Below are 110,517 nucleotides of genomic sequence, written 5' to 3' on the forward strand. Positions count from 1 at the left end.
CTGGAGATGTCGCGCCAGCGCATCCGCACCGGCGTCCTGGAAAGCTCCATGACCCCCTGCCCGCACTGCCACGGCACGGGCATGATCCGCTCGGTGGAATCGGTGGCGCTGCATGTGCTGCGCTCGCTTGAGGACCACCTGCTGAAGGGCGCGACGCACAATCTGATCGTCCGCACGACGACCGAGGCGGCGCTCTACATCCTGAACCAGAAGCGCGGCCACCTCGCCGACCTGGAGGCCCGCTTCGGCCTCGAGGTGACGGTGCAGGCCGGCCACATGGACAGCGGCCAGCACTATGTGCTGGAGCGCGGCGAGCCGATCGAGGCGCGCCCGGACGCGGCCCCGCGCATGATCCAGCCCTCCACCGTAATGCCGATGTCGGTGGAAGAGGACGAAGAGATCGACGAAGTCGAGATCGAGGTCGAAGAGGACGAGGAGGAGACCCCGCGCGGCTCCTCCGCCCGCGACCGCGACGAGGGCGACGACGAGAATGGCGGGCGCAAGCGCCGCCGCCGCCGCCGTCGCCGGCGTCCGGGCTCCGACGACGACCAGCCGCAGCAGGCTCGCCAGGCCGACGCCGATGAAGGCGACGAGGACGGCGAGAGCGAGAGCGACGGCGAAGGCGAGACCAGCGCCGCCGGCCGCCAGGAAGAGGGCGACGAGGACGAGCGCTCGCGCCGCAAGCGCCGCCGTGGCCGCCGGGGCGGTCGCCGCAGCCGCCGCGATGGCGAGGGCGAGAACGGCGAGAACGAAAACGGCGATGCGCCTGCGCAGGCCTCCGAAGGCGGCGAGAGCGATGCCGAGACCGGGGCTGATGCCGGAGCCGATGCCGGGACCGGGGATAGCGTGAGCGAGCCCGCAGGCGCCGAGACGGCTGCCGAGGAGACGGCGGGCGCGGACGAGGCTGTGGCCGAAGCCGCGAGCGAGACGGCTTCCGAGGCTCCCGCCGAGACGGACGAGCCGGCGGCAGAGGCTGACGAAGCTGTGGCCGAGACCGTGGCCGAGGAACCTGCAACGCAGGCCGAGGCACCGGCGGAAGAGCCGGCCGAGCCGGTCGCGGCCGCTGCCGAAGCTGCTGAAGAGACGGGCGAAACCGTGGCCGAAGAGGCTCCGGTGGAGGCTGTCGCAGAAGAGGCTTCCGAGCCTGCCGAGCCCGAGGCGCCAGCCCAGCCGGCAGCTCCGAGCGAGCCTGTCGTGGTGCGCGAGACCGTCTCCAAGGACGGCAGCACCGAGGAGACCGACCCGGACGGCCCGAAGCGGTCCGGCTGGTGGCAGCGCCGCAGCTTCTTCTGATCTTCCATCCATGACATGACGACGGCGCCCGGGGATATCCGGGCGCCGTTTTCGTTTTGCGGAATTTTGGAAAATTTCGAGACGGATTTTGCAAAATCCCGTCTCGAAATCGGCAAAAATCGAGACGCGCCCGCAAAATCGGCCAGGCGGGCGGAACCGGCCGCCTGCGGGGACAAGTCGGAACCGACGCGCGCCGAAAAGCCCCCTCTCTCGCCTCGCCGCCGACGGCACTATCCCCGGGAGGCGCGAAACTTGTCCCCGCGGCCCTGTCAGGGCTTAGGATCTTCCGCAAAGGCCACATCGGCGATGAGGCCCGGACCGGCGGGCTTGCCGGAGGTGCTGGCGATCTCGGCGAGCGAGGCGGAGGCCAGGTCGCCGTCCAGCGTCACGACATAGCCCTTGGCGGCGAGACGCGCGGCCAGCGCCTGCGGCGTCAGTTCGAAGAGCGGCGCGACCTCGGCGATGGTGCCGTTCTCGATCGCCGACAGGGCGGCGCGCATCGGGTTGCCGCCGCTGGCACCGGCGGTCAGCACCGGGACGGCGAAGGCCAGCGAGGCGGCAAGGCCGAGGGCGGCGGGAACGACAAGCTGGCGCCGCTTCAGGTAGCCGGCAAGGCCGGGCCAGTTGCGCCACAGATGCACGGCGACGGGCGCCAGCAGCACCATGGACAGCCATTCGTGCATGCCATGGAAGGCGGCCGAGCCCCAATGGAAGAACAGGGCGATGCCGGACACGGCGGAGACGGCGAAAAGAACGATGGTGAACGTGGTTCCGTGGGTTTTCAGGACGCGAAGCATGATGCTCTCCGAAACTGGTCTGCCTCCTCTGCAGCAAGGCGTGGCAGAGGCGCGCGACCCCGGCAACGGGCAAGCTGTAACGGTCTGTCGCAAGGCCGTGCGCCGCGACAGATCCGGACAGTTTTGACCAGGCGCCGTCCGGGAGGATGAAACGCGAGGGCGGCGCGCGGAGTGAAGCACGGGAGAGTGTCGCGCGCCGTGAAGCGGGCGTGTATCGGGACGGCTTCGCCACTCCCTCCGCTGTCATACCTGCGAAGGCAGGTATCCAGTATCCGCCGGGGGCGGCGATGGTGCGAGGGCGGAACTCCAGCATGGCCGCGCTGAGGCCCGAGCCGGACGGTCGGTGGTTACTGGGTCCCGGTCTTCGGCTGCGCCGAAACCGGGACGACAGCCGAAGGGTGGGATCACGGCGGTCGGATGATCACCGAAGAGCAGAGGCACGGCGCCGCCTCCCTCTCGGAGGTCATCCCGGCCGCAGGCGAAGCCGGATAGCCGGGAACCATTGGCACCCTCAGCGGGTGTGAGGCGGAGGACGGTGGCAGCGCAGCCCCTGCGCTCAGACCTCTCCTCGCGTCTTCCCGGACGAGGCCGCAAGGCCGAAGATCCGGGACCGGAGAGGCACGGCGGGTGTGGGGTTGTTCCAGAGTGCCATCTTGAGGTCCTCGGCTCTCCGGTCCCGGGTCGCGCTGCGCTTGGCCGGGGTGACGAACCGAGAGGACGGTGCACGAGAGCGAGCGCCGTCCGGGAGGACGAAAGGGGAGGGCGGCGCGCGGAGTGAAGCACGGGAGAGTGTCGCGCGCCGTGAAGCGGGCGTGTATCGGGACGGCTTCGCCACCTTCCCGGCTGTCATACCTGCGAAGGCAGGTATCCAGTATCCGCCGGGGGCGGCGGTGGTGCGAGGGCGGAACTCCAGCATGGCCGCGCTGAGGCCCGAGCCGGACGGTCGGTGGTTACTGGGTCCCGGTCTTCGGCTGCGCCGAAACCGGGACGACAGCCGAGGGGTGGGGAACCATTGGCGGCTCATTTCCGCCGTTCCTTACGCGCCTGCCTCTCATCCCGTCATTCCGGACGGTCTGCGGCGCAGCCGCATGGCCAGATCCGGAATCCAGCGGACCAGCCGCGCCAAAGGCGCGCTGCATTCGGCTTTTGACGCTGGGAAGCGCGGGCTGACGCCCGCGGCTGATGTCTGGATGCCGGATCGCGCGATGACGCTACCGCGTCCCGCGGTCCGGCATGACGGGAGCGTGCGGGTGCGAGTGATGCGCGGGGCACGGCCGGTGAGCAGTTAGGCGATCCCCCATACTCGACGGACAGCCCCCCTCACCCCGCCCGGGACAGCCAGTCGGCGAGCCGCTCGACCGCCTCAGTGATGACGGCGTGATCGCCGGCGAAGGAAAAGCGCATGTAGGACCGGCCGTTGACCGGATCGAAGTCCGGGCCGGGCGTTGCCGCGATGCCGGCTTCTTCCAAGAGGCGCGAGGCGAAGGCGAGGCTGTCATTGGCGAAGGGGCGGATGCCGGCATAGAGGTAGAAGGCACCGTCGACGGGGAGCAGCTCGGTAAAGCCGAGCTGCGGCATGCGCTCCAGCAGCAGCGCGCGGTTGCGGGCGTAGCCGGCCTTCACCGCCTCCAGCTCGTCGCGCGCATCGAAGGCGGCCGCTGCCGCCCGCTGCGACAGTTCCGGCGGCGAGATGTAGAGGCTTTGCGCGATGCGCTCGACCGGGCGCACCAGGTCCTCCGGCAGCACCATCCAGCCGATGCGCCAGCCGGTCATGCAGTAGTATTTCGAGAAGCTGTTGATGACGATGGCCTTGTCGGTGAAGGACAGCGCCGTCTCCTGCTCGCCGTCGAAGACGAGGCCGTGATAGATCTCGTCGGAGATGAAGCGGATATCGAGCGCCTCGCAGGCATCGCTCAAGGCCTTGAGCGCCTGCGGCGTCATCATCGTGCCGGTGGGATTGGCCGGAGAGGCGACCAGCACGCCCTTGAGCGGGCCCTCGCGATGGGCGGCCTCGAGCAGCTCCGGCGTCAGGGCCCAGCGGGTGTCGGCGCCGACCTCGATCTCGACCGGCACCAGACCCAGCGCTTTCAGGATGTTGCGATAGGCCGGATAGCCGGGCGCTGTGATCGCCACACGGTCGCCGACATCGAAGGCGGCGAGGAAGGCGAGGTTGAAACCGGCCGACGAGCCGGTGGTGGCGACGATCCGCGACAGCGGCACATCGAGGCCGTGGGTGTCGCGATAATAGCCGGCAATCGCCTGCCGCAGGCTGGCCAGCCCGCGCGCCTCGGTATAGCCGATGCGCCCGCCCTCCAGCGCCGCACGGGCCGCCGCGAGCACGGGCGCGGGCGCCGCCGCGCCGGGCTGGCCGACCTCCATATGCAGGATGTGCCGGCCCTCCGCCTCCAGCGTGTTGGCGCGCGACAGCACGTCCATGGCGAGGAACGGCTCGACTTCGGACCGGCGGGAAGGATGCGACATGGATAACGTCCTGTGTTCGGTCTGGGCAGCAATCTGCGGCACGCGGCCCCGCCTGCCCATCTCGCGCCGCATTTTCCGCGTCTAGACGAAAGGCAGGAGGCTTGGGCTGGGCGGTTGACCGCCCTTCACCGGCTCCCTACCCTTCGCGCGCGTCGCTGTCGAGGCTCGGGATGGACCGCGGGTGCGGATTTTGCCCGCAAGGCCCGGCCCCGCGCGGCAGGCAAAAGGCAGAACAGGCCAGCAGAACAGGCAAGAGGCAGAAGATGGGGTCCTTCCGCTCGCTCGACCGCAACCGTCCGGGATCGCCCGCGATGTACAGCAGCTCGGCGCGCAGGCTGCTGCGCCGCACGGCGGCGCTGGCCATGGCCGGCGTGCTGGCACTGACGCCGATGGGCACGGCCGCGCAGGCGCAAGGCGGCATTCCGCTGGTGCGCGATGCCGAGACGGAAGCCTTGATGCGCGACTATGCCGGGCCGATCTTCGATGCGGCCGGCATCGCCCGCCAGCAGGTCGATATCGTTCTGGTCAACCGCAACGACTTCAACGCCTTCGTCGCCGATGCCCGGCGCATCTTCATCAATGTCGGCGTGATCACCGATGCGGAGACGCCCGGCGAGGTGATCGGCGTGCTGGCGCACGAGACCGGCCACATCACCGGCAACCACCTGGTGCGGCTGCGCCAGGCGCTGGCCAATGCCCAGATCATCGCCGTGATCGGCGCGGTGCTGGGTGCAGGTGCCGTCGTCGCCGGCTCCAGCTCGGGCTCCAGCGGCATCTCGCAAGGCGGCGCCGGCGCGCTGACCGCAGGCGCAGGCCTTGCCCAACGCTCGCTGCTGGCCTATCGGCGCGGCGAGGAATCGATCGCCGACCGCGCCGCCCTCACCTTCCTGCAGAAGACCCGCCAGTCGGCGCGCGGCATGCTGAAGACCTTCGCGCGCTTCGCCGACCAGACGCTGTTTTCGGCGCAATACACCGATCCTTACGCGCAGAGCCACCCGATGCCGCGCGAGCGGCTGACCCAGCTGGAGACGGTGGCGCGCCAGAGCCCCTACTGGGACGCGCCGGAAAACCCGCAGCTGCAGGCCCGCCACGACATGGTGCGCGCCAAGCTGATCGCCTTCACCGCCCATCCGAACACGGTGGCGCGCGACTACCCGCGCTCCGACAGCTCGCTGCCGGCCGAATATGCGCGCGCGGTGGTGACCATGCGCACCCGCAGCCGCAAGGAAGCGGTCGAGGCCATCGACAAGCTGATCCGCCGGCAGCCGGACAACCCCTATTTTTACGAACTCAAAGGCCAGGCGCTGCTGGAATCAGGCAACCCGAAGGCGGCCATCGCGCCGTTCCGCCAGGCCTTGAGCCTGCGCCCGCGGGAGGCGCAGTTCCAGATCTGGCTGGGCTTCGCGCTGGTCGCGGCCAACGACACATCGCTGCTGCCGGAGGCCGAGAAGATCCTCAAGGCCGGCCTGCAGGTGGACGAGAACTCGCCCATCGGCCATTCGCAGCTGGCCATCGCGCTCGGCCGACAGGGCAAGACGGCGGAGGCGGATGTGGCGACCGCAAGGGGCCTGATGGCGCGCGGGGATTTCGAGGCCGCCAAGCGCTACGCCGCCCGTGCACAAAAAAAATTGAAGCGGGGCACGCCCGCATGGCTGCAAGCCGATGATATCGTGTCCTATAAACCCCCGAAGCTCCCCGGACGGTCGTGACCGCGCCGCAAGGATGCAAGGCACTCACGCCGGCAGGGCCCGGCCGCTGGAGATCCGAATGAAGAAACTCGTACTGGCCGCCGCCGCGATGCTGGCGCTCTTCCTGTCGCCGATGGCGCTTGCCCAGGACACGCCGCTGCAGCGCGGCGACGTCGAGACCATCGTACGCGAGTACCTGGTCAAGAACCCGGAAGTGATCCGCGAGGCGCTGGAGGAGCTGGAGCGCCGCGAGCTCGCCGCCGCCAGCAAGGCCCGCTCGGACGCGCTGTCGAGCGTCGCCGACATCCTGTTCGAGTCCACCCGTCAGGTGGAGCTCGGCAACCGCGAGGGCGACGTCACGCTGGTCGAGTTCTTCGACTACAATTGCGGCTACTGCAAGCGGGCCATGGCCGACATGGAGCGGCTGCTGGAAGAGGACGACAAGCTGCGCATCGTCCTGAAGGAATTCCCGGTGCTGGGCCAGGGCTCGGTCGAGGCGGCGCAGGTCGCCGTTGCGGTCAACATCGTCGCGCCGGAGAAGTATCACGACTTCCACCGCGAGTTGATGGGCCTGCGCGGCCAGGCCAACAAGGCGGCGGCGCTGGCCGCGGCCAAGACCGCGGGCATCGACACGGCCAAGGTCGAGGAGACGCTGGGCAAGAGCGAGGTGAACACCGCCATCGAGGAGGTCTACATGCTCGCCAACCGGCTCGGCCTGACCGGCACCCCGTCCTATGTGATCGGCGACGAGGTGGTGATGGGCGCGGTCGGCTACGACCAGCTCAAGGGCAAGATCTCGGCCATGCGCAATTGCGGCCAGGCGACCTGCTGAGGCCGCCGGCGACGGGCGCGCGGGGTGAGCAAAGCGGGAAGATCAGGTCTTTTCCTCATCCGCGCGAGTGCCTATAAGAGGCGGGATGTCGCGACGCGGCGCGAGGGTGCGCCGCGTTGCCCCTTGTCGGGCTTCTGGACCGGACTTTCGACACCAGCAGGTTCGCCGCCGGGACCCTTGAAGAGGATTGCATGTCCGCCTCGATCTACGTCCTCAACGGACCGAACCTCAACCGGCTCGGGACCCGGGAGCCTTCCACCTACGGAACGGCGACGCTGGCCGATATCGAGCGGCTGTGCCGCGATGTCGGCGAGGATCTCGATCTCGACATCGAGTTCCGCCAGTCCAACCACGAGGGCGTGCTGGTCGACTGGATCCAGGAAGCGGGCGACGTCGCCCAGGGCCTGGTGATCAATCCGGCGGCCTATACCCACACCTCGGTGGCGCTTCACGACGCGATCCGGGCAGCGCAGATCCCGACCGTCGAGGTCCATCTGACGAACGTCCACGCCCGCGAGGCGTTCCGCCACCACTCCTACGTTTCGCCGGTCGCGCTCGGCGTGATCTGCGGTTTCGGCCCGACGGGCTACCGGCTGGCGCTGGAAGCGCTGTCGACCGTCATCAGGCCATGACCTGCGGGCGCACAGGCGCGCCTTAACAACCACGAAAAGATCAAGACAAGCCCATGTCGGAAAAGAAAAACCAGCTCGACCAGGACCTGATTCGCCAGCTCGCGGCACTGCTCGACGAGACCAACCTGACCGAGATCGAGCTCGAGCGGGACGATTTCCGCGTCCGCGTCGCCCGTCAGGTCACCGTCGAGGCGCCGGTCTCCATCGGCCGCGCCGCAGCTCCCGCCGTCGCCGCACCGGCGCCGGTCGCCCCCGCCGAGGCCGCCAACCATCCGGGCGCCGTGACCTCGCCGATGGTCGGCACCGCCTACCGCTCGCCGGAGCCGGGCGCGCGCACCTTCGTCGAGATCGGCGACACGGTTGCCGCCGGCGACACGCTGCTGATCGTCGAAGCCATGAAGACCATGAACCAGATCGCGGCGCCGCGCGCCGGACGGGTGACGGCGATCTTCGTCGAAGACGGCCAGCCCGTGGAGTACGGCGAGCCCCTCGTCGTCATCGAGTGACGGGGACCGAGCCCATGTTCTCCAAGATCCTGATCGCCAACCGGGGCGAGATCGCGCTGCGCGTGCTGCGCGCGTGCAAGGAGCTTGGCATCCAGACGGTGGCCGTGCACTCGACCGCCGATGCCGATGCCATGCATGTGCGCCTTGCCGACGAGAGCGTCTGCATCGGCCCGCCGGCCGCGCGCGACAGCTACCTCAACATCCCGCAGCTGCTGGCCGCCTGCGAGATCACCGGCGCCGACGCGGTGCATCCCGGCTACGGCTTCCTGTCGGAAAACTCCCGCTTCGCCGAGATCCTGGAGGCGCACAACATCGCCTTCATCGGGCCGACGGCCGAGCATATCCGCATCATGGGCGACAAGATCGCCGCCAAGCAGACGGCGCGCGACCTCGGCATCCCGGTGGTTCCCGGCTCCGACGGCGCGGTGACGCCGAGCGACGATGCCCATGCGATCGCCCGCGAGATCGGCTATCCGGTGCTGGTCAAGGCCGCTGCCGGCGGCGGCGGACGCGGCATGAAGGTGGCGCTCACCGAAAAGGACCTCGACACCGCGCTGTCGACGGCCCGTTCGGAAGCCAAGGCCGCCTTCGGCGACGATGCGCTCTACATGGAGAAGTATCTCGGCAAGCCGCGCCACATCGAGATCCAGGTGCTGGGCGACGGCCGGGGCAATGCCATCCATCTGGGCGAGCGCGACTGCTCGCTGCAGCGCCGCCACCAGAAGGTCTGGGAGGAGGCTCCCTCCCCGGCGCTGAACGCGGCGCAGCGCAAGGAGATCGGCGAGATCGTCGCCACTGCCATGCGCAAGCTGAAATACCGCGGCGTCGGCACGATCGAGTTCCTCTACGAGGACGGCAAGTTCTACTTCATCGAGATGAACACCCGCCTGCAGGTGGAGCATCCGGTGACGGAGATGATCACCGGCATCGACCTGGTCAACGAGCAGATCCGCATCGCCTCGGGCGCCGAGCTGACGCTGCGCCAGGAGGACGTGCTGTTCGAGGGCCATGCCATCGAATGCCGCATCAATGCCGAGAACCCGCGCACCTTCGCGCCCTCGCCCGGCCAGATCAGCTACTATCACCCGCCGGGGGGCCTGGGCGTGCGCGTCGATTCCGGCGTCTATCAGGGCTACCGGATCCCGCCGCACTACGACAGCCTGATCGGCAAGCTGATCGTGCACGGCCGCAACCGGGTGGAGTGCATGATGCGGCTGCGGCGCTGCCTCGACGAGTTCGTCGTCGACGGCATCCAGTCGACGATCCCGCTGTTCCGCGACCTGGTCGACAACCAGGACATCGCCAACGGCATGTACGACATCCACTGGCTCGAGAAGTATCTCGCCGCCAAGTCGGACGACGACTGACGGGACGGACGGCGCCGCGAGCCGGCGCCGTCTCCCGAAGTTTGCAGGCGCGCGTTTGACGAGCCTGCCAGGAAGGGCAGCCATGGCCGGGAACACCCACGATCCGCTGGTCATCACGCCGCAGGTGCTGCTCAAGGCCTATGCCTGCGGCATCTTTCCCATGGCCGAGTCGGCCGAGGATCCCAACCTCTTCTGGATCGAGCCGGAGCATCGCGGCGTCCTGCCGCTCGAGAGCTTCCACATCCCCCGCCGCCTGCGCCGCACCCTGCGCCAGGACGTGTTCGAGATCCGCGTCGACCACGACTTCCAGGGCGTGATCGACGGCTGCGCCGCCCCGGCGGACGGCCGCCGCAAGACCTGGATCAACCGCGAGATCCGCCGCCTCTACGGCGCGCTCTACGACATGGGCTACTGCCATACGGTGGAAGCCTGGCGCGGCGGCGAGCTGGTCGGCGGGCTCTACGGCGTGTCGCTGGGCGGCGCCTTCTTCGGCGAGAGCATGTTCGCCCGCGAGCGCGATGCCTCCAAGGTGGCGCTGAGCCATCTGGTGGCGCGGCTGATCGCCGGCGGCTACCACCTGCTCGACGCGCAGTTCGTCACCGAGCACCTGGCCCAGTTCGGCGCGGAAGAAGTGCCGAAGGCGATCTACGACAGGCAGCTGAGCGCCGCGCTCAATCACTATGGCGACTTCCTGGCCCTGTCCGACCGGGTCACGGGCGCTGAGGCGCTGGCCGTGATCGACAGCGCGCAGGACAGCTCGGACAGGGACTGAGCTCCCTAAAACTCCAGGCCGAGCAGCCGCGCGACCTCTTCGGCCAGCAGGCGCGCCTCGTCCGCGCCCTTGCCGCGCGGCTCCGTCTCCAGGATCGTCAGCCCCTCGCCCATCGAGGCGGCGAAGGCCGTACGGTTGCCGAGCCGGGCGGAGGCGACGGTGAAGCCGTTCTCGCCGATCAGCCCCATCACCTCGGCCGTCAGCGCGGCGCGCGGCGGCACGCGGTTCAGCACGACGAGCGAGTCGGTGCCCTCACGCCTGGCGATGTCGACCGTCTGGCCGGTGGCCCACAGGTCGACCTGCGTCGGCTGCATCGGCACCAGCACGAGGTCGGCGGCCTCGATGGCCGGGCGCACGTCGGAATCGGTCTTGGGCGGCGTGTCGAGGATGACGAGGCCATGGTCGCGGGCGAGCGAGCGCGCCTCGCGCCGGGCGCCCCAGCCGCTGGAGGTGCGGAAGGTCAGGCCGGTCGTCCCGTCGCCGAGCGAGCCCTCGCGGGCCTCGTACCAGGTGCCGAGCGAGCCTTGCGGATCGATGTCGACCACGGCGACCGGAAAGGCGCCGCGCGCGGCCAGCGCCACCGCAAGATGCGCCGCCAGCGTCGTCTTGCCCGAGCCGCCCTTTTGCTGCGCGACAGAAATGATACGCCCCGTCATGGTCTGCTCCCGCAGGTTCCGTCTTCGCTCGTGCCGTCCATCAGTGTTGCCCGCCATTGTTGCATTGCAAAAAATCAAAGACAATCGCCATCATGGTGGCCGCCGGGCGAGGCATGCGCAAGCGCCGTCCCCTCTTCCGTCCCCTCTTCCGCCCCCTCTGGACCGGGCAAGGCCGAGGGCGTAAACAAGGGCCCGCCGGCCGTCCCGCACCGTTCCATCCGCAGGAGATTTTCCGTGACCGACCATGTGATTGCGCCTCCTGCCGCGGCCGATGTCGCCGTCGAGGGAACGGATGCGCGCTTCCCCATCCGCCGGGTCTTCTGCGTCGGGCGCAACTATGCCGCCCATGCCCGCGAGATGGGCAAGGACCCGGACCGGGAGCCGCCGTTCTTCTTCACCAAGCCGGCGGACGCGGTGTGCGATGCCGGCGGCACCCTCCCCTATCCGCCGCTGACGCAGGACCTGCATCACGAGGTGGAGCTGGTGGTCGCCATCGGCCGCGGCGGGCGCGACATCGCGCCGGAGGATGCGGAAAACCACATCTGGGGCTACGGCATCGGCATCGACCTGACGCGCCGCGACCTGCAGCAGCAGGCCAAGGACCTCGGCCGCCCCTGGGACTGGGGCAAGGCCTTCGACCGGTCCGCCCCCTGTTCGCCGCTGGTGCCGGCAAGCCGCATCGGCCACCCGAAGAGCGGGCGTATTTCCCTGTCGGTGAACGGCGAGATCCGCCAGCAGGGCGACCTGGCCGACCAGATCTGGCCGGTCGCCGATATCGTCGCGATCTGCAGCGCCTCGGTGGAGCTGAGGCCGGGCGACCTGATCTTCACCGGAACGCCGGCCGGCGTTGCCGCGCTGAAGCCGGGCGACCGGCTGGAGGGCGAGATCGAGGGCGTGGCGCGGCTCAGCCTTGCCATCGGCGCGCCGCAGGACCGGGGCTGATCCATGGCCACAGACGGCACACCGATGCCCGCCGGGGCCGACTGGACGCCGCCGCGGGCGAGCGCCCTCGTGGTGCTGCGCTCGCTGGTCTTCCAGGGCTTGGTGATCGCCTCCCTTGTGCTGCTGGCGCCGGCCTGCCTCTTCATGATCCTGCCGCGAGCCGTGACGCGGGTCGTCGCGCGCATCGTGGTGCATGGCTGGCTGGGCCTGCTGCGGCTGACCGTCGGGCTTGCTTACGAGGTGCGCGGGCGCGAGCACCTGCCGGACGGGCCGTGCCTGATCGCCGCCAAGCACCAGTCGGCCTTCGAGACGCTGGCGCTGCAAGTGATCCTGAAGGACCCGGCCTTCGTGCTGAAGCGCGAGCTGACGCTGATCCCGGTCGCCGGCTGGGGCATGTGGCGGCTCGGCCATATCGCCATCGACCGCTCGGCCGGCGCCAGCGCCCTGATGAGCCTGATCCGCCAGGCCAAGCAGCGGGTCGCGGAAGGCCGGCAGGTGGTGATCTTTCCCGAAGGCACGCGCAGCACGCCGCTGTCCGCCCCGACCTATCGCCCCGGCGTTGCCGCGCTCTACCGGGCGCTGCAGGTGCCGTGCGTGCCGGTGGCGCTGAATTCCGGCGTGTTCTGGCCGCGCAACAGCGCGTGGAAGTTTCCCGGCCGCATCATCATCGAGTTCCTGCCGACAATCCCGGCAGGGCTCGCGTCCGGTCCGTTCATGGAGCGGCTGGAGCAGCAGGTGGAGGAGCGCACCGAGGCGCTCGTCGCCGAGGCGGACGACGCGCGGCGCTGAAGACCCCCGCGGCGGACGCCAAGACGCTGGAAGTCAGGGGCGCGGGAAAGTCAGGCGGCGGCCGCGGCGCCCTCCAGGCGCCAGGTGCCCGAGGCGGCAAGATTGCGCGCGATGCGGTAGATCTCCGGCGCGTAGAGCATCACCTGCGTGATGTAGGCCGAGATCGTGACGATCTCCTGCACCGTGTAGATGTAGTAGATCGTGTATTCGGTGACCGGCAGGTCCAGCCCCTTGACCAGGAACAGCGCCACATAGAGCCCGGCGAGACCGGCGGTGACGAAGGCAAGGGTGCGGCGCAGGCGCGTATAGCGCGAGCCGAGACAAAGATAGCTCGGCCGGCCCGTGTCCGGCAGGCGCAGCAGCCGCGTGGTGATGATCCCGCTCATCAGGATCGACAGCGCCTGGAACACGAAGAACAGGTAGCTGCCCAGCATGTGCAGGTCGTGGTTGTGGCGGAAGGTGACCTGCGTGCAGATGACCATGCCCGAGGTGCCCAGCACCTGCATCACCAGGAACACCGCCATCATCCGGCGCAGGCTCGCCGCGACCTTCGGCATGTGGCCGGCACGCGCCGAGATCGCCCCGTAAAAGGCGTAGGAGATCGGCAGGATCGCCAGCGCGATGACGATGGCAACGCCGAGGATCGCCGCCGCGAAGGGATCGCCGATATAGGGATCGGTGATCGCCCGGCTGACCGTCGGCGCGCTCTGCTGGACATAGTCGGGATGGCGCTCGTAGAAGGTCCAGCGGGCCCAGACCATCATGTAGATGGCGGAAGCGGGCACCAGGACCACCGGCAGGCCGGCCGCAAGACCCGTGAGGCGGGCAAGGAGCGGCGCCCTGTCGGAGGCCGGCGTGCCGCCGTCCGTGGCCGTGTGCGAAGACTGTCTCATGCGCGCCTGCCGTCTTGCCCTGTTCCCTGCCCTTGCGTCGCGGCGGCCGCCACGACCCGAGGGCAGGACGTGAATAGTGGAGCCCTTGCCCGTCCGCAAGCCGCACAAGACGTGGAAACGCCGGAACAGCCTCCGTATTAGTTCCGATTCCCGAGCGACTTGATGCTGGAACAGAACCGGCTTAACCCTTATGACACTCATAAAACACGCTGAAATCCGCAGGAACGGGGCTGAGATGGTACTGACGGCAGAGGGGATGGATGCCGCAACGATCGAGCGGCTGCTCGATCTGGTCGCGAAGGAGGGCATGGTCGAGCGCGAGAAGCTGGCCGTCGATGCCACATTCGAGGATCTCGGCATCCAGTCGGCCGACATGGTCGTCATCCTGATGGCGGTCGAGGAAGAATTCGGCGTCTACATTCCCGTCGACGGCGATCTGGCCGACGCCCGAACGCTGGGCGATTTCCTGCAAGTGCTTGCAGCACGAATGAAAGAAGGCGCCGAGTGACCAGCGCAAACCGGCGCGTCGTCATCACTGGAATGGGAGCCATCACGGCGGCCGGCACCGGCGTGCAGGCCCTGTGGGAGGCTGCGCGCGACGGGCGCAGCGGCGTCGGCGAATTGCGCTTTGCGCGCTATCCGCGCCAGCGCGTCTCCCGCTCCGCCCATATCACCGGCTTCGAGCCCTCGGCGCATCTCAGCGAGCAGGAGCTCAAGACCACCGACCGATTCGCCCAGCTGGCGCTGGTGGCCGCCGACGAGGCGCTGCGGCAGGCCGGCCTCGACACGCAAGGCCCGCTGGGCGCGCGCTGCGGGACGATCATCGGATCGGGTATCGGCGGCGCCTGGACCTCCGACGACGGCCACTACAATTTCTACGTCCACGACGCCCGGCCCGACCTTCTGGCCATCGCCAAGGTGATGCCGAACGCCGCCGCCTCGCAGATCAGCATCCGCTACGGCGCGCGCGGCCCCTCGCTCGCCATTTCCAGCGCCTGCGCCTCCGGCACCCAGTCGGTCGGCTACGGATTGCAGATGATCCGCGCCGGGCTCGCCGACACGATGCTGGTCGGCGGCAGCGAGGCGCTGCTGACGCCGGCGAGCTTCCGCGCCTGGGAGGCCTTGCGGGTGATGGCGCCGGAGGCCTGCCGTCCCTTCTCCGAAAAGCGCAACGGCATGGTGCTCGGCGAAGGCGCCGCGGTGCTGGTGATCGAGGAGCTGGACCACGCGTTGAAGCGCGGGGCGACGCCGCTTGCCGAACTCGTCGGCTACGGCACTACCAGCGATGCGGCCGACCTGCTGCGCCCGACCGTCGAGGGCCCGGCCACGGCCATTGCCGGGGCGCTGGCCGATGCGGGGCTGGCGCCGCAGGACATCGGCTATGTCAACGCCCACGGCACCGGGACGGTACTCAACGACATTGCCGAAAGCGAGGCGCTGCGCCAGGTCTTCGGCGCCCATGTGGAGGGGCTCGCGGTCTCCTCGACCAAGCCGATCCACGGCCATGCGCTGGGAGCGGCCGGCGCCATCGAGCTGGTGATCACCGTCGAGGCGCTGCGCAGCGGCATCGCACCGCCGACCATCAACTGGCTGGGGCCCGACCCCAAATGCCTTGCCGATCCGGTGGCGAACACCGCACAGGCCCGGCAGATCGATGCGGCGCTCAGCAACTCCTTCGCCTTCGGCGGCATCAACGCCACCGTCGCGATCCGAAAGGTCTAGGGCGGTGAGCGCGGCGCAGTGGACGACCATCGCCGCCCTCGACCTGTCGACGGCGCGCGCGCAGGTCAGGGCCTTCGCCGCAGCACTCAGTGCCCCTGAAGAGCCCGTGCCGGCAACCTATGCCTTCACCGTCTTCTCCCATCCAAGCGTCATGGAAACGCTGGCGGGGCTGGCAAGCGAACGTTCCGCCGTGCTGGTCCACCAGGCGCAGGACTTCGTCTACAACGGCGAGCTGGAGGCGGACCGGCACTACACCGTCCTCGTCGACTGGAAGCGCCATGAGGAGCGCGCCGACCGGCTGACCCTGCGCGGACGGGTGCAGGACCTGCAAGGCGCGGCGGACGGCACACCCTTGCAGGAATTCCGCGCCGAGATCGTGCTGTTCGAAAACCGCGAGGGCGCGCCATGACCGTGCTCGCCGTCGGCCACCGCTTTGCCGACACGAAGCTCGCGATCCTCGGGCCGGACGACGTTGCCGCCTATGCCGAGGCCTCCGGCGACCACAACCCGATCCACCTGGATGAGGCGGCCGCACGCGCAGCCGGCCTGCCCGGCGCCATCGTCCACGGCATGCTGATCATGGGCCGCCTCGAGGGCGCGGTTCGCGGCTGGCTGCCGCACGCACGCATCGCCGGCCTGCAATGCCGCTTCGTGAAGCCGCTGGCGGTGGGCGACGGCATCTCCATCGGCGGGCGCGTCGCGCGGCGGCGCCCCCTTGCGGAGGGAGAAACGGAGCTGCTGGTCCGCCTCACAATCGCCAACGGCGCCGGCGCGATGATCTGTGTCGGTGAGGCCGTGCTGCATCTGGGGGCGGCCGCTTAAGGCCGCAAAAGGCCGGCCGGGACAGGCGCCCTTACGCGTCTTCGGCGACGGCTGAGAGCGCGGTCTCGGCCCAGCCGGCGATCGCCTCGACCTCGGCGGGAAGCCGGGTCGCCATGTCGCCGCAGAACTCCAGGAAGGCCGGCAGGTTGAGCCCGTTGACGCCGACGATGACCGTCATGTCGGCGGCCAGCGCCTCGGCGATCACATCGCGAAAGCCCCTGCCCTCGGCCTCCTGCTTGCCGAACTTGTTGACCATCAGCACATCGCCCCCGCCGGCCAGCCGGGCGGCGGTCTCGCCGACCGCCTGCTCCAGCCCCTGCGGATCGAGCCGGCAGCCGCGCGACTGCGTTCCCAGCGACTGCGAGATGCGGATCAAGGGGCCGTGCGGCAGCAGCTTGACGTCCATGTCGCAAGGCCGGTCGCCCTCGCAGGCGGAATTGATCTGCACGACGCCGAGCACCCGCAGGCCCCGCCCCTCGAGCCGCTCGGCGACGCGGGCCAGCACGAGGTCCATGTCGCCGCGTCCGGGGGAAGTCGTGTAGGCCAGTTTCATCGCAGATACCGCTCAACATCCACAGGCTGTCGATCCGCGGCGAGGCGGATCCCCTTGCAAGCGACAGGTATCGCAGACCTTGGCCGGCCAAGGCAAGTGCACCGGCGCCGCAGGCCGCGGCGCCCCCCCTCGCCTCATCATTCAACTTTTCGGTTGACTCATGCCACTGCGAGGTATTTATTCAACCGCATGGTTGAACAAGAAGCACACCGGCTCGACGCCATCTTCCACGCCCTCGGCGATGCCACCCGCCGGCAGATGCTCCGCGCCCTCACCGAGGGCGAACGCAGCGTCAGCCAGCTTGCCGAGCCCTTCGACATGTCACTGGCGGCGGCCTCCAAGCACGTCAAGGTGCTGGAAAAGGCCGGCCTGATCCGCCGCGAGGTGCGCTGGCGCACCCATACCTGCCGGCTGGAACCGGGGCCGCTGGCCAGCGCCCACGACTGGCTCGGCTTCTACGAACGCTTCTGGACCGACCGTCTCGATGTGCTCGACGCCCTGTTGCGCGAGGAAAACGCCAACAGGAAGACTGCCCCCAAGGAAGGAGACAAGACATGACCGTGATGGAAAAACCCGATGCCCATGGCACGCTGACCGCCCCCGACACGCTGGAAATCCGCCGCGTGCTGCCCGCCGCGCCCGAGCGGGTCTGGGCCTGGCTCACCGACAGCGAGCTGCGCCGCAAGTGGCTGGCCGCCGGCGAGATGACCCTGGTGCCCGGCGCAGAATGCGAGCTCGTCTGGCGCAACGACGAGCTGACCGACCCGCCCGGAACCCGGCCCGAGAACATCGGCGACGAGAACCGCATGACCTGCCGGGTGATCGCCGCCGATCCGCCGCGCAGCTTCTCCATCACCTGGGGCACGGCCAGCAACGTGACCTTCACCCTGGCCCCGCGCGGCGAGGGCACGCTGCTCACCATCGTCCATGCCCGTCTGCCCGACCGGGCCTCGCTGCTCGGCGTCAGCGCCGGCTGGCATGCCCATCTCGGCGTGCTGGTGGCCCTGGTCGAGGGCAGCAAGCCCGCGCCCTTCTGGGACGCCTTCACAGCGCTCAAGCAGGACTACGACCAGCGCCTGCCCTGATCGCGCAAGCCAGGACAACCACATCCGGCCGGCGGGGGCGCGCGCTCCCGCCGGCCTCCTTGTTCGCACAGGCAAATCCTGACGCTACGACAACCTGCAATCGGCCTTCCCGAGACTTGACACCCCCAGCGTTCTCGCGCCCCATCGCCTTACGGTTGCAGGGGCGGGAATCGGCCCTGCGAGAGCCGGAAGAAAAAATGGGAGGCTGTCATGTTGCGTGCGCTTTCACGTCCCGCCGTCGTTCTGATGGATCGCTATCTGCCCGATCCTTTCATCTTCGTGCTGCTGCTGACCATCGTCGCGGCCGCGGCCGCCATGCTGTTCGAGGGTGCCGGCCCGATGGCCGTCGTCCAGATGTGGGGCGACGGGTTCTGGGGCCTTCTTTCGTTCTCCATGCAGATGCTGCTGATCCTGGTGACCGGCTACATCCTCGCCTCTTCGCCGCCGGTGAAGAAGTTCCTGGCGCTGCTGGCCGGCCTCGCCGGCTCGCCCGGCTCCGCCATCGTGCTGGTCTCGGTGGTCTCGCTCATCGCGTCCTGGGTCAACTGGGGCTTCGGCCTCGTCGTCGGCGCGCTGTTCGCCCGCGAGCTTGCACGCCAGATCCGCGTCGACTACCGCCTGCTGATCGCCGCCGCCTATTCCGGCTTCGTGATCTGGCACGGCGGCCTTGCCGGCTCGATCCCGCTGACCATCGCCACGGCCGGCCACTTCACCGAGGCGCAGATCGGCGTCATCGGCACCGGCGAGACGATCTTCGCCAGCTTCAACCTGATCATCGTCGCCATCCTGTTCGTGGTCATTCCGCTGGTGAACTGGCTGATGGTGCCGCGCGAGGACGAAAGCGTCTATGTCACGCGCGAACAGCTGGGCGACGACGAGCGCGAGACGTTCGTGCCGACCCGCCCGGCCGAGCACTTGGAAAACAGCCGGTTGCTGATGTGGGTGGTCGGCCTTGCCGGCCTCGTCTTCCTGGCGCACTACTTCTTCGTGCGCGGCGCCGGGCTGAACCTCAACATCGTCAACTTCCTGTTCCTGATGCTGGGCATCGTGCTGCACGGCACCGCCCGCAACCTGCTCGATGCGCTGCAGGAAGCGGTGAAGGGCGGCGCCGGCATCGTCATCCAGTTCCCGTTCTATGCGGGCATCATGGCGATCATGACCCAGTCGGGCCTGGCGCAGAGCATGTCGGAGTGGTTCGTCTCGATCTCCTCCGCCGCCACCCTGCCCTTCTGGACCTTCATCAGCGCCGGCATCGTCAACCTGTTCGTGCCCTCGGGCGGCGGCCAGTGGGCGGTGCAGGCGCCGGTGATGCTGCCGGCGGCCGAGGCGCTCGGCGCCGATATCGCCCGCGTTGCCATGGCGGTCGCCTGGGGCGATGCCTGGACCAACCTGCTGCAACCGTTCTGGGCCCTGCCCATGCTCGGCATCGCCGGGTTGAAGGCCAAGGACATCATGGGCTTCTGCCTGATCCACCTGGTCATCACCGGCGTTATCATCGGGACGCTGCTGGTCGTCCTGTAAGGACGGCCCGCCCGCCGCATGCCGGCCGGACCGACGACGGGCCCGGCCGGTTTTTCGCAAGTGAACCAGTGAGGGAGGAAGACATGCTCAGCCATGTGATGGTGGGAACCAACGACATCGAGCGCGCCAAGCGCTTCTACGACGCGGTGCTGGGGCTCTTGGGCGCCGGCGAGCCGGTGCGCAACCAGAACGCCTCGGGCCAGACCCGCCTGTTCTACCGCCACGACGGCAGCACCTTCGCCGTCACCGAGCCGGTCGACGGCCAGGAGGCGGTGCCCGCCAACGGCGGCACCATCGGCTTCAAGTGCAATTCGCCGGAACAGGTGCAGGAGTTCCACGACGTCGCGGTGGCCCATGGCGGCACCTCGGTCGAAGGCGCGCCCGGCCCGCGCAACGGCCCCACGGGCACGCTCCATCTCGGCTATGTGCGCGACCCGGACGGCAACAAGCTCTGCGCCATCCACCGCCCGGCCTGACATGACGACAACCCCCGCCGGCGCCAACGGCGGCGGGGGATGGCAAGGCGGATACGGTAATCTTGCGCCTGCTGTCACGCGCCGCGCCGAGGATAAAACAAAAATAGGCGCCATGAACGATCTTGCAATGATATTCTTTGATGTCGCCTCTTTCTTTCTCAAAGTGATCATCACTCTCTTCGGTGCGATCCTGATGATACTTCTCGATTTCAGGAGATATAAAAAGAGGTATGGGAAAAGAACATTCTTTCAGTACAGCCTTCGCCTGGCTCGTGCTGAAATGGAAGCTGAAGACCCTCCTCTTCAACATGCGGCCAAAACAACTCTTGTTGCCGTTTGGTTTCTTGTTTTTTCAATGTACTTTCTGGGCTAAACTGGCGCGCAGCGAAGCTCATGCAAAGCTTGAGAGGAAGTTTCCGAGCTAGAAAACGATCGATTATGCCGCATCCATGACAAATTTAACCCAGACTCATCGAGATATATTTAATGATATACATTAATATTTTTGTATTTTTATTAAAGATTTTTATAATTTTCCTTGCCGCAATCGTATTAATATTTATCGACTTCAGAAGGTTTAAAGCAAAATACGGAAAGCGGACGTTTTTCCAGTATCACTTTCGCTATGGTCGCTCTGAAACAGAAACCGAAGATCCAACTCCGTTGTTCATGCTCAAAACAGCAGGCATGCTTGTTTGGATGGGCTATTTCACGCTGTTATTTTTTGCATAAGCCGGAGCGCAGCAGAGCGCGCAAAGCCGAAGGCAGTCTCTTCGCCATTCCCCGTCCCGCCGTCGATGACGAAGGCCGCGAGATCGGCCACCTCCGCCGGCTTTCCTAAAGGCCGAGGCCCTCTCGATCCATGGCGCTTGACATTGATTAGGCGCCATATTATCAGCCGCCACATGACAAAGATGCTGGAACAAAAACACCTGGCGCTGCTGGAGGAAGCAGAGCGCCGGGCGGTCGCGCCCACGCACAACATCCGTGCGTGTTTCGAACTGTTGGCGCTGACCGGTGCCATCGACCGCGATTGTGCCGTGCGCCTCGCGCGGCACCGCCTGTCCGAAGGCAAGTTCGTGCTGCTGTTCCTCCTGCACGACAAGCCCGACGGGCTGTCGCCGCATGAACTGGCCGAACATGCGGGCGTGACGCGGGCGACGATCACCGGGCTTCTCGACGGCCTGGAACGCGACGGGTTCATCGTCCGGCGCAGCGGTCTCGACGACCGGCGCAAGATCGCCGTCTCGCTGACACGGCTCGGACGCGAGACCGCCCGCGACCTGTTCACCGAACATGCCGACTGGGTCGCGTCGCTGTTCCAGGGCTTCACCGATGACGACCGCAAGACGCTGAACGCGCTGCTGCAACGCATCTGGCAAAACCTGGAAGCCAACGCGCGCAAGGCTGGCCCGGAGAAGGACGCGCGCACATGAGCGCGGTAAAGGCCACCGGGCGCGGCATCAAGGACATCGATCCGGATCGCCTCGCCCGCCTCAATGCCGGCGAGATCGAAGCCGCAACGCTGACCGAATGTCTGGCGGTCGATTTCGCCGTCTTGATGCGCCATGTCCTGCCGGAGATCGGAGCGGACGCGCTCGGTGAAATGGAGCGCGGCGCCGCGACGGGCATCTCGAAGCGCATGTCGCTCGCGGCGCGCGTGATCGGGGAAGAGCTCGGCTCTGCCGCCCTCAACCGACTTGCACACCATCGGTCGGACACCGCGCGCGGCTGGGCCTGCTTCGTGATCGGCGCGGCCGAGATGCCGCTTGCCGAAAGGCTCGCGGCCATCCTCCCCTATGCGGACGACCCGCATTTCGGCGTGCGGGAGTGGTCCTGGATGGCGGTTCGCCCGCATCTGGCCGCAGACCTTGCCAGCGCCATCGCGCTGCTCGGAGAATGGACCGCGGCCCCTTCCGAGCGTCTCCGCCGTTTCGCATCGGAAGCGATCCGGCCGCGCGGCGTGTGGTGCGCCCATATCGGCGCGCTCCGGGCAGAGCCCGAGCTGGCGCTTCCGGTTCTCGAGCCGCTTCGCGCGGACCCCGCCGCCTATGTGCAGAACTCGGTCGGCAACTGGCTGAACGATGCCGGCAAGGACCGGCCCGACTGGGTCAAGGCCCTGTGCGCCCGCTGGTCCGCCGAAAGCCCGACACAGGAGACGGCGCGCATCTGCAAGCGCGCCCTTCGCTCGATTTCCCCTGCCCCCTGACACAGAAACGGACGCAATCCATCGTGACCCACTATCTCGCCGAACTCTACACGCCGAAGCCCGCCTGGCTGGCGCTGACCGAGACCGAACGCCAGCAGTTCTTCGCCGCCATCGGCTCCGCCATGCCGGCCTTGTCGGCCCTCGGCGTGGAGGCTCTCGCGCTCGGCAAGGTCGACCGGACCAAGGCGCACGCCGCGCCGCAGACATTCTTTGCGGTGTGGCGCTGCCCGGACGACGCGGCGCTCGGTGCGCTCATTGACGGCATCGCGCAATCGGACTGGCACGACTATTTCGAGACGATCAACGCCGGCGGAGAGGCAACCGACTTTCCCGGCCACCTCGCCCAGCTGGTCGAAACCGCCCGGCGCTAGTCACGGGCGTGATTGGTGGCGGAGGCGCGCGCCAGCGGGCGGTTTACTCCGCCACCCAGCCGGGCAATATCGCGGCATGAAAACCGTTTGCCTGTTTCTGGCCAGCGCGGCCTTCGCCTATCTCTACTACGAGCGCTTCTGGCGCTGGCGAGACTGCATCGAGGCGTCGGCCTCGAGCTGCCGCACTGAGGACGGCAGCAACCTCACCAGCGGCGGACAGCTTTGGGGCATCATCGCGGCCGTGTTTTTGCTGCTCGCCCTGCGCTCCCTTGTGAAAGCGCGAAAGCACTAGGTCGTGAACTCATAATTGTGCCGGAAACGGCGTCTGGCCCGGCAATGATATGCCAGGAGGAGCGTGATGGCCGGGGCAGGTCCCCCGGCCGAGCGATCCGACGCCGCAGATCGAAGTCGGGCCGACGCCCTTCGGGTCTGGGCGAACCTGCCGGCAACAGCGTCGCAAGACCTTGAAAACCGGACGGTTTCCTGCGGACTTGCTCCTTGTATCCGATCAGGTTCGCGCAGACCGTTTCTCGCCAGAATTATGAGTTCACGACCTAGACCCCTTTTCGGCCAATTCGAAGTCCATTCTGCAGCAAGCGGCTTTCCGGCCTCCTGCCCGCTAGACGGTGGGCACCGTGCCGCCGTCGATGACGAACTCCGTGCCGGTCACCGCGCCTGCGCGCGGGGAGGCGACGAAGGCCACCAGGTCGGCGACCTCCGCCGGCCTTGCCGGACGGCCGAGCGGGATGCCGCCGAGCGCGTCCATGACGATCTTCTTGCCGCCCTCGTAGTCGGTGCCGGCCTGCTCGGCCAGGCGCTCGGCCATCGCGGCCGCCGCCTCCGTCTCCACCCAGCCCGGCGACACCCGCACCACCCGCACCCCGTGCCGCGCCACCTCCTTGGAAAGGCTCTTGCTGTAGGTGGAGAGGGCCGCCTTGGCGGCGGCATAGGCGGTGGTGGAGTCGGGAAGCGGCAAGCGGTTCTGGATCGAGGTGATGTGCACGACCGCGCCGGACCCTTGCGCGATCATGCCGGGCACGAGCGCACGGTCGAGCCGCACCGCCGACATCAGGTTCCAGTCGAGCTCCCGGGACCACTGCGCATCGTCCAGCGCGGCGAAGCCGCCGCCCGGCGCCGACGACCCGCCGACCACATGCACGACGATGTCGACGCCGCCGAGGTGATCGAGAACGCCGGCGGCGGCCGCGGCGCAGCCCTCCGGCGTGGTCAGGTCCGCGGCGACGAAATGGACGCCCTCCGCTGGATCGGCGGGAATGCTGCGGGCTGTCGTCACCACGCGCGCGCCGGCATCGCGCAGCCGTGCCACCACCGCCGCGCCGATGCCCTTGGTGCCGCCCGTCACGAGCGCGCGCTTGCCCTCAAGGCCGAGATCGAAGCTCATGCGGTGATCTCCAGCTGGGCAATCTGCTCGCCCTCCAGCACGAAGGCGTAGCGCAGATCGACCGGGCTGCCGGGGAAGTTTCCCGCAACATGCGCGCGGACGACGATGGCGCCCGCCGCCTCGTCCACCGCGAAAGGCTCGGTCGTGTAGCTGAACTTGCCGGAGGCTTCCGTCTTCCATCGGCGGATGGCCTCCCGGCCCGTATGGGTCTGGCGCTCGTCCGTGACGACCGCGTCCTCAGTAAAGCAGCGGGCGACGGCATCGCCATCGCCCTGGTCGGCGGCGAAATAGGCCGCGATGGGGGCTGGCAGGGAAACGGGCATGGCAGGATCTCCGATTTGCGTTGTCTCGACCCTGAGATTGCCCTAGCCTGACCAAATGACAAGAACCGACGAAAAAGTAAGGTACTTACCTGAAAGTAAGCCCGTGCACTACACGCGGGAGACGGCCGCCGAAGGCGTTGAAAACGTGCTGAAGCTGCTGGAGGGCCGGTGGAAGCTGATCATCCTGTTCCACCTGTTCGGCGGCAACGTCATGCGGTTTTCCGACCTCGAGCGGGCGATCCCGGCCGTCTCGCAGAAGATGCTGATCCAGCAGCTTCGCCAGATGGAAGGCGACGGCATCGTCCGCCGCATCGTGCACCATCAGGTGCCGCCGAAGGTGGAATACTGCCTGACGGAGTGGGGGCAGGCCCTGTGCCCGGCGCTCGATGCCCTGTTGACATGGGCCGCCCAGCGCGAGGCCATGAGCCCGCCGGGCGGTTCGGCGGAGTGACCAAGGCATCGGCCGCCCGTTAGCCCGCACCGTTAGCCCGCGCCGGGAGCCCGCAAAAGGGACGCGCAAAAAGGGCCTTTCAGCCCGCGAATCCCGCCTGTTCCCGCGCGTTGTGCAAATTGCTGCTGGAAACTGCAGATCGGCCTATTGCCAAACGCTCGCAAATCCTTGAAAAGGTCGCCACGGAGAGGTGGCCGAGTGGTCGAAGGCGCTCCCCTGCTAAGGGAGTATACCGGAGACGGTATCGAGGGTTCGAATCCCTTCCTCTCCGCCATCCTTTCGCTCACGGCAGTTTCGCTGCGCTCCGCGCCTCCGCGGGGGCGCCCTTACAGGCGGTCGCGCGCTTGCGCTCCTGGCTCCGAGCTCGAAACGTCTTACCGAACTCTCCGCCACTTTCTGACTTCGCGCTGCCGCCCTTCGGGCTTCGCTCCAGTCGGGACCTCGCATAAGCTCGCAAGGCCCCGCCACACAACGCCAATTTCCCTCTACAGCGCGATATTGCCGCCGATCACCGTCTCGCCACCAGGCGACGCTGAGAACCGCGCGATTGCGCCTCATGCGGCCCGCAGTCTCGCAGCGAAAGCGCCGGGCGATGTTCCGACATGCCGCGAAAAGGCCATGCTGAAAGAACTCACCGAACCGTAGCCGACACGCCGCGCGAGCTCGGCAATCGCGATATTGCCCCTCACCAGCATGTCCTTGGCGACTGCCATCCGCCAGGCCGCGACATATTCCATGGGCGCTGATCCGACCTCGCCGCGAAAGCGGTCGAAGAAGGTGGAGCGCGACATGCCCGCCGCAGAGGCCAGGCCTTGAACAGACAGGCTTGCGCCGGGGTCTGCATGGATCTGCCGCAACGCCAGGGCCAGTTGGGGATCGGCAAGGCCTCGGAGCAAACCGGGTTCCACAGTCGTGCTTTCGGCGGAGCGCAAAGCCTCGACCAGCAACAGTTCCAAAAGCCGCCCGAGAACCATGTCGCGCGCCGCCCGATCGCTTTGCGTCTCTTCCTGGATCATCTGAACGAGCGCGATCAAGCGTCCCTGCGCGCGCGCATGGATGACCGCCGGCAGGAGCGAAACGAGCAGTTCCCGGTCAGGCGAGGCAAAGCTGCAGTGGCCCACCAGGCACTGCACATCGGTCGGTGCGCCCTGTTCGCCCAGGCGGAACATGCCTGGACCGATCTCCAGCGGCAAATGCGAGGCGCCGCTTGGCGGCGGAGTGATGCTCGACATCGTGAAATCGAAGACTTCCGGCACCAGCACGAAATCCCCCGGTTCAAGGACAAGCGGCGCACGGTCCCGAATGGTCAGCAGGCATGTGCCCATCGACATGGCGCAATAGAACGGGTTGGCCATATTCGTGCGCTCGACGCGCCAGCGGCCGCCGCCACTGACCAGCTTCGCGATCGAGGGTTCCGGTTTGAGCAGCGCCACAACGCTGGCAAGGGGATCGGCGGTCGAAATAGCCATATTTCGGACTTTTGCTGAAGCATTACGGACTTCTGAATATAGAAAGTCCGACGATTTTTGTCCATCTCTCGTCGTAACAACGACAGGAGATACATCAATGCCCAGGATTCTCATCACCGGCGCTTCGTCGGGCTTCGGTCTCGCGACTGCGGAACTGTTCCTCACGGAAGGATGGGACGTCATCGCGACCATGCGCAAGCCGACGGCCCACGCCATGGCGGCGCACGATCGCCTGCACATCTTGCCGCTCGACATCACCGATGCAGCAAGCATCGCGCAAGCCGTCGCGGACGCCGGTGCTGTCGATGCGCTCGTCAACAATGCCGGGGTCGGCATGTTGAACGCGCTGGAGGGCGTGGACATGGCCAAGGCCCGCGAACTTTTCGAGACCAATGTCCTCGGTACGATGGCGATGACCCAGGCTGTCCTGCCGGGCATGCGCGCGCGCCGTGCAGGCGTCATCGTCAACATCAGTTCCAGCGTCACGCTGCGCCCGTTTCCGGCGCTGTCGGTCTATAGCGCCAGCAAGGCCGCCATCAACGCGTTCACGGAAAGCCTTGCCCTCGAGACGGCGCAATTCGGCATCCGGACGCGGCTCGTCTTGCCGGGCTCGTCCCCGACGACCGCCTTCGGCAAGAATGCCGTGGCGCGTATGGGCATGACCGTTCCGGCGCCATACGAGGCTTTCGTGCAGGACTATTTTGCCGCGATGCGCAGCTCGGCCGAGAAAACAGAGGCTGCCGACGTGGCGCAGGCCGTATGGCGGGCGGTGACGGAGCTGGATGCGCCGATGCGCCTGCCAGCTGGTGCCGACGCCAAAACGCTCTTCAGCCACTCAGGCTCCCGCATCAGCGGCTGAGTGGGCTGGCCTCTGGCCGACCGCTTGCAGCGCCGTCAACCAGGACGACACCATGAACAATCTCATCAATTTATCGCGTTCGATTCCCACGCCCCAGGCCGGATTGACCGTGGCCTACACGCCGATCATCCTGCCCATGGCTGGGCGCACACCGCTTGAACTGCGCCTCACGGCTCCCGCAAGTGGCAGTGCCCTGCCAATCGTGCTGCTGTCGCACGGAGCCGGGCCTTCCAAATATGTTCCGTCCAAGGACGGCTACGAACCCCTGGCGCAATTCTGGGCCGAACGCGGTTTCGCTGTGATCCGGCCAACCCATGGCAATTCGCCGGTCGCGGGCCTGCCGAGCGACGCCCCGGGTGCTCCCTATTTCTGGCGCCAGCGGGTGTCCGAAATGACGGCCATTCTCGACCGCCTCAACGAGGTGGAGCAGCAGGCGCCGGCAATAGCGGGTCGCCTCGATCATCGGCGCATCGCGGCCGCCGGGCATTCTTTCGGCGGCCACACGGTCAGTCTGCTTCTGGGCGCGCAGATTGCTGGGGAGAGCTTTGCCGATACGCGCATATCTGCGGGCGTTCTGCTGGCAGCGCCTGGTCGCGGTGGCCGCGACCTCACCGAACAAAGTGCGGCCCGCTTTCCCTTTTTCGACGTGGATTTTGCGCATATGACACCCCCCAGTCTTGTGGTCTGCGGCGCGGATGACAACCCGCACTTCACGCCACGCGGCCCCGAGTGGCATGCCGACGCCTTCCATGACAGCCCGGGGGCCCAGGCTCTTGTCAACGTGCATGGCGTTGGTCACGGACTGGGCGGCATTGCCGGGTTGGATGCAAAGGAAACCGAGATTGAAGCCCCCGATGCCCTGGAAGCGACGCGGCGGCTCAGCCTCGCCTGGCTTCGCACCGCTCTCGCAGTTGATGTGGATGCCTGGCCATCTGCTATCGCGTCACTCGACGGCCCTGCCGGCGCATTGGCGACACTAACTCTGCCGGATAACGCCTGAAGCCGAGCCCGCCGCCCGGCTGGCGCGACAGCCTTGCACGCCTGAAGACCGGAGATGGCGGCATTCGGACCCGACCGGACATTCGCCGTCCATCCGAAATGCCGCCTTGCACCCCCTTCGGGAAAACGCTCGCTGCACTGAAGCTCTTTTTTTCAAAGAGGCGCACAGGCGCGAGACCCATCCAGGACCCTAGGTCGTGAACTCATAATTCTGACGAGAAACGGTATGCCCGAACCCGATCGGATACAAGGAGCAAGGCCGCAGGAAACCCGTCAGGTTTTCAAGGACTTGCGACGCTGTTGCCGGCGGGTTCCGGCATACCCGAAGGGCGCCGTTCGAGCTTCGATCTGCGGCGTCGGATCGCTCGGCCGGGGGGCCTGCCCCGGCCATCGCGCTCCTCCTGGCATATCATTGCCCGAACGAACGCCGTTTCCGGCACAATTATGAGTCCACGACCTAGCTCAGCAGGTCGCGGGCAATGATGGTTCGCTGGATCTCCGAGGAGCCCTCGTAGATCCGGAAGATCCGCAAGTCGCGCAGGTAGCGTTCCAGCGGAAAGTCGCGGGTGTAGCCGTATCCGCCGTGGATCTGCAGCGCCCGGTCGGCGATGCGCCAGGCCGCCTCGCTGGCGTAGAGCTTGGCAAAGGCGGAGTCCCGCGAATAGCGCTCTCCCGTTCCGCGCTTGCGGGCGGCCTGCAATCCCAGGGCCCGCGCTGCGGCGAGTTCCGTGGCACTGTCGGCCAGCATCCATTGCAGCCCCTGGAAACTGCCGATCGGCTGTCCGCCGACCTCGCGTTCCCTGGCATAGGACACAGCCGCATCCAGCGCGGCGCGCGCAATGCCGGTGGCCTGCGCGGCCACTTCGATACGACCATTGTCCAGCACCTTCATCGCGGTGCGGAACCCGGTGCCCTCGTCGCCCAGCCGGTTTTCCGCAGGCACGTGGCAGTCGAACGAGATCGGGAACACATGGCCGCCGCGCAGGCCCATGGTTTCCTCGTGCTTGCCGATCTCCACCCCCTCGATCCTGGCCGGTTCCACCACGAAGGCGCTGACCCCGCGGGCGCCGGCAGCACTGTCCGTCTTGGCGTAGACCACAATGAAATCCGCCTCCCCCGCATTGGAGATGAAGCACTTGGAGCCCTTCAGCCGGTAGCCGTCGCCGTCGCGGGTGGCGGTGCTGCGCATGTCCGCCGGGTTGGAGCCGGCCATCGGCTCCGTCAGGGCAAAGGCCCCCAGAGCCTCACCCGCCGCCGCGGCAGGCAGAATGCGCTGCTTCAGCGCCTCATCTGCGCCCAGAAGCAGCGAATCCGTGGCCAGGAAATGCGCGGTCAGCATCGAGGCGGTCGAGCCGCAGGCCGCCGCGATGGCCTCCACCGCACAGTAGAGCGCCGGCCCGGACAGGCCGATGCCGCCATAGGCTTCGGGCAGGTTCATCCCCATGATGCCCATCTCGGCCAGCGCCGGACGATGCAGGGTCGCAAATCGGGACTTTGCATCGATTTCGGCGGCGGCAGGCACCAGAACCTTGCCAGAGAACCGTTCGATCTGGCCGATGACGGCCTGTTCTTCGCTGTTCAGATCAACGCTCATCGGGGCTCTCCCTGCTCGGGCCGCAGTTGTTGCAGAATGTCATGGGTGTGGGCGCCCAGGGCGGGCGCCGGCAGGCGTTCGCCCCGCGGCGCACCGCTGAAATGCACCGGCTGCTCCGGTACGGTGACCGTGCCGAGGACGGGATGATCCACTGTCGATGCCAGCCCGCGCGCGCGCGCTTGCGGCGAGTTCCAGGCCTCGGATACCGAGCACAGGGCTGCGGCCGGAATGCCCGCCTCGGACAGAACCGCCACAGCCTCCTTCGCGCTGCGGTCGGCGGCCCAGCTTTCGATGTGCTGCGCCAGCGCCGGCTCGTTCTGCCGCCGCAAGGCATCGCCGGCAAACCGCGGATCATCGGCCAGGTCCGGCGCGCCGATGGCGGCCGCGAAACGCTCGAACAACCGGTCGTTCAGGACCGCGACGGTGAAACCGCCGTCCCTCGCCGGATAGGTGCCGAAGGGGGCCGACAGCGCATGCTTGCTGCCCGTCCGCCTTGGCGTCTCGCCCGCCATCAGCGCCCGACAGGCCGCCACCGGCATCATCGACACCAACGCGTCGTAGAGCGCCAGATCGACATGCCGCCCCCTGCCGCTGCGGCTGCGGTCGAACAGCGCCACCATCGCCCCGAAGGCCGCGAACATGCCGCCGGCGACATCGGCAAAGGCTTCGCCGACCATCATGGGCGGACCGTCTTCGGCGCCGGTCATATCCATCAGCCCGCTCATCGCCTGGATGATGATGTCATAGGCCGGCTGCATCCGGTTCGGGCCCGTCTGGCCGAACCCGGACACGGAAACGTAGACCAGCCGGGGACAGGCCTCGCACAGCGCCTGCGCCCCCAGCCCGAACCGCTCCATCACACCGGGGCGGAAGTTCTCGACCAGCACGTCGCACTCCGCCGCCAACGCCCGGGCCGCCGCCGCGCCTTCTTCGGATTTCAGATCCAGAACGATCGATTTCTTGCCGCGGTTCACCGATTGGAACAGCAGGCTCTCGCCGTCCTTGAACGGACCGATATGGCGGTAATCGTCACCCGCGGGAGGCTCGACCTTGATCACCTCCGCACCCAGATCGGCCATCAGCGCCGTGCAGTAGGGCCCGGCCAGGACACGGGAGAAATCCAGCACCCGGACACCCTCGAGCGGCCTGCGCCCCGTCGTTCTGTCAGTTTCGAACATGCATCCCCCATCATTTGTTTGCTGGAGGATAGCGTCCGGTTGGGTATACTCGGAAATAAGAGCGCGATATAAAGGATATTCCCGTTTGAATATACCGTTGAACTTTCGCCAGGTCGAAATCCTGCTGGCGGTCGCGGACACCGGCAGCACCGCGGCGGCAAGCCGCGCGCTGAACACCTCGCAGCCCGCGGTTTCGCTGGCCATTTCCCGCTGCGAGGAGGTGTTCGGGCAGAAGCTTTTCATCCGCATCCCCGGACGCGGGATGGAGCTGACCCCGTTCGGGCAGCACAAGCTCGCCCAGCTGCGCGAATTGGAGAAGCAGGCGCGCTGGGTCCTGAGCGGCGGCGAGGGAACGCCGGAATTCCTGCATCTCGGGGTGTTTTCCACCCTGGGCCCGCGCTACGCGCCGCAGTTGGTGCGCGGCTTTCTGGAAGCCCGCCCCGACGCGGAAGTCCGCATCCTCGAAGGCGACCTGCAAACGCTGTTCGACTGGCTCAGCGAGGGCCGGATCGACCTGGCGCTGCTCTACGATTTCGGTATTCCGTCCGATTTCGTCATCAGGCCCCTGGCCGCGGCCGAGCCCTATGCCCTGCTGCCGCAGGGGCACAGGTTCGCCGGGCGGAGCAGCCTGCGCGGCGAAGAGCTGGCGCAGGAGCCGGTCATCCTGGTGAACCTGCCGCACAGCCGCGGCTATTTCCTGTCGCTGTTGCAAAATGCCAGCGTCCCGGTGCGGGTCGCCCACGAAACCGGCTCGATCGAGATGCTGCGGTCAATGGTGGCCAACGGGTTCGGTATCGGCCTGTTGGCGACCGACCTGCCGGACGGCCCCTGCTACGATGGCAGCCCGCTCGTCCGGGTGCCCCTTGCCGGCCACCCGCCGCAGCATCAGATCGCCCTCGCCCATCGCGGCGCGGCGCTTGAACGGCCGATCATCCAGGCTTTTACGGCCTTTGCCGAAGCCTGTTTCAGCCCGCCCACCTGAGCGCGGGACGGCCCAGAGGGCACAAATCCGCGACATCACGACTTGCGCCTTCCGCGGTTTTCACACTGCCGGAACACCAGACACCCATTCTCGGCGCAGGACGGCGTATTGCATGGTGTTTTCGTAGATCGGATTGCCGTTCTCGTCCCTGGTGAACGAGATGAACTCGAGGAACACGCCCTCCCGGCGCATGCCCAGCTTTTCGCACAGGCGCTGCGAGGGCGTGTTGTGGTCCTCGACATAGGCATAAAGCCGGCGAAATCCCTTTGCCCGGAACAAGTGGTCGAACAGGGCCCTTGCGGCTTCGAACGCATATCCGCGACCGCCGAACTGCGGATTGAGGTTCCAGCCGACCGAGGTCGTACCGTCGTCCTCCTCCTCTCCTGCCCCGCCGCCGAACAGATCGCCGATGACCTGGCCGGTCTGTTTCAGGCAGATCGCCACGCAGCCGTCGTCGAGGGCGCGCTTTTCGACCTCGGCCTGCGCCGCCGCCAGGTCTGCGAGCTTCAGCGACAGGAAGCAGGTGGCGGTCGGCGCGCGCAAATAGGCAAGGAGGTCTTCTGCATCCCCCGCGCGGAAGCGCCTCAGGATCAGCCGCTCGGTCTCGATGATCTGCATGTCCGCTTCCCTTCGCAAATCCGGTCGATGATGGCGTGGGACAGGCTGCCCCCCGCCCTTGCTCGCATCGACGGATGCCCATGATGGCGATCGACGAGGCCGTCAATCCGGTGCCGAGCGTGAGCCCCGGGACGGCAGGCACGCCAGGATAGCGCGCCCCCGCGCCGTCAGAGATCGCAATCGATCATGGCCTGGTAGATCGCCTGCCGGTCCGCGGCATGCCTGATGGTCTCGACGGCCTCTGGCGACCGAAGCCGACGGGCGATTTTCGACAGAAGCTTCAGATAGCCGTTCTGCTCGCCGGACGGGGTCAGGATCAGGCAGACGACATCGACCAGCTCTTCGTCGACCGCCTCGAAATCAATCGGCTTTGCCAGGCGGACGAGGAGCACGAACGGCGCGTGCAGGCCCTCCACCGGAGCATGGGGGATCGCAATGCCCGCGCCGATGCCGGTCGATCCCAGGTGCTCCCGGCTCTGCAGCGCTTCCAGGATATCCCCCTCCCGGAGGCCCAACGCGTCTGCAGCCGTTTGCGCCACGAATTCGAGGAGCCTGGGTTTCGAGGGAAGCGATACATCGATGACAACATCGTCCGGCTTCATGACCTCGGAAATTTCCATGACTTCACCCGCCCCCATTCGCGTGGCCGCCGCCTTCGGCCGCATTGTCTCTTCGGCCGCTCTCATTCGGCTTCGCGCAGCCGGTAGCCGACGCCCGTCTCGGTCGTGATGTATTGCGGCTCGTCCGGGCTCCGCTCGATCTTCTGGCGAAGCTGGCGCACATAGACGCGCAGATACTGGACATCGGTCGAACCGCCCCAGACCTGTTCGAGCAGGTGCCGGTGCGTGATGACCTTGCCGGCGTGCTGCACGAGAATCCGCAGGATGTCGTACTCCTTCGGGGACAGTTTCACCTCCTTGTCGGCGACCTTCACGATCCGCTTCACGAGATCGACGGACAGGTCGCCGGTCTGGAAGATCGGCCGTTCTCCCTGTTGCTGGAGCCTGTGGCGCAGGGCCACGCGAATGCGGGCAACCAGTTCCCTGGTGCCGAACGGCTTGGTCACATAGTCGTCGGCGCCCAGTTCGAGCGCCTTGACGATGCCCGCCTCATCCGTCCGGCTGGACAGGATGATGATCGGCAGCTCGAGCAGGTCGTTGCGCCACCTGGCCAGCAGGTCGTGTCCCTGGATATCGGGCAGGCCCAGGTCGAGGAGAATGAGGTCGGGATGCTCGGTCTCGACCTTCTCCATGGCTTCCATGGCGTTGGTCGCCTCCAGGATCGCGTAACCCTCGACCGTCAGGCCGATACGCAGCAGTTTCCGGATCGGCGGCTCGTCGTCGACGACGAGAATTTTCACGGCCGAGTTGGTCATCACATGTCTTCCAGTTTTGGCATGTCGGTCGGAATCGGCATGCGGATGGTGAAGATGGCGCCGCTGCGGTCCGTCCTGTTGCCGGCCGTGATCGTTCCGCCCATCGCTTCGACGAAACCCTTGCAGATCGACAGGCCCAGCCCGGTCCCGGCGAGGACGAGATCGCGCTTGCGGGCGCGATGGAAGCTGTCGAAGACGCGCTCGAGATCGTCCGCCGGAATGCCGGGGCCCTCGTCGAGGACCTGGATCGCCAGCCACCGCCCGTCCTCCCACGCCCGAACGCGGATCGTGGTTTCGCCAGGCGCGTATTTGGCTGCATTGTCGAAGAGGTTGAACAAAACCTGTTCGAACAGGACGGGGTCCAGCCTCAGCATCGGCAGATCGGCGGGAATATCGGTGAGCGTCCTGTGGCGCGACATGATCTTGTGCGCCCGGCGCAGCGCCGAGCCGACGATATCGCCGAGATATTGCAGCGAGGCGTTGGGCTCCATCGCCCCCGTTTCGAGCCGCGACATGTCGAGGAGATTGGCGATGAAGCGGTTCAGCCGCTCCGCCTCGTCGACGATGGTGGAGAGCATTTCGGTGCGATCGGGGGCGGGCATCGCATTCGAATAGTCCCGCAGCGTGCCGGCGGCCCCCAGGATCGCGGCGAGCGGCGTCTTCAGGTCGTGCGAGATCGAGGCAAGCAGCGCCGAGCGCAACTTGTCGGCCTCCGCCGCGAGCTTGGCCTTGTCGACATCGGCCACGAGCTGGATCCGTTCGATGGCAACGGCCGCCTGGTCTCCCAGCGCATCGAGGAGCCTCTCCTGCTCCGGCGTCAGCAGCGGCCCCTCCCGGTCGCTGTCGAGCCCGATGACGCCAACCGGCGTCTTGCCGGTGATCAGGGGCAGATAGAGGCGCTTGGCACCGGGCAGCGTATCGGCCCCGCGCCCGGCCGGACGATTGTGCTCCCAGGCCCAGCGCGCAGCCGCGATATCGGCATCGACAAGCGTGTCGTCCGGGGGATAGCCCGCCCGCACCGCCACCGTGCCGTTTTCGGGAAGCAGGATGACGACGCGCATCTTGAGCATCGAGGCAATCTGATGCGCCGAAGCCCAGAGCACATCGTCCAGCGTGCCCGCCCCCGCAAGCTTCCTGGCGAAGCGGTAGAGCTCCTCGGTGGCGCGGGCCCGTTCGCGGGCGACGGCGGCCTGCCGATGCACGCGGGCAGCAAGGTTGCTGGTGATCAGAGCCGCGCCGATGAAGAAGAAGAACGCGATCGTGCTTTCGGGATCGCGAATGGTGAAGGTGTAAAGCGGATCGAGGAAGAAGAAGTTGAACGCGAGCGCGCCCGTCAGCGACGCAAACAGCGCCGGCCAGAAGCCCGCCGTCGCGGCCGAGGCGAGCACCGCCATGAGGAAAGCGAGCGCGATGTTGCGCACATCGAGCGTACGCGAGAGCAACATGCCGAACGCGAGGGCCACGCCGACATACCCGGCGCTCCACAGATAGGGTCGCAGCCGAAAGCGGCGAGGCTGCGCGCGCACCACGCTCCTTTGCGCCGCCCCCGTGCGCTCCTTGCCGGAAATGACGTGAACGCTGATGTCGCCGGAATGCCGGATGAGATCATGGGAGACCGAGCCTTCCAGAAACTCCCGCCACCGCGACTTGCGCGACCTGCCCACGACGATGTGGCTGTAGTTGTTGTCGCCGGCATAGCGCAGCAGCTCCCGGGCGACGTGATGGCCCGGCAGCGTGATGGCGTCGCCGCCCAGCTGCTCGGCCAGTCGCAAGGCCGCGGCAATCCGATCCCTGGCTTCTTCCGAAAGGTTGGTCGACCGCGGCTCCTCGATATAGACGGCCGCCCAGGGGCTGCGCAGGCGGTCGGCCTGCCGTTTGGCATAGCGCACCAGGGACGGCCCTCGCAGGTCGTCATCGATGCAGACCAGCACGCGGTCGCCCGCGCCCCACGGCCCCTCGATGGCATGCGCCTGCATATGGCGCAGGAGCTGCTCGTCGACCCGTTGCGCGGTGCGGCGCAGCGCCAGCTCGCGAAGCGCCGTCAGGTTGCCGGGGGAGAAATAGTTCTCGATCGCCCGCTTGGCGGTCTTGGGAAGATAGACCTTGCCGTCGTGCAGGCGCTTGATGAGGTCGTTGGGGGTGATGTCGATGATCTCGACATCGTCGGCCTTGTCGATCACCGAATCCGGCACGGTTTCGCGCACCCGGATCCGGGTGATCTGCGCCACCACGTCGTTCAGGCTCTCGACGTGCTGGATGTTGAGCGTCGTGTAGACGTCGATGCCCCGGTCGAGAAGCTCCAGAACATCGAGATAGCGCTTGGGGTGCCGGCTTCCGGGGGCATTGGTATGCGCCAGCTCATCGACCAGGACGAGCTGCGGCTTGCGTTCCAGCACCGCGTCGAGGTCCATCTCCTGCAGAACCTGGCCCTTGTACTCGATCTTCGCCCTCGGGATGATCTCCAGGCCGCGGACCAGCGCTTCCGTCTCCTTGCGCCCGTGCGTTTCGACGACCCCGACGACGACGTCATCGCCGTCGGACCTGCGGGCGCGGCCCGAAACCAGCATCTCGTAGGTCTTGCCGACGCCCGGCGCAGCCCCAAGGAATATCTTGAGACGGCCGCGCGTTTCCTGCTCGGCCTTTTCCAGCAGGGCATCGGGAGACGGACGCTTGATATCGTCGGCCTGATCTTGCGGGCTCATCTTCAACTCCCATCGGGGCGGGCGGCAGTCGCTGGACTGCCGCCCTCACCTTTACAACCTGTCGAGCGCGAGGTTGAGTTCCAGAACGTTGACGATCCGGTCCCGTGTCAGGAAACCACCGGGCGAGAAGGCGGCACGGCGGATCAGACCTTCGATCCGAGCCTGGTCCAGGCCTCGCGCCTCGGCCACCCGAGCCACCTGATACAAGGCGCCCGCCTCGGAGATATGAGGATCGAGCCCCGCGCCGGACGCTGCAGCAAGATCGGCGGGCAGCGGATTGTCCGGCGTGGCGCCATGGCGCTCCGCCATTTCGCGGCCGCGCTCGGCAAGATCGCCGCTCGTCGGCGACCAGTTGCTGCCGCCGGCGCCGGCACCGTCATAATCGACGGCGGACGGCCGGGGCCAGAAGTATTCCGGCCGCGTGAAGGCTTGCGCCACCTGACGGCTTCCCACGATGGTGCCGTCCGGGCCGATGATCAGCGAGCCGTTGGCCGTGTCGGGGGCGATTGCCTGGGCCACGGCCCAGACGGCGGTTGCATAGCCGGCGACGCAGATCAGCATGGTCGCCGCCGCGATGCGGATGCTTGCAAGAAGTGAGTGCATGGGTCCGGTCTCCGGATCAGTTCATGAACATGAGGTGCTCGGCGATCGGCCCGAGCGTCGCCGCCGGGAAGAAGGTGAGCGCGCCGACGACGACGATGGTGGCCGCGAGCATGGTGGCGAAAACGCCGCCCTCGACGCTGAGCGTGCCGCTCGATTCGGCGCTGCGGCGCTTGGCCGACAGGGAGCCGACGATGGCAAGCGGCAGGATGATCGGGATGAAGCGGGCAAACAGCATCACCAGACCGGTCGCCAGATTCCACGGCACGGTGTTGTCGCCGAGGCCCTCGAAGCCGGACCCGTTGTTCGCGGCGGACGAGGTGAACTCGTAGAGGATCTCGCTGAAGCCATGCGGCCCGACATTGTTGAGCGTGTCGGCTCCCCAGGGCGTCGCTGCGAAGATCGCCGTGCCGCCGAGGATGAACAAGCCGTGGGCGAGCAGCGCGAACAGCGCGAACTTCACCTCCCGCGCCTCGATGCGCCATCCCAGATATTCAGGCGTGCGGCCGATCATCATGCCGGCGATGAAGACGCCGACGACGATGTAGAGGAACATGTTGATCATGCCGACGCCGACACCGCCGAAGGTTGCGTTGAGCCACATGCCGATCATCGGCATCAGGCCGCTCATCGGGTTGAGGCTGTCATGCATGGCGCCGACGGAGCCGTTCGAGGTGGACGAGGTCAGCACCGACCAGAGCGGGCCGCCGGTCGGGCCGAAGCGCATCTCCTTGCCTTCCAGATTGCCGACAGTCTGCTCGATGGGCAGGTCGGCGAAGGCCTGGGTGGGAGCGGTCTCGAAATAGACGGCGCCCGAGATCTTGACCGCGATGAAGGCCAGCATCACCGCGAAGACGACGCCGGCGTGGCGCATGCGGCCGACGATCCGGCCGAACATCCAGACGCAGGCCATCGGAATGATGATGATGGCGAACATCTCGAGGATGTTGGTCCAGAAGCTCGGGTTCTCCAGCGGATGTGTCGAGTTGGGCCCGAAGAAGCCGCCGCCGTTGGTGCCGAGCTGCTTGATCGTGACGAATGCCGCCACCGGGCCGCGCGCGATGGTTTGCTGCACGCCTTCCAGCGTGGTTGCGACAGCCGCACCGTCGAACGTCATCGGCGCGCCGCCCAGAACCAGAAGGATCGCGACGACGAAGGCGACCGGCAGCAGCACGAGGAACGAGGCCCGCTGCACGTCGACGAAGAAGTTGCCCAAGGGACGCCCCGCCAGGCCGCGGGCCAGCGCGGTAAGTGCCGCGATGCCGGTGGCCGCCGATACGAACTGGAGCCACATCAGGCCGGCAAGCTGCGACAGGTAGCTCAGCGACACCTCGCCCGAATAGTGCTGGAGGTTCGTGTTCGAGGTGAACGAGGCGGCCGTATTGAAGATCAGGCTGCCTTCCAGGGCTTCCTTGCCGTCGGGGTTGAGCGGCAGGTGCTGCTGCAGCGCCAGCACGCCGTAGGTGACCGCGAACATGACCGCATTGAAGGCCAGCATGGCGACCATGTAGCGCTTCCAGGTCTGGTCCTGCGCAGCCAGGGGGCCGCCCACGGCCCGCATGGCGCGGGTTTTCCAGCCGGCAAGGCCGGACGATGGATCGGCGGGGTCCATCGCCCATTTCATGTAACGGCCGAGCGGCCAGGAGATGAGCGCCGTACCTCCGACGACGAGGACGACGAAGAGCAGGGTTTGTATCAGCATCGAATTGTCTCCGAGATCGCTGGAAGGTCAGGCCCGGTCGACGGCATTGGCCATGACGAGCAGAAGCCCGAAGACGGCAAGGCCGAGAAACAGACAGAAAACGGTCATGGAAAGGGTCCTTTGATCAGGCGAGACCGATGGCGGTGATGACGAGGTCGATCGCCTTGATGCCGATGAAGGGCACGATCAGGCCGCCGAGCCCGTAGATGAACAGATTGCGCTTCAAGAGCCCGTCCGCACCGATGGCCTTGTAGGCGACGCCCCTGAGCGACAGCGGGATAAGCGCGATGATGATCAGCGCGTTGAAGATGATCGCCGACAGGATCGCGCTTTGCGGCGTCGCCAGGCCCATGATGTTGAGCGCGCCCAGTTGCGGATAGAGCGCGACGAACATTGCCGGGACGATGGCGAAATACTTCGCAACGTCGTTGGCGATGGAGAACGTGGTCAGCGCACCGCGGGTCATCAGCAGCTGCTTGCCGATCTCGACGATCTCGATGAGCTTGGTCGGATCGGAGTCGAGATCCACCATGTTGCCGGCCTCGCGCGCGGCGACCGTGCCGGTGTTCATCGCGACACCGACATCGGCCTGGGCCAGTGCGGGAGCGTCGTTCGTGCCGTCGCCGCACATGGCGACCAGCTTGCCCTTCGCCTGTTCTTCGCGGATCAGGGTGAGCTTGTTTTCCGGCGTGGCCTCGGCGAGGAAGTCGTCGACGCCCGCCTCGGCGGCGATGGCGGCGGCCGTCATCGGGTTGTCGCCGGTGATCATCACCGTGCGGATGCCCATGCGGCGCAGCTCCGCAAACCGCTCGCGGATGCCGCCCTTGACGATATCCTTGAGGTGGATGACGCCCAGAAGCCGCCCGTCCTTGACGACCGCAAGCGGCGTGCCGCCGATCCTGGCGATGTCGTTGGCGATTGCCTCCAGTTCCCGTTTGGCCTGTTCGCCGGTGCGGGGCGTGCCCGTGGCGGCCGAGGACAGCTCGATGTGCTTGAGCACCGCGTCGACGGCGCCCTTGCGGATCGACGATCCGTCGAAGTCGACGCCGCTCATGCGGCTTTGCGCCGTAAACGGCACGAAGATCGCGTGCAGGCTCTGCATGTCGCGGCCGCGGATGCCGTATTTCTCCTTGGCGAGGACCACGATGGAACGGCCTTCCGGCGTCTCGTCGGCGAGCGAGGCGAGCTGCGCCGCATCGGCCAGATCCTGCTCGCTGACGCCCTCGACGGGCCGGAACTCGGTCGCCTGCCGGTTGCCCAGCGTGATCGTGCCGGTCTTGTCGAGCAGCAGCGTGTCGATGTCGCCGGCGGCCTCGACGGCGCGCCCGGACATGGCCAGAACATTGAACCGCACCAACCGGTCCATGCCGGCGATGCCGATGGCCGAAACCAGCGCGCCGATCGTGGTCGGGATCAAGGTGACGAACAGCGCCACCAGCACGATCACCGGAATAGAACCGCCGGCATAGGCGGCGAAGGCGGGGATGGTTGCGGTCGCAAGGACGAAAATCAGGGTCAGTCCGGCGAGCAGGACGTTCAGCGCGATCTCGTTCGGCGTCTTCTGGCGCTCGGCCCCTTCGACCAGCGAGATCATGCGGTCGATGAAGGTCGATCCGGCGGCGGCCGTGATCCTGACCTTGATCCAGTCCGAAAGCACCTGCGTTCCGCCGGTCACCGCCGAGCGGTCTCCGCCCGATTCCCGGATCACCGGAGCGGATTCGCCGGTGATCGCCGCCTCGTTCACCGAGGCGATGCCTTCGACGACCTCGCCGTCCGAGGGGATGATGTCGCCGGCTTCCACCAGCACCACATCGCCGACCTTCAGGCTCGTGCCGGGCACGGGCTTCGTCTCGGTGCCTTGCGGATCGGCCAGGAGCTTGGCCTGGGTCTCGGTGCGCGAGCGGCGCAAGGAGTCCGCCTGCGCCTTGCCGCGCCCTTCGGCAACCGCCTCGGCGAAGTTCGCGAACAGGATCGTGAACCACAACCAGAGGATGATCTGGAACGAGAAACCGAGATCGCCTGCGCCGGTGACGACATCCTTCAGGAACAGGACGGTCGTCAGCACCGAGACGACGGCGACGACGAACATCACCGGATTTCTGGCGAGCGTACGTGGATCGAGTTTCTTGAATGCGCCCCAAAGTGCGGGGACAAGGATGCGAGCGTCGAAGATGCTCGCCGGTTTCGACTGGCTCATGAGTGGCTCCAGCTTGATGTTTCTGGTGACAGTCCCAGCCCGCATTGGCCCGGCCCGCATCGGCCCGGCCCGAAGAGGCGGGAGAGGAGCAAGGCAAGCAGCGCGCACGCCGGCATCGCCGGCGCTGTCGCGAAGGCGATGCCCGGCGCAAGGGGGCTTTCTGTCTTCAGGAGGTCGGGCCGTGGCCCGGGAGATATGCGGATCGGGCCGGGCGACTTGGCGATGATCCGCGCCGCCTGTCACAGCGGGTTGGATATTCGGCAGTTCAGAAGCGCTCCGGCCGCAAAAGCGCGTAGACAAGATAGGCTGTGACGACCAGAGCCACCCCGCCTCCCAGTATATATTCAAGTATCATTGCGCACCCCGTCTTGTCGGAAGCTGCCGACCGGCAAGACTTCCTGACGCCTATAGTTTTTCTCCGCGCTTTTCCTCGGCAGGAACCGGCAGCGAAGGTGACAGGAATATGGCGCAGGACTGCATAAAGGTTCGAGAGAGGCGAAGGCCCGAAAGAATAAAAATCTCATATGGATTTCGGGTCGGAACCGGTCGCGGAAGCGCCCGCACACCGCCGGGCGCCTCCTTCGCGTCTTGCGACCTTGTCGAGATGAAAAACATATTTCCGTCGCCGGTGCAGGCGCACTGAACTGTACGGGCCAGCGAGCGGGCAGCCTCGCCCTTGAGCCGGTGCGCGCCGGACTTTCGGCGGCGCGGCATATTGCAAGCGGCCCCGGCCCGACCATTCCCGGACCATTGATTGAACCGAACGGGTTTCATGACGAGCACACTGGAGGCTGTCCCCTTCGAGGCGGTTGCCGAGGCGCGCAAGGCTCCGCTCTCGCGCGAGCTCTACCGGGCATGGCACCGCTCCCCGGCGCCGGCCCCAGCGCCAGAGCCAGCCCCCCAGAACCAGATCGTGCCGGCACCACCTGCCCGCAGGCGCCCGCGGCGACCCCTGCCCGCCCTCACCAACCGCGAGCGGGATTGCGTGGCCTGGGCGGCGGAGGGGAAAACCGAATGGGAGAGCGCCGCCATTCTCGGCATCGCGCCGAAGACCGTGGAAAGCCACCTCATCGCCGCACGGCGCAAGCTGAACGCCGCGAACAAGGTGCACCTGGTCGCCAAGGCCTTCCGCCTCGGCCTGATCGACTGAGGCGCCCTTGCACGCGGCGGACCTGCTGACCCATCTCGACCGCATCCGCCGCGCCGCAACGGCGCAGGAGGTGCGCAGCCGCCTCATCCTTGCAACCGACGCCTATGGCATCGACCAGGTGATGTGCGGCCTCGTACCGACCCCTGCCACTCCGCCGGCCGAGGCGAGGAAATCCATCTTCTTCGGCAACTGGCCGACCGGTTGGCTGGAGCGCTACGTTGCCCGCCGCTATGTCGACATCGACCCGGTGATCGCGCAGGTGACAGCCGCAGACGCATTGTTCGACTGGCGCGAGGCGCGCGCACCGGCAGACAGAGCCCCCCTTGCCCGGCTGATGATGGAGGAAGCGCGCGAGCACGGGCTGTCCGCCGGCTTCGCCCTGCCGTTTTCCGGCCCTGCGGGCCAACGCGGCAGCATTTCGCTGAGCGGCGCGCGTATCGAGCTGGACCCGGCCGGCCGGACGACGCTCGCCCTCTTGGCGGCCAGCGCGGCGGACCGGGCCGCCACCCTGCTGCAGGGGGACGCCTGGCGCCCCTCCTCCCCCTTGACGACACGCGAGCGGGATTGCGTGGCCTGGGCGGCGGAGGGGAAAACCGAATGGGAGAGCGCCGCCATTCTCGGCATCGCGCCGAAGACCGTGGAAAGCCACCTCATCGCCGCACGGCGCAAGCTGAACGCCGCGAACAAGGTGCACCTGGTCGCCAAGGCCTTCCGCCTCGGCCTGATCGACTGACCACGCAGGCCCGTCAATCCGGGAATCCCATGATGGTGGGGCGGGCAAAGCCTGCAAGACTCAAGAACCACAGGGCACACGGAGACGCAGATCGGTTCGGAAGGGCAGTCCGTGCCGGGACGAGGAGAAAGGGAACGGCATGGACAGGAAAAGCCGGCAGGACGCGGCCCGGCGGGCGATCATCGAGCACCTGGATGCCGCCATCGCGCAGCTGTCGGCCCATCCGGAACTGGCCGTGCTCGGCAGCCGGCTGGCGGCGATCCGCGAGATCGCGGCGCTGGAACAGGCGGCTGGAAGATTGGCGGCGGGAAAGTTGGCGGCCGGAGGATTGGCGGAAGAGGTGCAGGCACCCTATCGCCCCGTGAAGAGCGATGCGGCCGGCACGGCGCAAGACGAAGCGCCGGAAGACGAGACGGGCAAGGCCGCGCACGACAAGCCCGGATGACGGGCGTGGAAACGGGGAAAGAACGTCCCGGCACCGCCGGGCGGGCGGGGCTTGGGCGGGATCAGCACGCGCGCTTTCAGCGGCGATCAGGTGCTGTGCCCAAGCGGACGGGCGGGCGAGAGGGCCGGCCGGCGGTCGGGCGAGAGAGCAAACGGGCTGCGGCGCAGGCGCACCATTGCAGGCGCTATGTCAGAAGCGCTTCAGCGCGCCGCAGCCAGGTTGATGTCCATGGTGGAAATGCCCCTTGCGCAGGAACCGGCTCCACCGCGGATCAATGCAGGGACAGCCACTCGCGGGCCGCACGCTGGGCGTCGGCGATTTCCGAGCGGGACATCTCCGAGGAGATTTCCTTGCGGTAGCGCACGGCGTCCTGGCTGCCCTTGACGGCGGCGATGTTGAACCACTTGTGCGCGGCAACCAGGTCGGCGGCGCCGTGGCGGCCGCAGGCGCAGTCCAGCCCCATCTGCAGCAGGATATCGGGGCCGGCGGGCTGGCCGCCCATGATGGCAAGATCGGGGGAACCAAGATCCAAACGAGCCATGTCTCACACTCCTTGTCGGTCGTCTTGCGGCCGGCGTCCTGCCGGTCCGCTCCGGGTCGAAGGCCGCGGGATGCTTGATCTTTTCCCCGCAATCTTCATGTCCGAGTGTGGTCCTGCCCCTTCAACGCGAGCTTAAAATTCTCGCTTAACGGGAAGAAAACGAGTCGAAAACACCAGGTAAACTTCACGAAGGATTCAGCATTTCCGAGCGGAAACGGCAGCGGAATCAACGCGACTTGACTCAACATGGATTTGCGCCGGAAACGCTTGATTCACCTTGAGAAGAACTGAGGTCTTCATGCCCTTCGGCCGAAGCCCCCACCAGAGCCCCGCAAGCCCCCGGCACAAGCTTTCCCAAGGCCCGACACGAAGCCGGCCCAAGGCGGTCACCCTCGCGCCCCAGTTTTCCGGCAGCTTTGGATGACGACAGGTCCTCGCCTCTCGCGAAAGGAAACCGATGACGCCCCCTCGCCTCGCCTCCCTGCCCGCCCTTGCCGCGCTGGCCGGGTTCGCCCTTCTCGCCATCGTGCCGCCGGCGCTCGCCGAGGAGGAGATCTTCGGCACCTGGCGGACGCCGGCCGACGGCACCGTGCGCGTCGGCCCTTGCGGGTCCGCGCCTTGCGGCCTGCTGGTGGACTTTCCCCCGCCGCCGGGCACGACCGTGCAGAGCGCGACGGACGTGAAGAACCGCGACGCCGCCAAGCGGGACCGCAAGCTGCTCAATGTGCCGGTGATCTGGGATATCGCGCCGGGCGACAGGGACGGGACCTGGAGCGCCCGCGTCTACGATCCGCGCCGCGGCGTGACGGCCAATGCGACGGCGACGCTGCAGGGCGACGACCAGCTGACGCTGCGCGGCTGCGTGCGGATGGTGGTGCAATTCTGCGAAACGGAAGTGTGGCGCCGGGCGAACTGATCCCCCCGGCGCCTCGATAACAGGCGAAAAATCAGCGCGCGCGCTGGCCGAACAGCACCGACTGGGCGCCCTTGTCGCTGGCAAGGTTGAGCTGCTCGCGCATCTCGCGGCCAACGGCAAGGCCGCGTTCGACCGCCGGGCGCGCCTTCAGCGCCTCCAGCCAACGCTGGACGTTCGGAAAGTCCTTGCCGAGCTCCATGCCCTGCCGCTCCCAGCCGGTCGCCCAGCCGACGATGGCCATGTCGGCGATGGAATACTCGTCGGCAACGAAATCGCGCCCGGCGAGCTGCTTGTCGAGAACGCCGTAGAGCCGGTGCGTCTCGTTGAGATAGCGGTCCATGGCGTAAGGGATCTTTTCCGGCGCATAGACGCGGAAATGATGGTTCTGGCCGAGCATCGGGCCGAAGCCGCCCATCTGCCACATCAGCCACTCGTCGACCTTGACGCGGCTGCGCTCGTCGGTCGGGTAGAACCGGCCGAACTTGCGCCCGAGATACTGCAGGATCGCACCGGATTCGAAGACCGAGATCGGCTCGCCGCCCGGGCCTTCCGGATCGACGATGGCCGGCATGCGGTTGTTCGGCGAGATCTTCAGGAACTCCGGCTTGAACTGGTCGCCCGCGCCGATATTGACGAGGTTGAGATTGTAGGGAACGCCGAGTTCCTCCAGCAGGATCGAGACTTTCCAGCCGTTCGGGGTCGGCCAGTAATGCAGTTCGATGGGCTTGGTCTGGGTCGCGGACATGCCTGTCATGCTCCATGCTTTGTGAATGGGCCGGGGCCTCGCGGACGCCGTGTCCGCATGCCGCCATCGGCCGTCGGATGAGAAGTTAAGCCCCCCGAGCGCCGGTACAACCACCTGCAGTGTGCAGCGAACCGCAAGCGGCACCGCGTGAACGCTCGGTCACGCCACACGTACGCCGCGCACCGCTCACAGCATCAGCTTGTAGCCGACATGCGAGGGCTGATAGCCGAGCGCCTGGTAGAAATCGTGCGCGCCCTTCCGCTCGCGGTTGGAGGTGAGCTGCAGCAGCACGCAGCCGCACTCGCGCGCCCGCGCCTCGGCAAAGCGCATCATCGCCCGGCCGATGCCGCGCCCGCGCAGCTCCGGGTCCACATGCACGCTCTCCACCTGGGCGCGCGGGCGCCCACCGAAGGACAGCCCGTCGATGACCGTGAACTCGAACATGCCGGCGATGCGCCCCGCCTCCATGCCCGGCAGGCGCGCCACATGCAGCACGGTCGCCCCGCCCGCCACCATGCGGCGGAACGCGGCGAGATAGGGCGCCAGATCGGCCGCCTCCTGCCCGACACGCGCGCCGGCCGCATTGGCGCTCATCAAGGCGGCGCAGGCGGCAAGGTCGTCCTCGGTCGCAGGCTGGATGTCGAGCCCCTGCAGCTCCGTCTCGAACATCCCGCCCTTACCCATGCGGGGGCGCCTCGGTCTCGACCGGAGAGATGCGCACCCTGCCGATGGCGCGCTTTTCCAGCGACAGGATCTCGAAGCACAGGCCCCCGGTCTCGAGCACATCGCCCACCTTCGGCAGGTGCCCCAGCTGGGACAGGATGTAGCCGGCCAGCGTCGAGTAGCGGTTGGCCTCGTCGACGAGGTCCCGGCCGATGGCGGTGCTGAGCTGGCGGATGTCGATGAAGGCGTCCACCGTCCAGGAGCCGTCTTCCTGCTGCTGCAGCGCGGCCGCCTCCTCGTCCATGTCCGGGAACTCGCCGGCGATCGCCTCCAGCACGTCGGTGGGCGTGGCGATGCCTTCCAGCGAGCCGTATTCGTCGATCACCATCGCCATCTGCACCGGCGAGCGGCGCAGCAGCTCCATCACCGTCAGCACGTCGGTCATCTCGTGCACGACGCCCGGCTGGCGCATCAGCTGCGCCCAGTCGATCGCCTCGCCGCCGATCACCGCATTGAGCAGGTCCTTGGTCAGCGCCACGCCGACGAACTCGTCGACGCTGCCGCGCGCCAGCACCACCCGCCCGTGGGTGAGCCGGCGGATCGCGGCGCGCAGCTCCTCGTCCGGCTTGTCGAGGTCCAGCCATTCCAGCTCGTTGGACGGCGTCATGATCGAACTCACCGGCCGCTGGCCGAGCCCCAGCACGCCGCGGATCATGTCCTGCTCCTCGGGCTTGAACAATTCGCCCAAGGCCGCCTGCTCGGCGATCACGTCGACCGTCTCGCCCAGCGGCTGCTCGCCGACCCTGCCGCCCAGCATGCGCAGCACCGCCTCGGAGGTACGCTCGCGCAGGTTTCCGGAGACGACCAGCTGCTCGCGGTTGTGGCGGCCGACCTGGTTGAACGCCTCGATCAGCACCGAGAAGCCGATGGCGGCATAGAGATAGCCCTTCGGAATGTGCTGGCCGAAGCCTTCCACCACCAGGCTGAAGCCGATCATCAGCAGGAACCCGAGGCACAGGATCACCACCGTCGGATGCTTGGAGACGAAGGCCATCAGCGGCTTGGAGGCGATCATCATCACCGCCATGGCGATGCAGACCGCCGCGATCATCACCCACAGATTGTTGACCATGCCGACGGCGGTGATCACGCTGTCGAGAGAGAACACCGCATCCAGCACGACGATCTGCACGATCACCTGCCAGAACACCGCGTGGACGACCTTGCCGCTCTTGTGCCCCTGCGCACCCTCGAGCCGCTCGTGCAGCTCCATCGTGCCCTTGAACAGCAGGAACAGGCCGCCGATGATCAGGATCAGGTCGCGCCCGGAGAAGGAAAAGCCGCCCAGCGAGAACAGCGGGTTGGTCAGCGTGACGATCCAGGAGATCGAGAACAGCAGCGCAATACGCATGAACAGCGCCAGCGACAGGCCGATCAGGCGCGCCTTGTTGCGCTGGTCGGGCGGCAGCTTGTCGGCCAGGATGGCGATGAACACGAGGTTGTCGATGCCGAGCACCACCTCCAGCAGCACCAGGGTGACGAGCCCGATCCAGATGTTCGGATCTGCCAGAAATTCCATGTCGAACCTTTCCTAATGGCGAAGACGCGGGCGCGCGCAAGGCCCGTCATGCCGGAGCGTGCGGCATGCGGGCTGTCGGTCTGCGGAATGAGGGCGGGAAACGGGATCGCGGAGCCGCCGGGCGCATGTCGCCAGCGGCTCCCGGAGAAGTCGGTCGTCCGCGGCCGTGCTATCGCCGTCGTCCGGCATGGAAATGTCCGCCCCTTCTTGCGCGCAAAAGCGTGCCCGCGCGCCGCAACCGCAACCTAGCATGGCCGCTGCACCGGTCAAGAAACGCACCAGAGCGCCGGACGTTCCGCGCCTTGCCGGCAACGGCCGGCCCTCAGGCCTCGATCTGCCCCATCACCGCGTAGCCGCCATGCAGCCGGCGGAACTGCGAGCGCGCGCCCTGCGCCTGCGCACAGGTGGCAAGCACCGCCTCCAGCTCCGCCCGCGGCGCAACGTGGAAGGCGGACAGCCAGGCACGGAACGGCGCGCGCACCAGGCCCGGCCAGGCCTCCATCATGCCGAAGTCGACCAGATGCAGCCGGCCGCCGGGGGCCAGCGCGCCGGCCCCGGCCATGAGCGCCTCGCGCCAGGGCGGGATCATCGACAGGCTGTAGGAGAAGAACACCCGGTCGAAGCGCGCAACGCCGAACAGCGCCGCCGTGTCGAACGCCGTCGCATCGCCCTGCGCCACGCTCACCCGGTCCTCCAGCCCCGCGCGGCGGATCGAGCCGCGGGCGCTCTCCAGCATCTGCGCCGAGATGTCGAGGCCGAAGAACCGCGCCTGCGGGTGTCGGCGGGCGGCCAGCACCAGATTGCGCGCCGTGCCGCAGCCGAGTTCCAGCACGGTGCCGCCCGGCGGCGGGGCGAGCTCGTCGATCAGCCGGTCGCGGCCGAGCAGGTAATACTTGCGCGTCGCATCATAGACATGCCGCTGCCAGCGGTAGATGCCGTCCATCAGCTCCGCGCCGTTGGACGTCCTCACGTCTCCCCGCACGGTCATGCCGCGTCGCGGATATACAGGTGGAAGCCGCCATAGATCGACGAGCGGTCCATGTAGCCGAGCTTGCGCGAGCGCTCCGCATCGTAGCGCCACTGTGCGAGGATCTCCGGCACGACGCGGCCGGGCAGCAGGCTCGGCTCGGCCGCCGTGCGGAAGACGACGCGCGCGCCCGGACGGGCCGTGCGGGTGATCTCCGCCCACAGGGCGTTGAGCGCGGCGTCGGTCATCCAGTCCTGCGCATCGAGCAGGACGTAGCGGTCGACGCTGGCCTCCTCCTGCGCCGCCAGATAGTCGGTGAAGGAGCGGTTGACCACGCGCACCCGGTCGGCGCGGGCACGAATCCCGTCGAAATGGTCGCGCCGCAGATAGGGCGGCAGCGGGCCGGCCTCGTCATTGGCGTAGCCGCGGCCGAAGGCCTGCCAGGCAAAATAGTTCTCCGACAGCGGGAAGTCGCAGGCCAGCCGCTCCAGCCGCTCGCGCAGCACCGCCGCCATGCCGCCGGAGCCGCTGCCGGCCAGCGCCTCGTACTGCGCCGGGGGAATGCCGAGCCCGTAGAGCGACACGCGCTTCGACGTCGCCCAGCGGACCATCCGCTTGTCGAACAGCGGCGCCAGCGCCTTGTCGAAATAGGTGCGCTGCTCCTCCAGCGAGCGGGCCCGCAGCATGTCCTTGGGGTCGATGCCATAGACGCGAGCGACGAAATGGCCGGCGCCGATGAAATAGCCGAGCAGCCCGTGGTGATAGAGGTCGCGGGCGAACAGGGTGATGCGCTTGCGCCCGGTCAGGCCGCGCTTTTCCCAGTATTCGCGGGTTTCCGGGTCGAGCCGCTCGCGCAGGAAGCGGTTATAGGCCTCGACATTGCCCTTCTCGTCCGCCTTGCCGAAGAAGCGGTAGAAGGCCTCGTGCCCCGGCAGGTGCTTGACCGCGGCGAGCTTCAGCCGGGTCAGCGCCACATGCGCGCGGTTGAGGTCGACGGCGGTGATGCTGGCCGGATCGGCCGTGAGGTAAGAGAGAACGTTACAGCCGCCCGAGGCGATGGTCACCACCTTGTGGTCGCGGCCGATCTCCAGCGCGTCCATGTCGATCTCGGGGTCTTCCCAGATCTGCGGATAGACCAGCCCCTGGAAGGCCAGGGTGAAGAGCCGCTCCAGCGCGCCCTCGCCCGACAGAGCCCTGTTGCGATGCACCGCGCGGCCGAGCAACGCGCCCCGCCCGGCATTGACCGACTTCGTGTTCGACGCCTGACCCGACAGCATGGCCACCTCCGACTCTCCTCAAGTTGCCTTGAAGTGAGCCGGGTAAGCCGTTCTCGTAACGGGATGATGACAGGGAGCGGCTTGCGCCCCTCCTCTCGCCGTCATGCCGCATGAAGCGCGGTGCCGGAAACTCTGGGCACCCTCAGCGAGGTTGAGGCGGGATGCCTCTCCCCGCGTCTTCCCGGGCAAGGCGATAGCCGCGACCCGGGACCGGGGAGGCACGGTGGTTGCGGGTTCGACCCGGAGTGCCTGCGTGAGGCCCTCGGCTCTCCGATCCCGCATCTGCGTTGCGCTTCGTGCGGGATGACGAGGAGAGAGGTCGGCGCGTAGCTAGCCGCCACCGGTGTTGGGGCGGCAGCGCGGAGGATTCAGTCGCGACCGCTCGGGGTTACTGGATCCCGGTCTTCGGCTTCGCCGAAACCGGGATGACATCCTGCGGGTGGGGTGGCGCCGGAGAGTCAAAGCGAGGCCGTGACGCACTCTCTCGGCTGTCCTGGCCGCAGCCCCTCCCCGCGTCCTCCCGGACGGCGCGCCAGCGACGAGCCGGGATCGGAGAGCCGAGGGCGCATGAGGCGCGCTGCGGAACGAAACCTCAGGCACCGTGCCTCGCCGGCCCCGGATCTCGCGATGCTCGTCCGGGGTGACGAAAGGAGAGGTCCGGGCCGGGCGTGCGGAGCGATGGCGGAAAGACCGCCCTACTCGATGCCGATCTTCGCCTTGAGCAGGTCGTTGACCGCCTGCGGGTTGGCCTTGCCGCCGGTCGCCTTCATCACCTGGCCGACGAACCAGCCGAGAAGGCCGGGCTTGGCGCGGGCCTGCTCGACCTTGTCCGGGTTGGCGGCGATGATCTTGTCGACCTCCGCCTCGATGGCGCCGAGATCCGTCACCTGGCGCATGCCGCGCGCCTCGACGATCTCAGCCGGTTCGCCGCCCTCGCTCCAGACGATCTCGAACAGGTCCTTGGCGATCTTGCCCGAAATCGTCCCGTCGACCACCAGATCGACGATGCCGCCGAGCTGGCCGGCCGAAACCGGGCTTTCGCTCAGCTCCAGCCCTTCCTTGTTGATCCGGCCGAACAGCTCGTTGATCACCCAGTTGGCCGAGAGCTTGGCGTCGCGCCCCTTGGCGACCTCCTCGAAGAAGTCGGCCGAGGCCTTTTCCGCCACCAGGATGTCGGCGTCATAGGCGGTGAGCCCGTAGTCGGCGACGAAGCGCGCCTTCTTGTCGTCCGGCAGCTCCGGCAGGCCGACGGCGAGCGCGTCGACATAGGCCTGGTCGAATTCCAGCGGCAACAGATCCGGATCGGGGAAGTAGCGGTAGTCGTGCGCCTCCTCCTTGGAGCGCATGGAGCGGGTCTCGCCCTTGACCGGATCGAACAGGCGCGTCTCCTGGTCGATGCTGCCGCCGTCCTCCAGGATGCCGATCTGGCGGCGGGCCTCATACTCGATGGCCTGGCCGACGAAGCGGATGGAGTTGACGTTCTTGATCTCGCAGCGCGTGCCGAAGGCCCCGCCCGGCGCGCGCACCGAGACGTTGACGTCGGCGCGCATCGAGCCCTGGTCCATGTTGCCGTCGCAGGTGCCCAAGTAACGCAGGATGGTGCGCAGCTTGGTGAGATAGGCCTTCGCCTCGTCGGCGCAGCGCAGGTCCGGCTTGGAGACGATCTCCATCAGCGCGACGCCCGAGCGGTTGAGATCGACGAAGGACATGGTCGGGTGCTGGTCGTGCAGCGACTTGCCGGCGTCCTGCTCCAGATGCAGCCGCTCGACACCCACCGTCACCTGCTCTCCGCCGGGCATGTCGAGCAGGACCTCGCCCTCGCCGACGATCGGCTGCTTGAACTGGGAGATCTGGTAGCCCTGCGGCAGGTCCGGATAGAAGTAGTTCTTGCGGTCGAACACGGACTTGAGGTTGATCTGCGCCTTGAGGCCGAGGCCCGTGCGGATCGCCTGCTTGACGCATTCCTCGTTGATCACCGGCAGCATGCCGGGCATCGCCGCATCGACGAGGCTGACATTGGCGTTCGGGTCCTTGCCGAACTCGGTCGAGGCGCCGGAAAACAGCTTGGCATTCGAGGTGACCTGGGCATGCACCTCCATGCCGATCACGATTTCCCAGTCGCCCGTGGCGCCCTTGATGAACTTCTTGGGATCGGGGGTGCGGGTGTCGACGATGCTCATGCCGTGGAAGTCCTGCCCGTTGTGTCGTGCCTGTCGCCCGCCCCTCGAGCCCCCGCGCGCAGGCGCGAAAAAGGGTTTGCCAGGGGGCGGACTTGTCCTGAACGCGTGCCGCGCGCGTCGAAACGCGCGCCAGAACGCTCGAATGTGTGGGTAGTGGGTCTTTGCCCTCCCCGCAAGGGGGGAGGTGGGGTAGTTTCTATCACCGAGATCCGGAAGGCGAACGCCTTGATGGACCCGGGGGGGGGAGTAAAATTATCTGGGCCTTTAGCTACAAATATGTAGATTTCTTCGAAGCTCTTGTTAGAATTCAGATATTGAATATTGCTGAATCAGGTGACATTCCATGACAAAGCGACTCTTCATTAGCCATTCTTGGTCTTATAGTGAACGCTATAATTCGATGGTGGCACTCCTGAATAAACGACCATATTTCGAATGGACAAACTACTCTGTACCTGAAAACAAAGCATTCATCGGCTTAAACGCAGCAGGACTAAAGGAACAGCTCCGAAGGCAGATTCGCCCCGTTCAATGTGTTGTAATAATTGGCGGGATGTGGACCAATCATAGCGATTGGATTCAGTTCGAAATGGATTTTGCTCGCGAAATTCAGAAGCCAATTCTAGGTGTAAGGCCTCGTTCAGCCAAGGTCATGCCAGCGGCGGTTATTCAAGCTTCAGATAAAGTTGTGAATTGGAACTCTGACTCCATCGTACAAGGCATAAGAGAGATCTCTTGATAACGCCAAATTTTGAGTATCCCGCGCTTTACATGAGCGCAAACGAAGCATCAGCTAGAGCCCAAAGAGGTTTTCTTTGGATAGCTCGGTCTGAATATGCCCTGTTACTACTCATAAGCATCTCTATTTCTTTTCAGGAAAAATCTCCGAATAACAAAAATATTATTTCAACATTACTTTTAATTTTGGCGGGAATATTTGTATATAAAGTTTTCAAAAAACGAGATCAAGATTGGTATCGGTGCCGCGCACTTGCCGAGTCAATTAAAACATCAACATGGCGCTTCTGCATGAGGGCACATCCGTACGAGGATGCTGACAATATCGAAGTGCCTAAATCTATTTTCAGGAATATGCTGCGACAATTACTTGCCTCGAATCAAACTGTAGCTCAAGATTTAGATGCTGACTCATCCGAGCAATGCACCGAAAGCATGCTTTACGTACGCCGTTTAGATCTAGACAGCAGAATAAATTTTTATATCAAAAATCGTATTGATGATCAGAGGAAATGGTACGCAAAAAAATCAGCCTCAAATAAAAAATCACTGAAAATATGGATTGTTATTACGATAGGAGTATACATACTTGCTTTTATTTCACTTCATGCAGGTGAATTATATTTTAATTATATTTTTAAATTATTTGATCCGCTTATTGTTCTGGCGACATCAGTATTAGGATGGATCCAAATGAAGCGTCACGGTGAACTCGCTGCCAGTTACAATCTTGCGGCACACGAAATTGGCATTATTAAAGGCATGTCCGCAGATATCAAAACGGAAAACCAGTTCTCTGATTTCGTCAACGAAGCCGAGCTTGCGTTTTCTCGTGAACACACTCAATGGATCGCACGAAAAGATGCAAACTAGAACCAAAATGACCAAATAATATTGACTTTAACATAGCTACTTCAGGCTAACTGGAGTGATACAATAATATTTTGATCGTTTGATATAGTCCTGCTGAAGCTCTGGCGCAGGGTGATTGCGGTTCATGTCGCGCAGTTCGGGGAAGTCGCGCATCACTTCGCCGAGGCGGTAGAACGGGATCTTGCTGGACAGGTCCAGAGCGCTTCGCGCCCGCCCCCCTCACACCAACTCCACCGCAATCCCCTTTCCCACGGCTGCGGCGGCGCGGATGAGCGTGTCGAGCTGAATGCGGTCGTTGTCCGGGTCGAGCAGGCGGGCGAGCTGCGAGGCGCTGGTCTTCATGCGCCGCGCCATCTCGGACTTGGAGATGTTGTTTGCGGCCATCTCCTGCTCGATCTGCATCACCAGCGTGCGCTTGATCGCGGTTGCCGTGACCTCCTCGCAGATGCCCTCGTCGCGAAGGAAGCTCTCGAAGCTTTCGCCGATATGCGGATTGTCAGCCATGGCGTAGCACCTCCTTCATGCGCGTGATCGCCAGTTTGAGTTCCTTCTCCGGCGTCTGCTGGGTCTTCTTGACGAAGCCGTGCAACAGCACCATCCGGTTGCCGACAAGGACGAACAGCACGCGGGCAATCCTGCCGGAAGAAATGTTCGAGCGGACCTCGTACAGGCTCTTCACGCCATGGATCGGCGCGCATTTCGGCTTGCCGATGGGCCAGCAGAACTCCAGCGTCGCGATGTCCTCGCCGATGGTCTTGCGATCCTCCGGCGCCAGTTCCATCAACCATTCGCGCACCGGCCGCTTGCCGGCGGTAGAGACATAGAATGCGGCCTGCAGGACCTTGTGAAACGAGTTCATATCACAATCCTACCGTACAAGGTATACTTCAAAAGGTAAAATTCAATAACGCACTTCGGATAACGTCAGCCTGCCCTTCAGAATGCCCCCACCGCAAGAACAAAACGTGTCTCGCGGTCGCTAACGCTCCGCCTCCCCTCACGCCGCAACGCTGGCCGTGCGGGCCTGGCGGAACGTGACCAGCCGGCGGGTGTCCTCGTCCCACAGGACGAGCTTCACGCAGCCGAAGCTCTGGCGCAGGGTGATGCGGTTCATGTCGCGCAGTTCGGGGAAGTCGCGCATCACCTCGCCGAGGCGATAAAACGGGATCTTGCTGGACAGGTGATGCACGTGGTGGATGCCGATATTGCCGGTGAACCACTGCAGGATCGGCGGCAGGTCGTAATGCGAGCTGCCCTCCAGCGCTGCGGTCTGGAAGTTCCACTCGCCGCTCCCCGTCCAGTGCGTTTCCTCGAACTGGTGCTGGACGTAGAACAGCCAGACGCCGACGGTCGCCGCCATCAGGATGATCAGCCCCTGGATCATCAGGAAAGGCCCAAGCCCGGCCGCCCAGATGAGCAGCGCGGCCATGGCGGCGATGCACAGGTTGGTGGCGAGCGTCGAGAGCCACGGCTCCAGGCCGCCGCGCATCATGCCGATGGGCAGGCGATACTGGCACACGAACAGCCATGCGGGCCCCAGCCCGAACATCACCAGCGGATGCCGGTAGAGCCGGTAGCGCAGCCGCCCGCTCCAGGGCAGCGCCTGGTACTCCCTGACCGTCAGCGTGTCGATGTCGCCGATGCCGCGCTGGTCGAGATTGCCGGTCGAGGCGTGGTGGATGGCGTGGGTCCGCCGCCAGTAGTCGTAGGGCGTGAAGGTCAAAACGCCGAGCGCACGGCCCGTCCAGTCGTTGAGCCTGCGCTGCGAGAACAGCGAGCCGTGCCCGCAATCGTGCTGCAGCATGAACAGGCGCACGAGAAGGCCGGCGGCCGGCACGGTCAGGACGAGGCCCCACCACTGGCCGTGATTCACCAGCACCGCCGCCGCCGCCCAAAGGGCCGCGAAGGGCAAAAGGCTGGTTATGATCTCGAAGACGCTGCGCGCCGTGCTCGGCTTGCGATACTTGGCCAGCGAGGCGTTCCAGGAGCGCGGCTTTTCCGCAGGTCGGCAGTCGGTGTTCTGCAATGGCTATCCAATCCGGGGGCGAGCCCCCCGACTGGAGGTAATGAGGGAACAACCCGCCTGCAAGGCTGACCGTCCGCGCAAGGACGCGGCGCCGACCGGCCGAAGGGAGGGAAGTCCCATTTCAGCCCGGATTTGGCAAGTCAATTCGTCACTTCCTGCAGCGACAAGCCGTCCTTCCCCGGCCCCTCACCGGCCCTTCACCGGCCCCGAGCCATCAGGATGAAGCGCAGCACGGCGGCGACGGCCTCGTAGAGCTCCACCGGAATTTCCCGGTCGAGCTCGATCTGCGACAGCGCCTCGGCAAGGGCCGCGTCCTCTTCCACCGGCACGCCGTGCTCGGCCGCAAGCTCCAGGATGCGGGCGGCAAGGACGCCGCGCCCCTTGGCGGTGACGCGCGGCGCGCCGGCATGATCGTAGTGAAGCGCCACGGCAAGCCGGCGGCGCGGGTCCTGCTCCTCGCTCATGAGACCACGTCCACGAACTGGCCCGAGGCGGCGGGCGGATCGTCCGGCAGCCCGCCGGTCACCTTGAGGTCGACCACCTCCAGCCCCTGTTCGGCAAGCGTTGCGGCAAGGCGCGGCAGCCGCTCGCGCAGGTCCGCGGCGATGTCCGGCCGCACGGCCCACAGGCTGGCGAACAGCCGGGGGCCGTCGAGCCCGACCAGCGCCTCCACCGCGCCGGTCGCCTCCGTGTCGAGCGCAAAGCGCAGCCGCCAGGCGGGATGCGCGCCCTCCCCCTCGTGGCCGGGCGTGTCGTCGCGGCCGATCTGCAGCGAGATCACCGCAGTCTGTCCGCCGACCACCAGCGGCAGGTCGAGCACCCGGTCGAACAGCGCCGCCTCGCCCGCACCCTCCCCGTCCGCCAGCAGCCCGCGCGAGGCAAGCGAGGCGAGCCGCAGCCGGGCCAGCGCCGCCTCGGTCTTGGCCGCAAGGATGGCGGCGGCTTCCTCGCCGTCGCGCGCCAGCAGGGCGGAGATCAGCTCGCCGCTGGCGCGGGCCGGCTTTTCGCCGCGCGGGTGGCGGGAGATCGCGGGCAGCGGCGGCGGGGTCGCCTGCCGGGCCGGCGCCTCGCGCCCCCCGGCCGCATCTTTCAGCACGCTCAAAAGCTCGCTCAATGCATCGTCGAGGCCCGTCCCCGCGCCGCCTGCCGCCCCGCGCCCGGTCAATGCCTCAAGGGCCGCCCTGAGCGCGGCACCGTCCAGCCGTCCTTCCCGGCTTGCCGCCGGATCCAGCCGGAAGCCGAGAAGGCCCGCCAGTGCGCTCGTCACCGCCGGCGGCAGCATGGCGCCCGCCGCGCCGGCAGGGGCTGCGGCCAGCGTCGCGGCAAGGCCGGCATAGAGCGGCGACAGCCCGTCCTGGCGGGCGGCAAGGGAGGTGGCGAGCGAGGCAATGCGGGCCAGCGCCGCCGTCTCGCCTGCTGCCGAAAGCGGCGCGCCGCCTTGCGCAGCGTTTTGCGGCGCAGCGCTCACCTGATAGCGCGGGCCGTCGGGGCCGCGCTCGACGCTCAGCGTCGCGCGGCTGCCGAGCGGCAGCATCTCCTGCCCCTCGACGTCGAGCTGGAACCCGCCGCCGCCCGCCCCGCCGCCGACGAGGCGCATGACATTGTCCGTCAGGTGCTTGGCGACGCGCACGGCGATCGCATCGCCAACGTTGAGCATCGGCACGCGGCTGACCGGGCGCACGGCGACGACGCCGGTCTGGTTGCCCTGGGACGGGGAATTCACACGAGTGATCATGCGCGGGACCTCGCCGTGCTGCCGACCGCCGGCAGTGGCTGAGTCTAGCAGATTCTTGCGATTGACGGCGATCCTGCTGCGCGGATCGCCGTCGCGTTTGATCTTCGTCAAATGGTTTCACGCGCAACCATCATAGTGTCGATGCACGGATGGGCGCCATGTCGGCGCTGCGACAGCAAGGACGACGGCCATGGGACTGATGAAGCGCCTCGACGAACGCGCCGGACTGATGGGGCGGATGATGCGCACGGTCGGCGCGGACGACGCGATGCCGAGCGGCATGATGCTGGAAACCGCCATGCGCAAGGCCGCGTCCCGCTGCCTCGGCTGCGAGCGGCCCGCAGACTGCGCCCACTGGCTGGAGGCGCATGAAGACGGCGCGGCGCACGCGCCCGATTTCTGCCCCAACGGCGATCTCTTCGCCGCCTGGACGGGCCAGGCAAAAGCCTAAGGTGAGGACCTTAGTGCCGGACGGCGCCTGAGAAGACGTTGACGACGATGACGCCGGCGATGATCAGCCCCAGGCCGATGATCGCGGCAAGGTCGAGCGTCTGGCGGAAGACGAAATAGCCGACCGCCGAGATCAGGACGATGCCGAGCCCGCTCCACATGGCATAGGCGACGCCGACCGGAAACGTGCGCAGCGCCACAGACAGGAAGTAGAAGGCGGCGAGATAGCAGACCGCCATCACCGCCGTGGGCAGCGCGCGGGTGAACTGCTGCGACTGCTGCAGGGCCGTCGTGCCGATCACCTCCAGCACGATGGCGACGGCGAGCGCGGCATAGGACAGGACGGTGGGGGACATGGCCGCGGCTTCAGCGGCGGTTGCGGCGCGAGCGCTTGCGGATCGCGTGGACCAGCGCGGCGACGATCAGCGCCCCGAGGAAGCGGAACGGCATGACGGCCAGCGGGCCGCCCTCATAGCCGCCGAGCGCCGGCACGCCGCTCGCCGCCAGCGAAACGTCGATCAGCACGCTCAGGGCGGCGGCCGCAAAGCCGGCGATCACCAGCTTGGCGCGCGCATCCGCATACCAGCCGAGCGCGGCGCCGATCAGCAGCGCGAAGGGGTTGAGCAGGCCCGCAAGGCCGAAAAGCAGCGTCAGGGATTCGGACGGTGTCATGCCGCTGTTTTAGGATCGCCGGCGGCAAAAGGGAACCGCAATCGCACGGGTGCGCGCCGCGACATTTGTGCAACGCTCGCGAGAGACGTCGCCGGGCTGTGCCCGCGCCGTCTTGTGCGGCAAGCAGCCCCCGCCTATCTTGTCCTCGTCAACTTCGGAGAGCTTATGCGCAGCCAGCTCGAGACCCGGTAACGCCCGGTCCATCGAGAACAGACCGGGCAACGAACCCACGCACGACCGCTTGCGTTGCGGGCGGCGGTGACGTGCGCGCTGGAACTGCATCTCCGGAATTATCCCCGAAATGGACATCTCCAAGGCCGAGCAGCGGGTCCTCCACCTGCTCGCTCAAGGCGGTCACGTCTTCGTCGAGAAGGACGAGCGCGGCCGCATAGAAGAGCTCGCCATCGTCACGCGCGAGGGCTGGCACAACACGGGACTGACGCTCGAACTCTTCCGCAAACTGAAGCGGCGCAGGCTGATCGCCTCCGCCGATTCCGGGCCCTATCGCATCACCCGGCTTGGGCTGCTGCGGGTTCGGGCGCAACTCGACAACCGCTGAAGCCCCCGCTGCCGTCGCCGCACCGCCCGGTGCCGCGGCGGCAGCCACCTTGCAGGGGTTTTCCCCCCTTTCCAAATGCCGTCAGGTGTGGATTGCTGGGCGGATTGATGTCCTTCCGCCGGAGTTTTTCCATGTCCTTCGAAACTTGGCTCGCCTTTTCCGCCGCGTCCTTCGTGATGCTGGCTATCCCCGGCCCGACGATCCTGCTGGTCGTCTCCTATGCGCTCGCCCATGGCCGCGCCGTCGCCTCGGCGACCGTCATCGGCGTTGCGCTCGGCGATCTCACCGCCATGACCGCCTCGCTGCTCGGCCTCGGCGCGCTGCTCGCGACGTCCGCGACCCTGTTCACGGTGCTGAAGTGGATCGGCGCCATGTATCTGATCTGGCTGGGCATCAAGGTCTGGCGCGCGCCGATCGCCGACGAGGCCCCGCAGGAAATGGCAGACGGCAGTCCTGCCCCGGCGCGCGCGCCGATGCTGCGGATTGCCCTGCACGCCTATGCGGTGACGGCGCTCAACCCCAAGAGCATCGTCTTCTTCATCGCCTTCCTGCCGATGTTCATCGATCCCGCGCGCCCGCTGTTGCCACAGGCAATGATCCTGGAGGCGACCTTCGTTATCCTCGCCGCGCTCAACGCCGCCGCCTACGGGCTGATGGCCTCGATGGTGCGCTCCCGCATCCGCCGCCCCTCCGTCCGGCGCTGGATCAACCGCACCGGCGGCACCTTGATGATCGGGGCCGGCTTGCTGGCGCTCGGCTGGCGCCGCGCCGCCAACTGACGGCGCCTCGCAGCCCGCACGAAACGCGAAAACACAAACGAAAACGGGGAGGCAGCTGCCTCCCCGTGTTCATTTCGAAAGCTCGGTGCAGGCCGGTCAGGCGCGCAGACGCTCGGTCGGCTCGCGCATCGTCACCAGCTCCTCGGCCGCCGTCGGATGCACTGCCATGGTCGCGTCGAAGTCGGCCTTGGTGGCGCCCATCCGCAGCGCGATGCCCAGCACCTGCACCAGCTCGCCCGCGTCGTGGCCGAGGATATGCACTCCCAGCACCTTGTCGCTCGTTGGCTCGACCAGCACCTTCATCAGCATCTTTTCGTCGCGGCCCGACAGCGTGTGCTTCATTGGGCGGAAATGCGCCTTGTAGACGTCGACGGCGCCGTGCTTTTCCAGCGCCTCGGCCTGGGTCAGGCCGACGGTGCCGATCTCCGGCTGGGAGAACACGGCGGTCGGGATCATCGAGTGATCGGCCGTCCACGCCTTGCCGCCGTAGATGCTGTCGGCGAAGGCGTGGCCCTCGCGGATCGCCACCGGCGTCAGGTTCACCCGGTCGGTGACATCTCCGACGGCGTAGATCGACGGAACGTTGGTCTGGGAGGCCTCGTCGACGATGATCGCGCCGGAGGAGGCCAGCTCTACCCCCGCCGTCTCAAGGCCGAGACCGGCCGTATTCGGCCGCCGGCCGATGGCGAACATGATCTTGTCCGCGTGCAGGGCCTCGCCCTTGCGGGTATGGCCGATGAGCCCGTCCTCGGTCTTCTCGATGGAGGAAAAGACGTCGCCGCACAGGACGCGGATGCCCTTCTTCTCCATCTCCTCGTGCAGGACCTGGCGCAGATCGTCGTCGAAGCCGCGAAGAACCTCCTCGCCGCGATAGATCAGCGTCGTTTCCGCGCCGAGCCCGGCGAAAATCCCCGCAAACTCGACCGCGATATACCCGCCGCCGGCCACCACCACCCGCTTCGGCAGGTCGGCCAGATGGAAGACTTCGTTGGAGGTGATGACGTGCTCGCCGCCCGGCAGGGTGGCGTCGACATTCGGCGTCGCGCCGACCGCGATCAGGATCCGCTCGGCGCGGATACGGCGCCCGTCGGTCAGAAGATGCACCGTGTGGGCATCTTCCAGCACGGCCCGCGTGTCGAACAGTTCGACGCCGGAGCGCTCCAGGTTGCGGCGGTATATCCCCTCGAGCCGGGCAATCTCCCGGTTCTTGGCATCGATCAGCCGCTCCCAGTCGAAGCGGCTCTCGCCCACCTGCCAGCCGAAGCCGGCCGCATCCTCGAATTCCTCGGAAAAGCGCGAGGCGTAGACCATCAGCTTCTTGGGCACGCAACCGCGGATAACGCAGGTGCCGCCGTAGCGGTATTCCTCGGCAATGCCCACGCGCGCGCCGTGGGTGGCGGCGATGCGGGCCGCGCGCACGCCGCCCGAGCCGCCGCCGATGACGAACAGGTCGAAGTCGAAATCGCTCATGCCTTGCCCTTAACGTTTTGAAGGGCCCCGGCCGGACGGCCGGACCCGTCGTCCGTGATGCCCCGCGCCCGGGTCCGGGCGGCATGGCCGCGGCCGGAAGGTGTCCGGCCGGGCTGTTCCGGCCCGCTCTTACTGGGCCGGGGCTTCCGTCGGCTGGGTCTGCTGGGCTTCCTGGCGCTTGGTCAGTTCCTCGCGCACCAGGGTCACCATCTCGGTCGAGATCGCATCGCCCCACTGCTTGGCCGCACCGATCGACAGAGCGCGCAGCTCCGGCTCGACGCGTGAGTATTTCTGGCCGAGCGGCGTGTTGTAGAAGGCGGCAAGCTCCTTCAGCTCCTCGACGGTGAAGCGGCGGGCCCAGACCTCGTAGACGACGCGGTTCAGCTCCGGACGGCGGTCGGCCAGCTTCAGCGCGACATCGGTGACAACCTCGTCGATCATCGCCGTGTTGGCCGGGTCGTTCTGGATGAACAGGCCGCGGGTGCGCTCGGCCATCAGCGGCAGCACGTCATCGAACGCGCGGATCGCCTGGGCCGACTGCACGGCCTCGCGCGCTGCGGCGATATGTTCGTCGGAGAAGGTTTCCTGGGCGGTCGCCGCCTGGGCGAGCGAGAGAACCATCGCCGCCGCCGTGGCTGCGGCCATCGCGGACTTCCGGCTGAAAAGAAACATCGGGTACTCCATGAGCAAGTGATCGGGCTCCCGGCCGGTTCGGCCGGGCTGTTCCTTGAAGGTCAGTTTTCCTCGCCGGCTGCGGGGACAAGGCGTTCGACGCCGTTTGCCCCGGCCAGATAGGCGACATCTGCGATGCCGAGAAAGAGTCCGTGGTCCACCACCCCCGGGATATCGAGCAGCGCCCGCGACAGGGCGTCCGCGTCGGTGATCTCGCGCAAATCGATGTCGAGAATATGGTGGCCGCCGTCGGTGACAAAGGGCGTATCGCCGCCGCGCAGCAGGATCGGCGCATCGTAGCCAAGACCCGAGAGCGCACGGGCGATCGCATTGCGCGTCGCGCCGAGGCCGAAGGGCACCACCTCGACCGGCAGCGGGAAGGCGCCGAGCCGCGCCACCTTCTTGCTGGCATCGGCGATGACGATCATGCGCAGCGAGGAGGTTGCGACGATCTTCTCGCGCAGCAAGGCACCGCCGCCGCCCTTGATCAAGCGCAGCTGCAGGTCCAGCTCGTCCGCCCCGTCGATGGTGAGATCGAGTTCGGGACAGTCGTCCAGCGTGGTCAAGGGCACGCCGAGCTCGGTGCACAGCGCCGCGGTGCGCTCCGACGTCGGCACGCCGATCACCGAGAATCCCTCGCGGACCTTCTCCGCCAGCGCGCGGACAAACTGCTCCGCCGTCGACCCGGTGCCGATGCCGAGCCGCATGCCCGACGTCACTTCTTCCAGCGCCGCCTCGGCGGCCTTTCGCTTCAGCTCTTCGCTCATTGCGTCCCGTTCGTCGCCCTCGCGCCGCAGATGCGGCTGTCGCATCCGGCACGCACTTGTTCACGGTGCGCCCGTCCGCTGGTGTGGGGCGGGTTTAGCATGGGATCCGCGCAAGGCAAAGAACCAGCGGCACCGGAGGGCGCATGCCCGGCGGGCGGCGGCAACACGTTTCGCGGGCAATCGCCCCTTCGCACCACCTCCCGCAGCGTTAACCAACGGTTCAAGCAATCGTGACAGGCTCCGGACAAGAATTCTGCGGATAACGCATCGAGGGTGGGACCGTATCGGAGAGATTGTCATGCGACTGTTTGCGGCGTCGCGCCGGAAAACCATTGAAATATCCGATATTTTGCAGACTGACGCAGGTCCAGGACACGATGCGTCCCGCACACCGGCCAGTGAGGACAAGTCTTCCGGCGAGGCGCTCTCGCTCGCCCGCGACCAGCAGACGGCGCTGACCCTCGATCTGATCGAGTCGGACCTGCGCACCGCCGCAAACGGCATCGGCACGGGCGCGGAAGAGTTGCGCGCCCGCGTCGGCGAGCAATTGCTGCTGCTTTCGGATATCCGCGGCCACTCCCAGGCGCTGCACAGCGAGACGCGCCATGCCGACGAGACTGCCCAGCAGCTGTCCGCCTCGGTCGAGCAGCTGGTGTCGGCGAGCAACGAAATCGACGCGCAGGTGCGCAATTCCTCGCGTTTGGCCGAGGAGGCACGCGAAGTCGCCGACACCGCCAACACCGGAATCCAGGAGCTGAAGAGCGCCATCGACGACATCGCCAATGTCGTCCGCCTGATCTCCGACGTCGCCAAGCAGACCAACTTGCTCGCCCTCAATGCCACCATCGAGGCCGCCCGTGCCGGCGAGGCCGGGCGGGGATTTGCGGTCGTCGCCAACGAGGTGAAGGCGCTGTCGGTCGAAACCCAGAACGCCACCGACGAGATCGTCGCCAATATCGCCCGCCTGCAGACCTCGGCCGAGGGGAGTATCCGCGCCGTCGACCGCATCATCGGCGTGATCGGCGAGATCCTGCCGAGCTTTTCCGCCGTCGCCGAAGCCGTCGGCCAGCAGATGGAAACCTCGCGCTCCGTCGGCGAAACGGCGCAGGAAACCGCCGATTTCGTGCGGGCCGTCACCGAAAAGGTGTCGACCATCGCCGAGGCCACGGACAGCGCCGAGCGCGCCGGCGAGGCCGCCGGCGAAGCTTCCCGTACCATGCTGGCGATGGGGAATAGTCTGAGCAGCCGGTTCACGATGATGATCCGCCAGACCGCGATCGGCGACCGGCGCCGCGACGACCGGCTGCCGGCGGAACTGACCGGCACCCTTGCCCAGGCCGGCCGCACCATCCGCATCAAGACGCTCGACCTGTCCACGGGCGGGGCGCTGCTTGTGCCCCAGGAGGGCGAGGCGCGCGCGCAGACCGGGCCGGCCAGCGCCGAGCTCACCGGCCTTGGCCGCACCGACCTGCAGGTGGTCGCCGTTTCGGACCTTGGCATGCACTGCGCGTTCGACAGGCCGGACGAGAATTTCGCCACACGTCTCGGCGAATTGCTGGCGCGGGTGCGGGGAGAACTCGCCCCCTCCATCGAGCGTGCCCAGGACGGCGCGCGCCGCGTCACCGAGGCGATGGAGGCGGCCGTATCCTCAGGCAACCTGTCGCTGGAGGCGCTGTTCGACACGGATTACCGGCCGATTGCCGACACCAATCCCCGCCAGGTCTCCAACCGCGCGCTCACCGTGCTGGAGCGCATCCTGCCGCCGATCCAGGAGGATATCCTGTCGGGCGCCAGGGGAACCGGCCTCGTCTTCTGCGTCGCCGTCGACCGCAACGCCTATCTGCCGGTGCACAATGCGATTTATTCCCAGCCCCAGCGGCCCGGCGACCCGACGTGGAACGCCGCCAATTGCCGCAACCGGCGGATCTTCGACGACCGTGCAGGACTGAGCGCTGCGCGCAACACGCGCCCCTTCCTGGTGCAGACCTATCCCCGCGACATGGGCAACGGCACGATCATCTGGATGCGCGAGATCGACGCGCCTATCACCGTTTCCGGCCGCCACTGGGGCGGGTTCCGCACCGCCTACAAGCTGTGACGCGATTTTCGCGAAACTGCAGGGGCTGAGCGCAAAAAAGCAAGGCGCCGCAACGGGTTACCGCCGGGCGCCTTGCCTGAAAAAATTGAGACGGATTTTGCGAAATCGCGCGTCAAAATCGCGAAATTTTGCGCAAAGCCTCTCGAAACGGCCTTACCACCACTTGCCCGGCTCGAAGCGGCCGGCAGCCTCCTCGATGACGTTGCCGATGGTGTAGAGCGTCTCCTCGCCGAAGGGCCGGCCGATCAGCTGCAGGCCGAGCGGCAGGCCGGCGCTGTTCAGCCCGGCGGGGACGGCCAGGCCCGGCAGGCCGGCCATGTTCACGGTCACGGTGAAGACGTCGTTGAGGTACATCTGCACCGGGTCGCCGCTGAAGGCGCCCGGCGCGAAGGCCGCGTCGGGCGTTGCCGGCGTCAGGATCGCGTCGACGCCCGCATCGAAGGCCTCGTCAAAATCACGCTTGATCAAAGTGCGGACCTTCTGGGCCCGCAGGTAGTAGGCGTCGTAATAGCCGGCCGACAGGACGTAGGTGCCGATCAGGACGCGGCGCTTCACCTCGGAGCCGAAGCCGGCGGCCCGGGTGTTCTCGTACATGTCGGCGATATCCTCGCCCGGAACGCGCAAGCCGTAGCGCACGCCGTCGTAGCGGGCGAGGTTCGACGAGGCCTCGGCCGGGGCGACGATGTAATAGGCCGGCAGCGCGTACTTGGTGTGCGGCAGGCTGATCTCGACGATCTCCGCGCCCGCCGCCTTCAGCCAGTCGATGCCCTGCTGCCAGAGCGCGGCGATCTCCGCCGGCAGGCCGTCGATGCGGTACTCGGCCGGAATGCCGATCTTCAAGCCCTTGACCGACCGGCCGATGGCCGCCTCGTAGTCCGGCACCGGCAGGTCGACCGAGGTCGTGTCCCTGGCGTCGACCGAGGCCATGGAGCGCATCATGATGGCGTTGTCGCGCAGGGTGCGGGTGATCGGGCCGGCCTGGTCGAGCGAAGAGGCGAAGGCGACGACGCCCCAGCGCGAGCAGCGGCCATAGGTCGGCTTCATGCCGACCGTGCCGGTGAGCGCGGCCGGCTGGCGGATCGAGCCGCCGGTGTCCGTCGCCGTGGCGCCGGCGCACATGAAGGCCGCGACCGCGGCGGCCGAACCGCCCGACGAGCCGCCGGGAACCAGCGCCTCGGTGGAACCCTCGCGGCGCCAGGGATTGACGACATTGCCGTAATAGGAGGTCTCGTTGGACGAGCCCATGGCGAACTCGTCCATGTTGAGCTTGCCCAGCATCACCGCGCCGTCGGCCCAAAGGTTCGACGTCACGGTCGATTCGTACGGCGGCTTGAACCCGTCGAGGATGTGGCTGCAGGCCTGGGTGTGGACGCCCTCGGTGGCGAACAGATCCTTGATGCCGAGCGGAATGCCTTCCAGCGCCCCGCCCTCGCCGCGCGCCAGCCGCTCGTCGGAGCGCCTGGCCATCTCCAGCGCCCGGTCGGCGGTGACCGCGACATAGGCGTTGATCGCCGGATTGGCCGCCTCGATGGCCGCAAGATAGGCCTGCGTCAGCTCGCTCGCGGTGATCTCGCGGGCGGCGAGCTGCGCGCGGGCCTCCGTCAGGGTCAGTTTGGTCAGCTCGGTCATCGGGGTCTCGCTCGGACTGGATCTCGCTGGTGGTCTGGTAGGCACGGCGCGTGGCGCCGTCTCTTGGGAGCCTGTCTCGCGCTCCGCGCGGCCCGCGTCAAGTGCGACGGGGCAGCGCCCGCATGTCGTGGCCGGGCGGGCTTTCGACGCCCACCCGGACGGACATGCCTATTCCACCACCTTGGGGACCATGAAGAAATTGTCGTCGGAGGCCGGGGCGTTGGCAACCACCTTCTCCGGATAGCCGCCATCGGTGACGACATCGGCGCGCTTCTTCATCTCCTGATGGACGACGGAGGTCATCGGCTCGACGCCGTCCACGTTCACCTCGTCGAGCTGTTCGACGAAGGCCAGGATCGTGTTGAGCTCGCCGGTCATCCGGCCGGCCTCTTCGTCCGTGACCTTGACCCGCGCCAGATGCGCGACGCGCTTCACCGTATCGACATCGACGGACATGCGAATTCTCCAGCAAGATCGGACCATCAAGGGTGCGGGCCTCGCGAACGCGAGGCTCTCCTTGAGGAAAGCCCGCCGCAATGCCGCCGAGCCCGGCCGGCCCGAACGGCCGGCGGGCCGCACCCGCTCGACCGGGCTATATCATCCGCATCCTTCGCCCCGCAAGCCGCAGCCGGCGCGCAAAGCACGCAAAGCGCCGCCGCAGCCGATCAGGCGGCAGCCCCCTGCCCGCAGGCGGAAGACGCGGGCGCGCAGCGGGAGGCGGCGAAGCTCGGCGAGGCCGGCAGGCCGGCCGGAAGATGGACAGGCACATGAGCGGGGGCATGGGCGAAGGCAGCCGGCCCGCGCCACTGCTCCTCCTCGATGATGCGGCCGAGATGCCAGCGCTGGCGGACGGACACCGTCTCGCGGAAGACGCGGCCATCCACCTCGACCCCGTCGAAGCGGCAGGAGAAATGCGCCGTCTCGCCCGCCCGGTCGCAGACCAGCCCGTCGATGGTGCCGCGCAGCATGGTGAAGCGGCGGGCAACGGGGTGCAACTTGCGCAGGACCGGTTCCAGCCCCTCGGCCGCCACCGCGCCGTTGTCGAAGAGGCGAATATCGGGGGCGAAATGCGCCCGCGCCGCGCCCAGGAGATCGCCGCGCGCCAGCGACACCAGATAGTCGTCGAGCCGGCTGCGAAACGGCGAAACGCGAAGGCGGGAGCGGAGCTGAAGGGCAATCGTCATGGCGGCACCTGTTCTGGATCGACGAGAACATTACGAGAACATTCTTCGTCTGTCCAGTCGTCAGAATGCCTCTTCAGGATGTGGTGAGACAGAGAGCCCCACTACCGCTCTGGCAACCAATGGCCCCCGGCGCGCGCTTGCGCGCGGCCGGGGTGACGGCAGAGGGGAAGCCAGGGCCGGCGCCTCTCCTCCGAGGTCATTCCGGCCGCAGGCGCAGCCGGAGAGCCGGGAACCATTGGCAACCCCGGCAGGTGTTTTTTGCTCCAACCTCCCCAGGCGTCATTCCGGGCCAGCGGAAGCCAAGACCCGGGAAGGCGCGCGCCCTCTCGGCTGTCATGCCTGCGAAGGCAGGCATCCAGTATCCGCCGGGGCGGGCAGGTTTGCCAAAGCAGCCCCCTCTCGGCGCAGTTCGCCAGAGGCAACGTCACGGCTCCGGTCGCACGATCCGGGGTTACTGGATCCCGGTCTTCGGCTGCGCCGAAACCGGGATGACACTCTGTGTGTGACGTTAGCGCGGGAGTGTCCCCACTACCGCTCTGGCAGCCAATAGGCCCCGGCGCGCGCTGCGCTTGGCCGGGGTGACGGCAGAGGGGAAGCCAGGGCCGGCGCCTCCCCTCGGAGGTCATCCCGGCCGCAGGCGCAGCCGAAGAGCCGGGAACCATTGGCAACCCCGGCAGGTGTTTTTGGCTCCAACCTCCCCACGCGTCATTCCAGCCAAGCGAAGCGCGACCCGGAACCGGCGTTGCCCCCTCTCGGCTGTCATGCCTGCGAAGGCAGGCATCCAGTATCCGCCGGGGCGGATGGTCGCGCGAAAGCACCCCACAGCCTCGGCAAGGGTCGCGCGAGGCAACGTCGAAGCTCCGGCCGCACGATCCGGGGTTACTGGATCCCGGTCTTCGGCTGCGCCGAAACCGGGATGACACTCTGTGTATGAGGTTAGCGCGGGAGTGTCCCCACTGCCGCTCTGGCAACCAATGGCCCCGGCGCGCGCTGCGCTTGGCCGGGGTGACGGCAGAGGGGAAGCCAAGGCCGCGCCTCCCCTCCGAGGTCATCCCGGCCGCAGGCGCAGCCGAAGAGCCGGGAACCATTGGCAACCCCGGCAGGTGTTTTTGACTTCGGCCTCCCCACGCGTCATTCCGGGCGAGCATCGCGAGCCGGAACCGGAGAGGCACGGCGTTTGCGGTGCCCGCCGGGAGCGCCCCTGCCGTACTGCGATCACAATGATGATCGACATCATCGCGAGCATATTGCGAGCCGCCAGTATTTTTCAGGCACGGAGAGGCCGTTGCTCAAGAACATCGTCATAGCCCTGCTGGCCCTGGGCCTGATTTCAGGGTTCCACGTTTTTCAGAAGAAGCTCTACCGGGCCAGCGTGGAGATTGCCGAGGCCCGCTGCGGCGAGATGGTCAACGCGATGCCGGATCGCGCCGACAGGACCGCATCCGGAACCTGCAAGCTCGTTCACCACGACATCTTCATGAAGCTGGAAATCGAGAACCGCCCAGACATCGTCATGTCGTGCGGGCTCGACTACGGGTTCTGGGGACCGTCCCGGCCGTCCGACTGCGAAATCCAGAAAACCCGCGCGAATTAGGACGGAGAGCTGACCGACAGGCCCTCGACTCTCCGGTCCCGGCTCGGCGCTTGCGCGCCGTCCGGGAGGACGAAGGAGGGGCTTGCGCGTGGGAGGACGTGCAAAAAGAGGATGCGCCCACGCAGGCGCCCCCTCGCCCTCGCTCTGGCAACCAATAGGCCCCGGCGCGCGCTGCGCTTGGCCGGGGTGACGGCAGAGGGGAAGCCAGGGCCGGCGCCTCCCCTCCGAGGTCATCCCGGCCGCAGGCGCAGCCGGAGAGCCGGGAGCCATTGGCAACCCCGGCAGGTGTTTTTGGCTCCCCGCCAAACGTCATTCCGGGCCAGCGGAAGCCAAGACCCGGGAAGGCGCGCGCCCTCTCGGCTGTCATGCCTGCGAAGGCAGGCATCCAGTATCCGCCGGGGCGGGCAGGTTTGCCAAAGCAGCCCCCTCTCGGCGCAGTGCGCCAGAGGCAACGTCACGGCTCCGGTCGCACGATCCGGGGTTACTGGATCCCGGTCTTCGGCTGCGCCGAAACCGGGATGACACTCTGTGTATGAGGTTAGCGCGGGAGTGTCCCCACTACCGCTCTGGCAACCAATGGCCCCCGGCTCGCGCTTCGCTTGGCCGGGGTGACGGCAGAGGGGAAGCCAGGGCCGGCGCCCTCTCTCGGAGGTCATCCCCGCCGCAGGCGAGGCTGAAGAGCCGGGAGCCATTGGCAACCTCGGCAGGTCTGAGGCGGAAGCCCCCGCCTCAGACCTCCAGCGAGGTGCCGGGCGCGGTGACCTTCACGCGCGAGCCCTGGTCGCCCATTTCCCGCACGAAGGCATCCGCCGACTGGTCGAGAATCGGGAACGTGCCGTAGTGGCAGGGGATGACCGTGTCGAAGTCGAAGAAGCGGCGGCAGGCGAGCGCGGCCGTGCGCGCGCCCATGGTGAAGCGGTCGCCGATGGGCACGATGCCGACCTTCGGCGCGTAGAGCTCGTTGACCAGCGCCATGTCGCCGAAAATGTCGGTGTCGCCCATGTGGTAGAGGGTCGGCTGGTCCTTGGCCCGCACGATCAGGCCGTTCGGCTGGCCCATATAGACCGGCGGCCAGCCGCCGGCGAGCGAGGACGAGGTGTGGTGCGCCTGGGTGAGCGAGACCGCGAAGGGGCCGACATCGACCGTGCCGCCGCAGCCCATCGGGTTGATGTTCTCGTGGCCCTGCGACTGGACCCACATGGAGACCTCGAAATTCGCCGTGACCTGCGCGCCGGTCGCCTTGGCGATGGCGATAGTGTCGCCGGTGTGGTCGTCATGGCCGTGGGTGAGCAGGATGTGGGTGACGCCCTCGCTGGCCTTCTCGACGCTCATGTTCGAGGGGAAGGACGGATTGCCGCTGAGGAACGGGTCGATGAGGAGGATGGCGCCGGGAATTTCGACGCGGAACGCGGCATGGCCGAGATAGGTGAGCTTCATGATGGCTGCCTCCCTTGAAGCGGAAACGGTGGGTGAACTGTCCGGCCGGAATCTAGCCGCTTGTCGCCAAACGGCAATCCCGGAGCTGTTCGCCCCTTGCGCGCCGTGCTAAAGCCGCTGAATGGCGACAGACCCTCTCCTTGCGCTGGAAGACTTTGCAGCGCGCCTCCCCCGCATCGGACGCCTGATCGGTCTCGATCTGGGCACCAAGACCATCGGGCTTGCCCTGTCCGATCTCGGCCGCGGCATCGCCTCGCCGTTGGAGACGATCCGCCGCAAGAAATTCGGCGTCGATGCCGCCGCCCTGCTGGCCATCTGCGCCAAGCACGAGGTCCGCGGGCTGGTGCTCGGCCTGCCGCTGAACATGGACGGCACGGAAGGCCCGCGCGTGCAGGCGACCCGCGCCTTCGCCCGCAATCTCGCGGCGCTGACCGACATGCCGATGACCGCCTGGGACGAGCGCCTGTCGACGGCCGCCGTCACCCGCACGCTGATCGACGCCGACCGCTCCCGCGCCCGCCGGGCCGAGCTGGTCGACAAGATGGCCGCCTCCTATATCCTGCAGGGCCTGCTCGACCGCCTGACCTACGGCAGCCTCGACGAGCAAGGCGACAGGCCCTACGACGACCCCGACGACGGGCGGCCATGAACGGCGTCTTCAATGCGCTGATTCCGGTGCTGCTGGTGATCGCCGCCGGCAATATCGTCGCGCGCATGGGCCTGATCACCGGCGAGCAGTGGCGCGGCATCGAGAAGATCGCCTATTTCCTGCTGTTCCCCGCGCTGATCATCCGCACGGTCGTGCAGACCGACTTCATGGCGATCCCGGCCCTGGGCATGAGCGCGGCGCTGGTCCTGTCGATCTTCGCCATGTCGGCGCTGGCGCTGGCGCTGCAGCCGCTGCTGAAGTCGCGATTCGGCGTCGACGGGCCGCGCTTCAGCTCGATCTTCCAGGGCGCGACGCGCTGGAACACCTTCGTCGCGCTGGCCATCGCCGACGAGCTGCTGGGCCGCGAGGGCGTCGCCCTGCTGGCGGTGGCGGTGGTGGCGATGATCCCGCTGCTCAACATCATCAACGTGCTGGTGCTGGCACGCTTCGCCAGCGGCTCGCCGCCGGGCGCCGGCCGCATCGCGCTGGATCTGGCGAAAAACCCGCTGATCTGGTCGACCGCCCTCGGGCTGGTGCTCAACGTCATCGGCGTGCCGCTGCCGCGCTTTGCCGATTCGACACTGCAGATCCTCGGCAATGCGGCGCTGCCCATCGGCATCGTCTGCGTCGGCGCCGGGCTGAACCTTGCCGCCCTGCGCCGCCCCGGCCCGGCGCTCGCCACCGCGACCGTGCTGAAGCTCGCGGTGATGCCGGTCTTCGGCTTCGTCTTCGCGCTGCTGCTCGGGCTGGACGGACCGGCGCTTTCGGCGGTGATCATCGCCATGTCCGTGCCGTCGGCCGGCAACTCCTACCTGCTTGCCCGCCAGATGGGGGGTGATGCGCCGCTGATGGCCGAGATCCTGACCATGCAGACGGTGCTGGCGGCCATTACCATGCCGCTGGCCCTGCTCCTCGCTCATTAGCCCCCGCACCCTCTGGCTCGCGGGAGCGCGTTTCGATCTGTCACGCGGGAGCGCGTTTCGGCTCAATGGCCCCTGCCGGTGGAGAACGCCTCGCCGCGCTTGAGCCGGGCCAAGGAAGCGCCTATAGGGTTGGCTTTAATGAGCGCTCATCATCCCCCCCTCGCGGAGCTTTATCCGCACCGTCACCTCCTCGGCATCGAGGGCCTGCAGCCCAACGAGATCGTCGCGCTTCTCGACCAGGCGGAAGCCGCCGTCGAGATCAGCCGGCAGGTCGAGAAGAAAAAGGCCGTGCTGCGCGGCCGGACCCAGATCAACCTGTTCTTCGAGGCCTCGACGCGGACCCAGTCCTCGTTCGAGATCGCCGGCAAACGGCTCGGCGCCGACGTCATGAACATGTCGGTCGCCTCGTCCTCGGTGAAGAAGGGCGAGACGCTGGTCGACACGGCGGCGACGCTGAACGCCATGCATCCCGACATCATCGTCGTGCGCCACCACGCCGCCGGCGCGGTGCACCTGCTGGCGCAGAAGGTCGGCTGCTCGGTGGTCAATGCCGGCGACGGCGCCCACGAGCACCCGACGCAGGCGCTGCTCGACGCGCTGACCATCCGCCGCCACAAGGGCAGCATCGCCGGACTGACCGTGGCGATCTGCGGCGACATCCTGCATTCGCGGGTCGCCCGCTCCAACATCATCCTGCTGAACGCGCTCGGTGCGCGGGTGCGCGTCGTCGCCCCCTCGACGCTGCTGCCGAACGGCATCGCCCAGATGGGCGTCGAAGTGTTCCAGGACATGCGAAAGGGACTGGCCGGCGCCGACATCGTGATGATGCTGCGCCTGCAGCGCGAGCGCATGCAGGGCGCCTTCATCCCCTCCGTGCGCGAGTATTTCCGCTATTACGGCCTCGACCGCGACAAGCTGGCGGAGGCGGCAGAGGGCGCGCTGGTGATGCATCCCGGCCCGATGAACCGGGGCGTGGAGATCGACCCGGAAGTCGCCGACGGGCCGCAGAGCCTGATCCGCGAGCAGGTCGAGATGGGCGTTGCCGTGCGCATGGCCGTTCTCGAGGCGCTCGCCGCCCATCTGCCGAACAAGTGAGGAGCCCGGCCATGGCAAACCCGCAAAGCCCGATCCTCATCACGAATGCCCGGGTGATCGACCCGGCAAGCGGCCTCGACGCGCCCGGCAGCGTGCTGATCGAGAACGGACGCATCACCGCCGCAGGACCGGCGGCGCAGAACCAGGGCGCCCCGGAAGGAACTGAGGTGATCGACGTTGCCGGCGCGATCGTCGCCCCCGGCCTCGTCGACATGGGCGTCACCGTCGGCGAGCCCGGCGCCGAGCACCGCGAGACGCTGGCCAGCGCCAGCCAGGCGGCAGCGGCCGGCGGCGTCACCACCATCGTCACCTCCCCCGACACCGACCCGGTGATCGACGACCCGGCGCTGGTCGACTTCGTGCTGCGCCGCGCCCGCGACACGGCCTGCGTCAACGTCCACCCCTTCGCCGCGCTGACCAAGGGTCTTTCCGGCGAGGAGATGAGCGAGATCGGCCTGTTGCAGGAAGCCGGCGCCGTCGCCTTTTCCAACGGCCACCGCTCGGTCACCCATGCCGGAATCATGCGCCGGCTGATGACCTATGCCCGCGACTTCGGCGCGCTCGTCGTGCACCACACGGAAGATCCGGCGCTGGCCGGCGCCGGCGTCGTCAACGAGAGCCTGTCGGCGAGCTGGAAGGGCCTGCCGGCAAGCCCGCGCGAGGCCGAGATCATCATGGTCGAGCGCGACCTGCGGCTCGCCGCGCTGACGCGCGGGCGCTACCATGCGCAGTCGGTCTCCTGCACCGAGAGCACCAAGGCGATCGCCCGGTCCAAGGCGGACGGCCTCGACGTCACCTGCGGCATCACCGTCAACCACCTGACGCTGAACGAAAACGACATCGGCCCCTACCGGACCTTCTTCAAGATGTCGCCGCCACTGCGCTCGGAGGACGAGCGCCAGGCGATGATCGCCGCGCTCGCCGACGGCACCATCGACGTGATCGTCTCGGGCCACGACCCGCAGGACGTGGAGACCAAGCGCCATCCCTTCGCCGAGGCCGCCGACGGCGCCATCGGCCTGGAGACGCTGCTGGCCGCCGGCCTGCGCCTCGTCCATTCCGGCGAGATCGGCCTTGTCCCCCTGCTTGCGGCAATGACCTGCAACCCGGCCCGCCGGCTGGGCCTCGATGCCGGCCGCCTTGCCGCAGGCGCCCCGGCCGATGTTGTCGTGTTCGATCCGGACCGGCCCTGGGTGCTGGACAAGACGCAGCTGAAATCGCGCTCCAAGAACACCCCGTTCGAGGATGCGCGCTTCACCGGCGAGGTGCTGCACACCATCGTCGCAGGAAAGATCGTGACGCCCTGAAACCGGCGCGCGCCGCTGCGGAAAACCGGATTTCCCTTTTCGATCCGATGTTCTAGAGTTACATCATTGCTGCAACCGGAGGCTGCACGTTGCCCGATCCGATCAGCTGGGCCCTTGCCTGGCCCTATTACCTGACTGCGCTCGTCTTCGGCTATCTGCTGGGCTCGATTCCCTTCGGGCTGATCATCACGCGGCTGGCGGGCCAGGGCGACATCCGCAAGATCGGCTCCGGCAATATCGGCACCACCAACGTGCTGCGCACCGGCAAGAAGCACCTGGCCGCGCTCACCCTGATCGGCGACATGCTGAAGGGCACGGCGGCGGTGCTGGTGGCGAGCCGCTACGGCGGGCCGGACCCGGCGGTGATCGCCGGCTTCGGCGCCTTCATCGGTCATCTCTTCCCGGTCTGGCTGCGCTTTCGCGGCGGCAAGGGCGTTGCCACCTATCTCGGCGTGCTGCTCGGCCTGTTCTGGCCCGCAGCGCTCGCCTTCGCCGCGATCTGGATCGCGGTCGCCGTGGTCACGCGCTACTCCTCCGCTTCCGCCCTGGTGGCCAGCCTTGCCACCCCCTTGCTGCTGTGGTTTGTCTTCGACCGGGCGCAGATCGCCGAGCTGATGGCGCTGCTCTCGCTCATCCTGTGGGCCAAGCATCACGAGAATATCGGCCGCCTGATCAAGGGCACCGAAGGCCGGATCGGCCAGAAGGGATGAGTGCAGGCGCGACCGGGCGCGGTCGCGCCCTCTCCGACCGCCAGCGCCTGGCCTGGCTGCGCCTGATCCGCTCCGAGAATGTCGGCCCGGTCACCTTCCGCGAACTGATCAACCACACCGGCTCGGCCGAGGCGGCGCTCGCCGCCCTGCCCGAGCTGTCGCGCCGCGGCGGCAAGCGCACCATCCGCATCGCCTCGCAAGACGAGGCCGAGCGGGAGGTCGAGGCGCTGTCGCGGATCGGCGGGCGCCTGCGCGCGCTCGGCGAGCACGGCTACCCGCCCCTGCTGCGCCATGTCGACGGGGCGCCGCCGCTGATCTCGGTGCTGGGCTCGGACGACCGGCTGGCAGAGAGCGCCGCCATCGCCATGGTCGGCGCGCGCAACGCCTCGCTCGCCGGACAGAAGATCGCCAGCGAGATCTCCGGCTACCTGTCGGCGGCCGGCTACACCGTCGTCTCAGGGCTGGCGCGCGGCATCGACGCGGCCGCCCACCGCGCGGCGCTGGCGGGCGGCACGGCGGCGGTGCTGGGCGGCGGCGTCGACATCATCTATCCGCCGGAAAACCGCGACCTCTATCACGACATCGCCGCGCGGGGCGGCGCCGTCGTCAGCGAGATGCCCTTCGGCTGGAAGCCGCGGGCCCGCGACTTTCCCCGCCGCAACCGGCTGATTTCCGGCATGTCGCTGGCAACGGTGCTGATCGAGGCGGCGCGCGGCTCCGGCTCGCTGCACACCGCGCGCTTTGCCGCCGAGCAGAACCGCGAGGTCTTCGTGGTGCCGGGCTCGCCGCTCGACCCGCGCTCGGAAGGCGGCAACCGGCTGATCCGCGACGGGGCGACGCTGGTGGCAAGCGGCGCCGACGTGCTGGAGAGCCTGGGGCCGCGGCGCATCGCGGAGGAGATCCCCGGCATCGACATCGAGGAGCCGGGCGCGGGCAGCGGCCCGGTTCCGCCGCCGGATGTGGGCGACAGCGACCGCGGCCGCGTGCTCTCCGCCCTGGGCGCGGCGCCGGTCGAAGTGGACGAGCTGATCCGCTACACGGGCCTGCCCGCGCGCGTCGTCCACGTAATCCTGCTGGAGCTGGAACTTGCCGGGCGGCTGGAGCGCCATCGCGGCCAGCGCATCAGCCTGATCGACGGGCGCTGAGCAGGCGCGCCGGACGCTGCAGCACGAATACGGGCAGGCCGGCCGGCAGGGGCCGAGCCGTCCTCAGGCCAAGAGCCTTGCCGCCGCCACGTGCTGCGCATGTCCCCTGCCCCCGCCCTGCATGTCTCGATTGCCGCTGCCGCGTTTCGCCCGCTGCATCGGCATTCGTTCCAAGGGGTATAAAACCGCCAAAGATTGCACCCACAGAAAGCACAACCAAAATTTCAACCACAAGAGGCGTCCGGGTTGCGCGATAGATATGCAAACCGGAATGCAACCTGTGATGTGGCTCACCGCCTTGCGGCTTTCCCCGCCCCGGACCGCTCCATCTCCGCATGCCTGTCGAAGGCTTCGACCCGCGCCATTTCAAGCAAATATGCAAGGAATTCCATATCGTTATTGGACGCTAGGTCTCTTAGCTCACGGCAGATCTGAGCGCAGTAGCGAGCGGCCTCAGAGCGGTCATTCTGGGGATCTATCGGCATTGTGTGACCCGGTTGTTGGCCTGGCGAGGCGTCACGGAAGATTTATACAACCATTGATTTTATACAATCATAGTACACGTCAAAAACGATGGCTGGCAAGGACGCGGCGCGATATTCGCGTGACCTGCCCGCAACTTGCGCAGTTTTACGGATCTTTCGCACCGGTTCGCCGCCGCATGGCGGCCATCGCGGCCACAGCGCCAGGTTTCCGGCAGGTTGCAGCGAGGAGGCCGGCGTCAGGGGTGCACGCGCAGCCGGAACAGCCGACAACTTCAGGGCGAGTCGTTGTGACGACGCGGCGCCGTGACCGTTTCGCGAGCGAATGACCCCGAACGTGGCCTCAAGGGCGAAGAGCAGGAAGCGTCGCGCGGTCCGGCATGACGGGAGTGTGAGGGAACAGCCGGAGCATCGTCGCACATACCTTTCCCGCGTCTTCCCGGACGAGCATCGCGAGATCCGGGACCGGGGAGGCACGGCGATTTTGACGTCGTTGGGGAGTGCCTTCGTGAGGCCCTCGGCTCGCCGATCCCGGATCTCCGGCTTCGCCTGCGTCCGGGAGGACGCAAAGAGGGGCCTGCGTCCGGGAGGGCGCAAAAAGAAACGGCGCGTCCGGGAGGCAGGCTTGAGGCGGGACGGCGTTCGCTCCACTCCGCCGCTGTCACACCCGCAAAGGTGGGTATCCAGTATCCGCCGGGGCGGGCAGATATGCGAAGGCAGCACCCCAGCCTCGGCGAGGGTCACTCGCGGCAACGCCACGGCTCGGGCCGCGCGACCTGGGGTTACTGGGTCCCGGTCTTCGGCTTCGCCGAAACCGGGACGACAGGCTGAGCGTGGGGTTCGCGTCGGCGTGTCATCGCCGCCGCTCTGGCAACCAATAGGCCCCGGCGCGCGCATGCGCTTGGCCGGGGTGACGGCCGAGGGTGGGGCAGCGGCGGCGGGATGATCACCCCCCTCTGTCGGCTAACGCCGACATCTCCCCCTCAAGGGGGGAGAAGGGTGCATGAGGCGCGACTGGCGCCCCCTCTCGACGGGTCACCCCGGCCGCAGGCGAAGCCGGAGAGCCGGGGGCCATTGGTTCCCAGAGCGGCCGAAATGAAGCTCCCCCCTCTCCGCGTCTTCCCGGGCAAGGCGCAGCCGCGACCCGGGACCGGGGAGGCACGGCGATTTTGGCGTCGTTGGGGAGTGCCTTCGTGAGGCCCTTGGCTCGCCGATCCCGGATCTCCGGCTTCGCCTGCGTCCGGGAGGACGCAAAAGGAAGGCCGCGTCCGGGAGGCCGAACGGAGGGGGCGTGAGTGAGGCAGGCTTGAGGCGGGACCGCGTTCGCTCCACTCCACCGCTGTCATACCCGCGAAGGCGGGTATCCAGTATCCGCCGGGGCCGGTGATGGCGCAAAGGCGGCAGCTCCCCGCCGTTCGGCGGCCGTCGCCGATCCTGTGGCAGCACCACGGCTCAACCCGCGCGACCTGGGGTTACTGGGTCCCGGTCTTCGGCTGCGCCGAAACCGGGACGACAGGCTGAGCGTGGGGTTCGCGTCGGCGTGTCATCGCCGCCGCTCTGGCAACCAATAGGCCCCGGCGCGCGCTCGCGCTTGGCCGGGGTGACCTCGGAGGGTGGAGGCGACGGCAGTGGGGTGGACCACCTAAGAGAAGGCATGACAGGCGTGGCGAGCCACAGCAGCGGCCGACGCCCCCCTGCCCTTACGCGGTCTTGTTGAAGATCTCGCGGCCGATCAGCATGCGGCGGATTTCCGACGTGCCGGCGCCGATCTCGTAGAGCTTGGCGTCGCGCAGCAGCCGGCCGGTCGGATACTCGTTGATATAGCCGTTGCCGCCGAGCAGCTGGATCGCGTCGAGGGCCATCTTGGTGGCGTTCTCGGCCGCATAGAGGATCGCGCCGGCCGCATCCTCGCGCGTGGTCTCGCCGCGGTCGCAGGACTGCGCCACCGCATAGACATAGGCGCGGCTGGCATTCATCGAGACATACATGTCGGCGATCTTGCCCTGGACGAGCTGGAAGGTGCCGATCGGCTGGTCGAACTGCTTGCGCTCGTGGATGTAGGGAATGACCACGTCCATCGCCGCCTGCATGATGCCGATGCAGCCGGCCGCCAGCACCGCGCGCTCGTAGTCGAGACCGGACATCAGCACGTTGACGCCCTTGCCGACCTCGCCGAGCACGTTCTCCTCCGGCACCTCGCAATCCTCGAACACCAGCTCGCCGGTGAGCGAGCCGCGCATGCCGAGCTTGTCGAGCTTCTGGGCGACGGAGAAGCCCTTGAAGTCCTTCTCGATGAGGAAGGCGGTGATGCCCTTCGGCCCGGCGGACGGATCGGTCTTGGCATAGACGATCATCGTATCGGCATCCGGGCCGTTGGTGATCCACATCTTGGTGCCGTTGAGGATGTAGCGGTCGCCGCGCTTGTCGGCGCGCAGCTTCATCGACACGACGTCGGAACCGGCGCCGGGCTCGGACATAGCCAGCGCGCCGAGATGCTCGCCGCTGACCAGCTTGGCCAGATAGCGCGACTTCTGCTCCTTGGTGCCCCAGCGGCGCAGCTGGTTGACGCAGAGATTGGAATGAGCGCCGTAGGACAGGCCGATGGAGGCGGAGGCGCGGCTCACCTCCTCCATGGCGATGCAGTGCTCGAGATAGCCGAGGCCCGAGCCGCCCCACTCCTCCTCCACCGTGATGCCGTGCAGGCCGAGCTCGCCCATGGCCGGCCACAGCTCCTCGCGCGGGAACCAGTCCTCGCGGTCGATGCGGTCGGCGAGCGGGGCGATGGTGTCCTGCGAGAAGGAGCGGACGCTGTCGCGCAGCATGTCGGCGGTGTCGCCGAGGTTGAAGTTGAAGGAGGGGAAGTCGTTGCGGATCATGGGTCGGTCTCCGAAAATGGGCAGGCGGCGGGCGGCGCCTCAGTCCTGCGAAAACACGTGGTCGTAGCGCACGAAGGGGCTCAGCACCGCGACCTGGTCGTAAAGCCGGCGGGCGCGGGCATTGTCGTCATGGGTCTGCCAGTAGACCGAGCGGCAGCCGAGCCGGCGGGCCGCTCCGTAGACGCCCTCGATCAGCGCGCGGCCGACGCCGCCGCCGCGCAAGGTCTCGTCGACATACAGGTCTTCCAGATAGCAGGTCGGTGCGATGGACCAGGTGGTCTCCTGCACCACGTAATGCACGAAGCCGACGAGGCGTCCGCCGCGCTCGGCGACGAGCCCGTCATGGGCGCCATCGCCGGAAATCCGCGCGAAGACCGCATCGGTGACACCTTCGGGCAGCTCCTGCCTGTAGAAGGCGAGATAGGCCTGCCAGAGCGGCTCCCAGGCGGCGCGGTCGGCAGGTTCAAGCCGGCGGATGACGGTGGCCCCGGCCCCGCCTTGCGCGTCAGTCATCCAGTCCCTCCAGCGCGATCATGGTGAAAAGCCCGGTGGCGATGTGGATGTCCTCCTCGCCCGGCGTCTGGCCGTAGACGTCGGAGGCGGTGACGGTGAGCGTGCGCCCCGGCTTGATCACCCGCCCGCGGGCGACGAGGCGGGCGCCACGCCCCGGATTGAGCAGGTTCATCTTGAACTCGGTCGTCAGCACGCCGAAGCCCTTCGGGTAAAGCGACAGGGCGGCATAGCCGGCGGCGGTGTCGGCAAGCGTGGTGGTGACGCCGGCATGGAAGAAGCCGTGCTGCTGCACCAGTCCCGCCGCGAAGGCGACCGCAAGGTCGACCTCGCCCGGCTCCAGCCGGTCGATGGTGGCGCCCAGCGTCTCGGTCATGAAGGCCTGGCGGGCGAAACTCGCCGCGACCCGGTCCCGCCATGCGGGATCGCGCGGCTCGAAGCGCCGCACCTTCCCTCCCGCCTGTTCTGCTACCTGCGTCATCCCATCCTCCCGTCGATGGCCCGCGCTGTCCAAGGAGCCAAGGCGCGGGCTCTTGTCATGCCGTTTCGATCTATTCGGCCTTCGTCGCCGCGGCGGCGACAGAGAACAGGTCGCTCATCGGCCCGAGCTCGCCGAGACGGGCGCGGGCGCCGCGCTCCACCTCGTCGAGTTCGGCCAGCGTCAGGTCGATGTCGTGACGCTTGGCCATCAGCTCCGACCGCCGCCCCTCGATGCGCTGGAGCAGCAGCTGCAGCTGGCCCGCCTCGCCCGGCGACTTGTCGTACATGGTGATGATGTCGCGGATCTCCGCGAGGGTGAAGCCGAGCCGCTTGCCGCGCAGGATCAGCTTCAGCCGCGTCCGGTCGCCGGGCTTGTAGAGCCTCTGGCGCCCGCGCCGCGTCGGCTTGAGGAAGCCCTCCGCCTCGTAGAAGCGCAAGGTGCGTGTGGTCACGCCGAATTCCTGCGTCAGCTGGGTGATGGTGTAATAGGGCTGCATGGCCTCCTCCGCAGAAAACCCTGCATGACGTTTACGTTCCAGTCAACAGGATATATTTCTGTCATTTAATACAAGTATTTATGCTGAAATAATTTCAGCATGAAACCAGTCCGCAAGGCGCGGCCGGGACAGCGTCAACGGATCGCGTAGGGCACCAGGCGGCGGTCGTCGCTGTCGATGGAGATCGCCCGGTTGAGCGGCGGCACCGAGCGCTGCGGGCAGGTCAGCCGCTCGCAGATGCGGCAGGAGACGCCGATCGGCTCGAACGCCGCCTCGCGGGTCAGGTCGAGATCGTCGCAATAGACGATGTCGCGGGCATGGGCGATCTCCGCGCCCAGCGCGATGGCATAGTGCAGCACCGGGCCGCTGTAGCCGCCCGACTTCTTCACCACATGGGCGGCGAGCGAGATGTAGCGCGAGCCGTCCGGCGTCTCGGCGAGCTGGCGGATGATCGCCCCGTGGCTCTCGAAGGCACGATGCACGTTCCACAAGGGACAGGCGGCGCCGAAGCGGGCGAACTGCAGCTTGGTCGCCGAGTGGCGCTTGGTGATGTTGCCGGCCCGGTCGACCCGGGCGAAGAAGAAGGGAATGCCCTTCAACCGCGGCCGCTGCATGGTGGAGAGGCGATGCGCCACCTGCTCCAGGCTGGCGCCGAAGCGGTCGGCGATGAGGTCGAGATCGTGGCGGGTTTCCTGCGCGGCCGACAGGAAGGCGCGATAGGGCAGCACCAGCCCGCCGGCATAGGCATTGGCAAGGCCGATGCGCGCGACCTGCGCCGCGTCCGGGGTCTGGAACCGCGCCCGCGCCACCACCGCCTCGACGATGTCGCCGGCCTCCAGCAGCGCGATCTGGTGGGCGAGCTGGAAGACGATGGTGGCCTCGGGCAGCGCCTCGTTGAGATAGAGCCGGCGCTGCTCCCGGTCGAAGCGGCGGATGGTGCCCTCGCCCGAACTGCCACCCGTGCCGGCGCGCCGGCGCTCGACGGCGATGCCGTGCCGCTCCTCCAGATATTGCGCAAGGTCGCGGGCGAAGATGCGGCCCGAGGGCGACAGGCGCGTCGCCAGCTCCTCGGCGGCAAGGTCGAGCTCGTGGATGTAGTTGTTCTCGAAATGGAAGAAGTCGCGCACTTCCTCGTAAGGGGTCGGCCTGGCCAGCCCCTCGTCGCGGGCGAGCCGGTCGTCGAACTGCGCGAGCTGCTCGCCCATCTGGCGATAGGCTTGGTGCAGGCGCACCAGCGCGTGGGCGAAATCCGGCGCGTTCTGGCTGACCATCTTGAAATCCTGCAGGCCGGGCGCTGCGCCCGCCAGCACCGGATCGGCGAAGACTTCCTGCAGGGCGGCGATCAGGCGGTCGTCGTCGTCGACCGACAGCGAGGCAAGGTCGAGGCCGAAGCGCTCCGACAAGGTGAGCAGAACGGGCGCGGAAACCGGGCGCTGGTTGTTCTCCAGCTGGTTGACATAGCTGGTCGACAGGCCGAGGCGTTCGGCAAAATCCCGTTGCGTCAGCTGGGCCTTCTCGCGCAGGCTGCGGATCTGACGGCCGAGGAACAGCTTCTTCATGGCACGCTCTTCATGGCGGGGGCCTTGCTGGAGATGTTTGCAAATTCGCAAACTCAAGTTTGCAAACAGATTAAATTCGCTTTGCGGCTTTTTCAACTCTCCCGCAAGCTGCGGAAAAGGAGTAGCGAAAAGGCAATGCGCCGCCTGTCCACGGGACCTTGCGGCCCGGAACAAGAAAGCCCGCGGCATCCCGGCACGGCCCGCCCGCGGCACCCAGGAGGAACCGCCATGTCCGGCAACGTTACCGCCGCCACCACGACCCGCAGCCTCGTCCGCTCGCTCGCCATCGCGCTGGCCGGCTCGCTGCTGCTCACCGCCTCGGCCAAGGTCAGCGTGCCGTTCTACCCGGTGCCGATGACCATGCAGACGCTGGCGCTCTTGGTGCTGGGCTTCACGCTCGGCCCGCGCCTCGCCGCTGCCGCCGTCGCCGCCTACCTGCTGCAGGGCGCGGCCGGCCTGCCGGTCTTCGCCGACACGCCCGCCAAGGGCATCGGCCTTGCCTACATGATGGGCCCGACCGGCGGCTTCCTCATCGGCTTCCTCGCCTCGGCATGGCTTGCCGGCATCTTCGCCGAGCGCGGCTGGACCCGCAGCCTGTGGCAGGCGATCCCGGCCTCGCTCGTCGCGCAGGCCGTCGTCTTCGTGCCCGGCCTGCTGTGGCTCGGCGCGCTCATCGGCTTCGACAAGCCGATCCTGGCGCTGGGGCTTTATCCCTTCGTCATCGGCGGTATCGTCAAGTCGCTGCTCGCCGCCGCCATCGCCGTCGCGCTGGTGCGTGCCCGCACCCGCTGATCGTCCGCAAACGCTGATCGTCAGGCGCTGCCCGCTTAACAAAGCGCAGCGCCCCCAGAGCCCGAAAGGCCGGCCATGCAGGAAATTTTGCAGGAACTGGAAAACCGCCGCGCCGCCGCCCGTCTTGCGGGCGGCACCCGCCGCATCGAGGCGCAGCATGCCAAGGGCAAGCTGACCGCGCGCGAACGCGTCGAGATCTTCCTCGATGAAGGCTCGTTCGAGGAATACGACATGTTCGTCACCCACCGCTGCGTGGATTTCGGCATGCAGGACACCTCGATGCCGGGCGACGGCGTCATCACCGGCTGGGGCACGGTGAACGGGCGCATGGTCTATGTGTTCTCGCAGGACTTCACCGTCTTCGGCGGCTCGCTGTCCGAGACCCATGCCCAGAAGATCTGCAAGATCATGGACATGGCGATGAAGAACGGCGCCCCCGTGATCGGCCTCAACGACAGCGGCGGCGCCCGCATCCAGGAAGGCGTCGCCTCGCTCGCCGGCTATGCCGACGTCTTCCAGCGCAACATCATGGCCTCGGGCGTGGTACCGCAGATCTCGATGATCATGGGCCCTTGCGCGGGCGGCGCGGTCTACTCGCCGGCGATGACCGACTTCATCTTCATGGTCCGCGACACGTCCTACATGTTCGTCACCGGCCCGGACGTGGTGAAGACGGTGACCAACGAGGTGGTGACGGCGGAGGAGCTGGGCGGCGCCAAGACCCATACCAGCAAGTCCTCGGTCGCGGACGGCGCCTTCGACAACGACGTGGAGGCGCTGATCGCGCTGCGCCGCTTCATCGACTTCCTGCCCTCCAGCAACCGCGAGAAGCCGCCCGTCCGGCCGTTCTTCGACGATCCGGCGCGCATCGACAACTCGCTCGACACGCTGATCCCGGACAATCCGAACAAGCCCTACGACATGAAGGAGCTGATCGTGAAGATCGCCGACGAGGGCGACTTCTTCGAGCTCCAGGAGAACTATGCCGGCAACATCGTCACCGGCTTCATCCGCATCGAGGGGCAGAGCGTCGGCGTCGTCGCCAACCAGCCGATGGTGCTGGCGGGCGTGCTCGACATCAACTCCTCGCGCAAGGCCGCGCGCTTCGTGCGCTTCTGCGACTGCTTCAACATCCCGATCCTGACCCTGGTCGACGTGCCCGGCTTCCTGCCCGGCACCAGCCAGGAATATGGCGGCGTCATCAAGCACGGCGCCAAGCTGCTCTTCGCCTATGGCGAGGCGACGGTCCCCAAGGTCACCGTCATCACCCGCAAGGCCTATGGCGGCGCCTATGACGTGATGTCGTCCAAGCATATCCGCGGCGACATCAACTACGCCTGGCCGACGGCCGAGATCGCGGTGATGGGCGCCAAGGGCGCGACCGAGATCCTCTACCGCTCCGAACTGGGCGACCCGGAGAAGATCGCCGCGCGCACCAAGGAATACGAGGACCGCTTCGCCAACCCGTTCGTGGCGGCGGAGAAGGGCTTCATCGACGACGTGATCATGCCGCACTCGACCCGCCGGCGGGTCGCACGGGCGCTGGCGACGCTGCGCAACAAGCAGCTCTCCAACCCCTGGAAGAAGCACGACAACATTCCGCTGTAACGGCGACGCCGGCGCAAAGGAGGCACCGGGGGGAGCGGGCGTGCCGACGGTACTGAGATGGAAGGGATACCAGTTCCTGTTCTACTCGAAGGAGGTTGGGGAGCCGCCCCACATCCACGTCCTGAAGGACGGGAAACAGATCAAGATCTGGCTCTCAAGTTGTTCCGTCGCCCGCAACGTCGGTTTCGCCGCGCATGAGGTGAATGATATCTTGAAGGCAACGGAGCGACACCGGTCGGCATTTCTGGAGGCCTGGAATGACCACTTTGGACATTGACGAAAAGCAGCTTCAGGTGGCCGGAGTCGACGTCACCGAGGCGACGATCGTCTTCAAGATGGCCGACGGCCGCCGCATCGAGGCGCCGCTGTGGTGGTATCCGCGCCTCCATGCCGCGACGCCGGAGCAGCGCGGACGCTGGACCATCCTGCCCTTCGGCGATGCCGTCGGCTGGGACGAGATCGACGAGTACATCAGCGCCAAGGCCCTGATCGTCGGCGGAGCCGCCCCCGGCGCCAAGCCTCCGGCGGAGGCAGCCGAGTGAGACTGGTTACAGGTCATTGAACAGGTATGAGATGAATGTAGGACAGTAGGGAAAGAGTATTGCGTGCCCAGTTTTCATTTTGAAACGGAGGTTGGGAATATGAGCGACATCCCTGCGGCACGCAGAATATTACTGTCAGTTCAAGACAGCCTGATGGCGCTAGATCGCCAAGACTTAGCCAATCAAATACAAAATGCACTGGAACTACTCGTTAGACGCAGGCCTGTCCGCAAAATGGCAATAAAATCACGACCAATAACGGACAAGATACGCCGAGGCGTCTTGGAAATAGCCCAAAGCTCAGACCTACACGCAGCCGAGATAGCCGCGATATTTCAAGTAAACCCAGGAAGAGTTTCGGAAATATTACAAAGAAACGCGCGGCCAAATCAAAGGTAGAATATGATCAAGAAAATCCTGATCGCCAATCGCGGCGAGATCGCCTGCCGGGTCATCAAGACCGCGCGCAAGATGGGCATAAAGACCGTTGCCGTCTATTCCGACGCCGACCGCGACGCGCTGCATGTGAAGATGGCCGACGAGGCGATCCATATCGGCCCGCCGCCGGCCAACCAGTCCTACATCGTCATCGACAAGATCATGGACGCGATCCGCGCCTCCGGCGCCGACGCGGTGCATCCGGGCTACGGCTTCCTGTCGGAGCGCGCCGAGTTCGCCGAGCGGCTGGCCAAGGAGGGCGTCGCCTTCATCGGCCCGCCGGCCTCGGCCATCGAGGCGATGGGCGACAAGATCACCTCCAAGAAGCTGGCGGCGGAAGCCGGCGTTTCCACCGTGCCGGGCTACATGGGCCTGATCGCGGATGCGGACGAGGCGGTGCAGATCTCCGGCGAGATCGGGTATCCGGTGATGATCAAGGCCTCCGCCGGCGGCGGCGGCAAGGGCATGCGCATCGCCTGGAACGACGCGGAGGCGCGCGAGGGCTTCCAGTCGTCGAAGAACGAGGCGGCCAATTCCTTCGGCGACGACCGCATCTTCATCGAGAAGTTCGTCACCCAGCCGCGCCATATCGAGATCCAGGTGCTGGCCGACAGCCACGGCAACACGATCTATCTGGGCGAGCGCGAATGCTCGATCCAGCGCCGCAACCAGAAGGTCATCGAGGAGGCGCCCTCGCCCTTCCTCGACGCGGCGACCCGCAAGGCCATGGGCGAGCAGGCGGTGGCCCTGTCCAAGGCCGTGAACTACGCCTCGGCCGGCACGGTCGAGTTCATCGTCGACGGCAACCGCAACTTCTACTTCCTGGAGATGAACACCCGCCTGCAGGTGGAGCATCCGGTGACCGAGCTGATCACCGGCATCGACCTCGTGGAGCAGATGATCCGCGTCGCCGCCGGCGAAAAGCTGTCGATCACCCAGGACGATGTGAAGCTGAACGGCTGGGCGATGGAAAGCCGGCTCTATGCCGAGGATCCCTATCGCAACTTCCTGCCCTCCATCGGCCGGCTGACCCGCTACCGCCCGCCGCAGGAAGGCACGCGCGAGGACGGCACCATCGTGCGCAACGATACCGGCGTCTTCGAGGGCGGCGAGATCTCGATGTTCTACGACCCGATGATCGCCAAGCTGTGCACCTGGGCGCCCGAGCGCATCGACGCCATCGACGCCATGGCCGACGCGCTCGACCGGTTCGAGGTGGAGGGCATCGGCCACAACCTGCCCTTCCTCTCCGCCGTGATGGACCATCCGCGCTTCCGCACCGGCGCCATCACCACGGCCTTCATCGCCGAGGAATATCCCGAAGGCTTTGCCGGCGTGACGCCGGCCGCCGATGCGCTTGAGGACCTTGTCGCGGTCGCCGCGGCCTGCAACCATGTGTCGGAGACGCGGGCAACGCAGATCAGCGGCGCCATGGACAACCACCGCCGGGTGATCGGGCCGAACTGGACCATCGTGGTGGAGCGCGAGGAGTTTCCGCTCGCCATCACGCAGGAGGGCGACGGCAGCTACACGGTCGCGCCGCGCGAAGGCGAGGACGGCACGGCGCTGTCGGCCCCGCGCAAGGTGTCGCTCGGTGACTGGAAGCCGGGCACGCCGCTCATCGAGGCGCGCATCGACGGCCGGCCGCTGGCGGTGAAGGTCGACCCGACGCTGCAAGGCTTCCGCCTGCGCCGGCGCGGCGCCGAGGTGGTGCTTTCCTGCCTCACCCCGCGCCAGGCGATGGCCGCGCGGCTGATGCCGGAGAAAATCCCGGCCGACACCTCGAAGATGCTGCTGTGCCCGATGCCGGGCCTGGTGGTGTCCATCGCGGTGGAGCAGGGGCAGACCGTCGAGGCGGGCCAGACGCTCGCCACGGTGGAGGCGATGAAGATGGAGAACGTGCTGAAGGCCGAGCGCAAGGGCGTGGTCAAGACCATCGCCGCCAAGCCGGGCGACAGCCTCGCCGTCGACGAGATCATCATGGAATTCGAATAGGAGCGGGTCATGACCGAGAAGAAGACCGTTCGCGACTGGATGGACCTGGCCTCGAAGGAGCTCAAGGGCAGCGATCCGCAGGACCTCGTCTGGCAGACGCCGGAGGGCATCCCGGTCAAGCCGCTCTACACCGAGGAGGATCTGGAAGGGATCGGGCACCTGGGCACCCTGCCCGGCTTCGAGCCCTTCCTGCGCGGCCCCCGCGCGACCATGTATGCCGGCCGCCCCTGGACGATCCGGCAATATGCGGGCTTTTCGACGGCGGAGGAATCCAACGCCTTCTACCGCAAGGCGCTCGCCGCCGGCCAGCAGGGCGTCTCGGTCGCCTTCGACCTTGCCACCCATCGCGGCTATGACAGCGACCACCCGCGCGTCGTCGGCGATGTCGGCAAGGCGGGCGTTGCCATCGACAGCGTCGAGGACATGAAGATCCTGTTCGACGGCATCCCGCTGGAGCAGATCTCCGTCTCCATGACCATGAACGGCGCCGTGATCCCGATCCTCGCCAATTTCATCGTCGCGGGCGAGGAACAGGGCGTGCCGCGGGCGAAGCTGTCGGGCACGATCCAGAACGACATCCTCAAGGAGTTCATGGTCCGCAACACCTACATCTATCCGCCCGAGCCCTCGATGCGGATCATCGCCGACATCATCGAGTACACGGCGAAGGAGATGCCGAAGTTCAACTCCATCTCCATTTCCGGCTACCACATGCAGGAAGCCGGGGCGACGCTGGTGCAGGAGCTGGCCTTCACCCTGGCGGACGGGCGCGAATATGTGCGCGCCGCGCTGAAGAAGGGGCTCGACGTCGACGCCTTCGCCGGGCGCCTGTCCTTCTTCTTCGCCATCGGCATGAACTTCTTCATGGAGGCGGCGAAGCTGCGCGCCGCGCGCCTGCTGTGGTCGCGCATCATGACGGAGTTCCAGCCGAAGAAGGCCTCCTCCCTGATGCTGCGCACCCACTGCCAGACCTCCGGCGTGTCGCTGCAGGAGCAGGACCCGTACAACAACATCGTGCGCACCGCCTTCGAGGCGATGTCGGCGGCGCTGGGCGGCACCCAGTCGCTGCACACCAACTCCTTCGACGAGGCCATCGCCCTGCCGACGGAGTTTTCCGCGCGCATCGCCCGCAACACCCAGCTGATCCTGCAGCACGAGACCGGCGTGACCAAGGTCGTCGACCCGCTGGCCGGCTCCTATTACGTGGAGAGCCTGACCAACGAGCTGGCCACCCGCGCCTGGGAGATCATCGAGCGCATCGAGGCCGAGGGCGGCATGACAGCGGCCGTCGACAAGGGCCTGCCCAAGCGGATGATCGAGGAGGCCGCGACCCGTCGCCAGGCCGCCGTCGACCGCGGCGACGAGGTGATCGTCGGCGTCAACCGGTTCCGCCTGGAGAACGAGGACGACATCGAGATCCTCGACATCGACAACAAGGCGGTGCGGGAGTCCCAGATCGCCCGCATCGAGCGCACCCGGCGCCAGCGCGATCCCCAGCGCGCGCAGGAGACCCTCGACGCGCTGCGCGAGGTCGCCCGCACGGGCCAGGGCAACATCCTGGAGGCCGCCGTGGAGGCGGCCCGCGCCCGCGCCACGCTCGGCGAGATTTCCGATGCGCTGCGCGAGGCCTTCGGCGACCACGAGGCGGTGCCGAAGGTGGTGCGCCATGTCTACGGGCCGGCCTATGAGGGCGAGCCGGAATACGAGACCCTGGTGCAGCGGCTCTCCGACTTTTCCGCCTCGCTCGGCGAGACGCCGCGCGTGCTGGTCGCCAAGCTCGGCCAGGACGGCCACGACCGCGGCGCCAAGGTGATCGCCTCGGCCTTCGGCGACATCGGCTTCGACGTCATCGCCGGCCCGCTGTTCCAGACGCCGGAAGAGGCGGCGGACCTTGCGGTGAAGAACAAGGTGCATGTGGTCGGCATGTCGTCGCTGGCCGCCGGCCACAAGACGCTGGCCCCGCAGCTGGTCGAGGCGCTGAAGGCGCGCGGCGCCTCCGACGTCATCGTCGTCGTCGGCGGCGTGATCCCGCGCCAGGACTACCAGTTCCTCAAGGATGCCGGCGTCTCGGCAATCTTCGGCCCCGGTTCCAACGTGCTCGATGCCGCCCGCTCGGTGCTCGATCTGATCGCCGGCCGCCGCCGCAACGTGGCGTAAGTCAAGGAGAAGGCGGGCCTTTCGGCCCGCCTCGCCCCTCGGCTCCAAGGCGGGCCGCACTGCACGAGCGGCACCGGCCGCAACGGCGCAAGACCCCTTCCCGTCTTATCCCTTCGCAGCAATAGCGCGGCGATTTCTGCGGCGACCCTTGACCCGCCCTGCCGGAAAGGTCATTTGACAGCGGCCATGCATTTGGGGGATCGTCCCGCGTCAGTCGCGCAGACCGTATCCGCTGCAAGGCGCCGTCCAGACGGGTCGGCGCACCCGTTTTCCTGTTTGGGGTCTCATGAATATCGTCATCGTGGAATCGCCGGCCAAGGCCAAGACCATCAACAAGTATCTTGGCTCAGACTATCAGGTCCTCGCCTCCTACGGCCATGTCCGCGACCTGCCCGCCAAGGACGGCTCGGTGCTGCCCGACGAAGATTTCGCAATGACCTGGGATGTCGATGCGAAGTCCCAGAAGCGCCTCAACGACATCGTCCGCGCCGTCAAGGATGCCGACCGCCTGATCCTCGCAACTGACCCCGACCGCGAGGGAGAGGCGATTTCCTGGCACGTGCTCGAGGTGCTGCGGCAGAAGAAGGCGCTGAAGGACAAGCCGGTCCAGCGCGTCGTCTTCAACGCCATCACCAAGAAGTCCGTCCTCGACGCGATGGCCAACCCGCGCGAGCTAGACGAGCCGCTGGTCGATGCCTACCTGGCCCGCCGCGCGCTCGACTATCTCGTCGGCTTCACCCTGTCGCCGGTGCTGTGGCGCAAGCTGCCGGGCGCCCGCTCGGCCGGCCGCGTGCAGTCCGTCGCCCTGCGCCTCGTCTGCGACCGCGAGGCGGAGATCGAGCGCTTCGTGCGCCAGGAATACTGGTCGGTGCTGGCCAATCTGAAGACCGCCGAGGGTGCGGCCTTCCAGGCGCGCATCGCCGCCTTCGAGGGCAAGAAGCTCGGCCGCCTCGACATCGCCAACGAGCAGCAGGCCGAGAAGATCGCCGCCTTCCTGCGCGCCGCCTCGCTGAAGGTCGCGAGCGTGGAATCGAAGCCGCAGCGCCGTCATCCGGCCGCCCCCTTCACCACCTCGACCCTGCAGCAGGAAGCCTCGCGCAAATACGGCTTTGCCGCTGCCCGCACCATGCAGATCGCCCAGAAGCTGTATGAAGGCGCCGATATCGGCGGCGAGACCGTCGGCCTCATCACCTACATGCGTACCGACGGCGTGCAGATCGCCGGCGAGGCCATTGCCTCCGCCCGCAAGGTGATCGGCAAGGACTACGGCGACAATTACGTGCCGGAGAAGCCGCGCCACTACTCCTCCAAGGCGAAGAACGCCCAGGAGGCGCACGAGGCGATCCGTCCGACCGACCTGACCCGCCGTCCGCGGGATGTCGCCCGCTATCTCGACCCCGACGCCGCCCGGCTCTACGAGCTGGTGTGGAAGCGCACCATCGCCTCGCAGATGGAATCCGCCGTGCTGGAGCGCACCACGGTCGATATCGACGCGACTGCCACCGGCGGCCCGGCGACCCTGCGCGCCACCGGCTCGGTCGTGCGCTTCGACGGCTTCCTCGCCCTTTACCAGGAGGGCCGCGACGACGAGGAAGACGAGGACGCCCGCCGCCTGCCCGCCATGAGCGAGGGCGAAAAGGTGGAGCGCCAGTCCATCGAGACGGCGCGGCACTTCACCGAGCCGCCCGCCCGCTTCACCGAGGCGACGCTCGTCAAGAAGATGGAAGAGCTCGGCATCGGCCGTCCCTCGACCTATGCTTCGACGCTGCAGACCCTGCGCGACCGCGACTACGTCAAGCTCGACGGCAAGCGCCTCGTCCCGGAAGACAAGGGCCGGCTCGTCACCGCGTTCCTGGAAAGCTTCTTCAACCGCTACGTGGAATACGATTTCACGGCGGCGCTGGAGGAAAAGCTCGACCGCATCTCGGCCGGCGAACTGTCGTGGAAGGACGTCTTGCGCGATTTCTGGAAGGACTTCTCCGGCTCGGTGCACGACACCAAGGACCTGCGCGTGTCGGAGGTGCTGGAAGCGCTGAACGAGATGCTGGCCGCCCACGTCTTCCCCGACACGGGCAATGGCGAGGATCCGCGCAAGTGCCCGGCCTGCGGCGCCGGCCGCCTGTCGCTGAAGGTCAGCCGCTTCGGCGCCTTCGTCGGCTGCTCCAACTACGACAAGGAGAAGCTGGAGGGGAAGGTTCCCAACGAGAACCCGCCCCATTGCGGCTATACGCGCCAGCTGTCGGCGGGCGGCGGCGAAGAGGGCGAGGCGGAAATCGCCGACGGTCCGAAGCTGCTCGGCCAGGACCCGGAGACCGGGCTCGACGTGACGCTGCGCTCGGGCCGCTTCGGCCCCTATGTGCAGCTCGGCGAGGAAGCCAAGCCCAAGCGCGCCTCGCTGCCGCGCGGCTGGCAGGTCGCCGAGATGGATCTCGACAAGGCCTTGCAGCTGCTGTCGCTGCCGCGCGAGGTCGGTCCGCATCCCGAAGACGGCAAGACGATCTCCGCCGGCATCGGCCGCTACGGACCCTTCGTGCTGCATGACGGCACCTATGCCAACCTGGAAAGCGCCGACGAGGTGTTCTCCGTCGGCATCAACCGCGCGGTCGACGCGCTCGCCCAGAAGCGGGCCAAGACCTCGCGCGGACGCGCCGGGGCCGCCCCGCTGAAGGAGCTCGGCGCGCATCCGGACGGCGGGCCGATCACCGTGCAGGACGGCCGCTACGGGCCTTACGTGAAGTGGGCCAAGGTCAACGCCACCCTGCCCAAGGGCAAGGACCCGATGTCGGTGACGCTGGAAGAGGCGATCGAGATCGTCAACGCCAAGGCCGGCACGACGGGCAAGGGCGCGAAGAAGGCAGCGCCCAAGAAGGCTCCGGCCAAGAAGGCCGCTGCCAAGGAGCCGGCGGCCAAGAAGACGGCCGCGAAGAAGCCCGCCGCAAAGAAGACGGCAGCGAAGCCGAAGAAGGCGAGCGCTGCCGCGGATGGCGCTGCTTGACCACCAAGGGGCCGAAACGTCCGCGCACGGCGAAAAAGGGCGAAAAGACCAAGGGCGCGGCGGAGCTGCCGAGCCGTGACGCGATCATGGCCTTCCTCGCCGACAATCCCGGCATGGCCGGCAAGCGCGAGATCGCGCGGCATTTCGGCATCACGGGCGGCGCCCGCATCTACCTGAAGCGCCTGCTGCGCGAGATGGCCGACGACGGGCTGCTGGAAAAGCGGCAGAAGCGCCTGTCGCGCCCCGGCGACCTGCCGCCGGTGCTGGTGGTGCTGGTCACCGGCCGCGACAGCGACGGCGAGCTGCTGGCCGAGCCGGCAAGCTGGGACGTGGACGAGCACGGGACCGCGCCGCGCATCCTGGTGCTGCCCGACCCGCGCAAGTCCGACATGCGCGCCCCCGGCCTCGGCGACCGGCTCCTGGTGCGCCTGACCGAAGATCCGACCGGCGAGGAAGCGACCCGCGCGGGCCGCATCATCAAGCTGCTCGACCGCCAGGCCTCGGCCGTGCTCGGCATCCTGCGCCAGGCGGGCGGACGCACCTTCCTGGAGCCGATCGACCGCAAGCAGAAGGAACTCGAGATCGACACGAGCGATCTCAAGGGCGCGGCAGACGGCGATCTCGTCGGCGCGCAGGTCACCAAGGTCGGCCGCTACGGGCTGCCGCGCGGGCGCATCGTCCGCCGCATCGGCGCCATGCATTCGGAAATGGCGGTCTCCGAGATCGCCCTGCACACCCACGGCATCCCGCACGACTTCCCCGACCGGGTGATCGAGGCCGCGGAGAACGCCAAGCCCGCGACGCTCTCGGGCCGCGAGGACTGGCGCAAGCTGCCGCTGATCACCATCGACCCGGCCGACGCCAAGGACCACGACGACGCGGTGCATGCGGTGGCCGACGAGGACCCGGCCAACGAGGGCGGCCATGTCGCCACCGTCGCCATCGCGGACGTGGCCTATTACGTCCGCCCTGGCGAGCCGCTCGACCGCGAGGCGCATCTGCGCGGCAACTCGGTCTATTTCCCCGACCGGGTGATCCCGATGCTGCCCGAGGCGCTGTCCAACGGCCTGTGCTCGCTGAAGGAAGGCGAGGACCGCCCGGCCATGGCCGTGCGCATGGTCTTCGACAAGGACGGGCGCAAGCTGCGCCACAGCTTCCACCGGGTGACGATGCGCTCGGCGCTGAAGATCTCCTACGACAAGGCGCAGGCCGCCATCGACGGCGAGCCCGGCATCGTCGCCGATGCGGTGCTGGAAGAGATCCTGAAGCCGCTCTGGGCCGCCTATGCGTGCCTGAAGCGCGGCCGCGAGGCGCGCGAGCCGCTTGATCTCGACCTGCCCGAGCGCAAGATCCGCCTGAAGCCGGACGGCACGGTGGACGGCGTCTACGTGCCCAACCGCCTCGACGCGCACAAGCTGATCGAGGAGTTCATGATCCAGGCCAACGTGGCGGCAGCCGAGACGCTGGAGCAGCACGGCGTGCCCCTGCTCTACCGCGTCCACGACGCCTCGAGCCCGGAGAAGCTGGAAGCGCTGAAGGAGTTCCTGGGGACGCTCAGCATCCGCCTCGCCTCCGGCGGCGGCATCCGCCCGGCGGCGTTCAACGGCATCCTGAAGAAGGTCGTGGGCACGCCCGAGGCCGAACTGGTCAACCAGGTGATCCTGCGCAGCCAGGCCCAGGCGGAATACTCGCCGCAGAACATCGGCCATTTCGGCCTCAACCTGCGCCGCTACGCCCATTTCACCTCGCCGATTCGCCGCTATGCGGATCTCATCGTCCATCGCGGCCTGATCCGGGCGCTGAAGCTGGGCGACGACGGGCTGCCGGACGGAATGGAGGGCAAGCTGGAGATGATCGGCGCGGACGTGTCCGCCGCCGAGCGCCGGGCGATGCTGGCGGAGCGCGACACGGTCGACCGGCTGATCGCCCTGTGGCTGGCCGACCAGGTCGGCACCCGTTTCAACGGACGGATCTCCGGCGTCGTCAAGTCAGGCCTGTTTGTCCGCCTCGACGACACCGGTGCGGACGGTTTCGTGCCCGCTTCGACCATCGGCGACGACTACTACCATTACGACGAATCGTCGCATTCGATGAGCGGCAGAACCACAGGCGAAACCTACTCTCTCGGGGATCGGGTGGAGGTTCGGCTGGTCGAGGCGGCCCCTTATGCAGGTGCCCTGCGGTTTGAACTTTTGAGCGAAGGTCACTATCACAAGAGACGGAGTGCGCGCGAGCGCACCATGGAGCGCAACCGCAAGCACACGAGCGGCGGCGCCGGCCGCTCCCCGTCGAAGGGTCGGCCATCGAAAGGACGGCGCAAATGACAGTCACCTATGCAGGCTCGGCCGAGCTGGCGGGCGTAATTCCCGCGGCGGGCGCTTCGGTTGCCAAGCCCAAGCGCGATGTCGGCCGCGCCATGATGTTCGGCGCCAAGGGGCGCTGCCCGGCCTGCGGAGCGGGGCGCCTCTACGGCAAGTACCTGAAGGTCGAGCCGGTCTGCGCCTCTTGCGGCGAGGAACTGCACCACCACCGCGCCGACGACGCCCCGCCCTATTTCACGATCTTCGTGGTCGGCCACGTGGTGCTGCCGATCGCGCTGGCGGTCGAGATGGCGATGATGCCGCCGATGTGGCTGCACGCGGTGCTGTGGCTGCCGCTGATCGTCATCATGACGCTGGCCTGCCTGCCGCCGATCAAGGGCGCGCTGATCGGCCTGCAATGGGCCAATTACATGCACGGCTTCGACCCGAACGCCATCGGCGACGACGAGCCGGCCTACGACTTCGGCGGGGACGGCTCCCGCACATGAACGAGTTCCTGGTGCGCCGGCTGTCCGAGGCCGAGCGGCAGACGAACAACCCCAACCTGCGGCCGAAGGATGCGGCGACGCTGCTCGTGCTCGACCGCAAGGAGGACGGGAATCACCGCGTTCTGATGGGGCGCCGCCACATGCGGCACCGATTCATGCCCGGCATGTTCGTGTTTCCCGGCGGCCGGGTCGACCCGGCCGACAGCCGCGTGCCGATCGCCGGCGACTATCATCCGGGCGTTGCCGAAAAGCTGCTCCACGCGATGAAGGGGCCCAAGACGCAGGCCCGCGCCCGCGCGTTCACCGTCGCCGCTGTGCGCGAGACCTACGAGGAGGCCGGCCTGCTGGTCGGCACGCCCAGCGAGCTTGCCTGGCAGGGCAGCGGCGATATGGCCGCGTTCTCCGACCGGCGCCTGCTGCCGGACCTGTCGCCGGTGCGCCTGATTGCCCGCGCGATCACCCCTCCCCGCCGGCCGCGCCGCTTCGACACGCGGTTTCTGGCGGTTTTCGCCGATGCGGTGGCCGACCGCCTGCCTTCGGGCACCGGTCCCTCGGGCGAGCTGGAGGACGTCCACTGGCTGACGCTGGAGGAGGCCAAGTCGCTGGAACTGCCGACGATCACGCTGACGATCATCGAGGAGCTGCAGGCGCGTCTTGCGGACGATCCCGAGCTCGACCCGGCCCATCCGGTGCCGTTCTACTACTGGCGCGGCCAGGGTTTCGTGCGCGAGGAGATCTGACGCGCGGATCTGCGTGCGAAACCCAGGGACGGCCGTTGCCTTCCCGCTTGACTTTGGGCGCGCGGAACGTATGTTGCGCGCACAGTTTTCCAAGATTACCCGGTGGAGCGTCTTCTCCGAAGAAACGGAGGCTCCGACGTATGGCCGGACACAAGTGCAAGGACAAGAACGATGGCCAAGGCGACCACCATCAAGATCAAGCTGCTGTCGACGGCTGACACCGGCTTCTTTTACGTGACCAAGAAGAACTCCCGCACGATGACCGACAAGATGGTCCAGCGGAAGTACGACCCGGTTGCGAAGAAGCACGTCGAGTTCCGCGAAGCCAAGATCAAGTAAGATCTCGCGCTCGCGCGGCTCTGCCGGCAAAGGCCCCTTCGGGGGCCTTTTTTGCGTCTGCATGCCCTGTTCTCTGCGTCTGCATGCCGGAGACGAAGACGCATCCCGTTGCGAGAGGGTGCGCGTGGCCTGAGTCGGGTTCTGCGGAGATGTCGGGATGCTGAGCGAAAGGCGATCGGCGTCCCTGCGGGACACGAGGAGGCCACTCCAAACCCGGGGGGACGCCGATCAGGCCCACGGTGTCAGGAGATGCGGCGGACCTGAACTTTCCGTGGGTCATCTTGCGCGGGCCCTGCCGATAACAGCAAAGCCGGCAAGATAACGAGGCGCCGATCCGAGGACCTGTCACCATCGATTGCTTTGAGAGTACCTGAAAGGCCCGTCGAATCAACATACTCGCCGAGATCGTTAAGAGTTTCTTTTCATTTTATGTAAATAAGTTCGGTTAACAGGCCGAAGTCGCAAGATTGTTGCGCAAGGTGACGTCGACGTGATCGATTCGCCCCTTTGCGGGGCGACACGCGCGGCCGAAACCGGGCCGATGCGCGGGCCCGCCGGCCCTCGTTCCTCCCCCCTCGCACATCCAGTTGCGCAAGGCCCGCGCCGCAGATAAGGAAAAGGCGCCGTGGGGGGCGGCAGTATCAGCCTTCCGTGCGGCATCGTTTCAGCCGAACGGAACCGCCTCATGAAACAGTGCCTCGCCGCCGTCCTCCTGATCCTTGCCGCAGGCCTTCTTGCGGGCTGCGAGACGGTGTCCAAGGAACAATGCGTTGCCGGCGACTGGAGCGAGATCGGCCGCGCCCATGCAGCGCAGGGCTACCCCTCCTCCCGCTTCGAGGATGTCGCCAAGGATTGCGGCCGGCATGGGATCACCCCGGACCCGCAGGCCTATATGAGCGGCTGGGACAAGGGCGTGCAGCTCTATTGCACCCCGCTCAACGGCTTCAACCTCGGCCGCCAGAACACCAGCCTGTCGCCGATCTGCCCGCCGAACCTTGCCGGCGAGGCCGAACGCGCCCACCGGCTCGGCAAGCGGATCTGGACGACTCGCGACAAGGTCACCCAGCTGGAGCGGCGGATCGACGACCGCCAGCGCGAGATCGACCGCCTGCGCTCCGAACTGGACCGGCTCGACTGCCGCGACAAGACGGGCGACGAGCGCATCGCCTGCCGCGACCGCCAGAACGACCTGCGCCAAAGGGTGCAGGATTCGCGCTTCGAGATGCAGGATGCCCGCTTCGAGCTGAACGACCGCCGGCGCGACTACGAGCTGACGCTGGCGCAGGTGGACGAGGAAGCCCGCCGCACCATTCCCGGCTACCAGCAGTAGGCAAGGGCCTCTAGCCTAGTGTGGCGAATTTGAAATACGCCTCGTTTTGGCAGCACACCCAGAGCGTATTTCGAATTCGAAAACCACACTAGAAACATAAACTTGCTAGTCACCTTTTTGAATCTGAAGTTCGTTCAGAGCATGCCGGGAAATGCGACGAACTTCAGATTCGGGTGACTAAGGCCTGTGGGGATTCAGGATTCCCATTTTGCCGGAGATGTGATTCACACTCCGGATGGAACGCTTCGTACTGACCGACGCCCAATGGGCGAAGATGGAACCGCACTGTTTGGGCAAGCCGACGGACCCTGGACGCAGCGGGGGTAACAACCGACTGTTCATGGAGGCGGTGCTGTGGATTGCTCGCACGGGTAGTCCGTGGCGTGATCTGCCTGCCATGTTCGGCAACTGGAGTACGGCGTTCCGGCGGTTCAGCGACTGGCGCAAAGCCGACGTTTTCAAGCGGATTTTCGATGCTCTGTCGGATGAGCCGGACATGGAATACGCCATGATTGATGCCACCATCGTCAAGGTTCACCGGCACGGTCAGGGCGCAAAAGGGGGACTCAGAGCCAGGCCATAGGCCGCTCCAAAGGCGGCATGACGACCAAGGTTCTGGCCCTGACTGATGGGCTCGGGAACCTTGTCCGCTTCCGCCTGATGCCCGGCCACCGCTTCGACACCGTTGGCGTTGCCCCGCTCATCGACGGCGTCGAGTTCGGAGCTCTGCTCGCTGACAAGGCTTTCGATAGCAACGACATTGTCGCCAACCTCAATGAACGCGGCGCGAAGATCGTCATCTCGCAGCACCCACGCCGCGCCAAGCCCATCCCGCTCGACGTCGAGATGTACAAATGGCGCCATCTGATCGAAAACTTCTTCTGCAAACTCAAGGAGTTCAAACGCATCGCCATGCGCGCCTGCAAAACCGATCAGAGCTTCGAGGCCATGATCTACCTCACCGCCGCCGTCATCAACTCACGATGAATCCCCACAGGCCTTAGCCGATGCGCGCGGTGCGGCCGGGCGTGGTGCCGGGCAGCGGCGCGGCCGAAGCGTGCCCCTCGGCGTTGCTCTCGCCCGCATCCAGCTCGACGCGGTTGCGGCCCTCGGCCTTGGCCCGGTAGAGGGCCTGGTCGGCGCGCTTCAGCATGGCCGGACCGCTGTCGCCCCGCCCCTGGAACGCGGCAACGCCGATGCTCACGGTCACCAGCATTTCGTCGGCGGACGGCAGGGAGAACGGCTCCGCCTCGATGATCTTGCGCAGGCGCTCGGCAATGCCGGCGGCCTTGTCCAGATCGGTCTCCGGCATCAGCATGACGAATTCCTCGCCGCCGAACCGGCAGGCGAGATCGAGGCTGCGGGTGTGCGAGCGCAGGCGCCGCGCCACGTCGCGGATCACCCCGTCGCCGGCATCGTGCCCGTGCAGGTCGTTGATCCGCTTGAAATGGTCGATATCGACCAGCATCAAGGCCAGCGGCAGGCCGGCCTCGGCCGCCTGGCGCAGTTCGCTCGCCAGATGCGTTTCCAGGTAGCGCCGGTTGCGCAGGCCCGACAGCGGATCGGTGACCGCCATCGCCAGGGTCTGCTCCACATCGGCGGCCAGCCGGTCCGTCGCCCGCTTGCGGCTGACCTGCGTGCGCACGCGGATCGCAAGCTCGGTCTTGTCGATGGGGCGCACGACATGGTCGTTGACGCCGAGGTCGAGCGCCCGCGTCACCCGCGCCGTATCGTCCGGATCGGCGATCAGCACGACGGGCACCAGCCGCGTGCGCTCGAGCGAGCGCAGCTGCGAGACGAGGCGCAGGGCGTCGTAGCCGGCAAGACGGAGATTGATGAGGATCGTGTCGTAGGCCCCGTTGGAGGCCGACAGCAGCGCCTGCGCGGCCGACGGCTCCACCGCCACGTCGTAGTCGCGCGAGAGCGCGGCGGCGAGCCGTTCGGCGGAGACGGGACTGTCGTCGACGATGAGGACGCTGCCGGGCGCCTCGCCGGCCGGATCGAAGTCGCTGGCAAGGCCGAATTGCGAACCGGTCTGGGCGCGCAGGCGCAGCTCGTCGGTCAGCCGCTTGAGGCCGATGAGATTGCGCACCCGCGCCACCAGCGCGACATCGTTGACCGGCTTGCTGAGAAATTCGTCGGCCCCGGCGCGCAGGCCTCGGATCCGGTCTTCCGAGCGGTCGAGCGCGGTGATCAGGACGACGGGGATATGGGCAAGGCGGGGATCGGTCTTGATTCGCCGGCAAACCTCGAACCCGTCGAGGCCGGGCATCATCACATCGAGCAGGACGATATCGCAGGGCCAGTCGGCGAGAATTTCCAGCGCGTCCGCGCCGCTCACGGCGGAGCGGACCTCGAAATACTCGGCACCGAGCCGGGCTTCCAGAAGCCTCACATTCGCCTTGACGTCGTCGACAACGAGAATGCGCCCGCTCATGCCCCGCCCGTTGGCCCTCGTCGGTTGATCAGTCGCCCAGATAGGAACGCACGGTTTCCAGGAACTTGGCGACCGAGATCGGCTTGGAAATATAGGCCTCGCAGCCCCCCTGGCGGATTCGCTCCTCATCCCCCTTCATGGCGAAGGCGGTGACGGCGATGACCGGGATGGTCTTGAGATCGTCGTCTTCCTTGATCCATTTCGTGACTTCGAGCCCGGAAACCTCCGGCAGCTGGATATCCATGAGAATCAGCTGCGGGCGGTGCTCACGCGCAAGCTCCAACGCCTCCATTCCCGTCCGGGTCTGGAGCGTCTGGTAGCCGTGGGCCTCCAGAAGATCATGAAACAGCTTCATGTTGAGTTCGTTATCCTCAACAATCAGCACGGTTTTAGCCATAGTATTCGCCTTCGTCCCCGCGCCCGGCCTACCCGCGGCTCACGTTCCGGCACCTTGCAGCGCCGGGTTGGCGAGAGCGTGACTGGCGTCGGCCCCTTACCCACGATAGGTACCATATATCGTAGAGGGAATTCGTTTCGGAAAGGCAAACGCGAATGATTGGGCGGCATTCATCCCGGCTGGGGTCGCAGGAAGCGGAGGCGATCGCCACGGACGCCCTTGGCTACCTCGCCTCGGACATGGAGCATCTCGGCCGTTTCCTGGCCCTGGCGGGCATCGGCCCGGCGGATCTCAGGGACGCGGCGAGCGAGCCCGGCTTCCTGATCGGGGTGCTGGAGTTCTACATGGGCCACGAGGCCCTGCTGCTGGCCTTTTGCGAGGCGCGCGGCCTGCGCCCGACCACCATCGCCACCGCCCGCCACGCGCTCGATACCGCCCATGGCGACGGTACCTTCGGGGAGAGCGGCGAATGAGCGCGCCGACGCCGGTGCTGCCGGCAACGCTCGACCAGATCCGCCAGCTGCACGAGACGGCCCCTGCCCGCCCCGGACGCCCGCTCGTCATCTGCGACGTCGACGAGGTGGTGCTGCTGTTCCTCGCCCATCTGGAGGAGCATATGGGCCGCTCGGGCCACCGCTTTCTCAGCCACGAGTACAAGCTCACCGGCAACATCGCCGATGCGGCCGGCACGCTGCTGGAGGCGACCGTGGTGCGGGCGCTGATCCAGGCCTTCTTCGACGAATGGGTCGAGCTGCAGAAGCCGGTGCCGGGCGCCGCCGATGCGCTGGCAAGCCTTGCCGGGGCCGCCGACGTGGTGTTCCTCACCAACCTGCCCGGCGACTGGAACCGCGAGGGGCGCATCCGCACGCTGACCAGCCACGGCATGGCCTATCCGCTGGTCACCAATTCCGGCCCCAAGGGCGGGGCCGTGGCGGCCCTTGCCGCCGGACGCAGCGCGCCGGTCGTCTTCATCGACGACAGCCCCTCCAACATCCGCTCGGTGCGCGACAGCCACGCAGGCAGCACCCTGGTGCATTTCATCGCCGACCAGCGCTTCTTCGCCGGGGCGGAGGATATCGAGGGAACCGGCCTGAAGACCCATGACTGGGGCACGGCGACCACGTATATTCGGCAGGTGATCGGCGGCTGAGAGCCTACCCCGCCGCCGAACGACCGGAGCCGCGGGACATGTCGGGCGCAGTGCCTGTTGGGGGACGTATAGCGGGCAGCGCCGGGGCAATCCGCGCCGGCACGGTCCTGTGCCGCGACTGCCTGACCCGGGCGCCGGCGGCGATGCGCGGCACGTCTCTGCGCTGCCGCGCCTGCGGCAGCCCGCGCGTGCTCTCCCATCCCGAGCTCGACAGCCTGTCGATTGCCCATATCGACTGCGATGCCTTCTACGCCTCGGTGGAAAAGCGCGACAACCCGGAGCTGATCGACCGGCCGCTGATCATCGGCGGCGGTACGCGCGGCGTCGTCTCGACCTGCTGCTACATCGCCCGCATCAACGGCGTGCGCTCGGCCATGCCGATGTTCAAGGCGCGCGAATTGTGCCCGGACGCGGTGGTGATCAAGCCCGACATGGCGAAATATGCCCGCGTCGGCCGCGACATTCGCGAGCGCATGCGCACGCTGACGCCGCTGGTCGAGCCGCTCTCCATCGACGAGGCGTTTCTCGACCTGACCGGCACCGAGCGGCTGCATCACGCGAGCCCGGCGGAAACACTCGCCCGCTTCGCCCGCTCCATCGAGGAGGAGGTCGGCGTCACCGTTTCCGTCGGGCTGGCGCCCAACAAGTTCCTGGCCAAGATCGCCTCCGATCTCGACAAGCCGCGCGGCTTTTCGGTGATCGGCGCGGCCGAGGCGGTGAGCTTCCTGGCGGAGCAGTCCATCGGGCTGATCTGGGGTGTCGGCAAGGTGTTCCAGCAAAAGCTCGCCGCCGACGGGCTGACCACCATCGGCCAGTTGCAGAAGATGGAGGCGGTGGACCTTGCCCGGCGCTACGGCGCGATGGGCCTGAGGCTCGCCAGCCTTGCCCATGGCCGCGACGACCGGCCGGTCTCGGCGACACGCGAGACCAAGAGCGTGTCGAGCGAGACGACCTTCGACACCGACATTTCCGACGTTGCGCGGCTGCGCGCCATCCTGCGGCGGCTTTCGGAAGAAGTCTCGACGCGGCTGAAGGCGGCGGATCTTGCCGGGCGCACGGTGACGCTGAAGCTGAAGACGCCGGACTTTCGCATCATCACCCGCTCGCGCAGCCTCTCCGATCCGACGCAGCTCGCCGACCGGATCTTCCGCACCGGCGAGGACCTGCTGAAGGGAGCGGCGGAGGGAAAGCGCTTCCGCCTGATCGGCATCGGCGTGTCGGAACTGACGGACGGAACGCGGGCAGACCCCGAGGATCTGGTCGACCCGGTCGCCGGCCAGCGCGCCCGGGCCGAGCGGGCCATCGACGCGCTGCGCTCGAAATTCGGCAAACAGGCGGTGGAGCTGGGCCTCACCAAGGCCGGCGATCCGCGCCGGCAGCGCGACCGCTAGCGGCGAAAGGCCTTACCGGGCCTCCTCGTCCGCAGCTTCCTTCTGGCGCAGCGCCTTCAGCCGGGAAATCAGCGTCCGCGCACCGAGCAGGATATGCGTCGTCAGGTGCTCGCGGGCAGCGGCAACGTCGCCCTTGCGGCACAGTTCCACCAGCATCCGGTGCTCGCGGCTCATCCGCTCGCGCCCGCCGGTCAACCGGATCGGCAGGGGAAAGTGCCGGTAGGCATTGCGGTAGAGCTTGTGCACCAGCTCCAGCGTGCGCGGCCGGTTCGCCGGCGCGTAGAGCGCCGCGTGAAAGCGCCAGTTGAGATCGGACCAGGTCTCGTCGCGCGGATCGCTCTCCATCTCCGCCACCAGCGCTTCGGCGCGCGCATAGTCCCGCTCGCCGAGGATCGGGATGGCCTGCTCCAGCAGCCAGCCCTCCAGCTGGGCGCGGATCTCGTAGGTCTCCTCCAGATCGTCGACCGAAAGCCCCGAGACCACCGCCCCCTTGTTGGTGACCAGGGTCACCAGGCCTTCGGCCTCCAGCTGGTGCAGCGCCTCGCGCACCGGCACGCGGCTGACGCCCAGCTCGCTCGCCAGCTTCTCCTGCCGCAGCTGCGCCCCCTCCGGCAGGTCGCCGCTCAGGATGCGCTCGCGCAGCCGGTCGACCACCTGGGCGCTCGTCGTCTTGCGGCGCCCGGTCGGAGCCTCGCCCGATGCGGGCCCCGCTACGGTCCCTGATGCTGCACTCGATGTCATCGGCAGAACGCGCCTTTGTTGCGGTGTCGGTCGGGCAAGGCATAGCCCGTTGCCCGCCGCGATGATAGCAGCCTTTACGGCTCGAAAAAATTGAATCCAATTTCTAAAATTATCTGCCATAATGACGCTCTCGCATCTGACAGGAATCGGAAATTTCGTAGAAAAACCGCGGAAATTTGCGCTGATTTCCTCGAAATAAACTGGATACAATATGAGAGAAGCAAACGCTAAAACACAGGCCAAGCCGGCATGATCGTCGTCTCCAACAACGAAGGAGGCTGCGGAATTCCGACGACGGCGCAGCTGCTGGCCGAGGGCCGCTCCGCGCTCGACGCGCTCGAGGCGGGCCTGCGCCTGGTCGAGGCGGACGAGAGCGTGCGCACCGTCGGCCGCGGCGGCTGGCCCAACCTGCTGGGCACGGTCGAGCTGGACGCCTCGGTCATGGACGGGACGACGTTCCGCACCGGCGCGGTCGGCGCCCTCACCGGCTTCCTGCACCCGGTCTCCATCGCCCGCCAGGTGATGGAGCAGCTGCCGCACGAGTTCCTTGTCGGCGAAGGCGCCATGCGCTTTGCCCGCGAGATCGGCGCGGAGGCCGGGGAGCTCTTGATGCCGCACGCGGAAAACGCCTGGAACCGCTGGTTCGCCACCGAGGTCGGCGAGGCGGAGCGGCGGGACTGGCCGAACGTGCCCATGCGCGAGCTGTGCAAGCAGGCGATCGACCCGGAGCTCGGCCGCGACACGACGGTGTTTCTCGGCCAGGACCGCAACCGCGACATCGCCGCGGCGACCAGCACCTCAGGCTGGGGCTGGAAGTATCCGGGGCGCCTCGGCGACAGCCCGGTGATCGGCGCCGGCTCCTACGCGGACAGCCGCCATGGCGCCTGCGCCTGCACCGGCGTCGGCGAGATGACCATCCGCTGCGGCACCGCCCGCGCGGTGGTGCTCTACATGAAGATGGGCATGACCGTCGGAGAGGCGGTGGATGCCGCCGTCGACGACATGCGCGCCCTCAAGGGCGGGCTGATCGGCCGCGTCACCATCCACGCCATCGACGCGCAAGGACATCACAAGGTCGTCGCGGTCAACGGACTTCCCGAAAACCACTACTGGATCTGGCGCGAAGGCGACGCCGCCCCGCGCGCCGAACCGGCGGAAATCATCCCCATCAGCGACGACCCCACCCCGAGGCCAACGGCGCATGGCCGCTACGAGGTCATGGACCTGTAGCGCTTGCCGCCAGCGGAAGGGCGCGGGAAAGGCCCGCTCCCTCGAACTGACAACAAGACCCAACCGGAGAACATGGAATGGCATCAACAGGCATCAAGCTGGCCATGGCCGCAGTGGCGGGAACGCTGCTGCTCGGCAATGCGGCGCTGGCGAAGGGCACGCTCGACATCGTCAAGGAGCGCGGACGGCTGGTCTGCGGAACCAGCACCGGCATCGCCGGGTTCAGCATGGCCGACGACAAGGGCGAGTGGACCGGCCTCGACGTCGACGTCTGCCGGGCGCTGGCGGCGGCGATCTTCGACGATCCGCAGAAGGCGGACTTCGTGCCGCTGTCGAGCAAGGACCGCCTCGTGGCGCTGCAGACCGGCGAGATCGACGTGCTGCCGCGCACCACGACCTGGACGCTCGGCCGGGACTCCGGCATCGGCCTCGACTTCACCGCCGTCAACTACTACGACGGCCAGGGCTTCCAGGTGCGCCGCGACCTCGGCGTGGAATCGATCCGCGAGCTGAACGGCGCCTCGATCTGCACCGTGCAGGGCACCACCAACGAGCTGAACCTTGCCGACTATTTCCGTGTCAACAACATGGACTACCAGCTCGTCACCTTCCAGAGCATCGACGACACGGTGAAGGCCTATGAGAGCAAGCGCTGCGACGCGCTGACGACCGACATGTCGCAGCTCGTCTCCTACCGCCTGAAGATGGCCGAACCGGACGCGCACATGCTGCTGCCCGGCGTCATCTCCAAGGAGCCGCTCGGCCCCTATGTCCGCCAGGGCGACGACGAGTGGTTCGATATCGTCCGCTGGACGGTCTTCGCGATGGTCAATGCCGAGGAGCTCGGCGTCACCAAGGCGAATGTCGAAGAGCTTGTCGCCACCAGCGACAACCCGGAGATCCGCCGCCTGCTCGGCCTCGACGGCGAGTTCGGCAAGTCCCTTGGCCTGACCAACGACTGGGTCGCACGGATCGTCCGCCATGTCGGCAATTACGGAGAGTCCTTCGACCGGAACCTGGGCACCGGCAGCCCGATGCAGCTGCCGCGCGGCGTCAACGCGCTGTGGTCGCAGGGCGGCATCCAGTTCGCGCCCCCGATCCGCTGATCGACCGCTGATCTACCCCTGAAAACCAGGTGCGGGCGGGTTCGCCTGCCCGCACCCCCGAAGACCTACCGGTCGCACTCGCCGGCCTGCATCCGCGTCATCTCGACGAGGTTTCCGCGCAGCTCGAAGTCGCCGTAGTCCAGCACCAGCCGCCGGCTGACGCCGTTGTCGTAGAGCAGGAAGCTGAGCTGGTAGATCGGCGTGCGCTCGCCGCCATCGCCCTTGCTCTCGTCGAAATAGGAAATCGTCACCGGCCAGTGGGCGCTCGCGCCGATCTCGCCGACGGCGGCCGCGTCGTCGCGCCCGACATCGCCTGCGCCCTCGCGCCGCGGACCGATCACCGCCGTGGTCTCGTAGACCTTCTCGCCGGTCTCCGAACCGTCGAAGAGATCGGCGACGAAGATCGTCTTCCCCTCCTGCGCCTGTCCCAGCATGGTGACCAGGTGCTCGGTCGGGAACAGGACCTTGCGCTTCAGCGCGACCTGGTTGTCCTTCGGCTTCTTCACGTCGATGTCGATGCCGCCGTCCACACGCTCGGCCCGCCCCTGCGTCTCCTCGCTGAGCTGCTGGTTGACGAAGGTCTTGGAGACGAACTGGAAGCTCTTTCCGGCCGGCTCCTCGAAGGAGCTGTTCTGCAGGTCGGTGACGCGGCTGTTGCCGCCCTCGTCGGCAACCTGCGTGACGAAACGGAACGCGACGCTGTAGCCCTCGCAGGCATTGCCCGTGAACTCGTAGACCATGCGCCCGCGCACGGCCGTCATGCCGGTCGCTTCGGCGCTGTCCGTCAGTCCGAGATCGTAGACGGCGCGATGCGGCTGCAGCTGAACGCCGGCAAGGGCCGCCCCGGGTGCGCCGGCAATCGCCAGGAGGACGCCGAGCCCGGCCATGGCGAGCGGGCGCGTCCAGTGGGTGTGACACATGAAGCTTGTCTCCTTGGAGCAATCCGAGGTCCTACTCTTGCCCATCCGGCGCGCGCCGACCAGACCCATTCGTCCCGCGTGCGCGACAGCCGCGCCGATCATCCACCCGTTTCTCCCGCACCGGCCCGGCAGGCGGCTTGATGCCTCCCCGGATTTGGGCCAATGTCGCCGCCGACAATCCAAAGGAGGACTGCAATGCCGGGTCAGATCGAGGCGCGTATCGCCGAACTGGGCGTCACCCTTCCGCAGGCGGCGGCGCCGGCGGCCAACTACGTGCCCTTCGTGCGCACGGGCAACCAGCTGTTCATCTCCGGCCAGATCCCGATGGGTCCGGACGGCATCCAGTTCCAGGGCAAGCTCGGCGCCGGCACCTCGATCGAGGACGGCCAGGCCGCCGCACGCCTTTGCGCCATCAACCTGCTGGCCCAGGCCAAGGCCGCGCTCGGCGACCTCGACAAGGTCGTGCGCCTCGTCAAGATCGTCGGCTTCGTCAACTCCGCTCCCGACTTCGGCGACCAGCCGAAGGTGATGAACGGCGCTTCCGACTTCCTCGTCGAGGCGCTCGGCGACCGCGGCCGCCATGCCCGTTCGGCCGTCGGCGTTGCCGGCCTGCCCTTCGGCGTCGCCGTCGAGGTCGAGGCGGTGTTCGAGGTCGAGTAAGACGGCACAGGGACGGCGGACACCACGATGCGTGACATTTCCTGGCTGACCAGCCGTCCCATCGCCCATCGCGGCTATCACGACAAGTCGCGCGGCTGCCTCGAGAACAGCGCGAGCGCCGTTCAGGCAGCCATCGACAAGGGCTTCGCCATCGAGGTCGACCTGCAGCAGAGCGCCGACGACGTGCCCATCGTCTTCCATGACGACACGCTGGACCGGCTGACCTTCGAAAGCGGGCCGGTGCGCCAGCGCAGCGCCGCGGAACTCACCCGCATCGCCTTGCGCGGCACGCAAGACCGGCTATGGACGCTGGACGACCTGCTCGCCCAGACGGACGGCAAGGCCGGTCTTTGCATCGAGATCAAGTCGCGCTTCGGCCGCACGCCGGAGCGCGACTTCATCGCCTCCATCGCCGCGAGCCTTGCCCGCTATACCGGCCCGGTCGCGGTGAAGTCCTTCGACCCGGAAATGCTCGCCCTCATGCGCGAGGCCGCCCCCGACATTCCGCGCGGCGCGCTCGGCGACGGCGCCCGCGACCTGAAGGAATGGGGCCGCGCCAGCCGCGTCGATCGCTTCGCCCTGCGCCACTTTCTGCACAGCGTCCGCACCCGGCCGAGCTTCGTCTCCTACTGGGTGAAGGACCTGCCGGCGCTCGCCCCGACGGTCCTTCGCAAGGCCTTCGGCCTGCCGCTGATCGCCTGGACGGTGCGCACGCCGGAGGACCTTACCCGCGCCCGCGCCTTCGCCGACCAGATCGTCTTCGAAGGCTTCGATCCGGACGCAGCCCCCTCCTCCTGACGCGATGCCTGACACGCCGCCTTTGCAGCACGCGTGCGGCGCACTAGATGTGAGGAACGAGTTCCCCATCCGGCCGGCAGCGCTTCTCCTTGCGCGGGCCGCAAGCGTTGAAGGCCTGCCCGAGTGACCGCAAGCGACGAAGACACCCGCGCGTTCCGCCTCAAGGCGATCGGCGGGCTCTCCGACTTTCCGCGCGAGGAGTGGGACGCGCTGGCCAATCCCGGCTGGCGGCTGGATCCGGGCGGCAAGCTGTCGCCCGCTCCGTTTGAATCGAAATCTGCAGGCGTTGAATCACTTTCTCCGCCAACCGCCTTCAACCCCTTCATATCTCACGACTTCCTGTCGATCCTGGAAGAAGCGGGCTGCGTCGGACGCCGGGCCGGATGGCTGCCGCAGCATCTGATTCTGGAGGATCCGGACGGGCGCGCCGTTGCCGCCCTGCCCTGCTATCTCAAGTCCCACTCGATGGGCGAGTACGTCTTCGACCACGCCTGGGCCGATGCCTATGAGCGCGCCGGCGGCAGCTACTATCCCAAGCTTCAATGCTCGGTGCCGTTCACCCCGGCGACCGGGAGGCGCTTCCTGACCGGGCCGGATATCGACCGCCAGGCTGCCATCGCCGCGCTGTCGCAGGGGCTCCAGGACCTTTGCGCACTGCGCGAGGCCTCCTCCGCCCACATCACCTTCATGGAAGAGGACGAGTGGCAGGCGGCAGGCGAGCACGGCTACCTGCTGCGCACCGACCAGCAGTTCCACTGGGAGAACCACGGCTATGCCGATTTCGAGGGCTTTCTCGGCGACCTCGCCTCGCGCAAGCGCAAGCAGATCCGCAAGGAGCGGCGCGAGGCACTGGCGGCCGGCATCGAGATCGAGCGGCTGACGGGCAGCGACCTCAACGAACGCCACTGGGACGCCTTCCACGACTTCTATGAGGACACCGGCGCGCGCAAGTGGGGACGCCCCTATCTCAAC

At 67.1% G+C, this 110,517-nt stretch carries 111 protein-coding genes, 1 tRNA gene and 1 pseudogene (2 of these 113 only partly in view); 65 read left to right on the plus strand and 48 right to left on the minus strand.

Going from position 1 to position 110,517, the window contains the following annotated elements:
* Positions 1 to 1,293: the end of an Rne/Rng family ribonuclease gene (locus GH266_RS03110; RefSeq protein ID WP_158192585.1), read on the plus strand. It extends 1,368 nt beyond the left edge of the window; the window shows 1,293 of its 2,661 coding nt (coding positions 1,369-2,661); its start codon lies off the left edge, out of view; the stop codon is at positions 1,291 to 1,293.
* A gap of 269 nt (positions 1,294 to 1,562) precedes the next feature.
* Here GH266_RS03110 and GH266_RS03115 read toward each other — a convergent pair whose 3' ends face one another.
* Both GH266_RS03115 and GH266_RS03120 read right to left on the minus strand, forming a co-directional pair.
* Positions 1,563 to 2,090: a DUF4405 domain-containing protein gene (locus tag GH266_RS03115; RefSeq protein WP_158192586.1), complete on the minus strand. Its 528-nt coding sequence runs from the start codon at positions 2,088 to 2,090 to the stop codon at positions 1,563 to 1,565.
* A 1,320-nt stretch (positions 2,091 to 3,410) separates the two neighbouring features.
* The gene (locus GH266_RS03120) at positions 3,411 to 4,571 is read right to left on the minus strand and encodes a pyridoxal phosphate-dependent aminotransferase (protein WP_209001532.1); all 1,161 of its coding nucleotides are present in this window, start codon (positions 4,569 to 4,571) and stop codon (positions 3,411 to 3,413) included.
* Between the two features lie 263 nt (positions 4,572 to 4,834).
* Between GH266_RS03120 and GH266_RS03125 the strand changes: the two genes are divergently transcribed.
* The 6 genes from GH266_RS03125 to aat all read left to right on the plus strand — a co-directional run bounded on the left by GH266_RS03125 (position 4,835) and on the right by aat (position 10,368).
* Complete coding sequence (locus tag GH266_RS03125) at positions 4,835 to 6,280, plus strand: M48 family metalloprotease (protein WP_244953768.1); 1,446 nt, start codon at positions 4,835 to 4,837, stop codon at positions 6,278 to 6,280.
* Positions 6,281 to 6,338: 58 nt separating this feature from the next.
* Positions 6,339 to 7,091, plus strand: a complete 753-nt coding sequence (locus GH266_RS03130) for a DsbA family protein (RefSeq protein ID WP_158192588.1) — start codon at positions 6,339 to 6,341, stop codon at positions 7,089 to 7,091.
* Between the two features lie 191 nt (positions 7,092 to 7,282).
* On the plus strand, positions 7,283 to 7,723 hold the full coding sequence (gene aroQ / locus GH266_RS03135) for a type II 3-dehydroquinate dehydratase (RefSeq protein ID WP_158192589.1): 441 nt from the start codon (positions 7,283 to 7,285) through the stop codon (positions 7,721 to 7,723).
* A 53-nt stretch (positions 7,724 to 7,776) separates the two neighbouring features.
* Positions 7,777 to 8,229, plus strand: coding sequence for an acetyl-CoA carboxylase biotin carboxyl carrier protein (accB, locus tag GH266_RS03140; protein WP_158192590.1), 453 nt, complete (start codon positions 7,777 to 7,779; stop codon positions 8,227 to 8,229).
* A 14-nt stretch (positions 8,230 to 8,243) separates the two neighbouring features.
* Positions 8,244 to 9,596 carry an acetyl-CoA carboxylase biotin carboxylase subunit gene (gene accC / locus GH266_RS03145; RefSeq protein ID WP_158192591.1) on the plus strand — a complete coding sequence of 451 codons (1,353 nt, stop codon included), beginning with the start codon at positions 8,244 to 8,246 and terminating at the stop codon, positions 9,594 to 9,596.
* Between the two features lie 82 nt (positions 9,597 to 9,678).
* Positions 9,679 to 10,368, plus strand: a complete 690-nt coding sequence (gene aat, locus GH266_RS03150) for a leucyl/phenylalanyl-tRNA--protein transferase (RefSeq protein WP_158192592.1) — start codon at positions 9,679 to 9,681, stop codon at positions 10,366 to 10,368.
* A gap of 5 nt (positions 10,369 to 10,373) precedes the next feature.
* Here aat and parA read toward each other — a convergent pair whose 3' ends face one another.
* Positions 10,374 to 11,024: a ParA family partition ATPase gene (gene parA, locus GH266_RS03155; protein WP_158192593.1), complete on the minus strand. Its 651-nt coding sequence runs from the start codon at positions 11,022 to 11,024 to the stop codon at positions 10,374 to 10,376.
* Positions 11,025 to 11,258: 234 nt separating this feature from the next.
* Here parA and GH266_RS03160 point away from each other — a divergent pair, with 234 nt between their 5' ends.
* Together GH266_RS03160 and GH266_RS03165 are read left to right on the plus strand one after the other, a co-directional pair.
* A complete protein-coding gene (locus GH266_RS03160; RefSeq protein ID WP_244953769.1) occupies positions 11,259 to 11,966 on the plus strand; it encodes a fumarylacetoacetate hydrolase family protein in 708 nt (235 codons plus the stop codon).
* Between the two features lie 3 nt (positions 11,967 to 11,969).
* Entirely contained in the window at positions 11,970 to 12,755 is a 786-nt protein-coding gene (locus tag GH266_RS03165) for a lysophospholipid acyltransferase family protein (protein WP_158192595.1), read from the plus strand.
* A 50-nt stretch (positions 12,756 to 12,805) separates the two neighbouring features.
* Here GH266_RS03165 and GH266_RS03170 read toward each other — a convergent pair whose 3' ends face one another.
* Complete coding sequence (locus GH266_RS03170) at positions 12,806 to 13,648, minus strand: Frag1/DRAM/Sfk1 family protein (RefSeq protein WP_158192596.1); 843 nt, start codon at positions 13,646 to 13,648, stop codon at positions 12,806 to 12,808.
* A 235-nt stretch (positions 13,649 to 13,883) separates the two neighbouring features.
* Between GH266_RS03170 and GH266_RS03175 the strand changes: the two genes are divergently transcribed.
* The 4 genes from GH266_RS03175 to GH266_RS03190 are packed head-to-tail and all read left to right on the plus strand — an operon-like array spanning position 13,884 to position 16,192.
* Positions 13,884 to 14,156, plus strand: a complete 273-nt coding sequence (locus GH266_RS03175; protein ID WP_158192597.1) for an acyl carrier protein — start codon at positions 13,884 to 13,886, stop codon at positions 14,154 to 14,156.
* Complete coding sequence (locus GH266_RS03180) at positions 14,153 to 15,370, plus strand: beta-ketoacyl-[acyl-carrier-protein] synthase family protein (RefSeq protein ID WP_199270431.1); 1,218 nt, start codon at positions 14,153 to 14,155, stop codon at positions 15,368 to 15,370. The genes GH266_RS03175 and GH266_RS03180 overlap by 4 nt, the downstream gene beginning before the upstream one ends.
* A 4-nt stretch (positions 15,371 to 15,374) precedes the next feature.
* Positions 15,375 to 15,779: a hypothetical protein gene (locus GH266_RS03185; protein WP_158192598.1), complete on the plus strand. Its 405-nt coding sequence runs from the start codon at positions 15,375 to 15,377 to the stop codon at positions 15,777 to 15,779.
* Positions 15,776 to 16,192 carry a MaoC family dehydratase gene (locus tag GH266_RS03190; protein ID WP_158192599.1) on the plus strand — a complete coding sequence of 139 codons (417 nt, stop codon included), beginning with the start codon at positions 15,776 to 15,778 and terminating at the stop codon, positions 16,190 to 16,192. The genes GH266_RS03185 and GH266_RS03190 overlap by 4 nt, the downstream gene beginning before the upstream one ends.
* 31 nt (positions 16,193 to 16,223) lie before the next feature.
* Here the strand turns inward: GH266_RS03190 and GH266_RS03195 are convergent, their stop codons facing one another.
* Complete coding sequence (locus tag GH266_RS03195; RefSeq protein ID WP_158192600.1) at positions 16,224 to 16,745, minus strand: DUF2478 domain-containing protein; 522 nt, start codon at positions 16,743 to 16,745, stop codon at positions 16,224 to 16,226.
* Between the two features lie 189 nt (positions 16,746 to 16,934).
* Here GH266_RS03195 and GH266_RS03200 point away from each other — a divergent pair, with 189 nt between their 5' ends.
* The 9 genes from GH266_RS03200 to GH266_RS03240 all read left to right on the plus strand — a co-directional run bounded on the left by GH266_RS03200 (position 16,935) and on the right by GH266_RS03240 (position 22,699).
* Positions 16,935 to 17,303: an ArsR/SmtB family transcription factor gene (locus GH266_RS03200; RefSeq protein WP_158192601.1), complete on the plus strand. Its 369-nt coding sequence runs from the start codon at positions 16,935 to 16,937 to the stop codon at positions 17,301 to 17,303.
* The gene (locus tag GH266_RS03205; RefSeq protein WP_158192602.1) at positions 17,300 to 17,830 is read left to right on the plus strand and encodes an SRPBCC family protein; all 531 of its coding nucleotides are present in this window, start codon (positions 17,300 to 17,302) and stop codon (positions 17,828 to 17,830) included. Before GH266_RS03200 ends, GH266_RS03205 begins: the two co-directional genes overlap by 4 nt.
* Positions 17,831 to 18,040: 210 nt before the next feature.
* Entirely contained in the window at positions 18,041 to 19,351 is a 1,311-nt protein-coding gene (locus GH266_RS03210) for a short-chain fatty acid transporter (RefSeq protein ID WP_158192603.1), read from the plus strand.
* An 83-nt stretch (positions 19,352 to 19,434) separates the two neighbouring features.
* Positions 19,435 to 19,827, plus strand: a complete 393-nt coding sequence (locus GH266_RS03215; protein ID WP_158192604.1) for a VOC family protein — start codon at positions 19,435 to 19,437, stop codon at positions 19,825 to 19,827.
* A gap of 1 nt (position 19,828) precedes the next feature.
* Positions 19,829 to 20,200 (plus strand): hypothetical protein, encoded by a 372-nt coding sequence (locus GH266_RS03220; protein WP_158192605.1) that lies wholly within the window; start codon positions 19,829 to 19,831, stop codon positions 20,198 to 20,200.
* A gap of 532 nt (positions 20,201 to 20,732) precedes the next feature.
* Complete coding sequence (locus tag GH266_RS03225; protein ID WP_158192606.1) at positions 20,733 to 21,263, plus strand: MarR family winged helix-turn-helix transcriptional regulator; 531 nt, start codon at positions 20,733 to 20,735, stop codon at positions 21,261 to 21,263.
* The gene (locus tag GH266_RS03230; protein ID WP_158192607.1) at positions 21,260 to 22,036 is read left to right on the plus strand and encodes a DNA alkylation repair protein; all 777 of its coding nucleotides are present in this window, start codon (positions 21,260 to 21,262) and stop codon (positions 22,034 to 22,036) included. Before GH266_RS03225 ends, GH266_RS03230 begins: the two co-directional genes overlap by 4 nt.
* 23 nt (positions 22,037 to 22,059) lie before the next feature.
* On the plus strand, positions 22,060 to 22,407 hold the full coding sequence (locus GH266_RS03235) for a DUF6616 family protein (protein WP_158192608.1): 348 nt from the start codon (positions 22,060 to 22,062) through the stop codon (positions 22,405 to 22,407).
* 76 nt (positions 22,408 to 22,483) lie between these two features.
* On the plus strand, positions 22,484 to 22,699 hold the full coding sequence (locus tag GH266_RS03240; RefSeq protein ID WP_158192609.1) for a hypothetical protein: 216 nt from the start codon (positions 22,484 to 22,486) through the stop codon (positions 22,697 to 22,699).
* 327 nt (positions 22,700 to 23,026) lie between these two features.
* Here the strand turns inward: GH266_RS03240 and GH266_RS03245 are convergent, their stop codons facing one another.
* Positions 23,027 to 23,809, minus strand: coding sequence for an SDR family oxidoreductase (locus GH266_RS03245; protein WP_158192610.1), 783 nt, complete (start codon positions 23,807 to 23,809; stop codon positions 23,027 to 23,029).
* Positions 23,806 to 24,132: a nuclear transport factor 2 family protein gene (locus tag GH266_RS03250; protein WP_158192611.1), complete on the minus strand. Its 327-nt coding sequence runs from the start codon at positions 24,130 to 24,132 to the stop codon at positions 23,806 to 23,808. The genes GH266_RS03245 and GH266_RS03250 overlap by 4 nt, the downstream gene beginning before the upstream one ends.
* A gap of 55 nt (positions 24,133 to 24,187) precedes the next feature.
* On the opposite strand from GH266_RS03250, the gene GH266_RS03255 reads away from it, so the two are divergent.
* Positions 24,188 to 24,583 carry a winged helix-turn-helix transcriptional regulator gene (locus GH266_RS03255; protein WP_158192612.1) on the plus strand — a complete coding sequence of 132 codons (396 nt, stop codon included), beginning with the start codon at positions 24,188 to 24,190 and terminating at the stop codon, positions 24,581 to 24,583.
* 184 nt (positions 24,584 to 24,767) lie between these two features.
* Positions 24,768 to 24,857: transfer RNA gene (locus tag GH266_RS03260), tRNA-Ser, on the plus strand.
* 280 nt (positions 24,858 to 25,137) lie between these two features.
* Here the strand turns inward: GH266_RS03260 and GH266_RS03265 are convergent.
* The gene (locus GH266_RS03265; RefSeq protein ID WP_158192613.1) at positions 25,138 to 26,052 is read right to left on the minus strand and encodes a helix-turn-helix domain-containing protein; all 915 of its coding nucleotides are present in this window, start codon (positions 26,050 to 26,052) and stop codon (positions 25,138 to 25,140) included.
* A 97-nt stretch (positions 26,053 to 26,149) separates the two neighbouring features.
* Here GH266_RS03265 and GH266_RS03270 point away from each other — a divergent pair, with 97 nt between their 5' ends.
* Positions 26,150 to 26,911: an SDR family oxidoreductase gene (locus GH266_RS03270; RefSeq protein ID WP_158192614.1), complete on the plus strand. Its 762-nt coding sequence runs from the start codon at positions 26,150 to 26,152 to the stop codon at positions 26,909 to 26,911.
* Positions 26,912 to 26,963: 52 nt separating this feature from the next.
* Positions 26,964 to 27,911 (plus strand): alpha/beta hydrolase family protein, encoded by a 948-nt coding sequence (locus tag GH266_RS03275; protein WP_158192615.1) that lies wholly within the window; start codon positions 26,964 to 26,966, stop codon positions 27,909 to 27,911.
* A gap of 456 nt (positions 27,912 to 28,367) precedes the next feature.
* Here the strand turns inward: GH266_RS03275 and GH266_RS03280 are convergent, their stop codons facing one another.
* Both GH266_RS03280 and GH266_RS03285 read right to left on the minus strand, forming a co-directional pair.
* The gene (locus GH266_RS03280) at positions 28,368 to 29,504 is read right to left on the minus strand and encodes an acyl-CoA dehydrogenase family protein (protein ID WP_158192616.1); all 1,137 of its coding nucleotides are present in this window, start codon (positions 29,502 to 29,504) and stop codon (positions 28,368 to 28,370) included.
* Positions 29,501 to 30,682, minus strand: a complete 1,182-nt coding sequence (locus tag GH266_RS03285) for a CaiB/BaiF CoA transferase family protein (RefSeq protein WP_158192617.1) — start codon at positions 30,680 to 30,682, stop codon at positions 29,501 to 29,503. The genes GH266_RS03280 and GH266_RS03285 overlap by 4 nt, the downstream gene beginning before the upstream one ends.
* 97 nt (positions 30,683 to 30,779) lie before the next feature.
* Between GH266_RS03285 and GH266_RS03290 the strand changes: the two genes are divergently transcribed.
* Positions 30,780 to 31,664, plus strand: coding sequence for a LysR family transcriptional regulator (locus GH266_RS03290; RefSeq protein ID WP_209001533.1), 885 nt, complete (start codon positions 30,780 to 30,782; stop codon positions 31,662 to 31,664).
* A 60-nt stretch (positions 31,665 to 31,724) separates the two neighbouring features.
* Here the strand turns inward: GH266_RS03290 and GH266_RS03295 are convergent, their stop codons facing one another.
* From GH266_RS03295 to kdpF, 8 genes are all read right to left on the minus strand, one after another.
* A complete protein-coding gene (locus GH266_RS03295; protein WP_158192619.1) occupies positions 31,725 to 32,282 on the minus strand; it encodes a GNAT family N-acetyltransferase in 558 nt (185 codons plus the stop codon).
* A 167-nt stretch (positions 32,283 to 32,449) separates the two neighbouring features.
* Positions 32,450 to 32,902 (minus strand): PTS sugar transporter subunit IIA, encoded by a 453-nt coding sequence (locus GH266_RS03300; RefSeq protein WP_158192620.1) that lies wholly within the window; start codon positions 32,900 to 32,902, stop codon positions 32,450 to 32,452.
* A 62-nt stretch (positions 32,903 to 32,964) separates the two neighbouring features.
* Positions 32,965 to 33,657 (minus strand): response regulator transcription factor, encoded by a 693-nt coding sequence (locus GH266_RS03305; RefSeq protein ID WP_158192621.1) that lies wholly within the window; start codon positions 33,655 to 33,657, stop codon positions 32,965 to 32,967.
* Entirely contained in the window at positions 33,657 to 36,359 is a 2,703-nt protein-coding gene (locus tag GH266_RS03310) for a sensor histidine kinase (protein WP_158192622.1), read from the minus strand. The genes GH266_RS03305 and GH266_RS03310 overlap by 1 nt, the downstream gene beginning before the upstream one ends.
* Before the next feature lie 51 nt (positions 36,360 to 36,410).
* Positions 36,411 to 36,962 (minus strand): potassium-transporting ATPase subunit C, encoded by a 552-nt coding sequence (locus tag GH266_RS03315; RefSeq protein ID WP_158192623.1) that lies wholly within the window; start codon positions 36,960 to 36,962, stop codon positions 36,411 to 36,413.
* A gap of 16 nt (positions 36,963 to 36,978) precedes the next feature.
* The gene (gene kdpA / locus GH266_RS03320) at positions 36,979 to 38,661 is read right to left on the minus strand and encodes a potassium-transporting ATPase subunit KdpA (protein WP_158192624.1); all 1,683 of its coding nucleotides are present in this window, start codon (positions 38,659 to 38,661) and stop codon (positions 36,979 to 36,981) included.
* 124 nt (positions 38,662 to 38,785) lie between these two features.
* Complete coding sequence (gene kdpB / locus GH266_RS03325; RefSeq protein ID WP_158192625.1) at positions 38,786 to 40,858, minus strand: potassium-transporting ATPase subunit KdpB; 2,073 nt, start codon at positions 40,856 to 40,858, stop codon at positions 38,786 to 38,788.
* Positions 40,859 to 41,123: 265 nt separating this feature from the next.
* On the minus strand, positions 41,124 to 41,213 hold the full coding sequence (gene kdpF / locus GH266_RS03330; RefSeq protein ID WP_158192626.1) for a K(+)-transporting ATPase subunit F: 90 nt from the start codon (positions 41,211 to 41,213) through the stop codon (positions 41,124 to 41,126).
* Positions 41,214 to 41,630: 417 nt separating this feature from the next.
* Here kdpF and GH266_RS03335 point away from each other — a divergent pair, with 417 nt between their 5' ends.
* The 3 genes from GH266_RS03335 (at position 41,631) to GH266_RS03345 (ending at position 43,186) form a co-directional block, all read left to right on the plus strand.
* Positions 41,631 to 42,008, plus strand: a complete 378-nt coding sequence (locus GH266_RS03335; RefSeq protein WP_158192627.1) for a response regulator transcription factor — start codon at positions 41,631 to 41,633, stop codon at positions 42,006 to 42,008.
* Positions 42,009 to 42,015: 7 nt separating this feature from the next.
* Positions 42,016 to 42,741 (plus strand): helix-turn-helix transcriptional regulator, encoded by a 726-nt coding sequence (locus GH266_RS03340; RefSeq protein WP_158192628.1) that lies wholly within the window; start codon positions 42,016 to 42,018, stop codon positions 42,739 to 42,741.
* A 139-nt stretch (positions 42,742 to 42,880) separates the two neighbouring features.
* Entirely contained in the window at positions 42,881 to 43,186 is a 306-nt protein-coding gene (locus GH266_RS03345) for a hypothetical protein (RefSeq protein ID WP_158192629.1), read from the plus strand.
* 271 nt (positions 43,187 to 43,457) lie between these two features.
* On the opposite strand, the gene GH266_RS03350 is transcribed toward GH266_RS03345, so the two are convergent.
* Positions 43,458 to 43,727 carry a hypothetical protein gene (locus GH266_RS03350; RefSeq protein ID WP_158192630.1) on the minus strand — a complete coding sequence of 90 codons (270 nt, stop codon included), beginning with the start codon at positions 43,725 to 43,727 and terminating at the stop codon, positions 43,458 to 43,460.
* Between the two features lie 457 nt (positions 43,728 to 44,184).
* Between GH266_RS03350 and GH266_RS03355 the strand changes: the two genes are divergently transcribed.
* Positions 44,185 to 44,643 (plus strand): DUF2147 domain-containing protein, encoded by a 459-nt coding sequence (locus GH266_RS03355; RefSeq protein ID WP_158192631.1) that lies wholly within the window; start codon positions 44,185 to 44,187, stop codon positions 44,641 to 44,643.
* Between the two features lie 31 nt (positions 44,644 to 44,674).
* Here GH266_RS03355 and GH266_RS03360 read toward each other — a convergent pair whose 3' ends face one another.
* The 6 genes from GH266_RS03360 to gatB form a co-directional block, all read right to left on the minus strand.
* Positions 44,675 to 45,388, minus strand: coding sequence for a glutathione S-transferase N-terminal domain-containing protein (locus GH266_RS03360; RefSeq protein ID WP_158192632.1), 714 nt, complete (start codon positions 45,386 to 45,388; stop codon positions 44,675 to 44,677).
* Positions 45,389 to 45,574: 186 nt separating this feature from the next.
* Entirely contained in the window at positions 45,575 to 46,072 is a 498-nt protein-coding gene (locus tag GH266_RS03365; protein WP_158192633.1) for a GNAT family N-acetyltransferase, read from the minus strand.
* Positions 46,065 to 47,630, minus strand: a complete 1,566-nt coding sequence (locus GH266_RS03370) for a TerC family protein (protein WP_158192634.1) — start codon at positions 47,628 to 47,630, stop codon at positions 46,065 to 46,067. The genes GH266_RS03365 and GH266_RS03370 overlap by 8 nt, the downstream gene beginning before the upstream one ends.
* Positions 47,631 to 47,952: 322 nt before the next feature.
* Positions 47,953 to 48,618: a class I SAM-dependent methyltransferase gene (locus GH266_RS03375; RefSeq protein ID WP_158192635.1), complete on the minus strand. Its 666-nt coding sequence runs from the start codon at positions 48,616 to 48,618 to the stop codon at positions 47,953 to 47,955.
* Positions 48,615 to 49,874 (minus strand): BtaA family protein, encoded by a 1,260-nt coding sequence (locus GH266_RS03380; RefSeq protein WP_158196026.1) that lies wholly within the window; start codon positions 49,872 to 49,874, stop codon positions 48,615 to 48,617. Before GH266_RS03380 ends, GH266_RS03375 begins: the two co-directional genes overlap by 4 nt.
* 695 nt (positions 49,875 to 50,569) lie before the next feature.
* The gene (gene gatB, locus GH266_RS03385; protein ID WP_158192636.1) at positions 50,570 to 52,054 is read right to left on the minus strand and encodes an Asp-tRNA(Asn)/Glu-tRNA(Gln) amidotransferase subunit GatB; all 1,485 of its coding nucleotides are present in this window, start codon (positions 52,052 to 52,054) and stop codon (positions 50,570 to 50,572) included.
* 343 nt (positions 52,055 to 52,397) lie between these two features.
* On the opposite strand from gatB, the gene GH266_RS03390 reads away from it, so the two are divergent.
* On the plus strand, positions 52,398 to 52,793 hold the full coding sequence (locus GH266_RS03390) for a TIR domain-containing protein (RefSeq protein WP_158192637.1): 396 nt from the start codon (positions 52,398 to 52,400) through the stop codon (positions 52,791 to 52,793).
* The gene (locus GH266_RS03395) at positions 52,790 to 53,665 is read left to right on the plus strand and encodes a DUF4231 domain-containing protein (protein WP_280524816.1); all 876 of its coding nucleotides are present in this window, start codon (positions 52,790 to 52,792) and stop codon (positions 53,663 to 53,665) included. Before GH266_RS03390 ends, GH266_RS03395 begins: the two co-directional genes overlap by 4 nt.
* Before the next feature lie 219 nt (positions 53,666 to 53,884).
* Here GH266_RS03395 and GH266_RS03400 read toward each other — a convergent pair whose 3' ends face one another.
* The 5 genes from GH266_RS03400 to fliK form a co-directional block, all read right to left on the minus strand.
* Entirely contained in the window at positions 53,885 to 54,169 is a 285-nt protein-coding gene (locus GH266_RS03400) for a helix-turn-helix domain-containing protein (protein WP_158192639.1), read from the minus strand.
* Positions 54,162 to 54,524: a type II toxin-antitoxin system RelE/ParE family toxin gene (locus GH266_RS03405; RefSeq protein WP_158192640.1), complete on the minus strand. Its 363-nt coding sequence runs from the start codon at positions 54,522 to 54,524 to the stop codon at positions 54,162 to 54,164. Before GH266_RS03405 ends, GH266_RS03400 begins: the two co-directional genes overlap by 8 nt.
* Before the next feature lie 138 nt (positions 54,525 to 54,662).
* Positions 54,663 to 55,691, minus strand: a complete 1,029-nt coding sequence (locus GH266_RS03410; RefSeq protein WP_158192641.1) for a fatty acid desaturase — start codon at positions 55,689 to 55,691, stop codon at positions 54,663 to 54,665.
* Positions 55,692 to 55,888: 197 nt separating this feature from the next.
* Entirely contained in the window at positions 55,889 to 56,155 is a 267-nt protein-coding gene (locus GH266_RS03415; RefSeq protein WP_158192642.1) for an EscU/YscU/HrcU family type III secretion system export apparatus switch protein, read from the minus strand.
* Complete coding sequence (fliK, locus tag GH266_RS03420; RefSeq protein WP_158192643.1) at positions 56,152 to 57,426, minus strand: flagellar hook-length control protein FliK; 1,275 nt, start codon at positions 57,424 to 57,426, stop codon at positions 56,152 to 56,154. The genes GH266_RS03415 and fliK overlap by 4 nt, the downstream gene beginning before the upstream one ends.
* A 190-nt stretch (positions 57,427 to 57,616) precedes the next feature.
* Between fliK and GH266_RS03425 the strand changes: the two genes are divergently transcribed.
* Positions 57,617 to 57,877, plus strand: a complete 261-nt coding sequence (locus GH266_RS03425; RefSeq protein ID WP_158192644.1) for a DUF6455 family protein — start codon at positions 57,617 to 57,619, stop codon at positions 57,875 to 57,877.
* Between the two features lie 10 nt (positions 57,878 to 57,887).
* On the opposite strand, the gene GH266_RS03430 is transcribed toward GH266_RS03425, so the two are convergent.
* Together GH266_RS03430 and GH266_RS03435 are read right to left on the minus strand one after the other, a co-directional pair.
* Positions 57,888 to 58,232, minus strand: coding sequence for a DMT family transporter (locus GH266_RS03430; protein ID WP_158192645.1), 345 nt, complete (start codon positions 58,230 to 58,232; stop codon positions 57,888 to 57,890).
* A gap of 10 nt (positions 58,233 to 58,242) precedes the next feature.
* On the minus strand, positions 58,243 to 58,548 hold the full coding sequence (locus GH266_RS03435; protein ID WP_158192646.1) for a phosphatidylglycerophosphatase: 306 nt from the start codon (positions 58,546 to 58,548) through the stop codon (positions 58,243 to 58,245).
* Positions 58,549 to 58,849: 301 nt separating this feature from the next.
* On the opposite strand from GH266_RS03435, the gene GH266_RS03440 reads away from it, so the two are divergent.
* Together GH266_RS03440 and GH266_RS03445 are read left to right on the plus strand one after the other, a co-directional pair.
* Positions 58,850 to 59,107, plus strand: a complete 258-nt coding sequence (locus GH266_RS03440; protein ID WP_158192647.1) for a YjhX family toxin — start codon at positions 58,850 to 58,852, stop codon at positions 59,105 to 59,107.
* 131 nt (positions 59,108 to 59,238) lie between these two features.
* Positions 59,239 to 59,886 carry a LysE family translocator gene (locus tag GH266_RS03445; RefSeq protein ID WP_158192648.1) on the plus strand — a complete coding sequence of 216 codons (648 nt, stop codon included), beginning with the start codon at positions 59,239 to 59,241 and terminating at the stop codon, positions 59,884 to 59,886.
* Between the two features lie 96 nt (positions 59,887 to 59,982).
* Here GH266_RS03445 and gor read toward each other — a convergent pair whose 3' ends face one another.
* From gor to rpiA, 3 genes are all read right to left on the minus strand, one after another.
* On the minus strand, positions 59,983 to 61,356 hold the full coding sequence (gor, locus tag GH266_RS03450) for a glutathione-disulfide reductase (protein WP_158192649.1): 1,374 nt from the start codon (positions 61,354 to 61,356) through the stop codon (positions 59,983 to 59,985).
* 129 nt (positions 61,357 to 61,485) lie between these two features.
* Positions 61,486 to 62,001 (minus strand): DUF2059 domain-containing protein, encoded by a 516-nt coding sequence (locus tag GH266_RS03455; RefSeq protein WP_209001534.1) that lies wholly within the window; start codon positions 61,999 to 62,001, stop codon positions 61,486 to 61,488.
* 89 nt (positions 62,002 to 62,090) lie between these two features.
* A complete protein-coding gene (gene rpiA, locus GH266_RS03460; protein WP_158192651.1) occupies positions 62,091 to 62,795 on the minus strand; it encodes a ribose-5-phosphate isomerase RpiA in 705 nt (234 codons plus the stop codon).
* Between the two features lie 349 nt (positions 62,796 to 63,144).
* On the opposite strand from rpiA, the gene GH266_RS03465 reads away from it, so the two are divergent.
* Positions 63,145 to 64,893: a methyl-accepting chemotaxis protein gene (locus tag GH266_RS03465; RefSeq protein ID WP_244953770.1), complete on the plus strand. Its 1,749-nt coding sequence runs from the start codon at positions 63,145 to 63,147 to the stop codon at positions 64,891 to 64,893.
* Between the two features lie 153 nt (positions 64,894 to 65,046).
* Here the strand turns inward: GH266_RS03465 and gatA are convergent, their stop codons facing one another.
* From gatA to GH266_RS03480, 3 genes are all read right to left on the minus strand, one after another.
* Positions 65,047 to 66,522 carry an Asp-tRNA(Asn)/Glu-tRNA(Gln) amidotransferase subunit GatA gene (gene gatA, locus GH266_RS03470; protein ID WP_158192653.1) on the minus strand — a complete coding sequence of 492 codons (1,476 nt, stop codon included), beginning with the start codon at positions 66,520 to 66,522 and terminating at the stop codon, positions 65,047 to 65,049.
* 168 nt (positions 66,523 to 66,690) lie between these two features.
* The gene (gene gatC, locus GH266_RS03475; protein WP_158192654.1) at positions 66,691 to 66,978 is read right to left on the minus strand and encodes an Asp-tRNA(Asn)/Glu-tRNA(Gln) amidotransferase subunit GatC; all 288 of its coding nucleotides are present in this window, start codon (positions 66,976 to 66,978) and stop codon (positions 66,691 to 66,693) included.
* Between the two features lie 209 nt (positions 66,979 to 67,187).
* Entirely contained in the window at positions 67,188 to 67,706 is a 519-nt protein-coding gene (locus GH266_RS03480) for a nuclear transport factor 2-like protein (protein WP_158192655.1), read from the minus strand.
* Between the two features lie 1,285 nt (positions 67,707 to 68,991).
* On the opposite strand from GH266_RS03480, the gene GH266_RS03485 reads away from it, so the two are divergent.
* Positions 68,992 to 69,300, plus strand: a complete 309-nt coding sequence (locus tag GH266_RS03485; RefSeq protein WP_158192656.1) for a hypothetical protein — start codon at positions 68,992 to 68,994, stop codon at positions 69,298 to 69,300.
* Positions 69,301 to 70,029: 729 nt separating this feature from the next.
* Here the strand turns inward: GH266_RS03485 and GH266_RS03490 are convergent.
* Positions 70,030 to 70,737 carry a metal-dependent hydrolase gene (locus GH266_RS03490; RefSeq protein WP_158192657.1) on the minus strand — a complete coding sequence of 236 codons (708 nt, stop codon included), beginning with the start codon at positions 70,735 to 70,737 and terminating at the stop codon, positions 70,030 to 70,032.
* Positions 70,738 to 70,858: 121 nt separating this feature from the next.
* On the opposite strand from GH266_RS03490, the gene ruvX reads away from it, so the two are divergent.
* From ruvX to dprA, 6 genes are all read left to right on the plus strand, one after another.
* Positions 70,859 to 71,386, plus strand: coding sequence for a Holliday junction resolvase RuvX (ruvX, locus tag GH266_RS03495; RefSeq protein WP_158192658.1), 528 nt, complete (start codon positions 70,859 to 70,861; stop codon positions 71,384 to 71,386).
* Positions 71,383 to 72,309, plus strand: a complete 927-nt coding sequence (locus tag GH266_RS03500; protein ID WP_158192659.1) for an AEC family transporter — start codon at positions 71,383 to 71,385, stop codon at positions 72,307 to 72,309. The genes ruvX and GH266_RS03500 overlap by 4 nt, the downstream gene beginning before the upstream one ends.
* Before the next feature lie 138 nt (positions 72,310 to 72,447).
* Positions 72,448 to 73,404 carry an aspartate carbamoyltransferase catalytic subunit gene (locus tag GH266_RS03505; protein WP_158192660.1) on the plus strand — a complete coding sequence of 319 codons (957 nt, stop codon included), beginning with the start codon at positions 72,448 to 72,450 and terminating at the stop codon, positions 73,402 to 73,404.
* A gap of 11 nt (positions 73,405 to 73,415) precedes the next feature.
* A complete protein-coding gene (locus GH266_RS03510; protein WP_158192661.1) occupies positions 73,416 to 74,711 on the plus strand; it encodes a dihydroorotase in 1,296 nt (431 codons plus the stop codon).
* Positions 74,712 to 74,800: 89 nt separating this feature from the next.
* Positions 74,801 to 75,421, plus strand: coding sequence for a glycerol-3-phosphate 1-O-acyltransferase PlsY (gene plsY, locus GH266_RS03515; RefSeq protein ID WP_158192662.1), 621 nt, complete (start codon positions 74,801 to 74,803; stop codon positions 75,419 to 75,421).
* Positions 75,418 to 76,566 carry a DNA-processing protein DprA gene (gene dprA, locus GH266_RS03520; protein WP_158192663.1) on the plus strand — a complete coding sequence of 383 codons (1,149 nt, stop codon included), beginning with the start codon at positions 75,418 to 75,420 and terminating at the stop codon, positions 76,564 to 76,566. Before plsY ends, dprA begins: the two co-directional genes overlap by 4 nt.
* 2,182 nt (positions 76,567 to 78,748) lie before the next feature.
* On the opposite strand, the gene GH266_RS03525 is transcribed toward dprA, so the two are convergent.
* The 5 genes from GH266_RS03525 to GH266_RS03545 all read right to left on the minus strand — a co-directional run bounded on the left by GH266_RS03525 (position 78,749) and on the right by GH266_RS03545 (position 82,970).
* The gene (locus GH266_RS03525; RefSeq protein WP_158192664.1) at positions 78,749 to 79,924 is read right to left on the minus strand and encodes an isovaleryl-CoA dehydrogenase; all 1,176 of its coding nucleotides are present in this window, start codon (positions 79,922 to 79,924) and stop codon (positions 78,749 to 78,751) included.
* Between the two features lie 39 nt (positions 79,925 to 79,963).
* The gene (locus GH266_RS03530) at positions 79,964 to 80,437 is read right to left on the minus strand and encodes a GNAT family N-acetyltransferase (protein WP_158192665.1); all 474 of its coding nucleotides are present in this window, start codon (positions 80,435 to 80,437) and stop codon (positions 79,964 to 79,966) included.
* A complete protein-coding gene (locus tag GH266_RS03535; protein ID WP_199270432.1) occupies positions 80,430 to 80,915 on the minus strand; it encodes a PaaI family thioesterase in 486 nt (161 codons plus the stop codon). Before GH266_RS03535 ends, GH266_RS03530 begins: the two co-directional genes overlap by 8 nt.
* Before the next feature lie 70 nt (positions 80,916 to 80,985).
* Positions 80,986 to 81,411, minus strand: a complete 426-nt coding sequence (locus GH266_RS03540) for a MerR family transcriptional regulator (protein WP_158192666.1) — start codon at positions 81,409 to 81,411, stop codon at positions 80,986 to 80,988.
* A gap of 134 nt (positions 81,412 to 81,545) precedes the next feature.
* On the minus strand, positions 81,546 to 82,970 hold the full coding sequence (locus GH266_RS03545) for a helix-turn-helix domain-containing protein (protein ID WP_158192667.1): 1,425 nt from the start codon (positions 82,968 to 82,970) through the stop codon (positions 81,546 to 81,548).
* A gap of 228 nt (positions 82,971 to 83,198) precedes the next feature.
* On the opposite strand from GH266_RS03545, the gene GH266_RS03550 reads away from it, so the two are divergent.
* The 13 genes and pseudogenes from GH266_RS03550 (at position 83,199) to GH266_RS03610 (ending at position 99,702) form a co-directional block, all read left to right on the plus strand.
* Positions 83,199 to 83,762: a biotin transporter BioY gene (locus GH266_RS03550; RefSeq protein ID WP_158192668.1), complete on the plus strand. Its 564-nt coding sequence runs from the start codon at positions 83,199 to 83,201 to the stop codon at positions 83,760 to 83,762.
* A gap of 75 nt (positions 83,763 to 83,837) precedes the next feature.
* Complete coding sequence (locus tag GH266_RS03555; RefSeq protein ID WP_158192669.1) at positions 83,838 to 85,370, plus strand: acyl-CoA carboxylase subunit beta; 1,533 nt, start codon at positions 83,838 to 83,840, stop codon at positions 85,368 to 85,370.
* Positions 85,371 to 85,410: 40 nt separating this feature from the next.
* Positions 85,411 to 85,647 (plus strand): DUF4160 domain-containing protein, encoded by a 237-nt coding sequence (locus tag GH266_RS03560; protein ID WP_158192670.1) that lies wholly within the window; start codon positions 85,411 to 85,413, stop codon positions 85,645 to 85,647.
* Entirely contained in the window at positions 85,628 to 85,912 is a 285-nt protein-coding gene (locus GH266_RS03565; RefSeq protein ID WP_158192671.1) for a DUF2442 domain-containing protein, read from the plus strand. The genes GH266_RS03560 and GH266_RS03565 overlap by 20 nt, the downstream gene beginning before the upstream one ends.
* A 402-nt stretch (positions 85,913 to 86,314) precedes the next feature.
* A complete protein-coding gene (locus tag GH266_RS03570) occupies positions 86,315 to 88,345 on the plus strand; it encodes an acetyl-CoA carboxylase biotin carboxylase subunit (protein ID WP_158192672.1) in 2,031 nt (676 codons plus the stop codon).
* Between the two features lie 9 nt (positions 88,346 to 88,354).
* Positions 88,355 to 90,502 (plus strand): methylmalonyl-CoA mutase, encoded by a 2,148-nt coding sequence (gene scpA / locus GH266_RS03575; protein WP_158192673.1) that lies wholly within the window; start codon positions 88,355 to 88,357, stop codon positions 90,500 to 90,502.
* A 286-nt stretch (positions 90,503 to 90,788) separates the two neighbouring features.
* Complete coding sequence (topA, locus tag GH266_RS03580) at positions 90,789 to 93,497, plus strand: type I DNA topoisomerase (RefSeq protein WP_158192674.1); 2,709 nt, start codon at positions 90,789 to 90,791, stop codon at positions 93,495 to 93,497.
* 86 nt (positions 93,498 to 93,583) lie between these two features.
* Positions 93,584 to 95,821, plus strand: coding sequence for a ribonuclease R (gene rnr / locus GH266_RS03585; RefSeq protein ID WP_158196028.1), 2,238 nt, complete (start codon positions 93,584 to 93,586; stop codon positions 95,819 to 95,821).
* Positions 95,818 to 96,306 carry a DUF983 domain-containing protein gene (locus GH266_RS03590; RefSeq protein WP_158192675.1) on the plus strand — a complete coding sequence of 163 codons (489 nt, stop codon included), beginning with the start codon at positions 95,818 to 95,820 and terminating at the stop codon, positions 96,304 to 96,306. Before rnr ends, GH266_RS03590 begins: the two co-directional genes overlap by 4 nt.
* Complete coding sequence (locus tag GH266_RS03595; RefSeq protein WP_158192676.1) at positions 96,303 to 97,046, plus strand: NUDIX hydrolase; 744 nt, start codon at positions 96,303 to 96,305, stop codon at positions 97,044 to 97,046. Before GH266_RS03590 ends, GH266_RS03595 begins: the two co-directional genes overlap by 4 nt.
* 171 nt (positions 97,047 to 97,217) lie before the next feature.
* The gene (gene rpmG, locus GH266_RS03600; protein WP_158192677.1) at positions 97,218 to 97,385 is read left to right on the plus strand and encodes a 50S ribosomal protein L33; all 168 of its coding nucleotides are present in this window, start codon (positions 97,218 to 97,220) and stop codon (positions 97,383 to 97,385) included.
* A gap of 685 nt (positions 97,386 to 98,070) precedes the next feature.
* On the plus strand, positions 98,071 to 98,715 hold the full coding sequence (locus GH266_RS03605) for a DUF2799 domain-containing protein (protein WP_158192678.1): 645 nt from the start codon (positions 98,071 to 98,073) through the stop codon (positions 98,713 to 98,715).
* 274 nt (positions 98,716 to 98,989) lie between these two features.
* Positions 98,990 to 99,702 (plus strand): annotated as a pseudogene (locus GH266_RS03610) (IS5 family transposase).
* Positions 99,703 to 99,715: 13 nt separating this feature from the next.
* On the opposite strand, the gene GH266_RS03615 reads toward GH266_RS03610, so the two are convergent.
* Together GH266_RS03615 and GH266_RS03620 are read right to left on the minus strand one after the other, a co-directional pair.
* Entirely contained in the window at positions 99,716 to 101,152 is a 1,437-nt protein-coding gene (locus tag GH266_RS03615) for a PleD family two-component system response regulator (protein ID WP_158192680.1), read from the minus strand.
* A gap of 28 nt (positions 101,153 to 101,180) precedes the next feature.
* Positions 101,181 to 101,549 (minus strand): response regulator, encoded by a 369-nt coding sequence (locus GH266_RS03620; protein ID WP_067216017.1) that lies wholly within the window; start codon positions 101,547 to 101,549, stop codon positions 101,181 to 101,183.
* A 155-nt stretch (positions 101,550 to 101,704) separates the two neighbouring features.
* Between GH266_RS03620 and GH266_RS03625 the strand changes: the two genes are divergently transcribed.
* The 3 genes from GH266_RS03625 to GH266_RS03635 are packed head-to-tail and all read left to right on the plus strand — an operon-like array spanning position 101,705 to position 104,090.
* Entirely contained in the window at positions 101,705 to 102,022 is a 318-nt protein-coding gene (locus GH266_RS03625; RefSeq protein WP_158192681.1) for a DUF3572 domain-containing protein, read from the plus strand.
* The gene (locus GH266_RS03630; protein ID WP_158192682.1) at positions 102,019 to 102,699 is read left to right on the plus strand and encodes a hypothetical protein; all 681 of its coding nucleotides are present in this window, start codon (positions 102,019 to 102,021) and stop codon (positions 102,697 to 102,699) included. Before GH266_RS03625 ends, GH266_RS03630 begins: the two co-directional genes overlap by 4 nt.
* A gap of 38 nt (positions 102,700 to 102,737) precedes the next feature.
* Positions 102,738 to 104,090, plus strand: a complete 1,353-nt coding sequence (locus GH266_RS03635; protein ID WP_158192683.1) for a DNA polymerase IV — start codon at positions 102,738 to 102,740, stop codon at positions 104,088 to 104,090.
* A gap of 12 nt (positions 104,091 to 104,102) precedes the next feature.
* Here GH266_RS03635 and GH266_RS03640 read toward each other — a convergent pair whose 3' ends face one another.
* Entirely contained in the window at positions 104,103 to 104,831 is a 729-nt protein-coding gene (locus GH266_RS03640) for a GntR family transcriptional regulator (protein WP_158192684.1), read from the minus strand.
* A 249-nt stretch (positions 104,832 to 105,080) separates the two neighbouring features.
* Between GH266_RS03640 and GH266_RS03645 the strand changes: the two genes are divergently transcribed.
* Positions 105,081 to 106,061 (plus strand): glycosylasparaginase, encoded by a 981-nt coding sequence (locus GH266_RS03645; RefSeq protein WP_158192685.1) that lies wholly within the window; start codon positions 105,081 to 105,083, stop codon positions 106,059 to 106,061.
* 77 nt (positions 106,062 to 106,138) lie between these two features.
* Positions 106,139 to 107,167 carry an amino acid ABC transporter substrate-binding protein gene (locus GH266_RS03650; RefSeq protein ID WP_199270433.1) on the plus strand — a complete coding sequence of 343 codons (1,029 nt, stop codon included), beginning with the start codon at positions 106,139 to 106,141 and terminating at the stop codon, positions 107,165 to 107,167.
* Positions 107,168 to 107,232: 65 nt separating this feature from the next.
* On the opposite strand, the gene GH266_RS03655 is transcribed toward GH266_RS03650, so the two are convergent.
* Positions 107,233 to 108,087: a cell envelope integrity EipB family protein gene (locus GH266_RS03655; RefSeq protein ID WP_209001535.1), complete on the minus strand. Its 855-nt coding sequence runs from the start codon at positions 108,085 to 108,087 to the stop codon at positions 107,233 to 107,235.
* Between the two features lie 195 nt (positions 108,088 to 108,282).
* Here GH266_RS03655 and GH266_RS03660 point away from each other — a divergent pair, with 195 nt between their 5' ends.
* The 3 genes from GH266_RS03660 to GH266_RS03670 all read left to right on the plus strand — a co-directional run.
* Positions 108,283 to 108,747 (plus strand): RidA family protein, encoded by a 465-nt coding sequence (locus GH266_RS03660; protein WP_067334142.1) that lies wholly within the window; start codon positions 108,283 to 108,285, stop codon positions 108,745 to 108,747.
* Between the two features lie 27 nt (positions 108,748 to 108,774).
* Positions 108,775 to 109,545, plus strand: a complete 771-nt coding sequence (locus GH266_RS03665) for a glycerophosphodiester phosphodiesterase family protein (RefSeq protein ID WP_158192686.1) — start codon at positions 108,775 to 108,777, stop codon at positions 109,543 to 109,545.
* A gap of 123 nt (positions 109,546 to 109,668) precedes the next feature.
* Positions 109,669 to 110,517, plus strand: the 5' portion of a protein-coding gene (locus tag GH266_RS03670) for a GNAT family N-acetyltransferase (RefSeq protein ID WP_158192687.1). Its footprint extends 411 nt past the window's final position; the window shows 849 of its 1,260 coding nt (coding positions 1-849); its start codon is at positions 109,669 to 109,671; the stop codon falls past the right edge of the window.

This window comes from Stappia indica, assembly GCF_009789575.1.
Taxonomy (GTDB): Bacteria; Pseudomonadota; Alphaproteobacteria; order Rhizobiales; family Stappiaceae; genus Stappia; species Stappia indica_A.

Excerpts from the sequence above, each read along its gene's own strand:
- GH266_RS03300 (WP_158192620.1), bottom strand. The coding sequence starts at position 32,902 with ATGGAAATTTCCGAGGTCATGAAGCCGGACGATGTTGTCATCGATGTA.
- GH266_RS03555 (WP_158192669.1), top strand. The coding sequence starts at position 83,838 with ATGCAGGAAATTTTGCAGGAACTGGAAAACCGCCGCGCCGCCGCCCGT.
- ruvX (WP_158192658.1), top strand. The coding sequence starts at position 70,859 with ATGGCGACAGACCCTCTCCTTGCGCTGGAAGACTTTGCAGCGCGCCTC.
- GH266_RS03230 (WP_158192607.1), top strand. The coding sequence starts at position 21,260 with ATGAGCGCGGTAAAGGCCACCGGGCGCGGCATCAAGGACATCGATCCG.
- GH266_RS03455 (WP_209001534.1), bottom strand. The coding sequence starts at position 62,001 with ATGGCCGCAGCCACGGCGGCGGCGATGGTTCTCTCGCTCGCCCAGGCG.
- GH266_RS03615 (WP_158192680.1), bottom strand. The coding sequence starts at position 101,152 with ATGAGCGGGCGCATTCTCGTTGTCGACGACGTCAAGGCGAATGTGAGG.
- rpiA (WP_158192651.1), bottom strand. The coding sequence starts at position 62,795 with ATGAGCGAAGAGCTGAAGCGAAAGGCCGCCGAGGCGGCGCTGGAAGAA.
- GH266_RS03250 (WP_158192611.1), bottom strand. The coding sequence starts at position 24,132 with ATGCCCGTTTCCCTGCCAGCCCCCATCGCGGCCTATTTCGCCGCCGAC.
- GH266_RS03275 (WP_158192615.1), top strand. The coding sequence starts at position 26,964 with ATGAACAATCTCATCAATTTATCGCGTTCGATTCCCACGCCCCAGGCC.
- GH266_RS03370 (WP_158192634.1), bottom strand. The coding sequence starts at position 47,630 with ATGGAATTTCTGGCAGATCCGAACATCTGGATCGGGCTCGTCACCCTG.
- GH266_RS03245 (WP_158192610.1), bottom strand. The coding sequence starts at position 23,809 with ATGAGCTTCGATCTCGGCCTTGAGGGCAAGCGCGCGCTCGTGACGGGC.
- GH266_RS03165 (WP_158192595.1), top strand. The coding sequence starts at position 11,970 with ATGGCCACAGACGGCACACCGATGCCCGCCGGGGCCGACTGGACGCCG.
- GH266_RS03650 (WP_199270433.1), top strand. The coding sequence starts at position 106,139 with ATGGCATCAACAGGCATCAAGCTGGCCATGGCCGCAGTGGCGGGAACG.
- GH266_RS03535 (WP_199270432.1), bottom strand. The coding sequence starts at position 80,915 with ATGACGCAGGTAGCAGAACAGGCGGGAGGGAAGGTGCGGCGCTTCGAG.
- GH266_RS03315 (WP_158192623.1), bottom strand. The coding sequence starts at position 36,962 with ATGCACTCACTTCTTGCAAGCATCCGCATCGCGGCGGCGACCATGCTG.
- GH266_RS03195 (WP_158192600.1), bottom strand. The coding sequence starts at position 16,745 with ATGAAACTGGCCTACACGACTTCCCCCGGACGCGGCGACATGGACCTC.
- dprA (WP_158192663.1), top strand. The coding sequence starts at position 75,418 with ATGAGTGCAGGCGCGACCGGGCGCGGTCGCGCCCTCTCCGACCGCCAG.
- GH266_RS03115 (WP_158192586.1), bottom strand. The coding sequence starts at position 2,090 with ATGCTTCGCGTCCTGAAAACCCACGGAACCACGTTCACCATCGTTCTT.
- rpmG (WP_158192677.1), top strand. The coding sequence starts at position 97,218 with ATGGCCAAGGCGACCACCATCAAGATCAAGCTGCTGTCGACGGCTGAC.
- GH266_RS03240 (WP_158192609.1), top strand. The coding sequence starts at position 22,484 with ATGAAAACCGTTTGCCTGTTTCTGGCCAGCGCGGCCTTCGCCTATCTC.
- GH266_RS03405 (WP_158192640.1), bottom strand. The coding sequence starts at position 54,524 with ATGAACTCGTTTCACAAGGTCCTGCAGGCCGCATTCTATGTCTCTACC.
- GH266_RS03170 (WP_158192596.1), bottom strand. The coding sequence starts at position 13,648 with ATGAGACAGTCTTCGCACACGGCCACGGACGGCGGCACGCCGGCCTCC.
- GH266_RS03215 (WP_158192604.1), top strand. The coding sequence starts at position 19,435 with ATGCTCAGCCATGTGATGGTGGGAACCAACGACATCGAGCGCGCCAAG.
- GH266_RS03365 (WP_158192633.1), bottom strand. The coding sequence starts at position 46,072 with ATGGGTAAGGGCGGGATGTTCGAGACGGAGCTGCAGGGGCTCGACATC.
- GH266_RS03130 (WP_158192588.1), top strand. The coding sequence starts at position 6,339 with ATGAAGAAACTCGTACTGGCCGCCGCCGCGATGCTGGCGCTCTTCCTG.
- GH266_RS03375 (WP_158192635.1), bottom strand. The coding sequence starts at position 48,618 with ATGACCGTGCGGGGAGACGTGAGGACGTCCAACGGCGCGGAGCTGATG.
- GH266_RS03665 (WP_158192686.1), top strand. The coding sequence starts at position 108,775 with ATGCGTGACATTTCCTGGCTGACCAGCCGTCCCATCGCCCATCGCGGC.
- GH266_RS03640 (WP_158192684.1), bottom strand. The coding sequence starts at position 104,831 with ATGACATCGAGTGCAGCATCAGGGACCGTAGCGGGGCCCGCATCGGGC.
- GH266_RS03530 (WP_158192665.1), bottom strand. The coding sequence starts at position 80,437 with ATGACTGACGCGCAAGGCGGGGCCGGGGCCACCGTCATCCGCCGGCTT.
- GH266_RS03270 (WP_158192614.1), top strand. The coding sequence starts at position 26,150 with ATGCCCAGGATTCTCATCACCGGCGCTTCGTCGGGCTTCGGTCTCGCG.
- GH266_RS03500 (WP_158192659.1), top strand. The coding sequence starts at position 71,383 with ATGAACGGCGTCTTCAATGCGCTGATTCCGGTGCTGCTGGTGATCGCC.
- GH266_RS03280 (WP_158192616.1), bottom strand. The coding sequence starts at position 29,504 with ATGAGCGTTGATCTGAACAGCGAAGAACAGGCCGTCATCGGCCAGATC.
- GH266_RS03205 (WP_158192602.1), top strand. The coding sequence starts at position 17,300 with ATGACCGTGATGGAAAAACCCGATGCCCATGGCACGCTGACCGCCCCC.
- GH266_RS03510 (WP_158192661.1), top strand. The coding sequence starts at position 73,416 with ATGGCAAACCCGCAAAGCCCGATCCTCATCACGAATGCCCGGGTGATC.
- parA (WP_158192593.1), bottom strand. The coding sequence starts at position 11,024 with ATGACGGGGCGTATCATTTCTGTCGCGCAGCAAAAGGGCGGCTCGGGC.
- gatC (WP_158192654.1), bottom strand. The coding sequence starts at position 66,978 with ATGTCCGTCGATGTCGATACGGTGAAGCGCGTCGCGCATCTGGCGCGG.
- GH266_RS03285 (WP_158192617.1), bottom strand. The coding sequence starts at position 30,682 with ATGTTCGAAACTGACAGAACGACGGGGCGCAGGCCGCTCGAGGGTGTC.
- GH266_RS03355 (WP_158192631.1), top strand. The coding sequence starts at position 44,185 with ATGACGCCCCCTCGCCTCGCCTCCCTGCCCGCCCTTGCCGCGCTGGCC.
- GH266_RS03190 (WP_158192599.1), top strand. The coding sequence starts at position 15,776 with ATGACCGTGCTCGCCGTCGGCCACCGCTTTGCCGACACGAAGCTCGCG.
- GH266_RS03445 (WP_158192648.1), top strand. The coding sequence starts at position 59,239 with ATGTCCTTCGAAACTTGGCTCGCCTTTTCCGCCGCGTCCTTCGTGATG.
- gatB (WP_158192636.1), bottom strand. The coding sequence starts at position 52,054 with ATGAGCATCGTCGACACCCGCACCCCCGATCCCAAGAAGTTCATCAAG.
- GH266_RS03565 (WP_158192671.1), top strand. The coding sequence starts at position 85,628 with ATGACCACTTTGGACATTGACGAAAAGCAGCTTCAGGTGGCCGGAGTC.
- GH266_RS03415 (WP_158192642.1), bottom strand. The coding sequence starts at position 56,155 with ATGAGCGAGGAGCAGGACCCGCGCCGCCGGCTTGCCGTGGCGCTTCAC.
- topA (WP_158192674.1), top strand. The coding sequence starts at position 90,789 with ATGAATATCGTCATCGTGGAATCGCCGGCCAAGGCCAAGACCATCAAC.
- accB (WP_158192590.1), top strand. The coding sequence starts at position 7,777 with ATGTCGGAAAAGAAAAACCAGCTCGACCAGGACCTGATTCGCCAGCTC.
- GH266_RS03595 (WP_158192676.1), top strand. The coding sequence starts at position 96,303 with ATGAACGAGTTCCTGGTGCGCCGGCTGTCCGAGGCCGAGCGGCAGACG.
- GH266_RS03225 (WP_158192606.1), top strand. The coding sequence starts at position 20,733 with ATGACAAAGATGCTGGAACAAAAACACCTGGCGCTGCTGGAGGAAGCA.
- gor (WP_158192649.1), bottom strand. The coding sequence starts at position 61,356 with ATGAGCGATTTCGACTTCGACCTGTTCGTCATCGGCGGCGGCTCGGGC.
- GH266_RS03550 (WP_158192668.1), top strand. The coding sequence starts at position 83,199 with ATGTCCGGCAACGTTACCGCCGCCACCACGACCCGCAGCCTCGTCCGC.
- GH266_RS03335 (WP_158192627.1), top strand. The coding sequence starts at position 41,631 with ATGACGAGCACACTGGAGGCTGTCCCCTTCGAGGCGGTTGCCGAGGCG.
- GH266_RS03625 (WP_158192681.1), top strand. The coding sequence starts at position 101,705 with ATGATTGGGCGGCATTCATCCCGGCTGGGGTCGCAGGAAGCGGAGGCG.
- GH266_RS03120 (WP_209001532.1), bottom strand. The coding sequence starts at position 4,571 with ATGTCGCATCCTTCCCGCCGGTCCGAAGTCGAGCCGTTCCTCGCCATG.
- GH266_RS03210 (WP_158192603.1), top strand. The coding sequence starts at position 18,041 with ATGTTGCGTGCGCTTTCACGTCCCGCCGTCGTTCTGATGGATCGCTAT.
- GH266_RS03400 (WP_158192639.1), bottom strand. The coding sequence starts at position 54,169 with ATGGCTGACAATCCGCATATCGGCGAAAGCTTCGAGAGCTTCCTTCGC.
- GH266_RS03310 (WP_158192622.1), bottom strand. The coding sequence starts at position 36,359 with ATGAGCCCGCAAGATCAGGCCGACGATATCAAGCGTCCGTCTCCCGAT.
- GH266_RS03255 (WP_158192612.1), top strand. The coding sequence starts at position 24,188 with ATGACAAGAACCGACGAAAAAGTAAGGTACTTACCTGAAAGTAAGCCC.
- GH266_RS03360 (WP_158192632.1), bottom strand. The coding sequence starts at position 45,388 with ATGTCCGCGACCCAGACCAAGCCCATCGAACTGCATTACTGGCCGACC.
- GH266_RS03425 (WP_158192644.1), top strand. The coding sequence starts at position 57,617 with ATGGGACTGATGAAGCGCCTCGACGAACGCGCCGGACTGATGGGGCGG.
- GH266_RS03525 (WP_158192664.1), bottom strand. The coding sequence starts at position 79,924 with ATGATCCGCAACGACTTCCCCTCCTTCAACTTCAACCTCGGCGACACC.
- GH266_RS03490 (WP_158192657.1), bottom strand. The coding sequence starts at position 70,737 with ATGAAGCTCACCTATCTCGGCCATGCCGCGTTCCGCGTCGAAATTCCC.
- GH266_RS03295 (WP_158192619.1), bottom strand. The coding sequence starts at position 32,282 with ATGCAGATCATCGAGACCGAGCGGCTGATCCTGAGGCGCTTCCGCGCG.
- GH266_RS03630 (WP_158192682.1), top strand. The coding sequence starts at position 102,019 with ATGAGCGCGCCGACGCCGGTGCTGCCGGCAACGCTCGACCAGATCCGC.
- GH266_RS03540 (WP_158192666.1), bottom strand. The coding sequence starts at position 81,411 with ATGCAGCCCTATTACACCATCACCCAGCTGACGCAGGAATTCGGCGTG.
- GH266_RS03435 (WP_158192646.1), bottom strand. The coding sequence starts at position 58,548 with ATGACACCGTCCGAATCCCTGACGCTGCTTTTCGGCCTTGCGGGCCTG.
- GH266_RS03380 (WP_158196026.1), bottom strand. The coding sequence starts at position 49,874 with ATGCTGTCGGGTCAGGCGTCGAACACGAAGTCGGTCAATGCCGGGCGG.
- kdpF (WP_158192626.1), bottom strand. The coding sequence starts at position 41,213 with ATGATACTTGAATATATACTGGGAGGCGGGGTGGCTCTGGTCGTCACA.
- GH266_RS03590 (WP_158192675.1), top strand. The coding sequence starts at position 95,818 with ATGACAGTCACCTATGCAGGCTCGGCCGAGCTGGCGGGCGTAATTCCC.
- GH266_RS03430 (WP_158192645.1), bottom strand. The coding sequence starts at position 58,232 with ATGTCCCCCACCGTCCTGTCCTATGCCGCGCTCGCCGTCGCCATCGTG.
- GH266_RS03635 (WP_158192683.1), top strand. The coding sequence starts at position 102,738 with ATGTCGGGCGCAGTGCCTGTTGGGGGACGTATAGCGGGCAGCGCCGGG.
- GH266_RS03480 (WP_158192655.1), bottom strand. The coding sequence starts at position 67,706 with ATGACGATTGCCCTTCAGCTCCGCTCCCGCCTTCGCGTTTCGCCGTTT.
- aat (WP_158192592.1), top strand. The coding sequence starts at position 9,679 with ATGGCCGGGAACACCCACGATCCGCTGGTCATCACGCCGCAGGTGCTG.
- GH266_RS03200 (WP_158192601.1), top strand. The coding sequence starts at position 16,935 with ATGGTTGAACAAGAAGCACACCGGCTCGACGCCATCTTCCACGCCCTC.
- GH266_RS03570 (WP_158192672.1), top strand. The coding sequence starts at position 86,315 with ATGATCAAGAAAATCCTGATCGCCAATCGCGGCGAGATCGCCTGCCGG.
- GH266_RS03390 (WP_158192637.1), top strand. The coding sequence starts at position 52,398 with ATGACAAAGCGACTCTTCATTAGCCATTCTTGGTCTTATAGTGAACGC.
- GH266_RS03655 (WP_209001535.1), bottom strand. The coding sequence starts at position 108,087 with ATGTGTCACACCCACTGGACGCGCCCGCTCGCCATGGCCGGGCTCGGC.
- scpA (WP_158192673.1), top strand. The coding sequence starts at position 88,355 with ATGACCGAGAAGAAGACCGTTCGCGACTGGATGGACCTGGCCTCGAAG.
- GH266_RS03345 (WP_158192629.1), top strand. The coding sequence starts at position 42,881 with ATGGACAGGAAAAGCCGGCAGGACGCGGCCCGGCGGGCGATCATCGAG.
- rnr (WP_158196028.1), top strand. The coding sequence starts at position 93,584 with ATGGCCTTCCTCGCCGACAATCCCGGCATGGCCGGCAAGCGCGAGATC.
- GH266_RS03350 (WP_158192630.1), bottom strand. The coding sequence starts at position 43,727 with ATGGCTCGTTTGGATCTTGGTTCCCCCGATCTTGCCATCATGGGCGGC.
- GH266_RS03265 (WP_158192613.1), bottom strand. The coding sequence starts at position 26,052 with ATGGCTATTTCGACCGCCGATCCCCTTGCCAGCGTTGTGGCGCTGCTC.
- GH266_RS03440 (WP_158192647.1), top strand. The coding sequence starts at position 58,850 with ATGGACATCTCCAAGGCCGAGCAGCGGGTCCTCCACCTGCTCGCTCAA.
- GH266_RS03645 (WP_158192685.1), top strand. The coding sequence starts at position 105,081 with ATGATCGTCGTCTCCAACAACGAAGGAGGCTGCGGAATTCCGACGACG.
- kdpA (WP_158192624.1), bottom strand. The coding sequence starts at position 38,661 with ATGCTGATACAAACCCTGCTCTTCGTCGTCCTCGTCGTCGGAGGTACG.
- GH266_RS03605 (WP_158192678.1), top strand. The coding sequence starts at position 98,071 with ATGAAACAGTGCCTCGCCGCCGTCCTCCTGATCCTTGCCGCAGGCCTT.
- GH266_RS03505 (WP_158192660.1), top strand. The coding sequence starts at position 72,448 with ATGAGCGCTCATCATCCCCCCCTCGCGGAGCTTTATCCGCACCGTCAC.
- GH266_RS03175 (WP_158192597.1), top strand. The coding sequence starts at position 13,884 with ATGGTACTGACGGCAGAGGGGATGGATGCCGCAACGATCGAGCGGCTG.
- gatA (WP_158192653.1), bottom strand. The coding sequence starts at position 66,522 with ATGACCGAGCTGACCAAACTGACCCTGACGGAGGCCCGCGCGCAGCTC.
- fliK (WP_158192643.1), bottom strand. The coding sequence starts at position 57,426 with ATGATCACTCGTGTGAATTCCCCGTCCCAGGGCAACCAGACCGGCGTC.
- GH266_RS03220 (WP_158192605.1), top strand. The coding sequence starts at position 19,829 with ATGACGACAACCCCCGCCGGCGCCAACGGCGGCGGGGGATGGCAAGGC.
- GH266_RS03125 (WP_244953768.1), top strand. The coding sequence starts at position 4,835 with ATGGGGTCCTTCCGCTCGCTCGACCGCAACCGTCCGGGATCGCCCGCG.
- GH266_RS03305 (WP_158192621.1), bottom strand. The coding sequence starts at position 33,657 with ATGACCAACTCGGCCGTGAAAATTCTCGTCGTCGACGACGAGCCGCCG.
- accC (WP_158192591.1), top strand. The coding sequence starts at position 8,244 with ATGTTCTCCAAGATCCTGATCGCCAACCGGGGCGAGATCGCGCTGCGC.
- kdpB (WP_158192625.1), bottom strand. The coding sequence starts at position 40,858 with ATGAGCCAGTCGAAACCGGCGAGCATCTTCGACGCTCGCATCCTTGTC.
- GH266_RS03620 (WP_067216017.1), bottom strand. The coding sequence starts at position 101,549 with ATGGCTAAAACCGTGCTGATTGTTGAGGATAACGAACTCAACATGAAG.
- GH266_RS03545 (WP_158192667.1), bottom strand. The coding sequence starts at position 82,970 with ATGAAGAAGCTGTTCCTCGGCCGTCAGATCCGCAGCCTGCGCGAGAAG.
- GH266_RS03660 (WP_067334142.1), top strand. The coding sequence starts at position 108,283 with ATGCCGGGTCAGATCGAGGCGCGTATCGCCGAACTGGGCGTCACCCTT.
- aroQ (WP_158192589.1), top strand. The coding sequence starts at position 7,283 with ATGTCCGCCTCGATCTACGTCCTCAACGGACCGAACCTCAACCGGCTC.